The organism is Pseudomonas sp. FW300-N1A1, from assembly GCF_058789115.1.
Map to the genome: position 1 here is coordinate 1 of NZ_JBYTBK010000006.1, position 113,978 is coordinate 113,978.

Sequence of the window (113,978 nt, forward strand, 5' to 3'; positions counted from 1 at the left end):
TCTCCCACGGTCTGTACTGGCTAGAGTCAGATGCTGGCTTTTAGTCCCACCACCCCTACAAGTCTAAACATACAAGCTGGCTTGCCAGTGAACGGAGGGCGGCCGTTACGCCGACGTCGCGGGCATACCCGCTCCCACAAAGTCCGCATGAGCAGTAAAACCGCTTAATCAAGCGTGAACGCTGTCCCTGTGGCGAGCGAGCTTGCTCGCTCGCCACAGGAGTTGCGTTCGGCGCTCCTTCGTGTGGCGAGAACCGGCCATGTGATCAAGGCAGTTTGCGGGCTGCGCGCGTTACAACCACCCCGAGCGCTTGAAGCTGGCCCATAACCCGACACAGCCGACGGTGATGAACGCCAGCACCCCGAAGTAGCCGTAGTGCAGTTTCAGCTCCGGCATGTTCTCGAAGTTCATCCCATAGATCCCGGCCACTGCGGTCGGGAATGCGAGGATCGCGGCCCAGGCGGCGAACTTGCGTTGCACCACGCTTTGTCGCGCGGCCTCCAGCAGCACACCGATTTCGATGGTCTGGCTGGCGATGTCGCGCAGGGTGGTGAGGTCTTCCATCTGCCGTGTGACGTGGATCTGCACATCACGAAAGTACGGCCGCATGTTCTTGTCGATGAACGGGAAACTCAGCTTCTGCAGTTCTTCGCTGATCTCCACCATCGGAGCCGCGTAACGACGCAAGCGCAACACATCGCGGCGCAGGCCATGCAGGTTCAGGATGTCGACTTCGCTCATGGCGCTGCACAGTACATTGCGCTCCAGGTCGTCGATCTCGCCGTGAATCGCTTCGCCCACGGGCTGGTAGTTCTCGATCACAAAGTCGAGCAGGGCATAGAGCACGAAATCCTCGCCGTGCTCCAGCAGCAACGGGCGCGCCTCGCAGCGCTGGCGCACGTGGGCGTAGGAGGCCGACTGACCATTGCGGCAGGTAATGATGTAGCCCTTGCCGGCAAAAATGTGGGTCTCGATAAACTCCAGCTTGCCGTTCTCGCGCACCGGTGAGTAGGTGACGATGAACAGTGCATCGCCGAAGGTTTCCAGCTTCGGTCGGCTGTGTTTTTCCAGGGCGTCCTCAATGGCCAGTTCATGCAGGTTGAACTGGCGCTGCAGGTTGGCCAGCTCCTGGGCGTTCGGCTCTTCGAGGCCGATCCAGACAAAGTGGCCAGGTTTGGCGGCCCAGGCGGCGCCTTCATCGAGGGTGATATTGGTGACTCTCTTACCGGCGCTGTAGACCGCAGCCGCAACGACTCTACCCATGGTTCCGTTTCACTTCTTCTTGAGCAATGGCAGTGACAAGCAGATGCAGCTTAGCTTGCCCTGAAGCTTGAGAGTCAGTGAAATCGAAGAGGTTCCTGGGTTGTTGCAGGTGTGTGCCTGCTCAGGCGGCTTGCAGTTGCCGGTCCAGCGAGTCGATGCACTCGCGCATTTGCTCGCGGCACTGGTCCATCAACGCGGGCATGTCGTCGAGCGTCAGCCCGGCCGTGGGAATCGGCGGCAGCGAACGGATCAGGATCCGGCCACTGTTCCAGCGATCCAGGCGCATGTGGTTGATGTAGTTGCTGACGCACACCTGCACGATGGGGACGCCGGCCGCGATGGCCATCTGGAATGCGCCTTTCTTGAACGGCAGCAGTTCCTTGCCCAGGTTGCGCGTGCCTTCCGGGAACACCCAGATCGAGGTGTCCTTGTGTTGCAAGGTGTCGGTGGTGGTGAGCATCGCCTTGCGCGCCTTGTGGGCGTTGCCACGGTCGATCAGCACGTTGCCGGCCAGCCAGAACAGTTGCCCGAACAGGGGCACCCATTTAAGGCTCTTCTTACCGATGCACACGGTGCGGTGCGGTACGACGTTGCCCAGCACGAACAGATCGTAGTTGGACTGGTGGTTGGCGATCACCACGCAGCTTTGCTTCTTGTGGGTCAGCGATTCGACGTCGGTCTTGACCCGCAGACGCAGGATGCACATGGCAGGCCAGGCGTAGAGGCGGGCGCACAGGCGGCTGTTGTCCGGATTGAACGGTCGGCACAGGCCCAGGATCACACCCAGCCCACCGGCGATCATAAAATGCAGGCCCATCAACAACATACGAATCAGATACAGCATCTACAGGCCCACCGGAGCAAAAGGTGGCGCAGTGTACGGATGTGCACTGTTTTCGGCAATTGCCGCTCTATAAGTCGGAGATAGGCGATGTTTAAGCGCATGTTTCCGACATCTGTTATCAGAGGCGGGCTAGAGCGCTTGCCGGCTTTCGTGCCTCTTGAGCAAGAAAAAGCCCGACGCGACGGTCGGGCTTTTCAGCATTGCACCTTCAGCACTTAGCCCAGGTGTTGCTGATCCTGGATGATGGCGCTGTCCAGTGCCTCGAGCAGGGCCTTGCGCACTTTGAGCTTGGTGTTCTTGTGGGCGGTCATATTGATCTTCTTCAACTGACGCGCGGCAGCCAGCGCGGCGCCTTGCAGTTCTTCGGCGGCGACCACCTTGTCGAGGAAACCGGCATCCACCGCGCCTTGCGGATCGAACATCTCGCCGTTGATCACCGAACGGTGGAACGCCGACTTGCGCAGGCGGTCACGGGCCAGCTCGATACCGGCGTGGTGCATGGTCATGCCGATCTGTACTTCGTTCAGGCCAATGCTGAACGGGCCGTCGACACCAATACGGTAGTCGGCCGACAGCAGAATGAACGCACCCTTGGCCACCGCATGCCCAGGGCACGCGACGATGACCGGGAAGGGGTGGGACAGCAGGCGACGGGCCAGGGTGGAGCCGGCGGTCACCAGGTTCACCGCGTCCTTGGGACCGGCTGTCATCACCTTCAAGTCATAACCGCCCGACAGAATGCCCGGCTGACCGGTGATGATCACCACTGCGCGATCCGTCACCGCCTGGTCCAGTGCAGCATTAAAAGCGGCAATCACGTCCGGCGAGATGGCATTGACCTTGCCATTGCTCAAGGTCAGGGTCGCGATACCGTCTTCGAGGTGGTACGAAATCAACTCACTCATGACGCTATTCCTTGTATTGAAGTGGGGCAGACGTTACCCATGGCCGCAGGCCAGGTAAAGCGCCGTGACTGACCGGCCAGTCAGCCAATCCGCCCCCCGCCCAGCATCGCGGGCCACGCCCACCTCGCGTTGCCTTCTATATAGAAGCATTCCCCTGGCCGAAGAATGGCAGCTTTGCCATACCCGCCAACCCGCCCGAATCCACAAATCGCTTAACCGCATGAAAATTCTGAAAAAAATGTTTGCCATCGGAAAAGCTTTCGACTACATTAGCGCGCCTCGACAGACAGAACTTGTTTGAAGAGATACGGTGAAGTGTCCGAGTGGCTTAAGGAGCACGCCTGGAAAGTGTGTATACAGGAAACTGTATCGAGAGTTCGAATCTCTCCTTCACCGCCAAATTCGACATACATAAAACCCCTGGTTTCGAGAGAAGCCAGGGGTTTTGTGGTTTCTGGTGTCTGAAGAAAGACTGTTTGGGAGCGATATGGGGACGCGTTTGCCAAGCGCACCTCAAAAAACAAAGACGGGTTGTCAGCCTGAAACTAGAGTGCCATGTGGTTTGGTTTCCACTCCCGATGATTACTAAGAATTGGAGGAGAGATCGGGTCGTTGTGGCGCTAGTTATTCATGGCGCAGTATCCCTCTTATTTCTTTCGATAGTAGGGAAAAGTCAAACTTTGTATTTTCTGAACGTGCATTTTGCAAAAAAGCTTGCTTGTCACTCGCTGCGCGGTACTGAGTCAGGAAGTCATGGGATTGAGGTCCATTGTTGAGTAACTCGCGTATTGAAGGATCAAGCGCTAGATTTTCTATCTTTATAATTTGATTTGGCTTGACCTGTCGAGCAGAAAGCTCTGCGAGTTTCGGAGCGGATTTCCCTGAAACGCCGAGTGTTTTCTGGACAAGACTGTCCAGCGCTTTGGTATCAGCAGCCAGTTTTTTCATTGCGGTGTGCGCGCGTAAAGCACTCCTGGCCATTTTTATGGACGCGTATCCAGCTGCGAATCCGGCTGCTGCTACAGCTGGGGCGGCAGCAGATCCCACATAAGCCGCAGCTGTGAGTCCAGCAGCTGCCCCCGCCCCACCCAGTGTAGCTCCCAATCGGCTGCCTCCACGCGTGTACATATGCATCAACATGGCAGTTGTGCCGGTGAGTCCTGTCACTATGCTGCCGAAAGCGGTGACGAGTATGAAGTGTCCCGTTGGATCACTCCGATTCACCGGATCCCCCGCACAATACGCATACGGATTAATCCCCCCTTCCCTAAACGGACTCCAGCTATCCGGGCTGTTAAAGCGCATCAACACAGGGTTGAACGCCCGATAGCCATTGCCCAGTAAGTAATATCCGGTCACTGGATCTATCCGCTCTCCATTGAACCCGAGCAAGTTGAGCAGGCTGTTCTCTGGGGCGCCATGGCCGTAAGGTGTGTAATTGAAGGGGTGACGCGACGCGTCGAGTGCGTTCAACACCGAGCGCTGTTGATCGGTGGCGAGCAAGGTGGTGTCGACGTTGTTCGCTTTGCGCAGTTGTAGCGCCAGCAGTTGATCTTCGTGTTGGATGATCGAGTGCTGCACGGTACTTTGAACTTCAGTGGTGAGCCGAGCTTTCAAATAAAAGCGATGGGTGCTCATTTGTGCGGATGGTGTGCACGTGATCAGGCGATCCAGCTGATCGTAGTGGTAGCGACAGAGCAGTGTTTGGCGACTCGTTTGCATGCTCGGAACTCACTGAAGAACTTTTCAATTCAGAAGAAGAGTGTGGTGCAAGCGGTCGAGGTTGCCTACTAGCAGAACTACTAGGCACATTGTTCGACACTCGATCTGCGTCAAACACCAGGTCATACAACAGGCCATTACAGGTGAATGCCATCGGTTACGAAAAACCCCTGGCGTGCTCGGCGCACGCCAAGGGTTTTGTTTTTTTCGGTGGAGGGCGAGCCGGGCTCGTTACGCTCTATCGATTGAATCGCTCGACCAGGGAATACTGGGTGGACGCCGTCTGGGTCAGTTCCTTGCTCAGGTCCGCGGAGTGGCGGGCCTGTTCCGAGGTTTGGTCGGCCAGGTGGGCGATGGTGGTGATGTTGCGGCTGATTTCCTCGGCGACGGCGGTCTGCTCTTCGGTGGCGGCGGCGATCTGGGTGGTCATGTCGGTGATGTTGGCCACCGCCTCGCTGATGCCCACCAGGGCCTTGTCGGCCTCAAGCACCCAGGCCACGCCTTCCTCGGCCTGGCGGTGGCCGCTTTCCATGGTCTGTACGGCGTTGTGGGATGAGGTCTGGAGTTTGCTGATCAGGTCATGGATCTGGGTCGTGGATTGGGAGGTGCGCTGCGCCAGCTGGCGAACCTCGTCGGCCACCACCGCGAAGCCCCGGCCCATGTCGCCGGCGCGTGCAGCTTCAATGGCGGCATTGAGGGCCAGCAGGTTGGTCTGATCGGCGATGCCTTTGATGACGTCGACGACGGTGCCGATTTCATTGCTGTCCCTGGCCAGTTGCGCGACGGTTTGCCCAGTCTCCCCGACGACGGTGGAAAGGCGCTCGATGGCCGCGCGGGTGTCCCGGGCCACGTCGCGTCCGCGTGCGGTCAGCAGGTTGGCTTCCTGGGTGGCGTCCGCTGTGCGCTGGACATGGCTGGCGACTTCCTGGGTGGTCGCGGCCATCTGGTTGACGGCGGCGGACACTTGCTCGGTTTCGACGCGTTGGCGATCAAGGCCTCTTGAGCTGTCGGCGGCCAGTACGTCGGATTGTCCGGCCAGCCCGCTCAGTTGCTCGGCGGTGTCCTGCAGGCGCGTGAGGCATGTTTTCAGGCGCGCTGCCTGGCTGACGAAGGCGGCTTCCAGGCGCCCCTGGGGTCCGCGTTCATCACTGTACATCTGCGCGATCAGTGCGTCGGAGGTGGAAGGCTCGGCCATTTGCAGCAGGCGCAGGGTGCCTTGTTTCTGCCAGCGTGAGGTGAGCAAGCCGAGCGGCACGGCGACGCCGGCGGCCACGGCAATCGCCACGGGCGCGCTGAGGAACAATCCGCTCACGGTTCCCGCCAGCCCCATGGCCAGGTACGGCAGGCAGTCCAGCAGGACCGGTTGCCAGGTGTCTTGGCGGGGGATGGCCGGTTTGCCCTGGGTGATGCGTTTATAGAGGGATTCGGCCCGGCGGATCTGATCGGCTGTGGGCTTGACCCTGACCGATTCAAAGCCCACCACCCGGCTGCCTTCGAATATTGGCGTGACGTAAGCGTTGACCCAGTAGTGATCGCCGTTTCGGGAGCGGTTCTTGACGATCCCCATCCACGGACGCCCTTGCTTGAGTGCGCCCCACATATGGGCGAATACGGCCGGGGGCACGTCGGGGTGGCGGACGATGTTTTGGGGCGCGCCAATCAGATCGGCTCTGTCAAAACCACTGATTTCGACGAAGGCGTCATTACAGTAGGTAATGACACCGCGGGCGTCGGTCGTGGAGATGAGCTTCTGTTGCGGGGCCAGCGCAATTTCGCGTTGGGTGACGGGCTGGTTGTTTCTCATTCCTGATGCTCCCTGTGTCCGGTCAGAGGACATCGGCAGACATCGGGAAAATATGAGCGAATGTTTCTAAAACTCATTAAATAACAATGAGTTGTATTTACTTTTGTCCGTGGATTGGATCCTGGCAGGTAGATTCACCATGTCATTGAATGACATGGGTAACGGTTTCGGAAGGGGGCGGCGCTCTATCCGCTAGTATCCGCCACCTCCACCGCCACTGGAGGGCTCCCGTGCTTTTTTCTGTGCATGACTCCATTCGGCGCAGGTCATGAATCCCGTGTGGTCGACCTTGCCGTAACTGTCAAAACTGACGCTGTAGGTGTGTTTGTGTTCCGCCTGGGTCAGCAGGTAGTCAAAGCAACTGCCAGGCTCGACGGTGCGTTCGCTGATGGACAGGGGCTTGCCGCCGATCTGCTGGACCTGATCCTTGCTCATGCCGTTTTCGACGTTGGCGAACAGTGGTTGGTCCCGATAGATTTCAGCGTAGGAGGTGCATCCCGCCACTGTCGAAAATCCGACGAGCAGTGCGAGTAGGGGTATGTTCATGGCCGGGCTCCCGGAGTGAGTGCCGCGAAGAGACACCTGGGTGCATCAGTTCAAGTAAAGTCGAGTTCGGCGGGGTTCGCCAAATCGTCTCGGGGCTCCGAGGGGCGGGAAGGGCAGGCAACAAAAAGCCCGCGCAATGGCGGGCTGTCTGTTTGGGGGGCTGGTTCCATCAGCGGGGCAGAGTGTGCTCCGTGGACCCTGCTCAAGCAACGGTCAGGCGACGAAATGCCAAGGTAGACGGCAAGGTCGATGAGTGGCGCCCGGGCGGTATTCACCCACGCGTGGCGGGTACGGCCTCAAGCGTTCGCAGGGGCTGGATGTCTGACCGATGTGAAGCTACATTTCTCCTTTTGACGACAAGGAATCATCATGCGGATATGGGCAGTGGCGCTTGCAGGCGCGGTGTTGGCCGGATGTTCATTGCCGGCGTCCCTGGTGCCGGGCGAGCCCAATGTCAGCAAGGTGTCGGCCAAGCCTCCCAAGGAATACGCCGCTTGTGTGCTGCCGCTCTGGCAGCGGGAGATTCCGAAGACCACCCAGGTCTCGATCTCCAACGGATTCAGGATCAACGCCCCCAGTATCATCACCGCCGATGAAATCCTGGACATCGTCAAGTACAAGGACGGTAGCCGGGTATCGCTCTATCAAGGGCCGCCATGGGCCAAGACCGATGCGCTGCGAAAGGCGGTGCGCGACTGCCTGTAGCTCGCAGGCCTTGCCCGGCGGCAAGGTGAAGGACGTTTGCTGCCGGTCAAGGGTTCTCTTGCGTTTCACAGACGAAGTAATTGCTCTTACGGTTCTTGGCGGTGAGGTCTTTTGTCAGCTTTTTGGCTGCCGCGACACACTGAGCATAGCCATCGGGCTGGGCCCAATGCTCAAGGGGGATCACCTGGCAATCTGTGCGCGATGCGTCCGTGCACAGGTACAGCAGTAAAAACACCGTCATACAGACCCCTGCACGCTCGATATCGCAATCGGTGGCGCAATTCGTGCCTCAAGTCTCCAGTATGTACGTCTCCATGACTTCGGCCAGTTCGCGGCCGATTTCCAGCCCATCAAGGACAGTTCATGATTATCACCACGACCCACTCCATCGACGGCCGGCAGATTGCGGCGTACCTGGACATCGTCAGCGCGGAGTCCGTGCAGGGCATCAACGTCGTACGGGATATATTCGCCGGGATGCGCGACTTTTTCGGTGGACGTTCGCAGACGCTGGAACGCGCGTTGAAGGATGCGCGAGCCCAGGCAACGGAAGAGCTCAAGGAGCGCGCGCGGAGCGTGCAGGCCGATGCCGTGGTCGGGGTGCACTACGAGATCAGCATTCCTTCCGGCAAAGGCAGTATGTTGATGGTCTTTGTGACGGGGACGGCGGTCAGGCTCAAGTAGACGGGTTGACCGTTCGTCGGGTGTTAAGGTTTTGAAACAAGAGTCCATTAATGACCGGCTAGTCTCAGTCTTCTTGAAGGTCGGTGCTTTCTAGGCAATCAGTTGCTTGCCGGTATTGACCTGTCTGGAGGAGCAGGGAAATGAGCGATCCTTACATCGAAGATGATGGCGCGGAGTATCCGGTCAATAATTGCGTGCGCTGCGGGCAGACGGATTACGTTTCGAGTTTTGCTGGAATACCGGCCGAACCGGGCAATGCGCGCCTGTCGACAGTGACCAGGGCCACGGCAAAGCCGTTTATGCCCAAGGTGGCGGCCCCTGTGCGCAAGCCAGTCGCTAAAGTGTAGGTAGACCCAGCCAAAGAGCGGTTTTCTGTGGGTGGAGGTCGTTACGTCAAGCGTTGTCACACTTTGTGTCAGGTTTGTCGGACGAGGTTTTTTTTCACGTTTCTTTCACAAGCGCATCCGTAGGCTCAGGTCATCCGTTAAAAGCAATCTTCTCAGCCCGTTCCCCAGCGGGCTTTTTTTTGCCTGCGATAAAACTCTTGGCGTAAATGCTGTCAAACTTGGGCGCTCAGGAAGGAGGGCCGGGTTCCGGAGTGAACAACCCTCTTTCCAGGCATCCCGTTTTTTACTGTTCAGTACACTGTTTGAGGTTTATGTCATGCGTTTAACTCTGCCTGCTCTGGTTATGGGGCTTTTGGTCGCTCAAGGTGCAATGGCCAGTGACGGCACCGCAGCACTGGGTGGCGGTCTTGGCGGCGCGCTGGGTAACGCAGTGGGTCACAAACTGGGCGGTAGCACTGGCGCGGCGATCGGCGCCGGTGTTGCGGGCGCGGCCGGTGGTGCTGCTGGCGCAAGCAAAGGCAGCCGTACCGAAGCCGCCATTGGCGGTGGTCTTGGTGCTGCCGGTGGTTCGGTGATCGGCAACAAGCTGGGCGGCAAGTCCGGCTCCACCATCGGTGCAGGCATCGGCGGTGCGGCGGGTAGCGCAGTGGGTAGCAAAATGGCCAAGTAAGGATCACTGATCCTGGCGGCTCGATGTACGAAAACCCGGCGAATGCCGGGTTTTTTTATGACGTCCTACAAGGCATCCCGCACGCCATGGCAGTGATTACCGCTCGTGACTTGCTGGACCACGATCTGAAGGGCGGGGGCGGTAAACAGTTGCTGGATGTAAATCAGGCTCGCTATGCTGCTGAACCCTTTAATCGATGGTGACAGGGGTGATCATGACCATGGCCGTACCTGAGCCGTTCCCGGAATGTTGTGTTGATAACGGATCAGATGCGATGAATGCACCGCTGGATGTGGGCCCGATCAAGGCCGTGATATTCGATATGGATGGTCTGTTGCTCGACACCGAGGGCATTTACACCGAGGTCACGCAGATCATTGCGCAACGCTACGGCCGCACGTTCGACTGGAGCATCAAGCAAAACATCATCGGCCGTGGTGCGGCGGACCTGGCGCGCTATGTGGTGCAGGCGCTGGAGTTGCCGATCAGCGCCGAAGAGTTTCTGGTGATCCGCGAGCCCTTGATGCGCGAGCGGTTTCCACGTGCGCCAGCGATGCCGGGGGCGCGGGAGTTGGTGGAGCACCTGAAGGCCAACAACATTCCAATCGCCGTGGGTACCAGTTCTTCGAGCCAGTCCTTCGCGCAGAAAACCACGCAGCACCGTGACTGGTTTGCACTGTTCGACACCATCGTGACCGCTGATGATCCCGAGGTGGGCGCGGCCAAGCCGGCGCCGGATATTTTCCTGACGGCAGCCCGACGCCTGGGTGTGGCGCCTGAAGACTGCCTGGTCTTCGAGGACTCACCCTTTGGTGTCACGGCGGCGAAAGCCGCAGGTATGACGGCGGTTGCGGTACCGGACGCGGCCATGGCGGACGAAAAATACGCCCATGCCGATCGCATCCTGCGTTCGTTGAAGGCCTTTGAGCCGCAGGCTTATGGCCTGCCGGTGCTTGAGCCGGTGTGACGGGTAAAGCCTCGACAGCAAAACGCCGGGTGACCTGATGGAGGTGACCCGGCGTTTTGCTTTAGGGGGAGGGGCCGTGGGTCAGGCGCCAAAGCCACCGTCGATGGTCAGGCTGGCACCGGTGATGTATCCGGCTTCGGGGCCAACGAGATAAGCGACAAAACTGGCGATCTCGGCGGCGGTGCCGTAGCGCCCGACGGCCATCAGCGGGATCAGGCTGTCGGCGAATTCGCCATGGGCCGGGTTCATGTCGGTGTCGACCGGGCCGGGCTGCACATTGTTGATGGTGATCCCCCGTGGGCCCAGGTCGCGGGACAGGCCTTTGGTCAGGCCGACCAGTGCGGCTTTGCTCATGGCGTACGGGCCGCCACCGGCGAAGGGCATGCGGTCGGCGTTGGTGCTGCCGATGTTAATGATGCGACCCCCTTCGGTCATGTGCCTGGCGGCTTCCTGGGTGGCGATGAACACGCTGCGCACGTTGATGGCCAGGGTCTGGTCGAAGTCTTCGAGCTTGAACTCATGCAGTGGGGCAATCGCCAGCACACCGGCGTTATTGACCAGGATGTCCAGTCGCCCGAAGGTTTCGGCCGTGGTGTTGACGGCATGGCGGATGGCGTCGGCATCGGCGCTGTCCGCCTTGATGGCCAGTGCTTTGCCGCCGCTGGCGGTGATGCTGTCCTGCAGCTCTTGGGCCTTGGCGCTGGAGCTGACGTAGGTGAAGGCGACGGCGGCGCCTTCAGCGGCCAGGCGCCTGACGATGGCGGCACCGATGCCACGAGAGCCGCCCTGGATCAGAGCAACTTTACCGCTGAGGTGTTGAGTGGTCATGTCGATCTCCAATGTCCCGGGGCGAGTTGCCTCGGTTGATGGCGCCCAGTATCGAGGGTCGATTACCTGCTGTGTAGGCGGTAATTGCGATAGTCTGTGTAAACCAAAAGTTTATAATGGTGGCCATGGAAACCTTTAGCAGCATTGAATGCTTCGTGCGCAGCGCCGAGGTCGGCAGCTTTGCCGAAGCCGCGCGGCGCTTGAGCCTGACCCCGGCGGCAGTCGGTAAAAGTGTCGCCAAGCTGGAAGCGTGCCTGGGCGTCCGGCTGTTTCAGCGCAGCACCCGCAGCCTGACATTGACGGAGGCCGGTCAGTTGTTTCTTGGTGAGGTCAGCGCCAGTCTGCAGACGATCCAGAATGCGGTGGCCAATCTGGCCAGTGCCGAAGGGCAGCCGGTCGGGACCCTCAAAGTCAGCATGGGCACCGTCTTCGGGCGCCTGTACATCGTGCCGTTGCTGGGTGAGTTCTTGCGGCGTTTCCCGGCGATCAACCCGGATTGGCATTTCGATAATCGCCAGGTCGATTTGATCGGACAAGGGTTCGACGCCGCGATAGGCGGTGGCTTTGAGCTGCCCCAAGGGGTGGTGGCGCGCAAGCTGACCCCGGCCCATCGCGTGCTGGTGGCTTCCAGGGAGTACCTGGCGCGCCATCCCGAGGTGACCGAGCCGGACGATCTCAAGCACTACGACGGCATCCTGATTCGCTCGCCGCAAACCGGTCGCGTGCGCTCCTGGCAACTGACCCGTCAAGGCCAGCAGCACAGCCCGCTGGTGCTCAAGGCGCGGATGACCATGAGTGACTCGGAAGCGGCCTGCGCCACGGCGACCCAGGGCCTGGGTATCGCCCTGGTGAGCATGCCGTTCGCGGTGGGGTATCTGGAGGCGGGGACCTTGCAGCGGGTGTTGCCGGAGTGGTATGTCGATGACGGCAACATCTCGATCTATTACGCCGAACACAAGCTACTGCCGGGCAAGACCCGGGTGTTTGTGGATTTCATCATCGAGCAATTTGCCGGGCAGCAACTGGCGCAGCGCTTCAGTGCGGTGTGAGTCGGGCTCGAAATCGAGGTGAGGCGTTCGCGAGCAGGCTCATACCCCCAGGGGGCGAGCCTGCTTCTGCAGGAGGAAAGGGGGCGTCAGGCCTAATGCCAGTCAGTTAAGCCGCAGGACCGGTGGGAGCGGGCTTGCCCGCGAAGAGCGATAACGCGTAATGCCTGGAAAACCGCGGTGTTTTCTTCGCGGGCAAGCCCGCTCCCACAGGATCTCCGTCGCTCGAGTTACTTAACTGACTGGCATTAGGCGTCAGGCTTTCTTGATGATGTTGCCGACGTGCAGGCCGCACTCTTTTTGGGTGGCTTCTTCCCACCACCAGCGCCCTTCGCGTTCGTGCTGGTTGGGCAGCACTGGACGGGTGCAGGGCTCGCAGCCAATGCTGATGAAGCCGCGCTCATGCAGGCTGTTGTACGGCAGTTCCAGCATGCGGATGTAACCCCAGACTTCTTCGCTGGTCATTTGCGCCAGCGGGTTGAACTTGTACAGGGTGCGTTCCGGTGTCGAGAACGCGCTGTCGATTTCCAGCACCGCGACCTGGCTGCGGGTGCCCGGGCTCTGGTCGCGACGCTGGCCCGTGGCCCAGGCGCGAACGGTGGACAGCTTGCGGCGCAGCGGTTCGATCTTGCGGATGCCGCAGCATTCGCTGTGACCGTCCTTGTAGAAACTGAACAGGCCTTTTTCCTTGACGAAAGGTTCCAGCCTGGAGTGGTCCGGCGAAACCAGTTCGATCTGGATGTTGTAGTGCTCGCGCACCTGGTCGATGAAGCGATAGGTTTCCGGGTGCAGGCGCCCGGTGTCGAGGCTGAAGACCTTGACGTTCTTGTTGAGCTTCCAGGCCATGTCCACCAGCACCACGTCTTCGGCGCCGCTGAAGGAAATCCACAGGTCGTCCCCGAACTCGGCAAAGGCCAGTTTGAGAATGTCCTGGGGCGATCGGGTGGCATAGGTCGCGGCGAGTTCAGCGACGTCGAACGATGGGCTCATCAAGGCGGTTTCCTACAGGTCGGTGGCGCTAAGCGCTCTCTATAATGGCGATGTTAGCAAAAACCCGGGTCAACGGGGGCGCTCGTCTGCGTTGCGCCCGTCGGTTCGACTCGCTAGAGTTCGGCAGTCCTTTTGCTCGCTCAACTCAATAATCAGTACAAATGGGAGTGTGTTGTGGAAATTGCCTGTCTCGACCTGGAAGGTGTGTTGGTCCCGGAAATCTGGATCGCGTTTGCCGACAAAACCGGGATTGAATCCCTCAGGGCAACCACCCGGGATATTCCCGATTACGATGTCCTGATGAAGCAGCGGCTGCGCATTCTCGACGAGCATGGCCTGAAGCTGTCCGACATCCAGGAAGTGATCGGCACCCTCAAGCCGCTGGATGGCGCCATCGAGTTCGTCAACTGGCTGCGTGAGCGCTTCCAGGTGGTGATTCTGTCCGACACCTTCTACGAGTTTTCCCAACCGCTGATGCGCCAGCTGGGTTTCCCGACCTTGTTGTGCCACCGCCTGGTGACCGATGAGACCGGTCGAGTGACCGGTTACCAACTGCGCCAGAAAGACCCCAAGCGCCAGTCGGTGTTGGCATTCAAGAGCCTTTACTACCGGGTGATCGCGGCCGGCGACTCGTACAACGACACGACCATGCTAGGTGAAGCGGATGCCGGCATCCTGTTCCATGCCCCCGACAACGTGATTCGCGAATTCCCGCAGTTCCCGGCGGTGCACAGCTTTGCCGAGCTCAAGCAGGAGTTTCTCAAGGCGTCGAACCGTGAACTGAGCCTGTAAGTGAACATTGTGGCGAGGGAGCTTGCTCCCGTCGGCCGATTCGCGCTCGGGCGCAGCAGTCGTAAACCGGTACACGCGTGCTATCTGAAGATTCATGGTGTCAGGTTTTGGGGGCGCTCCGCATCCTAGCGGGAGCAAGCTCCCTCGCCACAACAGCCCTGCATCAGAGGCTTTGCAAGGTATCGAGCAACACCTTCACCTTGGTGATGGATTCCTGATATTCGGCCTGCCAGTCCGAGTCGGCGACGATACCGCCTCCGCCCCAGCAGCACACCTGGCCGTCCTTGACCAACAGGCTGCGGATGGCGATCGAGCTGTCCATTTCCCCGCGAACGTCCAGATACAGCAACGAGCCGCAGTACAGGCCGCGACGGGTCGGCTCCAGTTCGTCGATGATCTGCATGGCGCGGATTTTCGGTGCGCCGGTGATCGAGCCGCCGGGAAAGCTGCCGGCGATCAGGTCCAGGGCGTCTTTGCGCTCGGCCAGTTCGCCGGTGACGCTGCTTACCAGATGATGGACATTGGGGTAGCTTTCCAGGCTGAACAGTTCCGGGACGCGCACCGAGCCGATGCGGCAGGTACGACCGAGGTCGTTGCGCAGCAGGTCGACAATCATCAGGTTTTCCGCGCGATCCTTGGGGCTGGCCAGCAGTTCGGCGGCGTTGGCCGCGTCTTGTGCGGCGTCCTGCCCGCGTGGGCGGGTGCCTTTGATGGGGCGGGTTTCCACATGGCCGGCGCTGACTTTGACGAAACGCTCGGGCGACAGGCTCAGCACGGCTCCGCCGTCGGGCAGGCTTTGAAAGCCTGAGAAGGGCGTCGGGCAGGCTGCCCGCAGGGCGCAATATGCCGCCCAGGCATCGCCTTGGCAGGGCGCGCGGAAACGTTGGGCAAAGTTGACCTGGTAGCAGTCACCGGCCTGGATGTAGTGCTGGATGCGCTCGAACGCTTGCCGATAGTCGTCGGCGCTCAGGTCGGGCTGCATGGCACCGTCCAGGCTGAACGCTGCGTCGGTCGCTTCAGGGTTCTGGCTGAACAGCTCGATCAGGCGCTGGCGCTCGATTTCGCTCAGGTTGGGATGAAACACCAGTTGGCTGGTGCCGTGCAGGTGGTCGCTGATCAGGGCCCAGTCATACAGGCCGAAGCGTGCATCGGGTAACTGAAGGTCATCCAGGGCGCGGGAGGGCAGGGCTTCCAGGTGACGACCGAAGTCGTAACTCAGGTAGCCGATCAGTCCGCCGGCAAATGGCAATTCAAAAGGCGCAGGCACGCTGGCTTCACCCAGTCGGGTCAGGGTGTCGCGCAGGCGTTGCAGGAACGCACTGCCGCTTTCGTCCGGTGCCACTGCCAACGTCGCCAGTGGCCAGGCACTGAGCAGGTCATAGCGGCCGCGCTCGGCACTTGGCCGGCCGCTGTCGAGCAGCACACTGCCCGGGGCATGGCGGATTGCCGCGAAATACCGGGCGGGGTTGGCGTGATAGGGCAGCGGGTATACGGAGCAGGTCGACATGGGCGGGGTAGATCAGCCATTGAGGCGGGGTGGCGATTGTAGACCTCTGTAGGAAATGCCTCTAGAGGGGGATGTCGGGAAGAGACACATGATAGGCGTCTGAGGGGCTCCTGTGGCGAGGGGGCAAGCCCCCTCATCACAAGGCGTCAGCCCTCGACCGACGGAATATGCCCGAACATCTCCTGGACAAAGCGCACGCGCTCCTCCACGGTTTCGCTGATGCCCTTGGCCTTGAGTTCTTCCAGGCGTGCTTCGACCGCATGGGTGCGCAGTGTCAGCCCGCAGTCGTTGGCAATCTGAATGTTCAGCCCCGGTCGCGCGTTGAGCTCGAGAATCAGCGGGCCTTTCTCCTGGTCCAGCACCATGTCGACACCGATGTAGCCCAGGCCGCACAGTTCATGGCAGCCGGCGGCCAGCTTCATGAAACCGTCCCAGTAGGGCAGTTGCACGCCGTCGACCGCGTTGGTGGTGTCCGGGTGCTTGGTGATGATGTTGTTCAGCCAGGTGCCGCGCAACGTCAGGCCGGTGGCCAGGTCGACACCGACGCCGATGGCGCCCTGGTGCAGGTTGGCCTTGCCGCCGGACTGGCGAGTCGGCAAGCGCAGCATGGCCATGACCGGGTAGCCCATCAGCACGATGATGCGAATGTCCGGCACGCCTTCATAGCTGATGCTTTTGAAGATCTGGTCGGGAATCACCCGGTACTCGATCAGTGCGCGGTCGCGGTGACCGCCCAGGGAGTACAGCCCGGTCAGGATGCTGGAAATCTGATGCTCGATTTCCTCATGGCTGATGATCTTCCCCGACACGGTGCGATAGCGCCCCTCGAAGCGATCGGCGATCACCAGGATGCCGTCACCGCCGGCACCTTGTGCCGGCTTGATTACGAAATCGCTGCGCTCGCCGATGATCTCGTCGAGCTTTTCGATTTCCTTCTCGGTGGAGATCACGCCGTACAGTTCGGGCACGTGGATGCCGGCCTGGATCGCCCGTTCCTTGGTGATGATCTTGTCATCGACGATCGGGTACAGGCTGCGCTTGTTGTACTTGAGCACGTAGTCGGCGTTACGCCGGTTGATGCCCATGATGCCCCGCGCTTCCAGGGCCTTCCAGGTCTTCCAGAAACCGAACATTACGAATCAGCCTTGAGGAAGGCTTTGAAGCGCACGAGCTCGGTCAGGCGATAGCCGCGATAACGACCCATGGCCAGCATGAAGCCCACCAGGATCAGCAGGATCGCCGGGAACGTGAACACGAAGTACACCAGTTCCGGTACGCTCATGATCAGGTGCGCCAGGGAGGCGGCGAACAGGGTGCCGATCGCGACTTTCATGGCATGGCCACCGCCGCGCTCTTCCCAGGTGATCGACAGGCGTTCGATGGTCATGGTCAGGATCACCATCGGGAACAAGGCCACCGACAACCCGCGCTCCAGGCCCAGCTTGTGGCTGAACAGGCTGATGGCCGCAATCAGCACCACCACGAAGGTCAGCACCACCGACAAGCGCGGTAGCATCTGCAGCTTCAGGTGTTCAAGGTAGGAGCGCAGTGACAGGCCAAGGGCGGTGATCACCGTGAACAGCACGATGCCGAAGCCCAGCTGGGTTTCGCGGAAGGCCAGGGCAATCAGCACCGGGGTAAAGGTGCCGAGGGTCTGCAGGCCGATCAGGTTGCGCAGCACCAGGATCACCAGCACGCCGATCGGGATCATCACCATGATCATGAAGGTCTGCTGGGTTTCCAGGGGTAGGCCGTACAGCGAGTATTCGAGGAAGTTGGCGTCGGTGTTTTCGTCGGTCAGCTTGGCCAGGCGAATGGCGTTCATTTCGCTGTTGTTCAGGCTGAAGGTGACGGTGGCTTTCTTGCCGCCATCGACGGTGATCAGGTTGTCATCGCCGGTCCACCACAGCAGGCGGTCGGTCGGCAGGCCCTGTTCGCCGGTTTCCGGGTTGAAGTACAGCCAGTCGGTGCCGTTGAAGCTGCGCAGCCACAGCTCCGGTGTTTGCGGCTGGTCGGCCACCAGGCGAATGGTGTGGACCTTTTCCACCGGGACGTGGGCGATGGACAGCAGCAGCTCGACGATCTTCGCCTTGTGCGCCGCTGACGGGTCGCCGGCCCAGAGCATCTTGGCGTTGTCGTCGTTGCTGTTGTTGACCCGCTTGATCGCTTCGCTGATGAAGGTCTCGACGTCGGCCGAGTGCTGGCGAATCGGCGCGAGCAGGGCTTCGGCGGCGACTTTTTCAGGACCTTCGATGGCGATGCTGTCGCGGAAGGTCGGGCCTTTGATCTTGGGCTTTTCAGCGGTGTAGCGCTTGGTCAGCACCAGCCGGTAATAAAGGGTCTGGTTGCCCTTGGCGCGGCGAGCCGACCAGGTGACCTTGCGGTTGCCGTCGACACGGTTGACCGCCACGCCGTAGTTGTTGGAGATGAAGCTTTCATTGAGGCTGACGTAGTCGCGGCTCAGGGGCGGCACGAACATCTGGATCTTGACCGGGTCCTTGGCGCTGGCGACGAACTCGACCTTGGCGTCGATGTTCCACAGGTCGTCGGTGGCGTCTTCGGTCACCGGGATGCCCAGCACGAAAATCTGATAGGCCGTAACTGAAATGCCCAGCACCACCAGGATGGCGATCAGCATTTTCAGATGAAGGGTAAGAGCGCGCATGGGTATTACTCTGCGGTGTGAGCGGCGGTGGCGCAGGCGGGTTTGCCAGCAGCGTATTTAAGGCTAGGGTCGACCAGTGCATCAAAGCGTTTCAGAGCTTCGGAGCCGATCAAGAGCGGGTATTGGAATGCACTTCGGTCGGTCAAGTTCACTTCTATGCTGCGCAAAGCCGATCCCATGCAGATATCCAGCTCGATCACCGGGCGCGCCGTGTACTTTTTTCCCTCTTCGGGATCGTAGTCGCCAGCGCGGCGCTTGATCTTGCTGACCCGTGCCAGCGGGCGTTCGATCGGGTGCGAGTGGGCGGCGTCGATGGCCAGGTAGAAGCGTACCCAGGACTCGCCGTTGCGTTTGAAGCGCTTGATGTCACGGGCGCTGAGGGAGGCGGTCTTGGCCCCGGTGTCGAGTTTGGCCGCGACTTCCAGGTCGATGCCTGATAGCTGCGCGTACTCGTTCAGGCCGTACACAGTCTTTTCTCCGGCGTGGCCGAGGCCCGGCAGGCAGAACAGACAGATCAAAATAGGGAGGTGCTTGAGTCTCATCTGGCGCGTTGCTGTCCATTCTTCAGTTCAAGGTGACTGGCATTACTGCGCAAGCGCCCTCGGGTGTCTGTCATAAGAAGATGACAGGCAAATGCGGGCGGCATTCTAGCACGGTGTTTTTCTGGTGCCAGCGCCGGGGACGTCCTTTACTTTAGTTTTACCAACGGCTTTTATTAGACGATTGTCGACAATCCCAATAATTACTTTGACTGGTGATGGGATATTGGTTAGTTTTTGTCGCACTGACTTGCAAGGTGTCGACAATATGCTGGATCAACTCGATCCCCCGGTGATTGCCCCGGACGATTCGGAAACCCTTTCCGAGAACGTCTTCCGGCGTATCCAGGCGGCCATTGTCAAAGGCGAGATCGCCCCGGGCAGCAAAATCTCCGAGCCTGAGCTGGCGCGTACCTATGGCATCAGCCGCGGGCCGCTACGTGAGGCGATCCACCGCCTGGAAGGCCAGCGCTTGCTGGTTCGCGTCCCCCATGTCGGCGCCAGGGTGGTATCGCTGAGCCACGCCGAGCTTCTGGAACTCTACGAAATCCGCGAATCCCTCGAAGGCATGGCCTGTCGCCTGGCGGCCGAGCGCATGAGCCGCGAAGAAATCGACGAGCTGCGCCAGGTGCTGGAAACCCACGAGCGCGACGCCGCGTTCCAGGCAGGCGTCGGCTACTACCAGCAGGAAGGCGATTTCGACTTCCACTATCGAATCATTCAGGGCAGTGGCAACCGCACGTTGACGCAGATGCTGTGCGGCGAGCTGTATCAACTGGTGCGCATGTACCGCATCCAGTTTTCCGCCACCCCCAATCGGCCGCGCCAGGCGTTTGCCGAGCACCACCGGATTCTCGATGCCATCGCCGACCGTGACGGCGAACTGGCCGAGTTGTTGATGCGTCGACACATCGGCGCTTCAAAACGCAACATCGCCCGTCACTATCAGGACGGCGCCCATCAGACAGTCACTCCACGAGGTGAGTCATGAGTTCCAACAAGAGCACACCAGGCCAGCGTTTCCGTGATGCGGTTGCCAGCGAGCAACCGTTGCAAGTGGTCGGCGCGATCAACGCCAACCACGCGCTGCTGGCCAAGCGCGCCGGTTTCAAGGCCATTTACCTGTCCGGTGGCGGCGTCGCTGCCGGTTCCCTCGGTGTACCGGACCTGGGCATTACCGGCCTGGATGACGTACTGACCGACGTGCGCCGTATCACCGACGTCTGCGACTTGCCGCTGCTGGTCGACGTGGACACCGGTTTCGGTTCCTCGGCCTTCAACGTGGCACGTACCGTGAAGTCGATGATCAAGTTCGGCGCCGCGGCAATTCACATCGAGGACCAGGTCGGCGCCAAGCGCTGCGGTCACCGCCCGAACAAGGAAATCGTGACCCAGCAGGAAATGGTCGACCGCATCAAGGCCGCTGTCGACGCGCGTACCGATGACAGCTTCGTGATCATGGCCCGTACCGACGCCCTGGCGGTGGAAGGCCTGGAGTCGGCGCTGGACCGCGCCGCCGCGTGCATCGAAGCCGGTGCCGACATGGTGTTCCCGGAAGCGATCACCGAGCTTGAGATGTACAAGCTGTTCGCCAGCCGCGTGAAAGCGCCGATCCTGGCCAACATCACCGAATTCGGTGCCACGCCGCTGTACACCACCGAGCAGCTCAAGGCCGCCGACGTGTCCCTGGTGCTGTACCCGCTGTCGGCTTTCCGCGCCATGAACAAGGCCGCGGAAAACGTCTACACCGCGATCCGCCGCGACGGTACGCAACAGAATGTCATCGACACCATGCAGACGCGCATGGAGCTTTACGATCGCATCGACTACCACACCTTCGAGCAGAAGCTCGATGCGTTGTTTGCCCAGAAGAAGAGCTGAATCAAGCCCTGTAGGAGTGTGCTCGCTCGCGATGGACGTCAACGATAACGCGGGGCCCCTGATACACCGAGGTGTGCCGTCCACCATCGCGAGCAAGCTCGCTCCTACAGGGTCGGGTAATCCCGACCAATGTATTTGCCGATTCCCTAACAAATTCAAGATTGGAGAGAGCAATGGCCGAAGCAAAAGTATTGAGTGGCGCCGGGCTGCGTGGCCAGGTTGCCGGGCAAACCGCCTTGTCCACCGTGGGCCAGGAAGGTGCAGGCCTGACCTATCGTGGCTATGACGTGCGCGAACTGGCGGCTGAGGCACGCTTTGAAGAAGTGGCCTACCTGCTGCTGTACGGCGATCTGCCGACTGAAGCCCAACTGGCGGCCTACGTCAGCAAGCTGAGCAAGCTGCGCGACCTGCCGCAAGCGCTGAAAGAAGTGCTCGAGCGGATTCCGGCCGACGCCCACCCGATGGACGTGATGCGTACCGGTTGCTCGTTCCTGGGTAACCTGGAACCCGAGCACAGCTTCAGCGAACAACACGACAAGACCGACCGCCTGCTGGCGGCGTTCCCGGCGATCATGTGCTACTGGTATCGCTTCAGCCACGACGGCAAGCGCATCAACTGCGTGACCGACGAAGCGTCCATCGGCGGCCATTTCCTGCACTTGCTGCATGACAAGAAGCCGAGCGAGTTGCACGTCAAGGTGATGAACGTGTCGCTGATCCTCTACGCGGAGCACGAGTTCAACGCGTCGACCTTCACGGCTCGCGTCTGCGCCTCGACCCTGTCCGACCTGTTCTCCTGCATCACCGCGGCCATCGGTTCGCTGCGCGGCCCGCTGCACGGCGGTGCCAACGAGGCAGCGATGGAAATGATCGAGCGTTTCTCGTCGCCAGAGGACGCCATCAAGGGCACCCTCGGCATGCTGGAGCGCAAGGACAAGATCATGGGCTTCGGTCACGCGATCTACAAAGACAACGACCCGCGCAATGAAGTGATCAAGGGCTGGTCGAAAAAGCTGGCCGACGAAGTGGGCGACACGGTGTTGTTCCCGGTCTCCGAAGCCATCGACAAGACCATGTGGGAGCAAAAGAAGTTGTTCCCGAACGCCGACTTCTACCATGCCTCGGCGTACCACTTCATGGGCATCCCGACCAAGTTGTTCACGCCGATCTTCGTCTGCTCGCGCCTGACCGGCTGGGCGGCGCATGTGTTCGAACAGCGTGCCAACAACCGCATTATCCGTCCGAGCGCCGAGTACACCGGCGTTGAACAGCGCAAGTTCGTGCCAATCGAACAACGCTGAATGGTGAGGGCCAAGCACTGATATTGAAGTTCACCGAAACCCTGTGGGAGCGGGCTTGCCCGCGAAGACGGGCTGACATTCAAGATGAATGTCGACTGATACACCGCATTCGCGAGCAAGCCCGCTCCCACATATGACCGAGAACACTTCAAGTCTGGCGCCAGGCCCCACCCTTTGAAACTACCGTGACCCGAGTCCTGACCGATGAACACAGAATTCCGTAAAACGCTGCCTGGCAGCCACCTGGATTACTACGATGTCCGCGCGGCGGTCGAGGCTATCCAGCCCGGCGCCTACGACACCCTGCCGTACACCTCCCGCGTGCTGGCGGAAAACCTGGTCCGCCGTTGCGACCCGGCCACGCTCACCGACTCCCTGAAGCAATTCATCGAGCGCAAGCGCGACCTCGACTTCCCGTGGTTCCCGGCCCGCGTGGTGTGCCACGACATTCTCGGCCAGACCGCACTGGTGGACCTTGCCGGCCTGCGCGATGCCATTGCCCTGCAAGGCGGCGATCCGGCCCAGGTGAACCCTGTGGTGCCGACCCAGTTGATCGTCGACCACTCCCTGGCCGTCGAGCGTGGTGGCTTCGATCCGGAGGCGTTCGAGAAGAACCGCGCCATCGAAGACCGTCGCAACGAAGACCGTTTCCACTTCATCAACTGGACCAAGAAGGCGTTCAAGAACGTCGACGTGATCCCGCCGGGCAACGGCATCATGCACCAGATCAACCTGGAGAAAATGTCTCCGGTGATCCAGGTGCGCGATGGCGTGGCATTCCCCGACACCTGCGTCGGCACCGACAGCCACACCCCGCACGTCGATGCCCTGGGTGTGATCGCCATCGGTGTCGGTGGCCTGGAAGCCGAGAGCGTGATGCTCGGCCGCGCATCGTGGATGCGCTTGCCGGAAAGCGTCGGTGTCGAACTGACCGGTAAGCTGCAACCGGGCATCACCGCCACCGACATGGTGCTGGCGCTGACCGAGTTCCTGCGCAAGCAAAAAGTAGTGGGTGCGTGGCTGGAATTCTTCGGCGAAGGCGCGTCAAAGCTGACCCTCGGCGACCGCGCGACCATTTCCAACATGGCCCCGGAATACGGCGCTACGGCGGCGATGTTCTACATCGACCAGCAGACCATCGACTACCTGAAACTCACCGGCCGTGAAGACGAGCAGGTGCAGTTGGTGGAAAACTACGCCAAGCAGACCGGTCTGTGGGCTGACAGCTTGAAAGGCGCGCAATACGAGCGCGGCCTGACCTTCGACCTGTCCTCGGTGGTGCGCAACATGGCCGGCCCGAGCAACCCGCACGCTCGCCTGGCGACCTCGGATCTCGCCGCCAAAGGTATCGCCGGACATTGGGATGACGTGCCTGGCCAGATGCCGGACGGCGCGGTGATCATTGCCGCCATCACCAGCTGCACCAACACCAGCAACCCGCGCAACGTGATCGCCGCAGGCCTCTTGGCGCGTAACGCCAACAAGCTCGGTCTGACCCGCAAGCCATGGGTCAAGTCGTCCCTGGCGCCGGGTTCGAAAACCGTGGCGCTGTACCTTGATGAGGCTGGTTTGACCAATGAGCTGGAGCAGCTCGGTTTCGGCGTCGTGGCCTTCGCCTGCACCACCTGCAACGGCATGTCCGGCGCACTGGACCCGGTGATCCAGCAGGAAATCATCGACCGCGACCTGTACGCCACGGCCGTGTTGTCCGGCAACCGTAACTTCGACGGCCGGATTCACCCGTACGCCAAGCAAGCGTTCCTTGCTTCGCCGCCACTGGTGGTCGCCTACGCCATCGCCGGCACCATCCGTTTCGACATCGAAAAAGACGTGTTGGGCGTGGTTGATGGCAAGGAAATCCGCCTGAAAGACATCTGGCCGAGCGACGAAGAAATCGACGCAGTGGTGAAAGCTTCGGTCAAGCCGGAGCAGTTCCGCCAGGTGTATATCCCGATGTTCGCCATCCACGAAGACACCGGCCCGAAAGTCGCGCCGCTGTACGACTGGCGCGAAATGAGCACCTACATCCGTCGTCCGCCGTACTGGGAAGGCGCGCTGGCCGGGGCACGTCCGCTCAAGGGCATGCGCCCTCTGGCAGTACTGCCGGACAACATCACCACCGATCACTTGTCGCCTTCCAACGCCATCATGCTCGACAGCGCCGCCGGCGAGTACCTGGCGAAAATGGGCCTGCCGGAAGAGGACTTCAACTCCTACGCCACCCACCGTGGTGACCACCTGACCGCGCAGCGCGCGACTTTCGCCAACCCGAAACTGTTCAACGAAATGGTTCAGGAAAACGGCAAGGTCAAGCAGGGTTCGCTGGCCCGTGTCGAGCCGGAAGGCCAGGTCATGCGCATGTGGGAAGCGATCGAGACCTACATGGATCGCAAGCAGCCGCTGATCATCATCGCTGGTGCCGACTATGGCCAGGGTTCGTCCCGTGACTGGGCGGCCAAGGGTGTGCGCCTGGCGGGTGTCGAAGCGATCGCCGCCGAAGGTTTCGAACGTATCCACCGCACCAACCTGGTGGGCATGGGGGTGTTGCCGCTGGAGTTCAAACCGGGCACCGACCGCAAGACCCTGGGCATCGACGGCACTGAAACCTACGACGTCATCGGCGAGCGCACGCCGCGCGCCACCCTGACGCTGGTCATCACTCGCAAGAATGGTGAGCAGGTCCAGGTACCGGTGACCTGCCGTCTCGACACCGCTGAAGAAGTCTCGATCTACGAAGCAGGCGGCGTGTTGCAGCGCTTCGCGCAGGACTTCCTCGAATCGGCTGTTGCCGTCTAACGCGACCTGCCGGGACAGGGCGCCGACGCCCTGTCCCGGCACACAAGGAATACTATGGCTCACGTACCTCAGATCAAGATTCCCGCGACCTACATGCGTGGCGGTACCAGTAAAGGCGTGTTCTTCAGCCTGCAGGATTTACCTGAAGTGGCGCAGGTGCCGGGCGCGTCCCGCGATGCCTTGCTGCTGCGCGTGATTGGCAGCCCCGACCCTTACGAAAAACAGATCGACGGCATGGGCGCGGCGACCTCGAGCACCAGCAAGACGGTGATCGTGTCCAAGAGCCTCAAGGCCGATCACGACGTCGACTACCTGTTTGGCCAGGTGTCCATCGACAAGCCTTTTGTCGACTGGAGCGGCAACTGCGGCAACCTCTCGGCGGCCGTCGGTTCATTCGCCATCAGCAGCGGCCTGGTCGATGCCGGTCGCGTGCCGGACAACGGCGTGGCCGTGGTGCGAATCTGGCAGGCCAACATTGGCAAGACCATCATCGCCCATGTACCCGTCACCGACGGTGCGGTGCAGGAAACCGGTGATTTCGAGCTCGATGGCGTGACCTTTCCCGCCGCTGAAGTGCAGTTGGAGTTCATCAGTCCGGCGGCCGAGGAAGAGGGCGCGGGCGGCTCGATGTTCCCGACCGGCAACCTGGTGGATGACCTGGAAGTGCCTGGCGTTGGTACCTTCAAGGCCACCATGATCAATGCCGGTATCCCGACCATCTTCGTCAATGCGCAGGATATCGGTTACACCGGCGCCGAGTTGCAGGGCGACATCAACAGCGACCCGAAAGCGCTGGCCATGTTCGAAACCATTCGTGCCTACGGCGCATTGCGCATGGGCCTGATCTCGAACCTGGACGAAGCGGCCAAGCGTCAACACACCCCCAAGGTGGCGTTCGTTGCGCCGGCTGCCGGCTACGTTTCTTCCAGTGGCAAGGCGGTCGCGGCACAGGACATCGACCTGTTGGTGCGTGCGCTGTCCATGGGCAAGTTGCACCACGCGATGATGGGCACCGCAGCCGTGGCCATTGGTACCGCCGCAGCCATCAACGGCACGCTGGTGAACCTGGCGGCCGGTGGCGTTGATCGCAGTGCCGTGCGTTTCGGGCACCCGTCGGGCACCTTGCGCGTCGGCGCCGAAGCCCGTCAGGTTGGCGGCGAATGGACCGTGACCAAGGCCATCATGAGCCGCAGCGCGCGGGTGTTGATGGAAGGGTTTGTACGGGTGCCGGGCGACTCGTTCTAACGCGGTTGCCTGGATGAATGAAATACCGTGGCGAGGGAGCTTGCTCCCGCTCGACTGCAAAGCAGTCGTAAAGCGATAAGTCTGGCGTATCTGACACCATGAAATTGCGGATTTCGGGGCGCTTTGCGCCCCAACGGGAGCAAGCTCCCTCGCCACGGGAAATGTGTTCGCCACAATAATGATTATCTGTCTGTGCTAGCCCTGAATCGAGGTCCGACCTAACCCCATTTACGAACCACTTACCGAGTGAATCGAACATGAGCGCCAACGTTGACCTGAACAACCGCCCTGACTACGACAAGGTCCTGCAGGACATTGCCGACTACGTACTGAGCTTCAAGATCGAGTCCCAAGAGGCTTTGGATACGGCTCGCAATTGTCTGATGGATACCTTGGGCTGCGGCCTGTTGGCCCTGCGCTTTCCCGAATGCACCAAACACCTGGGCCCTGTCGTCGAAGGCACCGTCGTGCCCTGTGGCGCGCGTGTTCCCGGTACGAGTTACCGCCTGGATCCGGTCAAGGCCGCCTGGGACATCGGCTGCATCGTGCGCTGGCTCGACTACAACGACACCTGGCTGGCGGCGGAGTGGGGCCATCCCTCGGACAATCTGGGGGCGATTCTGGCGATCAGCGATCACCTGTCGCAAAAACGCGTCGCCAATGGCGAGGCGCCGTTGACCATGCGGGCGGTGCTGGACGCAATGATCATGGCCCATGAGATTCAAGGCGTGATTGCACTGGAGAACTCCTTCAATCGGGTCGGCCTCGATCATGTGCTGCTGGTCAAAGTCGCGTCTACCGCCGTGGCGGCCAAACTCATGGGTGCCAACCGCGAGCAACTGTTGTCAGCGTTGTCCCACGCCTTTGTCGATGGCCAGGCGTTGCGCACTTACCGTCATGCGCCGAATGCCGGCTCGCGCAAATCCTGGGCGGCGGGCGATGCCTCCAGTCGTGGCGTGCGCCTGGCGGACATCGCACTGCGCGGCGAAATGGGCATCCCGGGTGTGCTGAGCGCGCCGCAGTGGGGTTTCTACGATGTGCTGTTCAGCCACACCAACAAGGACCTGGCGCTCAAGTCCGAAGACAAGCGGGCTTTCAGTTTCTCGCAGCCTTACGGCACCTACGTCATGGAAAACGTGCTGTTCAAGATCAGTTTTCCGGCCGAATTCCACGCGCAAACTGCCTGCGAGGCCGCGGTGACGTTGCATCCGCAGGTGCGCAATCGCCTGCATGAAATCGACAAGATCGTCATCACCACTCACGAGTCGGCGATCCGCATCATTTCCAAGGTTGGCCCGCTGGCCAATGCCGCCGACCGTGACCACTGCATCCAGTACATGACCGCCGTCCCTCTGGCCTTCGGCAATCTGGTGGCGGAGCAGTACGAAGACACCTTTCACGCAGCGCACCCGATCATCGATGTGTTGCGCGAGAAGATGGAGATTATCGAAGAACCGCGTTACACCCGCGAGTACCTGGAGGCCGACAAGCGTTCCATCGCCAATGCACTACAGGTGTTCTTCAAGGACGGTTCAAGCACGGAGCAGGTGGTGGTCGAGTACCCGATCGGACATCGCCGCCGTCGTGCCGAGGGCATTCCGCTGCTGGAAGACAAATTCAAGGCCAACCTGGCCACCCGGTTCACCGCCCAGCGTTCGGCGCTGATCCTTGCCCTGTGCAAGGATCAGGCTGTACTCGAAGCGACACCGGTCAACCGTTTCATGGACTTGTTCGTGATCTGACCGGGGCGTCAAGGAGCGGGGGGAGCAAATACATACCCCGTGGCGAGCGAGCTTGCTCGCGCTGGGCTGCGCAGCAACTCCAGAATGGTTCGCCGAGTGTGATCTGAAAGGCTGTGATCGTTTTGTGGAGGGGGCGCTTCACGCCCCAGCGCGAGCAAGCTCCCTCGCCACGGTGGCAGCGTTCACCCTTGATTGACGGCGTGCACGGATTTGCAGGCCAGGAGGGTGCATAGGGGGTTGCGCAACTATTTGAAACGCCGCTCCACGCCTCTTTCCACCAGGATCTTCGCGGAAATTTCTTCCACGGAGAAATGGGTGGAGTTGATGTGCGGGATGTTCTCGCGGCGGAACAGGTTTTCCACCTCGCGCACCTCGAACTCGCACTGGGCGTAGCTCGAATAGCGGCTGTTGGGCTTGCGCTCGTTGCGGATCGCGGTGAGGCGGTCCGGGTCGATGGTCAGGCCGAACAGCTTGTGCTGGTGGGCGCGCAGGGCATTGGGCAGTTGCAGGCGCTCCATGTCGTCTTCGGTCAGCGGGTAGTTGGCTGCGCGGATCCCGAATTGCATGGCCATGTACAGGCAGGTGGGGGTTTTGCCGCAACGCGACACGCCCACCAGGATCAGGTCGGCCTTGTCGTAGTAGTGGGTACGGGCGCCGTCGTCGTTGTCCAGGGCGAAGTTCACCGCCTCGATACGCTCCATGTAATTGGAGTTGTGGCCAATGGAATGGGACTTGCCGACCGAGTACGAGGAGTGCTCGCTCAATTCCTGCTCCAGCGGGGCGAGGAAGGTCGAAAAAATGTCAATCATGAAACCATTGGAGGTGGCGAGAATCTCACGTATGTCCTGATTGACGATTGTGTCGAAGATGATCGGGCGAAAGCCGTCCTTTTCGGCGGCTGCGTTGATTTGTTGTACCATGGCCCGCGCTTTGTCGGCGTTGTCGATGTACGGACGAATGACTTTGCTGAAGGTTATGTTTTCGAACTGCGCCAACAGGCTTTGACCCAGAGTTTCGGACGTAATACCCGTGCCATCGGAGATAAAGAAAGCAGATCGTTTCATTTGCGCCTTGGGCCTTAAGCTGGTGACGATTCTTGGATATGATAGGCGCGATTTGTCGGCCTGGATTGGCTGGCATTCTCACTTATTTTCCAGGTCCAGGCCATATTGCTGGCAAATGCTCATGAAGAGCGGCCAGTGCCCTGAGCTTTTCCAACACAGTTAGTGGAGAGATCACCTTGGTAGAGTACGTAGTTTCCCTCGATAAGCTCGGCGTCCATGATGTGGAGCATGTGGGGGGCAAGAACGCATCCCTGGGCGAGATGATCAGTAACCTTGCAGGTGCCGGTGTATCGGTCCCGGGTGGCTTCGCCACGACAGCTCAGGCTTATCGTGATTTTCTCGAATTAAGTGGTTTGAACGACCAGATCCACGCCGCGCTCGATGCGCTGGACGTCGATGACGTCAACGCCCTGGCCAAGACCGGCGCGCAAATCCGTCAGTGGATCATGGACGCCGAGTTCCCGGAGCGTCTCAACGCCGAGATCCGCACCGCGTTCGCCAGCCTGTCGGCCGGTAACCCGGACATGGCGGTTGCCGTGCGTTCTTCGGCCACCGCCGAAGACTTGCCGGACGCGTCCTTCGCCGGTCAGCAGGAAACCTTCCTGAACATCCGCGGTGTCGAGAACGTCATCCGCGCCGCCAAGGAAGTGTTCGCCTCCTTGTTCAACGACCGCGCCATTTCCTACCGCGTGCACCAGGGCTTCGACCACAAGCTGGTGGCCTTGTCTGCCGGTGTGCAGCGCATGGTGCGCTCGGAAACCGGCACTGCCGGCGTGATGTTCACCCTCGACACCGAGTCGGGCTTCCGCGACGTGGTGTTCATCACCGGCGCCTACGGCCTGGGTGAAACCGTCGTACAAGGCGCGGTGAACCCGGACGAATTCTACGTTCACAAGCACACGCTGGCAGCCGGTCGCCCGGCCATTTTGCGCCGCAATCTGGGCAGCAAAGCCATCAAGATGATTTACGGCGAAGTGGCCACGGCCGGCAAGTCGGTCAAGACCATCGACGTCGACAAGGCCGATCGTGCACGTTTCTGCCTGAGCGACGCCGAAGTCAGCGAACTGGCCAAGCAGGCGATGATCATCGAGCAGCACTACAAGTGCCCGATGGACATCGAGTGGGCCAAGGACGGTGACGACGGCAAGCTGTACATCGTTCAGGCTCGCCCTGAAACCGTGAAGAGCCGCACCCAGGCCAACGTCATGGAACGTTACCTGTTGAAGGAAACCGGCACCGTGCTGGTGGAAGGCCGCGCTATCGGCCAGCGCATCGGTGCCGGCAAGGTCCGCATCATCAAGGACGTTTCCGAGATGGACAAAGTCCAGCCGGGCGACGTGCTGGTGTCCGACATGACCGACCCGGACTGGGAGCCGGTGATGAAGCGTGCCAGCGCCATCGTGACCAACCGCGGTGGCCGTACCTGCCACGCGGCGATCATTGCCCGTGAATTGGGTATTCCGGCCGTGGTCGGTTGCGGTAACGCCACCCAGCTGTTGAAAGACGGCCAGGGCGTGACCGTTTCCTGCGCCGAAGGCGACACCGGTTTCATCTTCGAAGGCGAACTGGGCTTCGATGTGAAGAAAAACTCCGTCGACGCCATGCCGGACCTGCCGTTCAAGATCATGATGAACGTCGGCAACCCGGATCGCGCATTCGACTTCGCGCAGCTGCCGAACGCCGGTGTGGGCCTGGCCCGCCTGGAGTTCATCATCAACCGCATGATCGGCGTGCACCCCAAGGCGTTGCTGAACTACGACGGCCTGCCGTCGGAGATCAAGGACAGCGTCGACAAGCGCATCGCCGGCTACGACGATCCAGTCGGTTTCTACGTCGAGAAGCTGGTCGAGGGCATCAGCACCCTGGCCGCTGCGTTCTGGCCGAAGAAGGTCATCGTGCGTCTGTCGGACTTCAAGTCCAACGAATACGCCAACCTGATCGGCGGCAAGCTGTACGAGCCGGAAGAAGAGAACCCGATGCTGGGCTTCCGTGGCGCTTCGCGTTACATCAGCGAATCGTTCCGCGACTGCTTCGAACTCGAATGCCGTGCCCTCAAGCGTGTGCGCAACGAGATGGGCCTGACCAACGTCGAAATCATGGTGCCGTTCGTGCGGACCCTGGGCGAGGCTAGCCAGGTGGTTGACCTGCTGGCAGAGAACGGCCTGGCACGCGGCGACAACGGTCTGCGCGTCATCATGATGTGCGAACTGCCGTCCAACGCGATCCTGGCTGAAGAGTTCCTCGAGTTCTTCGACGGTTTCTCCATTGGTTCCAACGACCTGACCCAGCTGACCCTGGGCCTGGACCGTGACTCCGGCATCATCGCGCACCTGTTCGACGAGCGTAATCCTGCGGTCAAGAAGCTGTTGGCCAATGCGATTGCCGCCTGTAACAAAGCCGGCAAATACATCGGTATTTGTGGTCAGGGTCCTTCCGATCACCCTGACCTGGCCAAGTGGCTGATGGAGCAGGGCATCGAAAGCGTTTCGTTGAACCCCGATTCCGTTCTGGAAACCTGGTTCTTCCTGGCCGAAGGCCAGGCAGCGGTCTGATACGCGAATGAAGCCTCGACCCGCTACGGTGGGTCGAGGCTTTAAGATTCAAGCAGGGCGGGCTCCAGTGGATGCCGCCCTTTTTTGTGCAAGAACATTATGCAAAGCAGCAGCAACCTGTTTCCTGTCGCCTTGATCAGCGCCGAGCGTCGCGGCGATCTGAGCGAGGACGTCTATCGCCTGAAACCGGGCAACAGCCCGGACGGCACCGTTGAGCTGGCCGTTACCCGCTTGGGCATGGCCGATGAACCCGCCGTGCGCGGTGTTCCGGTCATCTTGCTGCACGGCAGCTTTTCCAACCGGCGTTTCTGGTTTTCACCCAAGGGCCTTGGGTTGGGCGCCTATCTGGCGCGCGCCGGTTTTGATGTGTGGATCCCGGAAATGCGTGGCCACGGCTTGTCGCAGCGCAATCAGCAGTACCGCAAGAACCGGGTGGCCGACTATGCCCGTTACGACCTGCCGGCGATTGCCGCGTTCGTCCGTGAGCAGAGCGGGCAGGTGCCGCACTGGATCGGCCATTCGCTGGGGGGCATCACGCTGGCAGCCGCCTTGGGCGGTCAGTACCTGGGCGAGCCTGCGGTTGCCTCCGCGGCCTTTTTCGGTACCCAGGTCAGCCGTACCTACTGGCCGTTGAAAATACCGCCGGTGGAGTGGAGTGGGCGCTTCATTCTCAAGCGTTTCGCCCAACTGTCGGGTGCTCGTCTCAAGCGTGGGCCGGAGGACGAGCCGATTGGCCTGGCCCTGGAGGGCATGCGTTGGTACGGCCTGTTCGGGCGCTTTGGTGACGCCGATAAAGACTGGTGGGCAGGGTTGTCCGAGGTTCAGGTGCCGGTGCTGGCCGTCAGTGCCAGCAGCGATCATCAGGATCCGGACTGGGCCTGTCGCAAGTTGTTCGAACAGATGGGCTCGCCGCACAAGCAGTTCATCTGCCTGGGGCGTGAGCAGGGCTTTTCGGACAATTTCGGGCATGTCGAGATGCTGGTCAGCAAGGCTGCGCAGGCCGAGGTCTGGCCGCTGGTACGGCGCTGGCTGACGGATCAGCAGGCGCCCCTGCTGGCACAAGGACCCGATCTGGCCGCAGCGATCTGAAGCAGATGCTCTAACAAGGGCGTTTCGTTCTTATTCGCGAACGGCTAAGATATGACGAATTGAGCTGTTCTGGTCACAAACGGTTGCTGAGCCACGCTTATGTTCGTACCACTTGAGCGTCTGATCAATCTCAATGAGGGGTATCGGCGCACATTTCAGGTCGATGGGCGTAGCCTGCTGTTGCTGGTAGTGGATAATCAGCCATTGTTGCTGGTGGACAGCTGCCCGCACAAAGGCGCGCCATTGAACACCGCAACGCTGGCGGGCAATGTCTTGCGCTGTCAGCGGCATGGTATCGAGTTTCAGTTGCCCGATGGATTGCCCCTGCAGGCCTCATGCCCCGGCTTGAGCATGCTGAAGGTGGCGTACGAGGGGGATCGTATTGGCATCGATGTATAAACATCCTGTGCCGATGCTCGTTTCAAGTACGGTAACCTTGGGGTTTTCGACAGCCCACAATCGTGTTCTTTCTCTTGCAGGAGTTTCTCGATGGACCATTACCTCACTCCCGACCTGTGCGATGCCTACCCGGAACTGGTGCAGGTGCTGGAGCCGATGTTCAGCAATTTTGGCGGCCGTGATTCCTTCGGCGGTGAAATCGTTACCATCAAATGCTTCGAGGACAACTCGCTGGTCAAGGAGCAGGTCGAGCTCGACGGCAAGGGCAAGGTGCTGGTAGTCGATGGCGGTGGTTCGCTGCGTCGTGCGCTGATGGGCGACATGCTGGCCGAGAAAGCGGCGAAGAACGGTTGGGAAGGGCTGGTGATCTACGGCTGCATTCGTGACGTCGACGTCATTGCGCAAACCGATCTGGGCGTGCAGGCGCTGGCCAGCCACCCGATGAAGACTGACAGGCGCGGCGTTGGCGACCTCAACGTGGCGGTCACGTTCGCCGGGGTGACCTTCCACCCCGGGCACTATGTTTATGCGGACAACAATGGCGTGATCATCTCGCCAAGTCCGTTGAAAATGCCAGAATAAGCGCCAAGGCAAACACCAGGGGTGAGGATGTTCGAGGAAGACAACGCGCAATGGGGGCTGGTGCATGCCCTTGTACTCGATGGAAAAGGCGGTGCGCGTTCGATTGCCCGGACTGAACTGGATGGCCTGCAACTGCAATCCCATGAAAGCCTTTGGCTGCACTGGGATCGCAGTCACCCGCAAACCCGCACCTGGTTGCGTCAAACCAGCGGCCTGAGCGAGTTCAGTTGCGACTTGCTGCTCGAGGAAAACACCCGGCCGCGCCTGCTGGCGCTGCCGGACTCGGAGCTGTTGCTGTTCTTGCGCGGGGTCAACCTCAACCCCGGAGCCGTGCCGGAAGACATGGTCTCGGTACGGATTTTTGCCTCTGCCCAGCGGGTCATCTCCCTGCGTTTACGTCCCCTGCGAGCCACCGAGGAGTTGCTGGCACGGCTGGAGGAGGGCAAGGGGCCGAAGACCGCTTCCGAACTGATCCTCTATCTGGCCCAGTACCTCACCAACAAGGTGCAGGATCTGGTGGGCGATCTCTCGGAAGTCGTCGATGCCGAAGAAGAAAAACTGGATGCCGACGAACGGTATGCTCCCGAGCATGACTCGATCTTGCAGATCCGTCGGCGAGCGGCTGGGTTGAAGCGATTCCTGGCGCCCCAGCGGGATATTTTCGGCCAGCTGACGCGGATCAAACTGCCGTGGTTCGTCGAGGACGACGGCGATTACTGGAACGAATTGAACAACAGCCTGACGCGCTACCTCGAGGAGCTGGAATTGACCCGCGAGCGCGTGGGCCTGGTGCTGGAGGCCGAAGACCGGCGTCTGAGCATCAAGATGAGCCGCACGATGTACCGCTTCGGCATCATCACCGGAATCTTTTTGCCGATGAGTTTTCTGACGGGGTTGCTGGGCATCAACGTCGGGGGTATTCCCTTCGCCGAAAGCGCCTATGGCTTTCTGATTGCCTGCCTGACCATGGTGTTGGTGGCGCTGGGTCAATGGTGGCTGTATCGACGTTTGCGCTGGGTGTGAAGGAAGTTCATGTGACCCGAACAATCCCGACCGCGTCTTTCACAGATATCACGAGAGGTGCGTATGCACGATCCGTTTGAACAGTCTTTGCGTGACATGCTCAATGCATCACCGTCCACTCGCGACGATGACGCATGCCTTGGCCGTGTACTGAAAACCGCCAACCGCCAGGTCGGTGCCGGTGATCTGTTCAGTTTGCTGGGCCGCTGGCTGCCGGCGCTGATGATCGCCCTGAATAACGGATCGGCCCATGTCTCGCCGGTTTCCCGTCGTAAACCTACCGTTCGCACTGCTGATAAGGCTGATTGAATATGGAACTTGATCTCTGGACTCAGAGCCTCGTCACGGCAATGACCGCGTTGTGGACCAAGGTAGCGAACTTCATTCCGAACCTGTTTGGCGCACTGGTCGTGCTGCTGCTGGGGTTTGTCGTGGCCAAGCTGCTCGACACCCTGCTCTCGAAATTGCTCGCGAAACTGGGCTTGGATCGCCTGATGGGCGGTACCGGTTTGACCAAGCTGTTGTCCCGCGCAGGGCTTCAGGTACCGATCTCGACCCTGATCGGCAAGATCGTCTATTGGTTCGTTTTACTTATTTTTCTGGTTTCTGCAGCAGAATCCCTTGGCTTGGAGAGAGTTTCGGCTACGCTCGATATGCTGGCGCTTTATTTACCGAAAGTGTTCGGTGCCGCGCTGGTGTTGCTGGTAGGTGTATTGCTGGCGCAACTGGCCAACGGGCTGGTGCGCGGCGCCGCTGAAGGAGTGGGTCTGGATTATGCGTCGGGTCTGGGGCGGATCGCCCAGGGCCTGGTAATCATCATCAGTATTTCGGTTGCGATCAGCCAGTTGGAGGTCAAAACCGACCTGCTGAACCACGTGATTGTGATCGTTTTGATAACCGTTGGTCTGGCTGTTGCCTTGGCCATGGGATTGGGAAGCCGGGAAATTGCCGGTCAGATTCTTGCGGGAATCTATGTGCGTGAGTTGTATCAGGTTGGGCAACAAGTGCGTGTTGGAGAGGTCGAAGGCCAGATCGAAGAGATCGGCACGGTTAAAACTACATTGCTGACCGACGAGGGTGAGCTAGTCTCTCTCTCCAATCGGATTCTCCTGGAGCAGCATGTTAGTAGCCGCTAACCCGGCAAACCCTGCTAATGTATCCCGCCGCAAAATGCCCGAGACCTTGGGCAGCGGTGGACATTGACCTGACTGTCGGCCCGACTTGTTTTGAATAAAGCCCAAACGCTATCCACGCGCTACGACCCCCGCGAGCTCTCTGATGAGGAGTTGGTCGCGCGCTCGCACACCGAGCTGTTTCACGTAACGCGCGCCTACGAAGAGCTGATGCGCCGTTACCAGAGAACATTATTTAACGTCTGTGCGCGGTATCTTGGGAACGATCGCGATGCAGATGATGTCTGTCAGGAGGTGATGCTCAAGGTGCTGTATGGTTTGAAGAACTTCGAGGGCAAATCGAAGTTCAAGACATGGCTATATAGCATCACGTACAACGAGTGCATCACACAGTATCGGAAGGAACGGCGAAAGCGTCGCTTGATGGATGCTTTGAGTCTGGACCCCCTCGAGGAAGCGTCGGAAGAAAAGGCGCCGAAACCTGAGGAAAAGGGTGGACTTGATCGCTGGCTGGTGTATGTAAATCCGATCGACCGGGAAATTCTGGTGCTACGATTTGTCGCAGAGCTGGAGTTTCAGGAGATCGCAGATATCATGCACATGGGTTTGAGCGCGACGAAAATGCGGTACAAGCGTGCTCTTGATAAATTGCGTGAGAAATTTGCAGGCATTGCCGAAACATAGGTTCGGCGCAAATATCTCTTACGTGTAGGCAAGTTCTGATAGACTTGTCGCCGAGTTGTCCCCCGGTTTGCGGGACTGCTTTACAATCACCAGATGGGGATTTAACGGATGAAACTGAAAAACACCTTGGGCTTGGCCATTGGTACTCTTATTGCCGCTACTTCTTTCGGCGTTCTGGCACAAGGCCAAGGCGCAGTTGAAGGCGAGCTGTTCTACAAGAAGCAGTACAACGATAGCGTCAAGAACATCGAAGACGGCTACAACCCAGGCGCTCGCATTGGTTACTTCCTGACCGACGATGTGTCGATCGATCTGAACTACGATCAAACTCACCACACCCGCTCGAACGGCGATACTGGCAACCAGAAGATCAAAGGTGACACCGGTTCCCTGCTGGGTACCTACCACTTCGGTCAGGCTGGCGTTGATTCGCTGCGTCCATACGTTTCCGGCGGTTTCGGCCACCAGAGCCGTACCAGCGTAAAAGCTGACGGCCACAGCGGTCGCGATCAGTCGACCCTGGCTATCGTTGGTACCGGTGTTAAGTACTACTTCACCGACAACCTGTTCGCTCGTGCCGGCGTTGAAGCTGACTACGCAATGGACAACGGCAAGTGGGACTACTCCGCCCTGGTTGGTCTGGGTGTGAACTTCGGCGGCAACGCTGGCGCCGCTCCAGTCGTAGCTCCAGTTGTAGCTCCAGAACCAGAGCCAGAAGCTCCGGTTGCTGAAACCGTACGTGTTGAGCTGGACGTCAAGTTCGACTTCGACAAAGCTACCGTTAAACCAGGCAGCCTGACCGACGTCGCCAACCTGGCTGACTTCATGAAGCAGTACCCACAGACCACCACCGTGGTTGAAGGTCACACTGACTCCGTAGGTCCAGACGCTTACAACCAGAAGCTGTCCCAGCGTCGTGCTGACGCTGTCAAGCAAGTTCTGGTTCAAGACGGCGTTGAAGCTAGCCGTGTTAGCTCCGTTGGTTACGGCGAGTCCCGCCCAGTTGCTGACAACGGCACTGCAGAAGGCCGCGCTGTTAACCGTCGTGTAGAAGCACAGGTTGAAGCTCAAGCTAAGTAATTAGCTTCGCAGCCTCGAAAAGCCCGGCTTAGGCCGGGCTTTTCTTTGCCTGCGATTTGCTGAATGTCGATGATTACCGCACTGCGCTCGACGGCCAGCCTGTAGGCAGCTCGCGTTCAAGCGCTGCGCATGCTGCCACTGCGCCGATGACCAGGATAGCCGGGCTTTTCAGTTGGAAGCTGTAGGCGTCTTCCTGCATTTGCGTGAGATTGCTACGGCACTCTCGCTGGTGTGGCAGTGAAGCGTTTTCAATCATCGCCACCGGGGTGTCCGCACTCATGCCGCCTGCCAGCAATTGCTCGCGAATGTCGCCGAGCTTTGCCACGCCCATATAGATCACCAGCGTTGTGCCGCCCTGGGCCAGCGCACGCCAGTTGAGCTCACTGTCGTCCTGTGTATGGGCCGTCACCAGCGTGACCCCGCGTGCGACTCCTCGCAGTGTCAGCGAAATATCGCATTGCGTGGCGCCGGCCAGGCCCGCCGTAATGCCGTTGACCAGTTCCACGTCCACCTCGCGCTCGCGCAGCCACTGGGCTTCCTCACCGCCGCGACCGAAAATGCAGGGATCACCACCCTTCAGGCGCACCACGCATTGGCCTTGTCGGGCGTAGCGCAGCATCAGGCGATGAATGAATGCCTGCGGGGTAGAGCGGCAGCCGCCGCGCTTGCCGACGGCAATGATTCGCGCCTTGGGGCAGTGCACCAGTACCGCTTCGTTGACCAGGTCATCGATCAGTACCACATCGGCTTCGCTCAGTGCCCGAACGGCTTTGAGGGTCAGCAATTCAGGATCGCCGGGACCGGCGCCTACCAACCAGACTTTTGCGTTCATGTTCTGCTCCTCACGAGGTGACTGCGACGGGCTGCACAGTGGCCGCCAACAGACGCTTGATTTCCGGGACGCACGAGCCGCATTGCGTGCCGCAACCCAGTTGTTGTTTCAGGCCCTGGAGATCCAGGCCGCGACGAATGCCGGCGCACACGGCGCCCTGACTGACGTTTTTGCAGTTGCACAGGGTTTTTTGCGTGCTCGATCCTGCGTCCGCGACGCCGGGTGGGGCGCTTAGCGGTGCCAGCAGCCAGCGCCGCAGGTGTTCGTCGATACGCCCCTCCAGCCAGAGGTTGTGCAGCCAATGCCGGGCCAGGGTTTCTCCTGCCAGGCGGATGGCGGTAATACGGCCTTGTTCGATGCGCACCCGTTTGCCAATGGCGCGGCTGGGGTCGTCATACATCAGGACCGGGCCGTTGATCAGGCCCAGCCGTTGATCGATCTTGTCCAGCCATTGCGGATCCGGTGCCTGGGCATGGGCGACACGTATCAGCAGCGCTGGGCGCTCACGTCCGGTGAGGCTAAGGCTAACGTAGGCAAAATCCTCACAGAGCGGCCGCAGGTCCTCGAAATGCTGTTGAACATCACCCTCAACCAGTGCGAACAGGCTCCATGGCAAGTGCGCAGGTTCGATACGCACGCCGCTGTGCTTGAGTTCGGGTTGCTTGGAGAGCGGGTCGAATGCCGGTTGCGTGAGGCTGTTGACGCCGCCCTTGAGAAAGCGGTCGCCCCAATGCATCGGTAAAAAGGCCTGGCCCGGGCGCACGCTGTCATCGCTGACGACCGATACGATCACACTGCCACGACGGCTCTTGAGGGTGACCAGATCGCCGCTGTCGAGCCGATGCCGGCGCAGTTCATCGGGATGCAGGCTCAACAGGGCTTCATTGACATGGCCGAACAGTTGCGCCGCCGTGCCGGTGCGGCTCATGCCATGCCATTGGTCGCGCAGGCGCCCGGTGATCAGGGTCAGCGGAAAACCTGTATCGCGTTGTTCTTTGGCTGCCTGGTAAGGCTCGGCGACAAACTGCGCGCGACGGTTTTGGGTGGGGAACAGCCCATCGACGTAAAGCCTCGGTGTGCCGCGTGATGCTCCCTCCGGGAAGGGCCACTGCTGCGGGCCAAGGGTGTCGAGCAGGGCGTGACTGATCCCGGACAGGTCCAGGTCCCGCCCGCGGGTCAGTTGCTTGAACTCGTCAAACACCTGTTCAGGACGTTCGAAGGCGAACAGAGGGGGTTGCCCCGGGCGCAGGTGCTTCTCCAGGCGTTGTGCGAAGTCCACCGTGATTGCCCAGTCCGGACGCGCTTCACCGGGTGCGGCGATGGCACGACGAACGTGGGAGATGCGGCGTTCCGAGTTGGTCACCGTGCCTTCCTTCTCGCCCCAGCTGGCGGCCGGCAGCAGCAGGTCGGCAAAGGCGGCGGTTTCGGTGGTGCGAAAGGCTTCTTGCAGGACCACGAACGGACAAGCCTGGAGGGCTGCGCGCACGCTGTTCTGGTCTGGCAGTGACTGCGCGGGGTTGGTGCAGGCGATCCACAACGCCTTGATGGTGCCGTTCCTGACTTGCTCGAACAGCTCGATGGCGGTCAGGCCAGTGGCCTCTGGCAGTTTGTCCACACCCCAGTACGCCGCGACCTCGGCGCGATGCTCGGCGTTGGCCGCCTCGCGATGACCCGGCAACAGGTTGGCCAGGCTCCCGGTTTCGCGTCCGCCCATGGCATTTGGTTGACCAGTGAGGGAGAAGGGGCCGGCACCTGGCCGGCCTATTTGTCCGGTGGCCAGGTGCAGGTTGATCAGCGCGCTGTTTTTCGCACTGCCGGCGGTGGATTGATTCAAGCCCATGCACCACAGCGACAGGAAAGCGGACGAGGTACCGACCCACTCGGCACACAGCCGCAACTGTTCCATGCTGATGCCGCACAGTTGCGCGACCATGGCCGGGCTGTAGTCGTGCACCAGCTTTTTCAGTTCGGTCAGGCCGTCGGTGTGTGCCCTGATGAAGGCAGGGTCGATGCGGCCTTCCCACAGCAGTAGATGCAAAATCCCATGGAACAGCGCGACATCGCTGCCAGGCAGAATCGCCAGGTGCAGGTCGGCCAGATCGCAGGTGTCCGTGCGCCTAGGGTCGATGACGATGACTTTCATTCCGGGGCGACGGGCTTTGGCTTCTTCCAGGCGGCGAAACAGCACGGGGTGGGCGTAGGCCATGTTGCTGCCGACGATCATCACGCAATCGCTCAGCTCAAGGTCTTCGTAGCTGCACGGCGGGGCATCGGCCCCCAGGCTGCGCTTGTAGCCGACCACGGCCGAGGACATGCACAGCCGGGAGTTGCTGTCGATATTGTTGGTGCCCACCAGTGCCCGGGCCAGCTTGTTGAAGACGTAGTAGTCTTCGGTCAGTAATTGTCCCGAGATATAGAACGCGACACTGTCCGGGCCATGTTCGGCAATGGTGCTGGCAAACACGTTGGCGGCGTGGTCGAGGGCGGTGTCCCAATCGGTTCGACCGCGCGCCAGGCCTTTGCCCAGCCGCAGCTGCGGGTACAGCGCGCGGGCAGCGAGGTCGCCGGTCAGGTGCAGCGTCGAGCCCTTGCTGCACAGCTTGCCAAAGTTGGCCGGGTGCGTCGGGTCGCCGCTGACACCGAGGATCTGCTCGCCGTCATGTTCGATCAATACGCCGCAGCCTACGCCGCAGTAACAACAGGTCGAGGCAGTCGTTTGGCGGTTCATCAGCAGGCTTCCTGCAAGGCCGGCATGGCCTGTTCGTTCTCCACCCGGGGCGCGGGGGCCACTTGTGGTGCCAGGGCCTCGCCGAACATCAAGTGATCACGGATGTCGGCAATGGTCCGGTTTTCACGAATCTGGCGCATGTACCAGCCACTGTCGGCGGTGTCGCCATACAGGCAGGCGCCTACCAGAACGTCATTCTTGATCACCAGCTTTTTGTAGATCCCGCCGATGGGGTCGGACAGGGTGATGGTCTCGGTGCCTTCCGCGCCCATGAAATCGCCGGCAGAGAACAGGTCGATGCCGGTGACTTTCAGCTTGGTGGATGTCACCGATCCGCGATAGCGGGCAAAGCCCAGTTGTGCGAGGTGGTTGGCGCAGACCTTGGCCTGTTCGAACAGTGGCGCCACCAGGCCATAGGCAATGCCGCGATGGCTGGCGCACTCGCCAATGGCATAGATACGTGGGTCGTAGGTTTGCAGGGTGTCGTTGACCAGGATCCCGCGGTTGCACGCAATGCCGGCTGTTTCGGCCAGTTCGGTATTGGGGCGGATGCCGGCGGCCATCACCACCAGGTCCGCCGGGATGCGGTCGCCGTTCTTGAACTGGACTGAACCGACCCGGCCATTGCCTGCGTCGTGCAGGGCCTGGGTCTGTTCGCCCAGGCGAAAATTCAAGCCCCGGGCTTGCAGCGCGGATTGCAGTAACTGACCGCTGGTTTTGTCCAGTTGCCGCTCCAGCAACCACTCGCCAATATGCACCACGGTCACATGCATGCCGCGCAGCATCAGGCCGTTGGCCGCTTCAAGGCCCAGCAAGCCGCCGCCGATGACCACCGCGTGTGTGTGGGTTCTGGCGGTGTCGATCATGGCCTGGGTGTCGGCGATGTCGCGATAGCTGATCACGCCCTGCAAGCGGTTGCCCGGAATCGGCAGGATGAATGGCGCGGAGCCGGTGGCGATCAGCAAGCGATCGTATTCGGCTTCGCTGCCGTCTTCGGCGATGACTCGCCGATTGATCCGGTCGATCTCCACCACTTTACGGTTGAGCAGTAGCTTGATGTGGTTGTCCTGGTACCAGCTCAGGTCGTTGAGCACGATCTCGTCGAAGGTCTGCTCGCCGGCCAGCACCGGCGACAGCAGGATGCGGTTGTAGTTGGTATGGGGCTCGGCACCGAAGACCGTGATGTCATACAGTTCGGTGCTCAATTTGAGCAGCTCTTCCAGTGTGCGAACCCCGGCCATACCATTGCCGATCATCACCAGTTTGAGTTTTTTCATCAGCTTCTCCGCAAGCTCAGGCCTGTGTCATCGGGCCGATGGGGCTGGCTCGGTTTATTGGGCGCAAACAAAAAAAGGCGTCCCGCTAGTGATCTAGCGAGGACGCCTTTGTCCTGGTCCCGTTCTCTCGGGGGAGCGCGGCCTTCGTCGTTGAAGGCCGGGCTTTATGTAGGGTGACAATGCTAATGCAGTGGTTGTGCCAAGTTATCCTGCGGCGCGGGTTTGTTGGGGTGGCGGAGGGGAATCGGGTCTTCGCTGGCGGTTTTACGCACCGATTGGAGGCGCGATGCCCGGTCGTGGAGCGGTCCAGGCCACGATGACGAAGGCGTCGGCCATAAAGCGTGGGGGTCTGCTCAGGGGGTGCGCAACCATGAAAACAGCAACACCACATTGATCATCAGCAGTGCCAGGGCCAGCGTGCGCCACACTTTCACCGGTTCGCGCTCGAGCAATGGCCTTGGTCGCACACTCAGGCTGCGCCGCTCTCCTTGCTCCAGTACCAGGAGCCATTGCTCCGCTGTTTCATAGCGTTGAGCCGGGTCGGCGCACAGGGCGCATTCCAGGCTTTGTCCCAGCCAGTCCGGCCAGTCCGGCCGATAACGGCTGGCGCTGACGGGCAGGCCGAAGCGTGGGCGCTGGAAGGCTTCAATCTCGCCGTAGGGGTAGTGCCCGGTAGCCAGGTAATACAGGGTGACGCCGACGGCATACAGGTCCTGTTGCGGTGTCGGGGCCTGGCCATTGAACGCTTCGGGCGCAATGTAGCTGGGCGTCCCGGGCAGCGCGTGAGCCTGGTCTTCGGACAGGCCGGGGCAGTAGGCGAGACCGAAATCCAGCAGGCGCAATTCGCCGTCGTCCCCCAGCAGCAGGTTCTCCGGTTTGATATCGCGGTGCAGGATCTGTCGCCGGTGCAGCAGTCCCACCGCCCGTAGTAGCCGTTCGGCCAGTGCTTGCCATTGGGCCAGGGGCAGGGGGCCAGTTTGCAGGAACAGTCCAGCCAGGGTCACGCCCGGGTATTCGCGCATCACGTAATACAGGTGCTGGCGTTGAGTCGCCGGGTGTATTTCAGGGAAGCTGCGCCCGGCCACGCGCTTGAGAAACCACTCTTCGGACAGCAATGCCTGGGCCGCCGCGGTGTCGTTGTTCGATGAGGCGGCCAGGGTCTTGAGCAGCCAGGGCTGTTGCTGCCCGTCGCGGACGCGATAGATCAGCGATTGCTGGCTGTGGCCCAGCAGCTTCTCGATGTGCCAGCCCTCGAAGGAGTGGCCGGCCTTGAGCGATGGTGGCAAGGGCCATTGTTGCAACTGGATCAGCGCGTCGCCGATGCTGCTCTCGCCGAGGGCGTCGATCCGCACCAGCAGCGCGCTGGCATTGTCCTGGCTGCCTGCCAGGTGAGCAGCGTTGACCAGGGTGTGTGCTGCACGGTCGAGGTCGGGTTGGTCGCGCAGGATGGCCGCGATGGCCGTGTCGCCCAATGTCGCCCAGACCCCATCGCTCAGCAGCACGAAAGACTCACCGACACGCAACTCACCATCGAGGAAATCCAGCACCAGGTGTTGATCCAGTCCCAGTGCGCGCTTGAGCACATGCTGCATGCCCGGCTGCTCCCAGACGTGGTCCTCACTGATGCGTTGCAACTGATCGGCGTGCCAGCGGTAGACCCGGCAATCGCCGACATGGGCCAGGGTGAAGCGCCTTCCCCGCAGCACCAGCGCGCTGACGGTGGTCAGCAACGGCAGGCCGCCACCGTTGGCCTGCAACCAGCGATTTTGCGCAAGCAACAGACGGTCCAGCGCCTGTGCCACGCCCCAGGTCTGCGGCGTGGCGTAGTAGTCCAGGGCCAGGGCCTGCAAGGTGGTCCGGGCCGCGAGCCCGCCGTCGGCACATTGGCTGACACCGTCGGCGATGGCGAACAGGCAGCCCTTGCTGGCCGCCAGTTCAGCCGTTGGTGTAACCAGGCGCAGAGCGTCCTGGTTTTCCGCTCGAGGGCCAATGGCGCTGGCCTCGGCGAAGCTCAGTTGCAGGCTCATCGAAGGTCAGACCCGTGCCGCGGTCATGGCCGCCGAGCCCCAGGTGGTTCTCCAGCGGCGCTTGACCCCGTGCAGACCAAACCAGGCCAGGACACCCAGGCTGGCGAACAACCACAAGGCCAACTGATAGCTGCCCGTGCTCTGCTTGATAGCCCCCATGCCGGCCGCCAGGGCGAAGCCGCCGATGCCGCCCGCCATGCCGATCAGGCCGGTCATCACGCCGATCTCGCGCCGAAAGCGCTGCGGTACCAACTGGAACACCGCGCCATTGCCCGCGCCGAGGCCGAGCATGGTGCACACGAACAGCGCCAGTGCCGCGTAGGAGCTGGGCAGGTTGAAACCGACGGCTGCGATGCACACGGCGGCGACGGTGTACATCACCAGCAAGGTGCGGATGCCGCCAAAACGGTCCGCCAGGGCACCACCCAGGGGCCGCATCAAGCTGCCGCCGAATACGCACGCGGCGGTGTAGTAACCGGCGGTGACCGGGTTCAGGCCGTACTGGTCGTTGAAGTAACCGGGCAGGGCGCTGGCCAGGCCGATGAATCCGCCAAAGGTCACGCAGTAGAAGAACATGAACCACCAGCTGTCACGATCCGCGAGGGCCTTGAAGTAGTCGCTCATGGATTTGGCCTTGGGCCGCTCAGGTGCGTTTTTTGCCAGCCAGGCGAACACGATCAGGGTCAGGATCAGCGGGATCAAGGCGAAGCCGAACACGTTGCTCCAGCCAAACGCGGCCGCCAGGACCGGCGCGATCAGGGCGGCGAGCACGGTGCCCGAGTTGCCCGCACCGGCGATGCCCATGGCCTTGCCCTGGTGTTGTGGCGGATACCATTGCGAGGCCAGGGGCAGGGCGACGGCGAACGAAGCACCGGCCATGCCCAGGAACACGCCCAGCAACAAGGCTTGCTCGTAGGTGTGGATCCCCAGTTTCCAGGCGCCGAACAGGGCGCAGATGACAATCACCTGGCCAATCAGGCCGGCGGTTTTTGGTGACAGGCGATCGGCGAGCAAGCCCATGGCGAAGCGCAGGAAGGCGCCGGCCAGAATCGGCGTGGCCACCATCAGCCCGCGCTGTTGCGTGGTCAATTGCAGGTCGGCGGCGATTTGCACCGCCAGCGGGCCGAGCAGGTACCAGACCATGAAGCTCAGGTCAAAATACAGAAAGGCTGAGAACAGTGTCGGGGTATGGCCGGATTTCCAGAAGCTTGTGTTCATCGCGCACCTCAGCGGTTAAGAGTCTCGTAGCAAGTCGTGAGCTTTGCGGTGGGGCGCCGTGACGGCCGTACCACCGACCCCGGGCTGTGGGGCCAAAACGAAAAAACGCCGCTACCCGATTCGCCAGAGGCAAACGAGGTGAGCGACGTCTTTGTCGTGGGTGGGGCAACCGCCGTTGGTTACCTGTACCGATTACTTAGCGAGATCTGTGCCAACAGTCTGCTTTTGTGGCGAGGGAGCTTGCTCCCGCTGGGACGCGGAGCGTCCCAAAATTGCCTGCCACCATGTTTTATCTGACGGTTCACGACTGCTACGCAGCCGAGCGGGAGCAAGCTCCCTCGCCACAATGATCGGTTACCCCAGCAACTCGTTCATGGCAATGATCTGTTCCGCCACCTGGATCAGCTTTTGCTGGCGGCTCATGGCTTGGCGGCGCATTAGGGTGTAGGCCTGCTCTTCGTTGCACGCTTTCATTTTCATCAGCATGCCCTTGGCCAGCTCGATGCGCTTGCGCTCGGCCAGTTGCTGGTCCCGGGCGTGGAGTTGGGCGCGCAGGGCCTGGTCGCTTTCAAAGCGTGCCATGGCCACATCCAGGATCGGTTGCAGGCGTGCGGCATGAATGCCTTCGACAATGTAGGCACTGACGCCGGACTTGATGGCCTGGCGCATCACGCCCGGGTCGTGTTCGTCGGTGAACATCACAATCGGCCTTGGCTGGTCACGGCTGACCAGCACCACTTGCTCCAGCACATCGCGGCTGGGTGACTCGGTATCGATCAGGATCACGTCCGGGCGCACCGTTTCGACGCGCGCGGGCAGGTCGATGGTCAGGCCGGATTCGTCGATCACCTCGAATCCGGCTTCGGTCAGTGCGGTCTTGAGACGACCGACTTTTTTCGCGGTGTCGTTGATCAGCAGGATGCGTAACATGGTCGTGGCCTCCTGTCAGCGGCGGGCGAGCAGGGTGGGGGTGTCGGTCATGGCGTGCAGCGCGAAGCTGCGGGCATAGGTCGCGGGGTCCGAACCGTCCCAGACTTTGCCATCGATCAACTGGCTGCTGCGCATTGCCTGGCCCTCGGTACGGATTCCCAAGGCGCTGGCCGCGTCCCGGTACAGCGCCAGTTGCTGGACCTGACGGGCGACCGCCAGATAGTCCGGGTCTTCACGCAACAAGCCCCAGCGCCGAAATTGGGTCATGAACCACATGCCGTCGCTCAGGTACGGCACATTGACCTCGCCATTGCCATGAAAACGCAGCGCGTGAGGGTCCTGCCAGCGATTGCCAAGGCCGTCGGCATAGTCGCCCAGCAAGCGCGGCTCGATGCAGTCCAGCGGCATATCCAGGTAGTCGGGGGCGCTCAACAGTTGCGCGGTGCTGCGGCGATTTTCCGTGCTTTGCTCGATGAAACGGCTGGCCTCCAGGATCGCCATCACCAGCGCCCGGGCTGTGTTGGGATATTGCTCGACGAAGGCGCGGGTGCAGGCGAGGACTTTCTCCGGGTGATCGGGCCACAGGGCCTGGCTGGTTGCCAGGGTGAAGCCCAGGTTCTGCTTCACGGCGGCGGCGCTCCAGGGTTCGCCCACGCAAAAGCCGTCGATGCGACCGGCCTGCAGGTGCACGATCATTTGTGGCGGCGGTACCACGACGCTGTCGACATCGTGCAGCGGATGGATGCCCTGGCTGGCCAGCCAGTAATACAGCCACATGGCGTGGGTGCCGGTGGGAAAGGTCTGGGCGAAGGTCAGTTTTGGGCGACTTTGGTGCACGTGGCGATCCAGCGCCTCAGGACTGCTCACGCCTAGCCGGTGCAGGCCGTGGGAGAGGTTGATGCTCTGGCCGTTCTGGTTCAGGCCCATGAGCACCGCCATGTCGGTGGCCGCTACGCCCCCGATGCCCAGATGCACGGCATACACCAGCCCGTACAGGCTGTGGGCGGCATCCAGCTCGCCACTGACCAGTTTGTCCCGCAGGCTGGCCCAGGACGTTTGGCGCTTGAGGTTCAGGGTCAGGCCGTAGGGCTGGGCGAAGCCCTGGGTGGCGGCGACCACCACCGAGGCGCAGTCGCTCAGGGCCATGAAACCCAGGTTGATCGAGGTTTTTTCCGGGGCATCGCTGCCATTGACCCAGGCCAGCGGGCCGGCTGATGGTTCATTCATCGAGTGTGCACCTTCCAAAAAAACGTCGTCCCGGGCCCTTGCCAGAGCAAGGCCGGGGGACGACGCCATTGTCCTTTCCATCAGCAACGCGGGACTCATCCCGTCGTTGGCATGAGTGCTGATGCCAATCCCGGTGCAAGGCATATGCCATTGACGCCTGATTTCGTCGTGCGCCTCGCTTGCAACCCCGATGCCCGGCTATAATCGCCGCCTCATTTCGCCGCCAATCGAGTCAAGTCCGCCCATGTATACCCTGGCCCGCCAACTGCTGTTCAAACTCTCCCCGGAAACCTCCCACGATCTGTCCCTGGACCTGATCGGCGCGGGCGGGCGTCTGGGCCTGAACGGCTTGCTGTGCAAGGCACCGGCGCACGTGCCGGTGAATGTCATGGGCCTGGACTTTCCGAACCCGGTAGGGCTGGCGGCCGGCCTGGACAAGAATGGCGCGGCCATCGACGGCTTTGCCCAGCTGGGTTTTGGCTTCGTGGAAATCGGCACCATTACCCCGCGTCCGCAGCCGGGCAACCCCAAGCCGCGCATTTTTCGCTTGCCGCAGGCCGAGGCGATCATCAACCGCATGGGCTTCAACAACCTGGGCGTCGATCACCTGTTGGCGCGCGTTGCCGCCGCCAAGTACAAAGGCGTGCTGGGGATCAACATCGGCAAGAACTTTGACACCCCGGTCGAGCGTGCCGTCGACGACTACCTGATCTGCCTGGACAAGGTCTACGCCCATGCCAGCTACGTGACGGTCAACGTCAGCTCGCCCAACACCCCGGGCCTGCGCAGCCTGCAATTTGGCGATTCGCTCAAGCAGTTGCTCGAAGCCTTGCGCCAGCGCCAGGAAGACCTCGCCCAATTGCACGGCAAGCGCGTACCGCTGGCGATCAAGATCGCACCGGACATGACCGACGAAGAAACCGTTGAAGTGGCGCGGGCCCTGATCGAAACCGGCATGGACGCGGTGATCGCGACCAACACCACCCTGAGTCGTGTCGGTGTCGAAGGCATGGAGTTCGGTGACGAGGCGGGCGGTTTGTCCGGCGCCCCGGTACGCGACAAGAGCACGCACACGGTCAAGGTGCTGGCGGCTGAGCTGGCCGGACGCCTGCCGATCATCGCCGTGGGCGGGATCACCGAAGGCAAGCATGCGGCTGAGAAGATCGCCGCAGGTGCCAGCCTGGTGCAGCTCTACTCCGGGTTCATCTACAAAGGCCCGGCGCTGATTCGTGAATCGGTGGATGCGATCGCGGCAATGCGTTAACCCAAAACCCGAGGGAAAGGATCATGTGTGGCGAGGGAGCTTGCTCCCGCTGGGGCGCGAAGCGGCCCTGAAACCAGCGAACGAGGTGCTTCAGGAGTCATGCGGCGTCTGAACAGGGGCCGCTCCGCTGCCCAGCGGGAGCAAGCTCCCTCGCCACAAACGCAGGTTTACAGTAGATTTTGAGTGGACTGCAGGCATAAAAAAGGGCTCCTCGAGGGAGCCCCTGGGCCGAAGCCCGCCGTCCGGAGAGGACGTGCGTGGTTAAGTCGTTACCTGATCAAGTTGTCGTGTCGGAATGTGTGCCCTGTTTAGCCGACGGCGTGAAGTTCGTTGAGTCTATGGATTCCCGCAGTGCCGGTCATACCGTCCCAGTTGTCGCCGCGTCCTTCTCGCCAGCCGTTAATCCAGGCTTGGCGTACCGACGGTAGAGTAAATGGGCAAAGCTCACGGGATTTGCCACCAACGCCATATTGATATCCGCGCAAAAATGCTCTTTCCAACGGATCACGCTTAAGTCTTCTCATAGGGTGTTTCCCTCACTTGTTGACTGTATTTGTCGCGTCGACCTCTATCGAGGTCAGGCAGGAAAACTCCTGCCGTTGGGGGCTCGCTGCCGGCGTCGCGAGCCAAGGTGTTGACGTCGTTGCGGCGTCAACCTGAGTTGAGTTCTAACCAATGAGTCACATCGAGGGAATGATCGTTTTGTCATAAGAACGTAACGATAAAGATGCTAAGGCCATAAGTAACACGACGTGATTTGTGTCGTATTTGGCCAAAGCCCCCTGCGATCAGCCTCTCACTGGATGATGAGGTTAATGCTTTAGAAAAAATGTCCACCCGTTGTACTCGGGTACTATTCGACGAAGGGTCGAGTTATGACATTTTGTTGCATCGAATTTTTTATCTGCCCGGGCATCTAAGCTCATTCCAGTCCATCGACTGGTTGAGCGGCCAGGGTGGGACGGCACACCTTCGTGCCACGCGAGCGCTCTTTTAGAAAAGCGCTTGATTGAAAACCGAGCGGTCAATGCGTTGCCCGTTCACTTATTGCCAAAGGCCCTGGAACCCCCATGTCGGATCGTTACGAACTCTTCCTCACTTGCCCTAAAGGCCTCGAAGGCCTGCTTATCGAGGAAGCCGTCGGGCTTGGCCTTGAGGAAGCGCGCGAGCACACCTCGGCCGTGCGTGGCATGGCCACCATGGAAACTGCCTATCGTCTGTGCCTGTGGTCGCGCCTGGCGAACCGGGTCCTGATTGTCCTCAAGCGTTTCGCGATGAAGGACGCCGAAGACCTGTATCACGGCGTGCTGGATGTCGAGTGGCAGGACCATATGCTGCCTGACGGCACCCTGGCGGTGGAGTTCAGCGGTCACGGTTCGGGCATCGACAACACCCACTTCGGTGCGTTGAAGGTCAAGGACGCCATCGTCGACAAGCTGCGCACCCCGTCGGGCGAGCGCCCGTCCATCGACAAGCTCAACCCGGACCTGCGCATTCACCTGCGCCTGGACCGTGGCGAAGCGATCCTGTCCCTGGACCTGTCCGGTCACAGCCTGCACCAGCGCGGCTACCGCCTGCAGCAAGGTGCTGCGCCGCTGAAGGAAAACCTCGCGGCGGCGATCCTGATCCGTTCCGGCTGGCCACGCATTGCCGCTCAAGGCGGCGCACTGGCTGACCCGATGTGCGGCGTCGGGACCTTCCTGGTCGAAGCGGCGATGATCGCCGCCGATATGGCGCCGAACCTGCGCCGTGAGCAGTGGGGTTTCACCGCCTGGCTGGGTCACGTGCCGGCATTGTGGAAAAAGCTCCACGAAGAAGCCTCAGAGCGCGCCGCTGCCGGCCTGGCCAAACCACCGCTGTGGATTCGCGGGTACGAAGCCGACCCACGACTGATTCAACCGGGTCGTAACAACGTCGAACGCGCCGGCCTGAGCGAGTGGATCAAGATTTACCAGGGCGAAGTCGCGACGTTCGAGCCGCGCCCGGACCAGAACCAGAAAGGCCTGGTGATCTGCAACCCTCCATACGGCGAGCGCCTGGGCGACGAGGCGAGTTTGCTCTATCTCTACCAGAACCTTGGCGAGCGCCTGCGTCAGGCCTGCCTGAACTGGGAAGCGGCCGTGTTCACCGGCGCGCCGGACCTGGGCAAGCGCATGGGCATCCGCAGCCACAAGCAGTATTCGTTCTGGAACGGCGCGCTGCCGTGCAAGCTGCTGCTGATCAAAGTCCTGCCGGACCAGTTCGTCACAGGCGAGCGCCGTACACCGGAACAGCGCCAGGCCGAGCGTGAGCAAGCGGTCTACGATCAGTTGCCGGTCGAGCCGCAAGAGCGTCAGTACAACAAGAACGGCAACCCGATCAAACCTGCGCCGGCACCGGCACCCGTGGTTGAGCAGGCGCGCCTGAGCGAAGGCGGGCAGATGTTTGCCAACCGCCTGCAGAAGAACCTCAAGGCCATGGGCAAGTGGGTCAAGCGCGAAGGCATCGATTGCTACCGCGTCTACGATGCCGACATGCCTGAGTACTCGATGGCCATCGACCTGTATCACGACTGGGTCCACGTCCAGGAGTACGCGGCGCCGAAATCCATCGACCCGGAAAAAGCCTCGGTGCGCATGTTCGATGCCCTGGCGGCCATTCCGCAGGCCTTGAACGTCGACAAGAGCCGCGTCGTGGTCAAGCGCCGCGAGCGTCAGAGCGGCACCCGCCAGTACGAGCGTCAAAGTGCTCAGGGCAAGTTCGTCGAAGTCAACGAAGGCGGCGTCAAGTTGCTGGTCAACCTGACCGACTACCTCGACACCGGCCTGTTCCTGGACCACCGCCCAATGCGCATGCGGATCCAGAAAGAGGCGGCCGGCAAGCGCTTCCTCAATCTGTTCTGCTACACCGCCACCGCCAGTGTGCATGCGGCCAAGGGCGGCGCACGCAGCACCACCAGCGTCGACTTGTCGAAAACCTACCTGGACTGGGCGCGTCGCAACCTGTCGCTCAATGGTTTCTCGGACAAGAACCGCCTGGAGCAGGGTGATGTCATGGCCTGGCTGGAAGCCAACCGGGACGAGTTCGAGATGATCTTCATCGATCCGCCGACCTTCTCCAACTCCAAGCGCATGGAAGGCATCTTCGACGTCCAGCGTGACCACGTGCAGCTGCTGGACCTGGCCATGGCGCGCCTGGCGCCGGGCGGCGTGTTGTACTTCTCCAACAACTTCCGCAAGTTCCAGCTCGAAGAGAACCTCGTGGCGCGCTATGCCGTCGAGGAAATCACCGCGCAAACCATCGACCCGGACTTTGCCCGTAACGGCAAGATCCACCGTGCCTGGAAAATCATGGCGCGCTAAGGGGTGTCGGCCCCATGGAGCCTCGATGTTTCGAGGCTCTGGGGGCTGGATTTCCTGGCTAACCACATGGCAAATAGCTGTAACGTCTGCAAAGCCAGGGTGACGCCGACGCGCGCTGGCGTTCAGGGTTTTTGCTTATGTCGCTGTACACCGCACGCCCAAAAATCCTGGGCTTGATCAGTGAAAACGTTTCGGCCTGGCTCGTGGCACTGCTGGTGCTGCTGGCCGGACGACACTGACTGCGCACCACCAGCAGGTGGCGCAGCGTTTTCAATCCGTTCCTCGTCGAAACAGCTCAGCCATTGGCGCGAAGAGTATCGCGTGCTGTTGGCGGTCGAGTTGTGGCACAGCCTGCGTCATCTGCCGATCGATGGATTGGGCACGGTGACGGCCAGTTTCGGCATCGCCAGCTGGCGCCACGGCGAAGGGGCGGACGCCTTGTTGTTGCGCGCCGACTCGGGGGTGTATGCCGCCAAGGAGGCGGGACGGGATCGGGTCGAGGCAGAGTTGGTGTAGCACGCCGCTGTGGCCAGGGAACAAAGGTCCCTGGCAACGTGGGTGCGCAGACTGCCGGTAAGGCTTACAGCACCGAAGCGGTCGCCGCCAGTTTCGGCTGGCGGTACAGGTCCAGCAGCACTTGATCGAGTACCGACGAGGCGCCAAACGGTGCCTTGTCGTTGAGGATCGCCACCACGGCCCAGGTGTTGCCGTTGTTGTCGCGGCTGAAGCCGGCAATGGCGCGAACGGTGTTCAGGGTGCCGGTCTTGACGTGGGCCTCACCGCGCATGGCGGTGGTCTTGAGGCGCTTGCGCATGGTGCCGTCCATGCCGGAAATCGGCATCGAGCTGACGAACTCGGCCGAGTACGGGCTTCTCCAGGCGGCCTGCAGCATGCTTGCCATCTCCCGGGCACTCACCCGTTCCGCGCGCGACAGGCCCGAACCGTTCTCCATCACCAGGTGCGAGGCGGTAATGCCCTTTTTCGCCAGCCACTGGCGCACGACGCGCTGGGCGGCCCTGGCGTCGTCGCCATCGGCGTCGGTACGGTATTTCGCACCCAGGCTCAGGAACAACTGCTGGGCCATGGTGTTGTTACTGTATTTGTTGATGTCGCGGATGATTTCCGCCAGGTCCGGCGAGAAGGCCCGGGCCAGGACCTTGGCGTCTTTTGGTACCGAAGCCAGGCGATCCTTGCCCTGGATGCTGCCGCCCAGTTCCTGCCAGATCGCCCGTACGGCACCGGCGGTGTAGGTGGCATGGTCGAGCAGCGAGAGGTAGGTCTGCGAGCTGCAGCCCTCGCCGAGCTGGCCGGCCACGGTCACGGCCACGCTGCCGTCGGCCTGGGGCACCGGGTTGTAGCGCACACCACCGGTGCATTGCTTGGAGTTGACGGCCTTGACCTGGTTATCGATGCGCACGGTGGCGATCGGCGGTTCAACCGACACCAGCACCCGGCCCGAGTCATTGCGGGCCACGAAGCGCAGGGCCTTGAGGTTGACCAGCAGGGCGTCCGGCTTGACCAGGAACGGCTTGTTATCGTCATTGCCGTCGTCATTGAATTGCGGCAATTGCGGCTGGATGAAGAAGCTGCGGTCCAGCACCAGATCGCCCGTGACTTGCTGCACGCCATTGGCCCGCAGGTCGCGCATCAGCAGCCAGAGCTTTTCCATGTTCAGCTTCGGATCGCCGCCACCCTTGAGGTACAGGTTGCCATGCAGGATCCCGCCGCTCAGGGTGCCGTCGGTGTAGAACTCGGTTTTCCACTGGTGGTTCGGGCCGAGCATCTCCAGGGCGGCATAGGTGGTGACCAGCTTCATGGTCGAGGCCGGGTTCACCGACACGTCGGCGTTGAAGACCGTGGGAGTGCCTGGGCCGTTGAGCGGAATCATCACCAGGGACAGGGCGCTGTCCGGCAGCTTGCTGGCTTTGAGCGCCTTTTGCACATTGGGCGTCAGCGCGGTGTTGACCGGCGCGGCAGAAACAGGGAGGGCCAGCGGCACAAGCAGGCTGGCAAGAAGCAATGGACGCAAAGAGTTGATCATCTGAAATAAAACCCTACAGCCGAGGGGAAAAAAATGAGGGCATGAAGATAAATTCCCTCAATGGTCACGAAAGTGTCGGCATTATGCCCAAGGTATAGCGCCTTGTGCCGTACAGGATGTGCCTAATGCGCGTTTTTTTTACCGACGGTAGAGGCCGGCTTCCAGAGAGTCGGGCATTGCGCGGCTTAAAATGCTAAAGTGCCGCCCGTTATTACTTAAGAGGATTGTTCCAATGGCGACTAACCGTTCCCAGCGTCTGCGCAAAAAACTGTGCGTCGATGAATTTCAAGAGCTGGGTTTCGAGCTGAACCTGGATTTCAAAGAAGATTTGGCTGATGAAGCCATTGACGCTTTCCTCGACGCGTTCCTGAAAGAAGCCATGGAAGCCAACGGTCTGGGTTATGTGGGCGGCGACGACTTCGGTCTGGTTTGCCTGCAGAAGCGCGGCTCCGTCAGCGCAGAACAGCGTGCTGCCGTTGAAGCCTGGCTCAAGGGCCGTACCGAGCTGACCAGCGCTGAAGTCAGCCCGTTGCTGGACGTTTGGTACCCGGAAAAGCCAATCAATCCGGTAGCCTGATGTTCAAAAAAACGGCGACCCTGAGGTCGCCGTTTTTTTATGTCTCATGCTTTGCGCCAATTCAGAATCATCAGCGTCACCAGCCCCGCCACAATCCCCCAGAACGCCGAGCCGATGGAAAACAGGGTCATCCCCGACGCCGTGACCATGAAGGTGATCAGCGCCGCTTCGCGCTCCTTCACTTCGCTCATGGCAATGCTCAGGCCATTGATGATCGAGCCAAACAGCGCCAGGGCGGCAATCGACAGCACCAGCTCCTTGGGCAGGGCGGCGAACAGGGCCGCCAGCGTCGCGCCGAACACGCCGGCAATGCCGTAGAAAATCCCGCACCAGACCGCCGCGGTGTAGCGCTTGTCGCGATCCTCATGGGCATGGGGGCCGGTGCAGATGGCCGCGCTGATGGCCGCCAGGTTGATCCCGTGGGAGCCGAACGGTGCCAGCAGCAACGAGGCGATGCCGGTGGTGGTGATCAGTGGCGACGCCGCAACCGTGTAGCCGTCGGCGCGCAGCACTGCGATGCCGGGCATGTTCTGTGAGGTCATGGCCACCACGAACAGGGGGATGCCGATGCTGATGGTGGCGGCGAGCGAGAAGTGTGGCGTGGTCCAGACCGGCGTTGCCACTTCCAGGTGAAAGCCGCTGAAGTCCAGCAGCCCCATGAAACCGGACAAGGCAGTGCCGATCAGCAGCGCGGCAAGCACGGCATAACGCGGGGACAGGCGCTTGACCACCAGGTAGGTGATAAACATCCCCAGCACCAGGCCGGTGCGATGCTGGGCGGCGACGAAGATTTCGCTGCCGATCTTGAACAGGATCCCGGCCAGCAAGGCGGCGGCCAGGGAGCCGGGGATCCGTTTCACCAGCCGTTCGAAGCTACCGGTCATGCCGCAGATCGTCACCAGGATGGCGCAGGTGATGTAGGCGCCAATCGCCTCACCGTAGCTGACCCCCGCCAGGCTGGTGATCAACAACGCCGCGCCGGGGGTCGACCAGGCAATGGTGATGGGGGTGCGATAGCGCAGCGACAGGCCAATCGAGCACACGGCCATGCCAATCGAAAGCGCCCAGATCCACGAAGAAATCTGCCCGCTGCTCAGGCCGGCGGCTTGCCCGGCTTGAAACATCAGCACCAGGGAGCTGGTGTAGCCGGTCATCATGGCGATGAACCCGGCGACGATCGCTGAGGGCGAGGTATCGGCCAGCGGGCGAAGTTGCGTGTGCGTGGCGTCGTTCATGACGGTGGTGTTCCTTGTATCCGCGGAAGCAGGCAGGCTGTTTTGTGGGTTCAAGCCTAAACTCAAACCTGATGGATCGTTGCAATACAGCCGGGGGCGTAAACGGCCATACAGTGTGTTGCCACCTCCAGTTGTGTACAATATGCACAGTTTTTTACGCGATACTTGTCAGCGACCCACTGTGCCGTATTACAGTCACGGTCTATTCGCCGCCGTTCTCCCGATTCGAGTGCCCATGAACGAACAGTTGCAGCCCCTCAAGAAACAACCGCGAGCAGGCAAAGCCGGCCGCAGCGGTACCCAGGACGATATCGTCTATGCGCATATCTTCGAGGCCATCCTCGAACAGCGCCTGGCGCCCGGTACAAAATTGAGCGAAGAGGCGCTGGGAGAGATTTTCGGGGTCAGCCGCACCATCATTCGCCGCGCGTTGTCGCGCCTGGCCCACGAAGGCGTGGTACTGCTGCGTCCGAACCGTGGCGCCGTGGTTGCCAGCCCGAGCGTCGAGGAGGCCCGCCAGGTATTCATGGCGCGGCGCCTGGTGGAGCGGGCGATCACCGAGCTTGCGGTCGAGCACGCGACCGCCGAGCAGATTGCCGAGTTGCGGCAGATGGTCAACGACGAGCGCGACAGTTTCTCCCGTGGCGACCGTGGCGCCGGCATCCGTCTTTCGGGCGAGTTCCACCTCAAGCTCGCGGAAGCGGCGAAGAACGCCCCGCTGATCAGCTTCCAGCGCAGCCTGGTGTCGCAGACGTCGCTGATCATCGCCCAGTACGAAAGCGGTAACCGCTCACACTGCTCCTACGACGAGCACACCCAGTTGATCGATGCCATCGAGGCCCGTGATGCGACGTTGGCGGTGAACCTGATGATGCACCACATGGATCACATCGACAGCAAACTCAACCTCGACGAAGAAAGCGCCTCGGATGATTTGCACGCGGTGTTCTCGCATTTGCTGCAGACCAAGAAGCCGGGGCGCTCCATCGCGAAACTCTGAGCCACCGCGGTGCGTCCCTTGCGGGCACACATCCCCTGTGGCGAGCTTGCTCGCGCTGGGCTGCGCAGCAGCCCCAAGACCGATCACCGGGTTTTATCTGAAGCCTGCAATCATCATGTTGGGGGCGCTTCGCACCCCAGCGCGAGCAAGCTCGCTCGCCACGGAGACAACAAAAATCCCCCGGAGCCTCACGGCCATGGGGGATTTTTTTATGCCCGGAATACCTTAGCGCTGATGCACCAGGTTGCCCGCCGCATAGGTCTGCAGCACCGTGCGGTCATCCCCCAGGGTCATCAGGACAAACAGGGTTTCGGCGATGGTGTTGGCCTGTTTCAGGCGGTAGCTGAGCAGTGGCGTGGCGTTGTAGTCCAGGACCAGGAAGTCGGCGTCGGTGCCCGGTTGCAGGGTGCCGATGCGGTCCTCCAGGCGCAGCGCTCGCGCACCGCCAAGGGTGGCCAGGTACAGCGACTTGAACGGGCTCAGGCGTGCGCCTTGCAGTTGCATGACTTTGTAGGCTTCGTTGAGGGTGTGCAGCAGCGAGAAGCTGGTGCCGGCGCCCACGTCCGTGCCCAGGCCGACGTTCAGGTTGTGCTTCTCGGCCATCGGCAAGTTGAACAGGCCGCTGCCCAGGAAGAAGTTCGAGGTCGGGCAGAAGGCGATGGCCGAGCCGGTCTCGGCCAGGCGCGCGCATTCGTCGTCACACAGGTGCACGCCGTGGGCGAACACCGAGCGCTCGCCCAGCAGCTTGTAGTGGTCGTAGACGTCCAGGTAGCCCTTGCGCTCCGGGAACAGCTCTTTGACCCATTGGATTTCCTGCAGGTTTTCGCTGATGTGGGTCTGCATGTACAGGTCAGGGTATTCGCCGAGCAACTGGCCGGCGAGGGTCAGTTGTTCCGGGGTGCTGGTCGGGGCAAAGCGCGGGGTGACCGCGTAGTGCAGGCGACCCTTGCCGTGCCAGCGCTCGATCAGCGCCTTGCTGTCGACGTAGCTGGATTCGGCGGTGTCGGTCAGGTAGTCCGGTGCGTTGCGGTCCATCATCACCTTGCCGGCGATCATCCGCAGGTCAAGCTTGCGGGCGACTTCGAAGAACGAGTCCACCGACTGCGGGTGCACGCTGCCGAACACCAGGGCGGTGGTGGTGCCGTTGCGCAGCAGTTCCTTGATGAAGATATCGGCGACTTCTTCGGCGTGGGCCTTGTCGGCGAACTGGCTTTCACACGGGAAGGTGTAGGTGTTGAGCCAGTCCAGCAGTTGTTCGCCGTAGGCACCGACCATGCCGGTTTGCGGCAGGTGGATATGGGTGTCGATGAAGCCCGGGGTGATCAGCGCATCCTGATAGTGGGTGATCTCGATGTCGGCGGGCAGGCTGGCAAGCAGTTCGGTGGCGTGGCCGATGGCACTGATCTGGCCGTTTTCGGTCACCAGCAAACCATCTTCGAAGTACTCGTAGGAGGCTTCGATGCCCACCACGGCGGGGTCGGCGATGCTGTGCAGGATGGCGGCGCGGTAGGCTTTGCAAGTCGAAGGCATGGGAATTCTCAGTTCGTGGCTTATCAGTTCGACGCGTGGCTGCGGCGTGAAGCGGGAAGCAGTTTGGCAATAGGTTCGGCGCGGGCAGTGTGCTGGCCGAAATTCGCGTTATAGGTGGCGATGATTTCCCCTGCGATGGAGATGGCGATTTCCACAGGCAATTTGCCTTTGACTTCGCCGATGCCCATCGGGCAACGCATGCGTTGCAGCACGCTGTTGTCGACACCGCGCTCGCGCAGGCGGTGTTCGAACTTGACCCGCTTGGTCTTCGAGCCGATCAGGCCGAAGTAGGCGAAGTCGTTGCGCTTGAGAATCGCGGCGGTGAGCTCCAGGTCGAGCTGGTGATTGTGGGTCATGACGATGCAGTAGCTGCCGACGGGCAGGTCGTCGACTTCGTCCACCGGTTCTTCGCTGACGATTTTACGCACGCCATGGGGGATCTGCTCGGGGAACTCGGTTTCGCGCGAGTCGATCCAGCGTACGCGGCAGGGCAGGCTGGCCAGCAAGGGCACCAGCGCCCGACCGACGTGGCCGGCACCGAACACGGCAATCTGCGCCTGCACCTGACCCATGGGTTCGAACAGCAGCACGGTCACGCCGCCGCAGCACTGGCCGAGGCTGGCGCCGAGCGTGAAGCGCTCCAGGTGGGTGTCCTGCTTGCCGCTGGCCAGCATCTCCCGGGCGATGTGCATCGCCTTGTATTCCAGATGCCCGCCACCGATGGTGTCATAGGACTGCGTGGCGCTGATGACCATCTTCGAGCCGGCATTGCGCGGCGTCGAGCCGAGCTCTTCGATGATGGTCACCAGCACGCAGGGTTCACCCTGGGCTTGCAGGTCGGCGAGGGCGTCGATCCAGTTGTACATGTTCACCTCGACATCTGTGTGTCTGTTAGTCCGCTATCGCGAGCAAGCTCGCTCCCACATTGGATTTGTACAGATCCATCAGTCAGCACATGACCCTGTGGGAGCGGGCTTGCCCGCGAAGGGCGCGACGCGGTCTTAAAGCGGAGCCAACTCAGGCTCAGTCTCGACTGGCTTCACCGCCGTCAACTGGCGCATCTGCTCACAACCCCACAACACCCGCTCCGGCGTCGCCGGCGCGTCGATTTTCGGTTGATGGCGGTAGTCGCCCAGGCTGGCCACGGCGTCCTTGATCGCACACCAGGCGGCGATGCCGAGCATGAACGGCGGCTCGCCCACGGCCTTGGAGTGGAACACTGTGTCTTCCGGGTTCTTGCGGTTCTCCACCAGCTTGACCCGCAGGTCCAGCGGCATGTCGGCCACCGCCGGGATCTTGTAGCTGGCCGGGCCATTGGTCATCAGTTTGCCCTTGGCGTTCCACACCAGCTCTTCCATGGTCAGCCAGCCCATGCCCTGGATATAGCCGCCTTCGACCTGGCCAATGTCGATGGCCGGGTTCAGCGAGGCGCCGACGTCGTGGAGGATGTCGGTGCGCAGCATCTTGTACTCGCCGGTCAGGGTGTCGACGATCACCTCGGCACAGGCCGCACCAAAGGCAAAGTAGTAGAACGGACGACCACGGGCCTGGCTGCGGTCGTAGTAGATTTTCGGGGTCTTGTAGAACCCGGTGCTGGACAGCGACACCTGGGCAAAGTACGCCTGCTGGATCAGGGCCTCGAAGGTCAGGATCTGGTCGCGAATGCGCACATGGCCGTTGTGGAACTCCACGTCTGCTTCGCTGACCCCGAACTTGCGCGCGGCAAACTCCACCAGGCGCTGCTTGATGATCTCGGCGGCGTTTTGCGCGGCCTTACCGTTGAGGTCGGCCCCACTGGACGCGGCCGTCGGCGAGGTGTTCGGCACTTTGTCGGTGTTGGTGGCCGTGATCTGCACCCGGTCCATTTCCACCTGGAACACTTCGGCCACCACCTGGGCGACCTTGGTGTTCAGGCCCTGGCCCATTTCCGTGCCGCCGTGATTGAGGTGGATACTGCCGTCGGTATAGACATGCACCAGGGCGCCGGCCTGGTTGAGGAAGCTGGCGGTGAAGGAAATCCCGAACTTCACCGGGGTCAGCGCCAGGCCTTTTTTCAGGATCGGGCTATTGGCGTTGTAGCGCCGGATCGCTTCGCGGCGTTCGGCGTACTGGCTGCTTTCTTCCAGCTCGGCGGTCATTTCCTCGAGCATGTTGTGCTCGACGGTCTGGTAGTAGTGGGTGACGTTGCGCTCGGTCTTGCCGTAGTAATTGACCTTGCGCACGGCCAGCGGGTCGAGGCCCAGATGGCGGGCGATGGCGTCCATCACTTCTTCGATGGCGACCATGCCTTGCGGGCCACCAAAACCACGGTAGGCGGTGTTCGAGGCGGTGTTGGTCTTGCAGCGGTGACCGTTGATGGTCGCGTCGCCCAGATAGTACGAGTTGTCCGAGTGGAACATGGCCCGGTCAACGATGGATGCCGACAGGTCCGGCGAGCAGCCGCAGTTGCCTGCCAGGTCCAGGGCAATGCCGTGCAGGCGGCCGGTGCTGTCGAAGCCGACGTCGTACTCGACATAGAACGGGTGGCGCTTGCCGGTCATCAGCATGTCTTCGACCCGGGGCAGACGCATCTTGGTCGGCTGTCCGGTCAGGTGCGCGATCACCGCGCACAGGCAGGCCGGGCTGGCGGCCTGGGTTTCCTTGCCGCCGAAACCGCCGCCCATGCGGCGCATGTCGACGACGATCTTGTTCATCGACACGTCCAGCACTTCGGCGACCAGTTTCTGCACTTCGGTGGGGTTCTGGGTCGAGCAGTAGACAATCATCCCGCCGTCTTCCGTCGGCATCACGGAAGAAATCTGGGTCTCCAGGTAGAAGTGTTCCTGGCCGCCAATGTGCAGCGTGCCCTGGATACGGTGTTCGGCGGTTGCCAGTGCATTGGCCGAATCGCCGCGCTGGTGGGTGTGGCTGTCGAGGACGAAGTGGCGTTTGCGCAGGGCGTCGACCACGTCGAGCACCGGCTCCAGGTCTTCATATTCGATGACCGCCGCCATGGCGGCCTGGCGCGCGGTTTCCAGGTCCTTCGCGGCGACGGCGAGCACCGGTTGGCCGACGAACTGCACGTCATCGATGGCCAGCAGCGGGTCGCCCGGCAGCAGTGGGCCGATGTCTTTCAGGCCCGGTATGTCTTTGTGGGTAATGGCGATGCGCACGCCTTCGAAGGCGTAGCAGGGCTGGGTGTCGATGCTGATGATTTTCGCGTGGGCACGGTCCGACAGTCGCGCGTAAACGTGCAACTGATTCGGGAACTCCAGTCGGTCATCAATGTACTGCGCTTCACCGGACACGTGTTTGGCGGCGCTGTCGTGCTTGACGCTGCGACCGACGCCGGTGGTCAGGTCCCTGGCAAACAGCTCGGCCAGTTCGGCTTGGGTCTTTTCAACGTTGTGATGGTTAGACATAAGCGGTCACCCGAGTCTCGATGTACGGTGTTTGCAGTTCGATGAAGTATTTGCGCAGCAGGTTCTGTGCACTGAGCAGGCGGTATTCCTTGCTCGCACGGAAGTCCGACAGCGGGGTGAAATCTTCGGCGAGGGCAGCGCAGGCGCTTTCGACGGTGGCCTTGTTCCAAGTCGCGCCCAGCAGTACGGCTTCACAGTGCTTTGCCCGTTTCGGGGTCGCGGCCATGCCGCCGAAGGCGACGCGGGCGTCAGCAATCACGCCGTTTTCAATGCGCAGGTTGAACGCTGCACAGACGGCGGAGATGTCATCGTCCAGGCGCTTGGATACCTTGTAGGCGCGGAACAGTTGCTCGGCGCTGGCACGGGGCACGATGATCTTTTCGATGAACTCGCTTTCCTGGCGCGCAGTCACCCGGTAGTCGATGAAATAGTCTTCCAGGGCCAGGGTGCGGCGGGTGTTGCCTTTGCACAGCACGATCTGCGCACCCAGCGCGATCAGCAGCGGTGGCGAGTCGCCGATGGGCGAGGCGTTGCCGATGTTGCCGCCCAGGGTGCCCTGGTTGCGGATCTGCAGGGAGGCAAAGCGTTGCAGCAGTTCACCGAAGTCCGGGTACTCGGCGTTCAGTGCGTCGTAGCAATCGGAGAGGGCGGTGGCGGCACCGATTTCCAGGTGGTCGTCAAAGCGTTCGATGCGCTTCATTTCGGCGACGTTGCCGACGTAGATCATCACCGGCAGCGTGCGGTGGAACTGGGTCACTTCCAGTGCCAGGTCGGTGCCGCCCGCCAGCAGGCGCGCTTGCGGATAGGCGTCGTAGAGATCGGCCAGGTCGGCCACGGTCAGCGGCACCAGGCAGCGTTTGTCGCCACTGTTGAGTTCACCTGTATCGCTGGGGGCGATGGCCTTCAGGCGAGCAATGGTCTCGGCTTCGCGGGCATCGAACTGGTCAGGCTGCTTGCCACAGCAACTTTGCTCGGCGGCTTGCAGGATCGGCCGGTAGCCGGTGCAGCGGCACAGGTTGCCGGCGAGGGCTTCGTGGGCCTTGTGGGCGTCGGGTTGCTCGCTGTTTTTCTGCAGGGCGAACAGCGACATGACAAAGCCCGGCGTGCAGAAGCCGCACTGGGAGCCGTGGCATTCGACCATCGCCTGCTGCACGCTGTGCAGTTGGCCCTGGTGCTTGAGGTCTTCGACGCTGATCAGTTGTTTGCCGTGCAGGGACGACACAAAGGTCAGGCACGAGTTGAGGCTGCGATAGCGAATATGCTCGCGGCCGGTGTCATCGGTGTGCAATTCACCGACCACCACCGTACACGCGCCACAGTCGCCACTGGCGCAACCTTCTTTGGTACCGGGCTTGCCCAAGTGGTCGCGCAGATAGTTCAGCACGGTCAGGTTCGGGTCCAGGGCGTGCTCGCTACGGAGTTCCTGGTTTAATAAAAACTGGATCACGGAAGGCCTCGCAGACTCATTATTGTTGTTAATCGACGTGACCTGAATTTAGCAGGTCTGACTTTTCGGTCAATGATTTTCTGACTTCAAGGTCAGGAAATTGAGGTTTGCCGATCAACAGCCGTTTCTTTCATTATTGACCCTCTCGGGATACCGCGCTTTTTGCTTGAATCGTGCCAATTTCCCCGGGTCAGGCCCTGCGCCATCCCCTATCAAGTGCGCTACACTGCGCCGCTTGTGCAGATTGAAGATTTTCAAGGAAAACCATGACGTTCAAGGCGCCGGACAGCCTCGCCGAGCAAATCGCTCACCACCTCGCCGAACGCATCATTCGCGGCGAAATGAAGCCGGGGGAGCGCATCCAGGAACAGAAGGTCACGCTGGCGCTGAATGTCAGCCGCGGTTCGGTCCGTGAAGCCTTGCTGATCCTGGAGCGCCGCCACCTGATCGCGATTCTTCCGCGACGCGGCGCCCATGTCACCGAGCTCACCGCGCACAAGGTGCAGAGCCTGTGCACGCTGATGAGCGAGCTGTACATCCTGCTGGGCAACGCGGTGGCCAACGGCTGGCAAGTCCAGGCCGACATGCTGCCGTTCGTGCAGATCCAGCAGCGGCTCAACGCCAGCTTTGAGCGTCAGGACATCCGCACCTTTGTCGATGACAGCTTCAATGTGATGCGCGCGGCGTACCCGTTCGCCAACAACCCGTACCTGCAGGAAACCGTCGAGAACCTGCAACCGGCCATGAGCCGCGCCTACTTTCTTGCCCTGGAACAGCGCAAGGCCGAGATGAGTGAGTTCCTCGAGCTGTTCGAGCGCTTGCTGGCGGCCGTGCTGGCCCGTGACCTGCCGCAGATTCGCATCGTGCTCTCGGCCTATGCCCAGCGCAGTTGCGACCTGGTGCTGTCTGCCTTGCCGGTTGCCTGAACGTGCGGCTCAAGTGCATCAAACTGGCGGGGTTCAAATCCTTCGTCGACCCGACCACGGTCAACTTCCCCAGTAACATGGCGGCGGTGGTCGGGCCCAATGGTTGCGGCAAGTCGAACATCATCGACGCCGTACGCTGGGTGATGGGCGAGAGCTCGGCCAAGAACTTGCGCGGCGAGTCGATGACCGACGTCATCTTCAACGGCTCCACCAGCCGCAAGCCGGTGAGCCAGGCGAGTATCGAACTGGTGTTCGACAACTCCGACGGCACGCTGGTCGGCGAGTACGCGGCCTACGCGGAAATTTCCATTCGCCGCAAAGTCACCCGCGACAGCCAGAACACCTATTTCCTCAACGGCACCAAGTGCCGTCGCCGGGACATTACCGATATCTTCCTGGGTACTGGCCTTGGGCCGCGTAGCTACTCGATCATCGAGCAGGGGATGATCTCCAAGCTGATCGAGGCCAAGCCCGAAGACCTGCGCAACTTCATCGAGGAAGCGGCGGGGATCTCCAAGTACAAGGAGCGTCGGCGCGAGACTGAAAACCGCATCCGCCGCACCCATGAAAACCTGGCGCGCCTGACTGACTTGCGCGAAGAGCTGGAGCGTCAGCTCGAGCGGCTGCACCGTCAGGCCCAGGCGGCCGAGAAGTATCAGCAATACAAGGCCGAGGAGCGTCAGCTCAAGGCCCAGCTGTCGGCCTTGCGCTGGCAGGCATTGAATGAACAGGTCGGCCAGCGCGAGGCGATCATTGGCAACCAGGAAATCAGTTTCGAAGCCCTGGTCGCCGAACAGCGCAATGCCGACGCCAGCATCGAACGCTTGCGCGACGGTCATCACGAGCTCTCCGAGCGCTTCAACCTGGTGCAGGGGCGCTTCTATTCGGTCGGTGGCGACATTGCCCGGGTCGAGCAGAGCATCCAGCACGGCCAGCAGCGTTTGCGCCAGTTGCAGGACGACCTCAAGGAGGCCGAGCGCTCGCGCCAGGAAACCGAATCGCACCTGGGGCACGACCGGACGTTGCTCGCGACCCTGGGCGAAGAGCTGGACATGCTCACTCCCGAGCAGGAAATCACCAGTGCGGCTGCCGAAGAAGCCGCGGCCGCCCTGGAAGAATCCGAAACCACCATGCACGGCTGGCAGGAGCAGTGGGACAGTTTCAACCTGCGCTCGGCCGAGCCGCGGCGACAGGCCGAAGTCCAGCAGTCGCGCATCCAGCAGCTGGAAACCAGCATGGAGCGCCTGGCCGATCGTCAACGGCGCCTGGTCGAAGAGCGTGATCTGCTGTCGGCGGATCCTGAAGATGCGGCGATGCTCGAACTCAGCGAGCAGCTCGCCGCCAGCGAAGCGACCCTCGAAGACCTGCAGGCCAGTGAAGAAGCGCAAGTCGAGCGGCTTGAACAGTTGCGCCAGGAGCTGCAACAGGCCCTGTACAACCAGCAGCAGGCCCAGGGTGACTTGCAGCGCCTCAACGGCCGGCTGGCTTCGCTAGAGGCCTTGCAGCAGGCGGCGCTGGATCCGGGCACCGGTACGGCCCAGTGGTTGCGCGAACAGCAACTGGCCGAGCGCCCGCGCCTGGCCGAAGGCTTGAAGGTTGACGCCGGTTGGGAGCTGGCGGTGGAAACCGTGCTCGGTGCCGACCTGCAAGCGGTGTTGGTGGATGATTTTGCCGGGTTCGACCTGTCCGGGTTCGCCCAGGGTGACCTGCGCTTGCTCAGCCCGGCCGCCGACGGTGTGCGCATCCCCGGCAGCCTGCTGGACAAGGTCGAGGCACAGATCGATCTGTCGCCCTGGCTGGGCCAGGTCAAGCCGGTGGACAGCCTTGAACAGGCCTTGGCGCTGCGTTCGCGGTTGGCAACGGGTGAAAGCCTGATCAGTCGCGATGGTTATTGGGTGGGCCGGCACTTTCTGCGAGTGCGTCGCGCCAGCGAGGCCGAGAGCGGCCTGTTGGCCCGCGGTCAGGAAATCCAGCGCCTTGGCCTTGAGCGCGAAGAGCGTGAAGCGACGGTCGACACCCTGGAAAGCACCTTGCAAAACCTGCGTGCCCAGCAACGCCAGCAAGAAAACGGTCGCGAACACCTGCGTCGTTTGCTGCAGGACGAAGCCCGCCAGCAAGGCGAACTCAAGGCGCAGTTGTCGGCCGGCAGAGCCAAGGCCGAACAGCTGACGTTGCGTCGCACCCGTCTCGATGAAGAGTTGGGGGAGCTGGCTGAACAGCGCGCGCTGGAGCACGAGCAGGTGGGCGAGTCGCGCCTGCAGTTACAGGACGCCCTCGACAGCATGGCTCTGGACACCGAGCAGCGTGAATTGCTCCTGGCCCAGCGCGACAGCCTGCGCGAGCGCCTGGACCGGGTGCGCCAGGAAGCCCGCCAGCACAAGGACCATGCCCATCAGTTGGCGGTGCGCCTGGGGTCGCTCAAGGCGCAGCACGACTCGACCCGTCAGGCGTTGGAGCGGCTGGAGTTGCAGTCCGAGCGCCTGACGGAAAAGCGCGAACAGTTGAGCCTCAACCTGGAGGAGGGCGAGGCGCCGCTGGAAGAGTTGCGGCTCAAGCTTGAAGAGTTGCTGGACAAGCGCATGAGCGTCGACGATGAATTGAGAACGGCGCAAGTCGCACTGGAAGATGCCGACCGCGAATTGCGTGACGCCGAGAAGCGCCGCAACCAGGCCGAGCAGCAAGCGCAATTGATCCGTGGCCAGCTCGAGCATCAGCGCATGGAATGGCAAGCCCTGACCGTGCGCCGCAAAACCTTGCAGGATCAATTGCTCGAAGATGGCTACGACTTGCATGGCGTACTCGCCACCCTGGTGGCTGAGGCCAGTGAACAAGCCGCCGAAGCCGAACTTGAAAGCATTGCCGCGCGAATCCAGCGGCTCGGCGCGATCAACCTCGCGGCCATTGACGAGTACCAGCAGCAATCGGAGCGCAAGCGCTACCTGGATGCCCAGGACGCCGACCTGGTGGAGGCGCTCGACACCCTGGAAAACGTCATTCGCAAGATCGACAAGGAAACCCGCAACCGCTTCAAGGATACCTTTGATCAGATCAATGGCGGTTTACAGGCGCTTTTTCCAAAAGTTTTCGGTGGCGGCAGCGCTTATTTGGAACTGACGGGCGAAGATCTACTCGATACAGGGGTAACGATCATGGCGCGTCCGCCCGGGAAGAAGAACAGCACCATCCATTTGTTGTCTGGCGGCGAGAAAGCGCTGACGGCATTGGCCCTGGTATTTGCCATCTTCAAACTCAATCCGGCACCGTTCTGCATGCTCGATGAGGTTGACGCCCCGCTGGATGACGCTAACGTTGGACGCTACGCAAGGCTGGTCAAAGAGATGTCGCAAACCGTGCAGTTCATCTATATCACCCACAACAAGATTGCCATGGAAATGGCGGATCAATTGATGGGGGTCACGATGCACGAGCCCGGTTGTTCACGTCTGGTGGCCGTTGATGTTGAGGAGGCGATGGCGATGGTGGACGCTTGAGTCATGGTGTGCGGGCGGTATGTTTGTGGAAAACAAGGGGTTTTTCCCCGATGGATTGCTGGCCAATCGACATATTCGCTGAAGCCATTGTGACAGACGGTGTAAAGTTACCTTTGGTCGTGCTAGTTTAATGTCAATTTTTCGTGTACGTGGGCAAAACGCCTGTCAGAACATAGAGTTGGCGCCACGTTTTAAAGCGGTTTGCGAGTTGTAAACCCCTTATTTTTCAGCATTTTTTATAGAGGCACGGGATTACATGGAAATCGGTCTGCGCGAGTGGCTGATCGTCATCGGCATCATTGTCATTGCCGGTATTCTTTTTGATGGCTGGCGGCGCATGCGCGGCGGCAAGGGCAAACTCAAGTTTCGCCTGGACCGCAGCCTGTCCAGTCTGCCGGACGAGGACAGCGGTGCCGAACTGCTGGGCCCGCCGCGCGTACTGGACAACCATAAAGAGCCGCAACTGGACGAGCACGACCTGCCGTCGGTGAGCATGCCTGCCCGTGAACCGCGCGAGTCGGGTTCCAAGCGTGGCAAGCGTAACCACAGCGAGCCGAGCCAGGGTGACTTGAACCTCAACCTGGACCTGGACGGCGGCCCGAGCTTCAGCAGCCGTGATGATGACTTCCCGGCTGACACCAAGGCGTCGAGCGCCGCGGCCGACAAGGACACGCAACAGGCCGAAGAAGTGCTGGTCATCAGCGTGATCTGCCGTGATACCGGTGGCTTCAAGGGCCCGGCCCTGCTGCAGAACATTCTGGAAAGCGGCCTGCGTTTCGGCGAGATGGACATCTTCCACCGCCACGAAAGCATGGCGGGTAATGGCGAGGTGCTGTTCTCCATGGCCAACGCGGTCAAGCCAGGTGTTTTCGACTTGGACGACATCGACCACTTCAGTACCCCGGCCGTGAGTTTCTTCCTCGGCTTGCCGGGTCCGCGTCACCCGAAGCAGGCTTTCGACGTGATGGTGGCTGCCGCTCGCAAGTTGTCCCAAGAGCTCAATGGCGAGCTCAAGGACGATCAGCGCAGCGTGCTGACCGCGCAGACCATCGAGCACTACCGTCAACGTATCGTTGAGTTCGAGCGCCGCGCCCTGACCCAGAAGCGCTGATATCTAATTGCAAGCTCTCCTGAGGGCTTGTTGTGGCGAGGGAGCTTGCTCCCGCTCGGCGGCGAAGCCGTCGTGAAACCAGCGAATACTGCGTATCTGGCGAAACAGGGTTGCCGGAACGAAGGGGCTGCTGCGCAGCCCAGCGGGAGCAAGCTCCCTCGCCACAGAGTCCGCGTCCTTACGCTATCGTATTTTAAAAATTGAGCAGCCTCGGCTGCTCTTTTGCTTTATGAGAGAACACCCATGAACGCCGCCGAAAACCGCATCCTAGAGCTGCGCGCTGAGCTGGATCAGCACAACTACCGTTACCACGTGCTGGATCAGCCGAGCATTCCGGACGCCGAGTACGACCGGTTGTTCCACGAACTCAAGGCGCTGGAAGCGGCCCATCCCGAGCTGGTCACCCGTGATTCGCCCACTCAGCGGGTCGGTAGTGCTGCGTTGTCGGCCTTTACCCAGGTGCGTCATGAAGTGCCGATGCTCAGCCTGGGCAACGCCTTCGAAGAAACCGACATGCGCGAGTTCGACCGCCGGGTGAGCGAAGGCCTGGACCTGCCGGCCGGTGATTTGTTTGGCGGCGGTGTCGAGGTTGAATACAGCTGCGAACCCAAGCTCGATGGCCTGGCGGTCAGCCTGTTGTACCAGGATGGCGAGCTGGTGCGCGGCGCCACGCGCGGTGACGGCACCACGGGCGAAGACATCAGCGTCAACGTGCGCACGGTGCGCAATATCCCGCTCAAGCTGCAGGGCAGTGGTTGGCCGTCGACCCTGGAGGTGCGTGGCGAGGTCTATATGTCCAAGGCCGGTTTCGAGCGCCTCAACGCGACGCAACTGGAAGCCGGTGGCAAGACCTTCGCCAACCCGCGTAACGCCGCGGCGGGGAGCCTGCGCCAGCTGGATTCGAAGATCACCGCCAGTCGCCCTCTGGAGTTCTGCTGCTATGGCATTGGCCAGGTATCGGCAGACATTGCCGAGACGCACATCGGTCTCTTGCAGCAGCTCAAGCAGTGGGGCATGCCGGTCAGTCGCGAGCTGAAGCTGGCCAAGGGTATCGGCGAGTGCCTCGACTACTACCGCGACATTGGTGAGCGCCGCAACGCCTTGCCTTATGAAATCGATGGCGTGGTGTTCAAGGTCAACAGCATTGCCTCGCAGCGCGAGTTGGGCTTCCGTGCGCGGGAGCCGCGCTGGGCGATTGCCCACAAGTTCCCGGCCATGGAGGAGCTCACCGAGTTGCTCGATGTGGAGTTCCAGGTTGGTCGTACCGGCGCCGTTACTCCGGTTGCGCGCTTGAAACCGGTGAAGGTAGCGGGCGTGACCGTGTCCAATGCGACCTTGCACAACATGGATGAAGTGGCACGCCTGGGGTTGATGATCGGCGACACGGTGATCATTCGCCGTGCCGGTGACGTGATTCCGCAAGTGGTGCAGGTGGTCACCGAGCGTCGCCCGGACGATGCCCGCCCGGTGCAGATTCCCGAGAACTGCCCGGTGTGCGGCTCCCATGTCGAGCGCACGCAACTGGTCAAGCGCAGCAAGGGGCGTGAGACCACCAGCGAAGGCGCGGTGTATCGCTGTGTCGGGCGACTGGCCTGTGGTGCGCAACTCAAGCAGGCGATCATCCATTTTGTGTCGCGCCGCGCCATGGATATCGAAGGGCTGGGGGAGAAAAGCGTCGAGCAGTTGGTGGATGAAGGCCTGGTCGGCTCGCCAGCGGACCTCTATGCATTGATGTTCGAGCAGATCGTCGACCTCGAAGGGTTCGCCGAGCTGTCGAGCAACAACCTGCTGGGTGCCATCGCCGACAGCAAGAAACCCGGGCTGGCGCGTTTCATCTATGCCCTGGGGATTCCCGACGTCGGCGAAGAGACGGCCAAGGTGCTGGCACGCTCCCTGGGGTCGCTGGTGCGCGTTCAGCAAGCGTTGCCGGAAGTCTTGACCTACTTGCCGGACGTCGGCCTGGAGGTCGCTTACGAGATCCACAGCTTCTTTACCGATGGGCACAACCAGCGGGTGATCGAAGCGTTGCTGGGCCACGGCCTGGACATTCAGGACCAGGGTGAGCTAGGTGCCGAGTTCGCCGCCAGCACCACCTTGGGCGGGATGATCGACAAGCTGCACATTCCCTCGGTCGGCCCGGGCGGGGCGCAGAAGCTGGCGGACAAGTTCGGTTCGTTGCAGGCGATCATCGCCGCCGACTGGCTGGACATGCGCCAGGCGCTGCCGGAGAAGCAGGCCAACGCAGTGCGCGAGTTCTTCGCCGTCGAGAAAAATCGCCAGCTGGCGTTGAGTGCCGAACAGCAGTTGCATGATTTTGGCATGCACTGGCACAGCGAGAAGAAAGTCGTCGAAGGCTTGCCGCTGGCGGGGCAGACCTGGGTGCTGACCGGCAGCCTGGAACTGATGAGTCGCGACATCGCCAAGGACAAGCTCGAAAGCCTCGGCGCCAAGGTGGCGGGCTCGGTGTCGGCCAAGACCTATTGTGTCGTGGCGGGGCCGGGCGCCGGCTCGAAGCTGGTCAAGGCCAATGAGTTGGGGTTGAAGGTGCTGGACGAAGAAGCCTTCGTGGCGTTCTTGAGCGGTCACGGTATCACGGTCTGATTCCCGGACCTGTGACGAGGGCGTTTGCTGGCGCCGGAGCGCGAAGCGGTCGCCGCGATCCCGGCGACCGCTGTGCAGGCGAACGGCAGCCAGACTGATTATTCTCCTGTGCGGCGCGGGAATAATCAGCAGCGGCACGTCATTCACCTGGTGGTCCGGCAAGCGGGCGGCGGGGCATTGGCGCAATAAAACCGGGATTAACGCAGGTCCTTGACGGGCCTCGTATTTTTAATCCGAAACCAACGGTTGTAACTTCGTCTCAGATAGGTACAATGGCGCGGCTCGCCGACTGGCGAGCGTCGTTATGGTGACCCCATCGGTCCCCCCGCAACGATCAGCCGTGAACCCGGTCAGGCCTGGAAGGGAGCAGCCGCAGCGGTGACATTGTGTGCCGGGGTGTGGCTGGTGGGGTCGCCACCTTAACGCTAGCTCGTTCTTCAGAAGCGGGCTGAACCTCGAAAAAATCCTCAAAATAGAACGCCATCGCAACTGACCCAAACGGGCCTGCGCGAAAGTCTGCTCGTTGCAAACGTCTCCTTTGTCAGTCTCCCTGCCGATTGCCCTCTGAACGCTCCTCGGTTCAAGGTGTCGTCTGCTGCTGCCAATGCGTTCGCGTTGTTCCCTCCGGTTGGAAAACAGCACCCATCGACAGGCATCTGATTGATCTCTTTGCGCCTGTGCGCTGGGTGTGCGTATCGGCGTTCTGCCAGTCGCGCACCCAGGTGTTCGACGAGGATGACTCACCGAGGCTGCCAATTCCGGGTCATGGTTTTTCAGATGCGCTGGTTTCCAGGCGTAATCAAACAAAACAGGCGGGGCAACGATCAGTCGTTACTCCGCCTGTTTCTGTTTCTGGCTCTAAGGCTTGGACAAGGCTTGATCTACCGCTGCGATCAGCTTTCCCAGATCCTTTTGGGGGGCTTTGTGTATGACACCGAAGAGATAGGCGCGCTGCTCTTCTTCGTCGCCCAGGTCGGCGAAGAACGCCTTGGGCTTCACGCCCAGTACGTCGGCAAAGCTGAACAGGGCTTCGACGCTGGGGGCGTAGGTGCCGGTTTCGAAGCGGCTGATGGTTTTGGGGTCAAAACCGGTTTTTTCGCCAAGTTCAGCCTGAGTAAGCCCGGCTACCTTGCGGTAGCGTTTGATGGCTGGACCCAAACTTGAAATGTGCATCGCTCGATTCCCATTTAGAATCAAGAACTTAACGACAGTTTTTTGCATTGAACAACTGCATGATTCATCACCTTGCTTTTAAAAACGTGATGTATTTCGTAGAATTGGCGTTTGGCTCGCTTATTGGCTGGCCTGGTGTCAGGCGTCCGGGTGATGCGAAACGGCCATCATTGCGTCAGCCCTGAACCTGTCTGGAGGGCGTGTCGATGACACCCGGGGCCGTCGAACCTTGCCAGAACCGGACGCTCGTCTGAGTGTCGCGAGGTCTTCAAGACTAGTCGATCTTTATATGTCCCGGGGCCATCACCTGCTGTTCATGGAGTTTTAAAGTGCATCTGAATTTGCTGGTCCGCACGCTTGCAAGGACGTTACTCCCGCCGCTTCAAAGGCTGCACGATCCCCGGCAGCGCACCTCCTTCTCCTTCATCTCTGCCGGGCATTGCGCACTGGTCGAGCGGTGCAGCCGCTAGATGGGGCACGCTCATGGATGAGAAATACCGCAGGGCAGTGGATGCTGCCGCCATATTTTCCGAGACCGACCTGAATGGGCGGATCATTCACGTCAATGACCGGTTCTGCGCGATATCGGGCTATAGCCGTGAAGAGTTGCTGGGCGCCGATCATCGCCTGCTGAACTCGGGGCTGCACCCTGGCGATTTCTTCGCGACCATGTGGCGCACCATCGCCCTGGGCAAGGTCTGGAAGGGTGAAATCTGCAACCGGGCCAAGGACGGGAGCCTGTACTGGGTCGACAGCACCATGGTACCGGTGCTGGATGAAGTGACCGGCCGGGTGATGCGCTATGTGTCCATTCGCTTCGATGTCAGTGAAAAGCGCCAGTTGCTGCACTCCCTGGAGTGGCGGGTGGGACATGATGTGCTGACCGGCTTGCCCAATCGGGCGTTTCTCTTTGATTTGCTCGACCAGGCCCTGACGTTCTCTCGTGCGGAGGACGTCCCGCTGGCGGTCTGCATGCTCGATCTCGATGGCTTCAAGGCCGTCAACGACGGCTATGGTCACGCGTGTGGCGACTTGTTGCTGGTGGAGGTGGCCAAGCGCCTGCGCGAGATTGTTCGGGGCGAGGATGTGGTCGCACGGCTGGCCGGGGACGAGTTCGTGCTGATCTTGCGCTATGTGAGCGACGTGTCGGAGTTGCGTGCGGCCCTGAACCGGGTGCTGGGAGTGATCTCGGCGCCGTATTCGATCCTGGGCAAGGAGTTGCATGTGTACGCCAGTGTCGGCGTCACGCTGTTCCCGGTGGACAACGAAGACGCAGAGACCTTGCTGCGCCATGCCGACCAGGCCATGTACGTGGCCAAGCAAAGCGGGCGCAATCGGTTTCACTTGTTTGATGTGGTGCATGACCGCGAGGTCAAGGCGACCTACCAGACCGTGGCGCGGGTTCGACAGGCCTTGCTCAATCATGAATTGCGCCTGCATTTCCAGCCCAGGGTCAATATGCGCAGCGGCACGGTGGTGGGTTTTGAGGCGTTGCTGCGCTGGGAGCACCCGGAGAGGGGAGTGGTGCCGCCCAGGGAGTTTTTGCCGTGGGTGGAGGAGACGGACCTGATCGTCGACATCGGCGAGTGGGTCATGGAGCAGGTGCTGGTGCAGTTATCCCAGTGGCAGCGGCTCGGGTTGCAGTGGCCGGTCAGCATCAATATCGCTGCACGACACTTTCAGCGTGCCGACTTTTTCGAGCGGCTCAAGGGCGTGCTCCAGCGTCACGCCAGCGTTTCCCCGCGGCTGCTCGATCTTGAGATTGTCGAGTCGGTGGCGATCGAAAACATCCAGCATGTCAGCACCTGCCTGCGCGCCTGCCAGGCGCTGGGCGTGAGGTTCTCGCTGGGGGATTTTGGCACCGGTCACTCATCGCTCAGTTACCTCAAGCGCCTGCACACCCAGACCATCAAGATCGACAAGTCGTTTGTGCGCGACATCCTGCATGATCGTGACGACCTGGCGTTGACCACAGCCGTGATCGGCCTGGCCCGGGCCTTTGGGCGAGAGGTGGTCGCCGAAGGCCTGCACAGTGTGGAGCACGGCCAGTTGTTGCTGCGCCTGGGATGTGAGGTGGCGCAGGGGTATTTCATTGCCCGGCCGATGCCGGCCAGCGAGGTCCCGGGCTGGGTTGCAGGGTTCGCCGCTCCGATCCAGTGGCAGGCGCTGGACCAGGTGGTCTGAGGTTCATGGCGCAGGGGTGCCCGGGAGTGGTTCGCGGGTGCCGGTGTAGAGTTGGATGATGTCGTCGATTTCCCCGGACATTTTCATTTTGAGCAAGGTGCCTAGAATTCGTTGTACCGGCACTTTCGGGTCATTGCGCACGTAGCAGCCGACATTCAACTCCTGCAGCACCGTGACGGCGTGCAATTGCTGGTCGGGCATCAGCCGTTGATTGAACCAGTCCAGGGTCCATTGATTGCTCACGGCATACTGATAGCGTCCGGCCTGCAGCTTGTGCAGGACCTGGTCCTGGTTGCGCGCATCGTCGCGTTGCAGTTGCCCGCTGTCGAACAGTGGCTGCAAGGTCGGGTAGTAGTACCCGAGTACGGTGCCGATGGGCTGCGCGGTAAGGCGCGCCGGAACTACTGGGGCGGGAGTGCCTGGCCGGGCGATCAACAGGTCGCGCTGGAGCCACAACGGGACACTCCAGATGTAGTTTCCGGACTGGTTGGGCAGCCAGGCCTGCGCCGCATAACAGCGGACATCGATTTCCCCGTGTTCCATGCTGCTGTGCACGCGTGCGCGGGCCAGCACCTTGAACTCGGCCGGCACGCCGACCTGGGTGGCCAGGCTGAGCATCACGTCGTACAAAATGCCCTGGATGGGGCGGCCGCGCTCGATCTGCGCCATGGGCATGGCCCAGCTGTCGGTGATCGCGAAGCGTATTGGTGCGGGCGCGGCAATAGCGCTGGCGCTGATAAACAGCAAAGCCCCCAAGGCTGAACGCATAAATTCTCCAGCAGAATGCCGCCAGACACCGATTAAAGCATCCCCAAAGACCAGCTTAGACAGATTAGCCGAGCACACCGGATGCAATTTTGCCCTTGCTCCGCTAGCATTAGCCGCTTCAGCTTCCTTCGTTGCGACGGTTTTCGATGAGTTATCAGGTTCTTGCACGTAAATGGCGTCCGCGCTCGTTCCGCGAAATGGTCGGCCAGACCCATGTGCTCAAGGCTCTGATCAATGCCTTGGACAGCCAGCGGCTGCACCACGCCTACCTGTTTACCGGCACCCGCGGTGTGGGCAAGACCACCATTGCGCGGATCATAGCCAAATGCCTGAACTGTGAAACAGGTATCACTTCGACGCCGTGCGGCACGTGTTCGGTATGTCGTGAAATCGACGAGGGGCGCTTTGTCGACCTGATCGAGATCGACGCCGCGAGCCGGACCAAGGTCGAAGACACCCGCGAGTTGCTCGACAACGTCCAGTACGCGCCGAGCCGTGGACGTTTCAAGGTCTACCTGATCGACGAAGTGCACATGCTCTCCAGCCATTCCTTCAATGCGCTGTTGAAAACCCTCGAAGAGCCGCCACCCTACGTCAAGTTCATCCTGGCGACCACCGACCCGCAGAAACTTCCAGCAACGATTCTTTCCCGGTGCCTGCAGTTCTCACTGAAGAACATGACGCCGGAGCGCGTGGTCGAGCATTTGAGCCACGTGCTGGGTGTCGAGAATGTGCCGTTCGAAGACGATGCACTCTGGTTACTGGGGCGTGCCGCCGACGGTTCGATGCGTGACGCCATGAGCCTGACCGACCAGGCCATTGCCTTCGGTGAAGGCAAGGTCATGGCGGCTGACGTGCGGGCGATGCTGGGCACCCTGGATCATGGGCAGGTCTATGACGTCCTGCATTCGCTGATCGAGGGCGACGCCAAGGCGTTGCTCGAAGCGGTACGCCATCTGGCCGAGCAGGGCCCGGACTGGAATGGCGTGCTGTCGGAAATCCTCAACGTGCTGCACCGGGTGGCAATTGCCCAGGCCCTGCCTGAGGGCGTCGACAATGGTCATGGCGATCGTGACCGGGTGTTGGCGCTGGCCCAGGCCTTGCCGGCCGAAGACGTACAGTTTTATTACCAGATGGGCCTGATCGGTCGCCGCGACTTGCCGCTGGCGCCGGACCCGCGTGGTGGTTTCGAGATGGTCCTGCTGCGAATGCTTGCCTTCCGGCCGGCAGACACCGCGGATGCACCGAGGCAACCGCTAAAGCCAGTGGGGATCAGCCAGGCCACAGTTGATTCCGCGAACTCGGTGGCTGGCGCGCAGCGTGTTGCGCCGGTAGTGGCGGCTGCTCCGGTCGTTGAGGCTGCAGTGCGGCCTGTTGCCGAGCCGGTGACGCCTGCACCTACGCCGGTTGCGCCCCAGGTGGTGCCTGCGCCGGTGGTTGAGGCCGTGGCAGCACCCGCGGCCATTGCCGAGGCGGTGGTCGACCTGCCGTGGAACGACCCGGTAGAACCGGCTGTCGTGCAGCAGCCGGCTGCCGAGCCCGTGCTGGAAACGATCGCCGAACAGCCTGACCTGACGCCGATGCCAGCGCCGGTTCCAGACAGCGTCGTGCCGGATGCGCCGGCGTGGGCTGCCGAGTCGATTCCCGAGCCGAGCGTGGCGCAGGTCGATGCCGCCACACCGGGCATGGATCTGGACGACGAGCCGCCGCTGGATGAGGACTATATCGAGCCGGACCAGGACTCGGCCTACAGTTATCTGGATGAACTGGCCAGTGAGCATGCCGCAGAACCGGCACCGGAGCCTGAGCCGGAACCCGCCGCGATGCCGGCCACCGGTCTGGCGCTGCAATGGCTGGAGCTGTTCCCGAAGCTGCCGATTTCCGGCATGACCGGCAGTATCGCCGCCAACTGCACGCTGATTGCCGTTGATGGCGATCACTGGCTGATGCACCTGGACCCGGCCCACAGTGCGCTGTTCAACGCCACCCAGCAACGGCGACTCAACGATGCGCTGAACCAGTATCACCAGCGTACCCTGACGGTGAGCATCGAACTGATCAAACCCGAGCAGGAAACCCCGGCCCAGGCCGCCTCGCGTCGACGTGCCGATCGCCAGCGCGAGGCGGAGGATTCGATTCACGGCGATCCGTTCATCCAGCAAATGATGCAACAGTTCGGCGCGGTGATCCGTAACGATACTATTGAACCTGTCGAGGCCCTGGCCAGCCAGGGCTAATAACTGAAGGCGTCCGGCCCGCTTGGCCGGGCGCTGTTTTGATCCAAGTACTTTTGAGGTGATTCCCATGATGAAAGGTGGCATGGCCGGCCTGATGAAGCAGGCGCAGCAGATGCAGGAAAAAATGGCCAAGATGCAGGAAGAGCTGGCCAACGCCGAAGTCACCGGTAAAGCCGGTGGCGATATGGTCACCGTGGTGATGACCGGTCGTCATGACGTCAAGCGCGTGACCATCGATCCAAGCCTGGTGGAAGGCCTGAGCGAAGACGACAAGGAGATGCTCGAAGCCGTGTTCGCCGCCGCCGTCAACGACGCGGTGCGCAAGATCGAAGCCAACAGCCAGGACAAGATGTCCGGCATGACCGCCGGCATGCAATTGCCACCGGGCATGAAACTGCCGTTCTGATTCGCCAAGGCGCTTCGGATGGGCTACAAGAAATGCCAGGCATCGCGCCTGGCATTTTTGTTTTTGCGGCACACCAATCGTCTTACTCTCTGCGTGGGGGCGCCGCAACGGACGCTTCGCGTCTACAGAGGCATCGGCCCGGAGAAACATCGAACGCCAGCCCCTGGCCACGGTCTGCTCTCTATACCACCAAACTCATCGTCAAGGAGATGCTCACATGCCACACGCATTGACCCTCAACCAACGTATCGTCCTGGTGTCGCGGCCCACGGGGGCGCCGGTGCCGGAGAACTTTCGCCTGGAGCGGGTAGAGCTCCCGGAGCTGAGCGAAGGTCAGGTGCTGCTCAAGACCCTCTACCTGTCGCTCGATCCCTACATGCGCGGACGCATGAGCGATGCACCGTCCTATGCAGCGCCCGTGGCGCTCGGCGATGTGATGACCGGTGGTGCCGTCAGCCGGGTCGAGCGTTCGCTGAACCCGAAATTCCAGGAGGGCGACCTGGTGGTGGGCACCACGGGCTGGCAGAGCCATAGCATCAGTGATGGCCGGGCGCTGGTCCCCGTGCCGTCGGGCTGGCCAAGTCCTTCCCTGGCACTCGGTGTACTCGGCATGCCGGGGATGACCGCCTACATGGGCCTGATGGACATCGGCCAGCCCAAGGCCGGCGAGACTCTGGTGGTTGCGGCAGCGTCCGGTGCCGTGGGTTCGGTGGTGGGGCAGGTGGCTAAAATCAAGGGCCTGAAGGTCGTGGGGGTTGCAGGGGGGGCCGACAAGTGCCGTTACGTGGTCAGGGAGCTGGGCTTCGATGCCTGCATTGATCACCGCAGCCCGACCTTTGCCGATGAGTTGGCGCAGGCCTGCGGCGACGGCATCGATGTGTATTTCGAAAACGTCGGTGGCAAGGTGTTCGACGCGGTCTTGCCGCTGCTCAATCCCAAGGCGCGGATCCCGGTGTGCGGCCTGATTGCGCAGTACAATGCCCAGGAACTGCCACCCGGCCCGGATCGCTTGCCGCTGCTGCAACGCCTGCTGCTGACCAAGCGTGTACGGATGCAGGGCTTTATCGTCTTTGACGACTACGGTGATCGGCAATCGGAATTCATCAAGGCGATGGCGCCCTGGGTGCGTGAAGGCAAGGTGAAGTTCCGCGAGGATGTCGTCCTCGGCCTGGAGCAGGCGCCTGAGGCATTTATCGGGCTGCTGGAGGGGCGTAACTTCGGCAAGCTGGTGGTGCGGGTCGCTGAAGACTGACGCCTGTATGAGCATTTGACGCTGGCCAGAGGCGCGGGTATAAACCGCGTCTCGTTGATTTGTCGGACCTTTCTACCATGAGCTTCAGCCCTTTGATTCGCCAACTGATCGACGCCCTGCGTACTTTGCCCGGTGTCGGTCAGAAAACCGCCCAGCGCATGGCGTTGCAACTGCTCGAGCGTGACCGTAGCGGTGGTTCGCGGCTGGCATTGGCGTTGAGCCAGGCGATGGAAGGGGTCGGTCATTGCCGGCTGTGCCGCACGCTGACCGAAGACGACTTGTGCCCGCAATGCTCGGACACTCGGCGTGACGACACATTGTTGTGTGTGGTTGAAGGGCCGATGGATGTCTATGCCGTGGAGCAGACCGGTTTTCGCGGTCGTTACTTCGTGCTCAAGGGCCATTTGTCGCCCCTTGACGGTCTGGGCCCCGAAGCCATCGGTATCCCGCAGCTGCTGGCGCGGATCGAAGAGGCGGGCACCTTCACTGAAGTCATCCTCGCCACCAACCCGACCGTGGAAGGCGAAGCCACCGCGCACTACATCGCCCAGTTGCTCAGCAACAAGGGCCTGATCGCCTCGCGCATTGCCCACGGCGTGCCACTGGGTGGCGAACTGGAGCTGGTAGACGGCGGTACCCTGGCTCATTCCTTTGCGGGGCGTAAGCCGATCGCTCTGTAGCGTCCGGCTTGACGTTGCCGGCCTCTCGCTTCGGCTGATTCGCTGAAGACGCTTGAAAACCAAGCAAGCGCTCGGTTAACTTCGCTGAACCTTCAGTGGAGTTCGCCGATGCCTGCCTTCCAGGAATACTTCGACCCAAGCCATGAATTGGTCCGTGACAGCGTGCGACGCTTCGTCGAGCGCGAGATTCTTCCGGACATTGATCAGTGGGAGGAGGCCGAGGGCTTTCCTCGTGAGCTCTACCTCAAGGCCGGCGCGGCGGGCATTCTGGGCATCGGTTACCCCGAGGCGCTGGGTGGCAGCCACGAAGGCGACCTGTTTGCCAAGATCGCTGCCAGCGAAGCGTTGATGCGCTGCGGTTCCGGGGGGCTGGTGGCGGGGCTCGGCTCGCTGGACATCGGCCTGCCGCCGATCGTCAAGTGGGCCAGGCCCGAGGTGCGCGACCGGGTGGTGCCGCACGTCCTGAGTGGCGAGAAAATCAGCGCCCTGGCGGTCACCGAGCCCGGTGGCGGCTCGGATGTCGCCAACCTGCAGACCCGTGCCGTGCGTGACGGTGATCATTACCGGGTCAATGGCAGTAAAACCTTTATCACCAGCGGTGTGCGTGCGGATTTTTATACCGTTGCGGTGCGCACCGGTGAGCCGGGGTTTTCCGGCATCAGCCTGCTATTGATCGAGAAGGGCACGCCGGGATTCACCGTCGGTCGCCAGTTGAAGAAAATGGGCTGGTGGGCGTCGGACACGGCGGAGTTGTTTTTCGACGACTGCAAGGTGCCGGTGGGTAACCTGATCGGTGCCGAGAACATGGGCTTTGCCTGCATCATGGGCAACTTTCAAAGCGAGCGCCTGGCCCTGGCGCTGATGGCCAACATGACCGCGCAGCTGGCACTGGAAGAGAGCCTGAAGTGGGCGCGGCAGCGCGAAGCGTTCGGCAAGCCGATCGGCAAGTTCCAGGTGCTCAAGCATCGTCTGGCGGAAATGGCCACGGCGCTGGAGGTGTCCCGGGAGTTCACCTATCGCCAGGCCGCGAAAATGGCGGCGGGCAAGAGTGTGATCAAGGAAATATCCATGGCCAAGAACCTCGCCACCGACACCGCCGACCGTATCACCTACGACGCGGTGCAGATCCTCGGTGGGCAGGGTTACATGCGCGACAGCCTGGTGGAACGGCTGTACCGCGACAACCGGATCCTCTCCATTGGCGGTGGCACCCGGGAAGTGATGAACGAAATCATCAGCAAGCAGATGGGGCTGTAGATTGCGGTATGGCGGCTGACGTGCCCGCTCCCACTGGGGATTGTCGCGAGACACAAATCTTGTGTGCGAAACAGCTCCCTGTAGGAGCGTGCGTGCTCGCGATGGTCGCCAACGATAACGCGTGCTGCCTGACACCCCGCGTCGCGCTCACGGTCATCGCGAGCAAGCTCGCTCCTACATGGGCGCCGCCTGCATTGCCCTGTAGGAGCGAGCGTCGGGCGGTGTTCCGCTTGCCCGCGAAGGCGTCAGTGCAAGCGCTTACTTTTCGGACAGCGCAAACTGCGTCAGGCAGAACGTCGGGATACCCATGTCTTCCAGGCGCTGGGAACCACCCAGTTCCGGCAGGTCGATAATGGCCGCGGCCTCGAAGATGCTCGCGCCCATGCGTCGCACCAGATTGGCGGCGGCGATCAGGGTCCCGCCGGTGGCGATCAGGTCGTCGAACATCAGCACCGAGTCCCCTTCACAGAGGCTGTCGGCGTGGACTTCGAGGAAGGCTTCGCCGTACTCGGTCTGATAACCCTCGGCCAATACGTCGGCCGGCAGTTTGCCTTGCTTGCGAAACAGGACAAGTGGCTTGTTCAGTTGGTAGGCGAGCACCGAGCCGATCAGGAAGCCGCGGGCATCCATGGCGCCGATGTGGGTGAAGTCGGCCTCGACATAGCGGTGCGCAAAGCAGTCCATCACCAGGCGCAGGGCCTTGGGCGACTGGAACAGCGGAGTGATGTCGCGGAAGATTACGCCCGGCTTCGGGAAGTCAATCACGGGGCGGATCAGGGATTTGATGTCGAAGGAGTCGATGACCATCGTCGGGATGTCCTGGCAGGCTACAAACGCGACAGTATAACCGTGGCTGAGCGGGGTCGCTCAGCCACCTGCGTATCGTCAGCCTTCGACTGAGCCGCCGGCCAGTGCGCACAGCTGGATCGGGTCGAGGATGTGCACTTCCTTGCCTTCGGCGGCGAGCAACTGGTTTTGCTGGAAGCGGGTGAACACCCGGGACACGGTTTCCACCGCCAGGCCCAGGTAGTTGCCGATTTCGTTGCGCGACATGCTCAGGCGGAACTGGTTGGCCGAGAACCCGCGAGCGCGGAAGCGTGCCGACAGGTTGACCAGGAAGGTGGCAATGCGCTCGTCGGCGGTTTTCTTCGACAGCAACAGCATCATTTGCTGGTCGTCGCGGATTTCACGGCTCATCACCCGCATCAATTGACGGCGCAATTGCGGCAGTTGCAGGGCCAGTTCATCCAGGCGTTCGAAGGGGATTTCGCAGACCGAGGTGGTTTCCAGTGCCTGGGCGGACACCGGATGACTCTCGGTGTCCATGCCGGACAAGCCGACCAGTTCACTCGGCAGGTGGAAGCCGGTGATCTGTTCTTCGCCGCTGTCGCTCAGGCTGAAGGTTTTCAAGGCGCCGGAGCGTACTGCAAAGACGGAATCGAAAACGTCGCCCTGGCGGAACAGGAATTCGCCTTTTTTCAGTGGGCGGCCACGTTTGACGATGTCGTCCAGCGCATCCATGTCTTCCAGATTCAGAGAAAGTGGCAGGCAAAGTGGTGCCAGGCTGCAATCCTTGCAATGAGCCTGGTTATGAGCGCGCAGTTTAACTGGCTCGGACATTTCTTAGATCCTTGTGGGAAAACACACATAAGGCGTAAGGGTAACCCACGCAAGGACCTTGAAGCCAGTCTGCGGCAACATGGCGCAACCTCGTGGGTGCGCCCAGTGCTTTAAATAACCCGAGAGAAGCGTTGGCGGTTCTGCTGCTCCAGATAGGCATCGAATACCATGCACACTGAACGCACCAGCAGTCGCCCGGCGGGCAGGACCAGGATTTTTTCACGGTCGAGCTCGATCAGGCCATCCTCGGCCATGGCCTGCAACTGTGGCCAGAGCTGTGCGAAGTAGCCGCGAAAATCGATGTTGAAGTCCTGTTCGATGGTGGCGAAGTCCAGGCGGAAATTGCAGATCAGTTGCTGGATCACCGCCCGGCGCACTCGGTCGTCCTGATTGCACAGCAGGCCACGGCTGGTGCCGAGTTGGGAGTTGGCCAGGGCGTTCTGATACTCGTTCAGGTCGCTGCTGTTCTGGCAGTACAGGTCGCCGATCTGGCTGATGGCCGACACGCCGAGGCCGATCAGGTCGCAATGGCCGTGGGTGGTGTAGCCCTGGAAATTGCGTTGTAGGGTCGATTCTTCCTGCGCGATGGCCAGTTCATCGTCCGGCAGGGCGAAATGGTCCATGCCGATGTAGCGATAACCGGCGGCGGTCAGTTGCTCGATGGTGCGCTCAAGCATTTTCAGCTTTTCGGCGGGCGCCGGCAGGTCGTCGCTGTTGATTCGCCGCTGCGGCATGAAGCGCTCGGGCAGGTGGGCGTAGTTGAACACCGAAAGGCGGTCGGGCTGCAGGCTGATGACTTCCTCGACGGTGCGGGCAAAGTTGTCGGCGGTTTGCTTGGGCAGGCCGTAGATCAGGTCGATGTTGATCGAGCGGAACTGCAAGGTGCGCGCGGCATCGATCACCGCTCGGGTTTCCTCCAGGCTTTGCAGGCGATTGACCGCCCGTTGTACCTCCGGGTCGAGATCCTGCAGGCCGATACTGACGCGATTGAAGCCCAGTTCGCGCAGCAGGCCCATGGTCGACCAGTCCGCCTCCCGAGGATCGATTTCGATGCCGTAGTCGCCCGAATCGTCATCCAGCAGGTTGAAGTGCTTGCGCAGTTGCGCCATCAGCTGGCGCAGTTCGTCATGGCTGAGAAAGGTCGGGGTGCCGCCACCGAAGTGCAGTTGTTCGACTTTCTGGTTCGGGTCCAGGTGGCAGGCGACCAGCTGGATTTCCTGTTCCAGGCGTTGCAGGTAGGGCTGGGCGCGGCCGCGGTCCTTGGTGATGACTTTGTTGCAGGCGCAGTAGTAGCAGATGTTCGCGCAAAACGGCACGTGCACATACAGCGAGAGCGGGCGCCGGGCCTTGCGGCTGTCGCGCAGGGCGTGGAGCAGGTCGAATGTGCCGACCTGGCTGCTGAATTGCACCGCGGTCGGGTACGAGGTGTAGCGTGGTCCCGCCAGGTCGTAACGGCGGATCAGGTCTGTGTCCCAACGAATGGCGTCGAGCATGCGGGCGTTCCCCCGGATAGGCTGGCAGTGTCGGCGAGTCTAGGGGGTTGCCACGATGGGAATCTTGATTTGTATCAAGAGTGTACGGGTGTGCACCGCCGAGCCGGAGTAAATGCCGTGCAGGCGGTTACACGGTGGAGCTCCAGCCTTCGATTGCGGCTGTCCTAGTGCCCCATGAGCCAATGCTGATGGGGCCCGGGCAGGGTCCAGATACCGAACAGGATCACCAGCAGGCCACCGGTCATGCGTACGCTGCGTTGGCGTAACAACGCCGTGACGCGCTCGGCGGCGAGCCCCGTGGCCAACAACACCGGCCAGGTGCCGAGGCCAAAGGCGAGCATCAGCAGCGCACTGTCGATGGCATCGCCCTGGCTGGCGGCCCACAACAGGGTGCTGTAGACCAGGCCACAGGGTAGCCAGCCCCACAGTGCGCCCAGCAGCAAGGCGCGCGGTACGCTCGATACCGGCAGCAGGCGGTTGGCAACGGGCTGGATATGGCGCCACAGGCCACGGCCCAGGCTTTCGATGCGGGTCAGGCCGCTCCACCAGCCCGCCAGGTACAAGCCCATGGCGATCAGGAGCAAACCGGCAAGCACACGCATGAACATCGCCGCCGGACTGTTGGCCAGGGCCCAGCCGGCGAGGCCGATCAGCAGGCCGGCGGTGGCGTAGCTGAGGATTCTGCCCAGGTTGTACGCCAGTAGCAGGCGAAAGCGTCGGCTGCGTTGTTCCTTGGGGATCGCCAGGGTCAGCGCGCCCATCAGGCCGCCACACATGCCCAGGCAGTGGCCGCCTCCGAGCAAGCCGAGGATCAGCGCCGAGACCAGGAGAGGCGCCAGTTCAAGCATGGGGTGGCGTCTTGTCGGCCGGCTTGGCCGGGTCCATCGGTTTACCGTCGGCTTCGTTGATCGCAGCCTTGTGGTTCGGGTCCTGGTCGTCGAACAGGATGCTGTGGGCCGGCCCGTCGAGGTCATCGTACTGGCCGCTGTCGACGGCCCAGAAGAAGATGTAAATGGCGATGGCGACGATCAGCAGCGCCGCTGGGATCATCACGTAGAGAGCTGGCATCTTTACTCCATGCCCGCGCGGCTCAGGCCGGCAGCGGGCGGGTTTCTGGCGTGGTGCCGGTGCCCGGAACACTCGACATGCGAGTCAGGCGCAAGGCATTGAGCACCACGGTCAACGAACTGATGGACATGCCGACGGCGGCCCACACCGGAGTGATCCAGCCGAGGGCGGCAAACGGCAACATGAGGCCATTGTACAGCGCAGCCCACAGCAGGTTCTCGATGATTACCCGGCGGGTGCGGCGGGCCAGGCTGAAGGCTTGCACCAGGGCATCCAGGCGGTTGGACAACAGCACGGCGTCGGCGCTGGTTTTCGCAAGGTCAGTGGCCGAGCCCATGGCCACGCTGATGTCGGCCGCGGCCAGTACCGGCACATCGTTGACGCCGTCGCCGAGCATCAACACTTTGCGGCCTTCCTGGTGCAGTTGCTTGAGCACCTGCAGCTTGTCGTCCGGACGCAATCCGCCACGGGCTTCGTCGATACCCAGCTCTGCCGCAACGCTGGCCACCATCGGCGAACTGTCGCCCGACAGCAGCAGGGTACGCCAGCCGCGTGCCTGACAGGCGGCGAGCAGGGCCGGTGCGTCGCTGCGCAGGCGGTCATCAAGGACCAGCCAGGCCAGTGCGCCATTGCTGTCGCCCAGCAGCAGCCATTGACCGGCTTCGTCGGGCATCGGAGGGACGGCGCAACCGCTGAGTTCGCAGACGAATCCCGGCTGGCCGATGCGCAGGCGCTGTGAGCCGACCAGGCCTTCAAGGCCCAGGCCAGGGGTACTCAGCACTTCTTCAGCCGCCACGGGGGCTCGACCAAAGGCCCTGGCAATCGGGTGTTCCGAGCGATTTTCCAGGGCGGCGGCAAGCGCCAGGCACTGGTTGCTGTCGAGGGCCGCCAGTGGGCGGATCGAGCGCAACGCCAGCCGTCCTTCGGTGAGGGTGCCGGTCTTGTCGAAAATTACCGTGTCGATCTGGTTCAGGCCTTCCAGCACATGACCTCGGGTCAGGAGCAGGCCGAGTTTATGCAGGGTGCCGGTGGCGGCGGTGAGGGCGGTGGGAGTGGCCAGCGACAAGGCGCAAGGGCAGGTCGCGACCAGCATGGCCAGCACGATCCAGAACGCACGGGACGGATCCAGTTCCCACCAGACCAGGCCGATGACCGCAGCGGCCACGAGCGACAGTAGCAGGAACCATTGCGCCGCGCGGTCGGCGATTTGTGCCAGGCGCGGCTTCTCGGCCTGGGCGCGGTCCAGCAGGCGGACGATGGCTGACAGGCGTGTGTCCTGACCCAGTGCCAGCACTTCGACGGTCAGCGCGCCCTCGACGTTCAGGGTGCCGGCGGTGACGGCGTCGCCAGCGGTGCGCGGTTGTGGCAGGTATTCGCCCGTCAGCAGCGACTCATCGATACTTGACTGGCCATCGAGGATCTTGCCGTCGGCCGGCAGGATGGCGCCGGGATGGACCAGCACCTGGTCACCCAAGCGCAACTCGCTGAGCAGAATGCGCTCGCTCTGGCCGTCCGGGCTTAAACGCAGGCATGACGCCGGCAGCAGGTTGACCAGTTGGGCGGTGGCGGCAGCCGTGCGTTCGCGGGCACGGCGCTCCAGATAGCGGCCGGCCAGCAGGAACAGGGCGAACATGCCGACCGCGTCGAAATACAGCTCGCCGGTGCCGGTGATCGAGGTCCAGATGCCGGCCAGATAGGCGCCACCGATCGCCAGCGAGACCGACACATCCATGGTCAGGTGGCGGGTGCGCAGGTCGCGCATTGCCCCTTTGAAGAAAGGCGCGCAGCTGTAGAACACGATCGGGGTGGTCAGGAACAGCGCGACCCAGCGCAGGATCGCATGCAGCTCGGGGCTGAGGTCGATGTTGAACTCCGGCCAGGTGGCCATGGTTGCCATCATCGCCTGGAACCACAGCAAGCCCGCCACGCCCAATTGGCGCAAGGCCAGGCGGTTTTCGCTGGCCAGTTGTTCACTGGCGCGGTCCGCTTGGTAGGGGTGAGCGGCATAGCCGATGTGGCGCAGCTCGCCGAGCAGCTGGCTCAACGGCAGCTGGCTGTCGGCCCAGCGTACGTGCAGGCGATGGTTGGACAGGTTCAGGCGCGCCTCCGCCACGGCGGGCAGGTTGCGCAGGTGTTTCTCGATCAGCCAGCCACAGGCGGCGCAGCTGATGCCTTCCATCAATAGCGTGGTTTCGGCCAGATCGCCTTCGTGGCGTACAAAGGGCTGTTGCACGTCGGCGCGGTCATACAGCGCCAGTTCGTCCACCAGTTGCACCGGCAAGGCGTCGGGGTTGGCCGAGGCCTCGCTGCGGTGGCTGTAATAGTGTTCCAGGCCACCGGCGACAATCGCTTCGGCCACCGCCTGGCAGCCCGGGCAGCAGAGCTCGCGAGTCTCGCCGAGGATGACGGCGGTGAACCGGCTGCCGGGTGGGACGGGCAGGGCGCAGTGGTAGCAGGGAGTTGGGGTGGTCATGTGTGTTGTCATGAGAGCTACTGTGGCGAGGGAGCTTGCTCCCGCTCGGCTGCGAAGCAGTCGCAATGCTGCGAACTCGCTGTACCTGAAAGAACCGGTTTGCAGGTTTCAGGGGCGCTTCGCGCTGGAGCGCCAGCCCGGCCCAGCGGGAGCAAGCTCCCTCGCCACATCTGATTGCATTTGCAGGCTGTTACTGCTTCAGGTCTTCGGCGCCTTGCAGCGGTTCGTCGCCCAGCAGCAGGTCTTTGTCGTGGCTGACCTGTTCTTCTTCGAACATGCGCCAGATGTGGTCGTCCTGGGTGCCCAGCAGCTCGACGAAGCGGCGACCTTCAATCTTGTCGTTCACCTGGCCGATGTAGCGGCCTTGTTCGGTTTCACTGCGGGTCAGGATGATCTTGCGGTCTTTCTCTGGCTGGGTGGGCGAGATCAGGTTCAGTTCCAGGGTCTTTGGCTGGCTGTTGCCGGTCAGGTGCAGGTCGACTTCACCGGTCACGCCGTCCAGGTGCATGCTGGCGCGCAGCAGCAGGGTCTGGGCCAGCAGCTCACGGTCCAGCGAACGGTTGATGCCCTTGCCGGCTTCGTAGTAGTTGTCGTTGACCAGGTTGTCCGGGTTGTTCACCGCGATGGTCACCATCGACAGGGTCAGCGTTACCGAACAGGCCAGGATAGCGATGATGATCCATGGCCAGAGGTGCTTGTACCAAGGGCTGGTGGCAGTTGCTGCGGGCATGATGACTTCTCTCAACGAATTTGTGGGCCGATGAATCGGCTCTTGGCTTCAACGTGGACGCTGTTGTCATCGGCATCCTTGAGGATGAATTTCACCTCGTTGGTGCTCGACGGCAGTTGGTCCGGTGCGCTCGACAACTCGACCGGCATGCTGAAAATTTCACCCGCGGCTACCTTGATCTCACGCTTGCCTTGCAGCTTGAGGTCGGGCAGGCCGGCGGCGTCCAGCACGTAGGTATGGTCGTGCTGGTCCTTGTTCATGATCTTGAGGCTGTAGACGTTCTCGATCCGGCCTTCGGCGTTTTCGCGGTACAGCACGCGGTCCTTGCTGACGTCGAAACCCACCAGCGAGCGCATGAAGAACGCGGTGATCAGCAGGCTGATCATGGCCAGCAACACCAGGGCGTAACCGATTAGGCGCGGACGCAGTTTATGGGTTTTTTGCCCGGACAGGTTGTGCTCGGTGGTGTAGCTGATCAGGCCGCGAGGGTACTCCATCTTGTCCATGATGCTGTCGCAGGCGTCGATGCAGGCCGCGCAGCCGATGCATTCGATCTGCAGGCCGTCACGGATGTCGATGCCGGTCGGGCAGACCTGGACGCACATGGTGCAATCGATGCAGTCGCCCAGCCCCTGGGCCTTGTAGTCAGCGCCTTTCTTGCGCGGACCGCGGCTTTCCCCGCGGCGCGGGTCATAGGAGACGATCAGGGTGTCCTTGTCGAACATCACGCTCTGGAAGCGCGCATAGGGGCACATGTAGATGCACACTTGCTCGCGCAGCCAGCCGGCGTTGCCATAGGTGGCGAGGGTGAAGAAACCCACCCAGAAGTAGGACCAGCCATCGGCTTGCCCGGTGAAGAACTCGATCACCAGTTCACGAATCGGCGAGAAGTAACCGACAAAGGTCATGCCGGTGACGAAGCCAATCAGCAGCCACATCGTGTGCTTGCTGAATTTGCGCAGGAATTTGTTGGCGCTCATCGGCGCCTTGTCGAGCTTGATGCGTTGGTTGCGGTCGCCTTCGGTGACCTTCTCGCACCACATGAAAATCCAGGTCCAGACGCTCTGCGGGCAGGTATAGCCGCACCAGACGCGCCCGGCGTACACGGTAATGAAGAACAGGCCAAAGGCGGAGATGATCAGCAGGCCCGACAGCAGGATGAAGTCCTGTGGCCAGAAGGTGGCGCCGAAGATGAAGAACTTGCGCTCCGGCAGGTTCCACCAGACAGCCTGATGGCCGCCCCAGTTGAGCCAGACCGTACCGAAATACAGCAGAAACAACCCGGCACCGCCCATCATCCGCAGGTTACGGAACAGGCCGGTGAAGGCGCGGGTGTAGATTTTCTCTCTGGAGGCGTAAAGGTCGACGCTGTTGTTCGCGTTCTTGGTGGGCGGGGTGACGTCGTGTACCGGAATCTGGTTGCTCATCATTGCATCCCACGGCAGTGGAAAAATGCCTCGGTCAGTACGTGCCGACCGCGGTCAAAAAGGGCTGTAACAGTGGCGCAATGATACGCCTGTCGCTCTAGGTCAAGGGTGCGACCTTTGGTCGCGTTGGGGAAAAAACCTGGATGGTGTAGCAAATGTAACAAATCGTGATGCAGGTCAATTGACTATAGCCGATTCCCCTTTTTTCTTGGCTGCCTGCACATGATCTGGTTCGGGGAGGGGTGTGCAGCGGGTTGGCGCGGCACACCGGTTACCTGTGTAGTTCACTCCGATGATGCGCTGGCGTCAAGGAAGGTTGCCGCCTCCGAGAGAATCCAACCCACCGGTACCGCGTTTTTTATCAGCGGCGCTTTCGATGTCCGCGAACCGTGCCCGGCGCTTTTGGGCATGGGTTTTGTTAGTCGCTTCCGTTGGTGCAACAGGTTCACAAGTGACGGGTTGTTCGGTGTTGTTGGGTTGGTTGTCCGTAGTGTGTTTTTTGCTCATGTCATAACTTCCTTGTTTGTTGGGTCACTGTTTTGTCAGCTTTGATCGTGGTGGCTGGAATATTACTACTTGGCCGTTGATCAAGCTGAGTGAGAAGTTATCAGTTGGCGCAAGCCTGATCTATTGCCTGTTGATTTCAAGGCGTGAAATTTGTAGTGCATGATGTTTGTAAAAACGCTCCCCGGCATATGATAGGTGCTTCTGGCCCGCAGCAGCCTTGGGGCGTGCTCGCCGATGGCAATAGTGTGGATGCCGTTAATAATTAATGGAGTTATTGTCTTTAGCCAGAGCGGTGAAAGTTTTTATATTGATTTGGTGTTCGAGGGTGAATGAGGGAGGCGTGATGTGCGGTCCGGGTAATACTGTCGCTTGAAACAGCCGTTAACCAGGCCGATGAAGTTGTCCGCGTATTCAACTAACCGGGAAATGCAAACGGCCCCGCCAGTTCTCACTGGCGGGGCCGTTTTTTACTGCTTCAAGCGTTTGCCTTACTCGGCGTCCGCTGCCTTCTCACCGTGAGACAGGCTGTAGACGTAAGCGGCCAGCAGGTGAACCTTGTCGTTACCCTGCATTTGCTCTTGCGCAGGCATCTGGCCCTGACGGCCGTAACGGATGGTCTGCTGCAGTTGAGCGAAGCTCGAACCGTAGATGAACGCTGCCGGGTGGGTCAGGTTAGGTGCGCCCATTGCCGGGGTACCTTTGCCTTCCGGACCGTGGCAGACCGCGCAGTTGGTGGCGAACAGCTTCTGGCCGGCAGCCGGGTCGGCTTTCGCGCCTTCTGGCAGTTTGCGGCCATCGAGGTTGGTCAGGACAAATGCAGCCACGTCGCTGACGCCTTGTTCGCCGATCACGTCGGCCCAGGCCGGCATTACCGCGTGACGACCGGCCATGATGGTGGCCTTGATGTCTTGCGGTGCGCCGCCCCAGCGCCAGTCGGCGTCGGTCAGGTTAGGGAAGCCATAAGCGCCCTTGGCGTCGGAGCCGTGGCAAACCGAGCAGTTGGAGGCGAACAGGCGGCCACCCATCTTCAGGGCTTGCGGGTCCTTGGCGACTTCTTCAATCGGCATGGCGGCGAATTTGGCGAAGATCGGACCGAACTTGGCGTCCGACTTGGCCATTTCCTTTTCCCACTCGTGAACACCGGTCCAGCCAGACTGGCCGTTGGCGAACGGGGTCTGCTTCTCGTTGTCGAGGTAGGTGTAGCCCGGCAACAGGCCTTTCCAGTTACCCAGGCCCGGGTACAGCACCAGGTAGCCGAGGGCGAAGACGATGGTGCCGACGAACAGCATGAACCACCATTTCGGCAGCGGGTTGTCGTACTCCTCGATCCCGTCGAAGGAGTGGCCAACCTTCTCATCTGTCTGTTCGCTGCGCTGGCCCTTGCGGGTCGACAGCAACAGCCAGGTCAGGGCGAAGATGGTACCCAGACTGAGGACTGTGACGTACAGACTCCAGAACGTAGTCATTCTTTGTTACTCCTAGAAGCTTGCTCGACGTGCTTGATGGCTTCGGGATCATCCGCGAAAGGCAGCAAGGTCGCGTCTTCAAACTCGGACTTGCGCTTGGGGCTGAACACCCACAAGGCCAGACCGATAAAGGCAACCATCACGACAACGGTGCCCAGGCCACGAATCATCCCGATATCCATCTAAATCACCGTTTGCTTTTGATGATGGTGCCCAGGCCCTGCAGATAGGCCACCAGCGCGTCCATTTCGGTTTTGCCCTTCACTGCGTCTTTTGCACCGGCGATGTCTTCGTCGGTGTAAGGGACGCCGAGCGTGCGCAAGACTTCCATTTTCTTCGCGGTGTCTTTGCCGTCGAGCTTGTTTTCCACGAGGAACGGGTAACCCGGCATTTTCGACTCAGGTACAACGTTGCGCGGGTTGTACAAGTGCGCACGCTGCCAGTCATCGGAGTAACGACCGCCTACGCGGGCCAGGTCCGGACCGGTACGCTTGGAACCCCACAGGAACGGGTGGTCCCAAACGCTTTCACCGGCTACCGAGTAGTGGCCGTAACGTTCGGTTTCAGCGCGGAACGGACGGATCATCTGCGAGTGGCAGCCGACACAACCGTTGGCGATATAGATGTCACGGCCTTCCAGTTCAAGGGCGGTACGAGGCTTCATGCCCTCGACCGGCTTGTTGGTGACGTCCTGGAAAAACAGCGGAACGATCTGGGTCAGGCCGCCAATGCTGACGGCGATGACCATGAAGAAGGCCAGCAGGCCAATATTCTTCTCGACTGCTTCATGCTTCATCAGTGAGCTCCAACTACGGCAATCTTGGCGGCGGCTTCGGCTTCAGCCGGGTTCGAGGCACGTACGGTACGGAATACGTTGTAGGCCATGAACAGCATGCCGGTGGCGAAGAACGCACCGCCGAGGGCGCGAACGATGAAGCCAGGGTGGCTGGCTTGCAGCGCCTCAACGAACGAGTAGGTCAGGGTGCCGTCGTCGTTGATTGCACGCCACATCAGGCCCTGGGTGATGCCGTTGACCCACATCGAGGCGATGTAGAGCACGGTACCGATGGTCGCGAGCCAGAAGTGGGTGTTGATCAGGCCAGTGCTGTGCATCTGCTGGCGACCGAACAGTTTCGGGATCATGTGGTAGATCGCGCCGATCGAGATCATCGCTACCCAGCCCAAGGCGCCGGCGTGTACGTGGCCGATGGTCCAGTCAGTGTAGTGAGACAGCGAGTTGACGGTCTTGATGGCCATCATCGGGCCTTCGAACGTCGACATGCCGTAGAACGCCAGGGATACGACCAGGAAACGCAGGATCGGGTCGGTGCGCAGCTTATGCCAGGCGCCCGACAGGGTCATCATGCCGTTGATCATGCCGCCCCAGCTCGGTGCCAGCAGGATGATCGACATCGCCATGCCCAGGGACTGAGCCCAGTCCGGCAGTGCGGTGTAGTGCAGGTGGTGAGGACCGGCCCAGATGTACAGGGTGATCAGTGCCCAGAAGTGCACGATCGACAGGCGATACGAGTAGATCGGACGCTCGGCCTGTTTAGGCACGAAGTAGTACATCATCCCCAGGAAGCCGGTGGTCAGGAAGAAACCTACCGCGTTGTGGCCGTACCACCACTGGATCATGGCATCGGTCGCACCGGCGTAGGCCGAGTAGGACTTGAAGAAACTGACCGGCAGGGAGGCGTGGTTGACGATGTGCAGCATCGCCGTCACGACGATGAAGGCACCGTAGAACCAGTTGCCCACATAAATGTGCTTGGTCTTGCGCTTGACGATGGTGCCGAAGAACACCAGACCGTAGGTGACCCAGACGATAGCCAGCAGGATAGCCAGGGGCCATTCCAGTTCCGCGTATTCCTTGGTGGTGGTGTAACCCAGCGGCAAGGTAACGATCGCACCGACGATCACCGCTTGCCAACCCCAGAAGGTGAAGGCCGCAAGGCTGTCGGAAATCAGTCGCGTTTGGCAGGTTCGCTGCACGACATAATAAGAAGTGGCAAACAATGCACATCCACCGAAGGCGAAAATCACCAGGTTGGTGTGCAGTGGGCGCAGGCGTCCAAAGCTCGTCCACGGCAGGTCGAAGTTCAACTCCGGCCAGACCAGTTGCGAGGCGATGAAGACACCGAGCCCCATGCCAAGGATCCCCCAGACCACCGTCATGATGGCGAACTGGCGGACTACCTTATAGTTATAAGCAGTCGGACTGATTGCTGTGCTCATTCTAAGGTTCCACGGTTTGGGTGTTTTATTAGGGATAAAAATCGGCCGCAAGTATGGAGAAAGCGGGGGGTCATTGCAACGCGCCATGACCTGGGTCAATGCTTTCAAATGCTGATTCTGCGGCCTTTCCATGCGCCGCGTAGGGACAAAATTGCCCAAGAGCAAAATGTCTCGGCGGACGAAAGAGGCGAGGGGGTCGGGTCAGTTGTAACTGGGCGTGTTCAAACGAGGCGCGCAGGTGACAGACGGCAACTTGCGCGACAGCCGGTATCTACCAGCCTTTGCGGCCTGTCATCGAACAGATTCGTCGAACGCATCCGGTACGGTTGACCTGTGACCGGCTGTTGCCAGTCCGCTTCGGAGCTAGCTTAGACGTGAATCCACCGAACGGAAAGGCGGACCTTCGAGGGGTGCGACAATGGGTCGCAAAGGGGCAGGGAACTGCCGCATCCGAGCGATGCGGCAGTGGAGCGGTCAAGATTTATTCGCTTTTGCCTTCAGCTTGCAGCGGTTGCGCATTCGCACCGTGAGACAGGCTGTACACATAAGCGGCCAGCAGTTGCACCTTGTCGTTGCCCAGCAGTTCGTTCTGCGCCGGCATGTGCCCCTGGCGACCATGGCGAATGGTCTGTTGCAGCTGGGCCAGGCTGGTGCCGTAGATGAACGCCGCCGGTTGCGTCAGGTTGGGCGCGCCCATCATTTCCATGCCTTGGCCTTTTGCCCCGTGACACGCTACGCAAGTGGTGCTGAACGCTTGCTGTCCGGCGACAAGGTCGGCGCCGCTGTCTGCCGGCAGCGGCAGGCCGGCCAGTTCGTGACGAACATAAGCCGCGACGTTTTTCACCCCGGCATCGCCCAGCACATCACCCCAGGCTGGCATCGCTGCCATCCGGCCACCCATGATGGTGGTCTTGATGGCTTCGGCACTGCCGCCCCAGCGCCAGGCGCTGTCGGCCAGGTTAGGGAAGCCGAACGCACCCTTGGCATCCGAGCCGTGGCACACCGAGCAGTTGGAGGCGAACAGGCGACCGCCCATTTTCAGTGCTTGCGGGTCTTTTGCCACTTCTTCCACGGGCATGGCTGCAAACTTGGCGAAGATCGGCCCGAACTTCGCGTCGGCCTTGGCCATTTCCTTTTCCCACTCGTGGGCGCCCGTCCAGCCGTTCTCGTAACCGGGCAGAATGCCTTTCCAGTTGCCCAGGCCCGGATAGAGGATCAAGTAGCCGACGGCAAACACCAGGGTGCCGGCGAACAACAGGAACCACCATTGTGGCAATGGATTGTCGTATTCCTCGATGCCGTCGAAGGCATGGCCCATGGTCTGGTCGACACTGCCCTTGGTTTCGCCCTTGCGGGTGCCGATCAATAGCCAGGTCAGGCCGATCAGGCTGCCGATGGTCAGTACGCAGATCCACGTACTCCAGAAGGTCGTCATGGCCGAATGCTCCTTGTTGCAGGCTCTTGAGAGTGAGCGTCATCTGGTTGAATCAGCGGCTCGTCGGCGAACGGCAGCAGCCGTGCCTGGGCGAACTCCGGATTGCGTTTGCTGTTGAACACCCACAGCGACAGGCCGATGAAGGCGATCATCACCACCAGCGTACCCAGGCCGCGGATCATTCCTGTATCGAGTTCAAAACCCATGGCTCACCTCTTGCTCTTGATCGCAGTGCCCAGCACTTGCAGGTAGGAGACCAGTGCGTCCATCTCGGTCTTGCCCTTGAGGGTCGCGACTGAGCCTGCGATGTCTTCGTCGGTGTACGGAACGCCAAGGGTGCGCATGACCTTGATCTTGGTTTCGGTGTTGCTGCTGTCCACCGGCTGGGTGACCAGCCACGGGTAGGCGGGCATCTTCGATTCCGGTACCACGTTGCGCGGGTTGTACAGGTGCGCGCGGTGCCAGTCATCGGAGTAGCGGCCGCCGACACGGGCCAGATCCGGACCGGTGCGCTTGGAACCCCACAGGAACGGGTGATCCCAAACGCTTTCACCGGCCACCGAGTAGTGGCCGTAGCGCTCGGTCTCGGCGCGGAACGGGCGGACCATCTGCGAGTGGCACTGTACGCAACCCTCGCGGATGTAGATGTCACGGCCTTCCAGCTGCAGAGCGGTATAGGGCTTCATGCCGGCGACCGGTTTGTTGGTGACGTCCTGGAAGAACAGCGGGACGATCTGGGTCAGACCGCCGATGCTCACCGCAAACACCATCAGCAGCAGGAGCAGGCCGACGTTTTTCTCAATCGTTTCGTGTTTCATGGCGGACTCCTCAGGCCATCTGCGCTGCGGCGGCGATTTCGGCTGGTTGTGCCTCACGCACGGTGCGCCAGGTGTTGTAGGCCATCAGGAACATGCCGCTCAGGAAGATAGCGCCACCCACCAACCGAACGATGAAGCCAGGGTGGCTGGCCACCAGGGTTTCGACGAAGGAGTAGGTCAGGGTGCCGTCTTCGTTGATCGCGCGCCACATCAGGCCCTGGGCAATGCCGTTGACCCACATCGACGCGATGTAGAGCACGGTGCCGATGGTGGCGAGCCAGAAGTGCGCGTTGATCAGGCCTATGCTGTGCATCTGCTGGCGGCCGAAGATTTTCGGGATCATGTGGTACAGCGCGCCGATGGAAATCATCGCTACCCAGCCCAGGGCGCCGGCGTGTACGTGGCCGATGGTCCAGTCGGTGTAGTGGGAGAGGGCGTTGACGGTCTTGATGGCCATCATCGGGCCTTCGAAGGTCGACATGCCGTAGAACGCCAGGGACACCACCAAAAAGCGCAGGATCGGGTCGCTGCGCAGCTTATGCCAGGCACCCGACAGGGTCATCATGCCGTTGATCATGCCGCCCCAGCTCGGTGCCAGCAGAATCAGCGACATCACCATGCCCAGGGACTGGGCCCAGTCCGGCAGTGCGGTGTAGTGCAGGTGGTGAGGACCGGCCCAGATGTACAGGGTGATCAGTGCCCAGAAGTGCACGATCGACAGGCGATAGGAGTACACCGGGCGCTCGGCCTGTTTCGGCACGAAGTAGTACATCATCCCCAGAAAGCCTGCGGTCAGGAAGAAACCGACCGCGTTGTGGCCGTACCACCACTGCACCATCGCATCGGTTGCACCGGCGTAGGCGGAGTAGGACTTGGTCAGGCTCACCGGCAGTTCGGCGTTGTTGACGATGTGCAGGATGGCGACGGTGATGATGAAGGCACCGAAGAACCAGTTACCGACGTAGATGTGCTTGGTCTTGCGCTTCATCAGCGTGCCGAAGAACACGATGGCGTAGGCAACCCAGACAATGGTGATCAGGATATCGATCGGCCATTCCAGCTCGGCGTACTCCTTGGAGCTGGTGTAACCCAGCGGCAGGGTGATGGCCGCCAGCACGATCACCAATTGCCAGCCCCAGAAGGTGAACGCAGCGATTTTCGGCGCGAACAGCTGGGTCTGGCAGGTGCGTTGCACGGAATAGAACGAGGCGGCAAACAGGGCGCAGCCGCCAAAGGCGAAGATCACCGCGTTGGTGTGCAGCGGGCGCAAGCGACCGAAGCTGGTCCACGGTAAATCGAAGTTCAGTTCGGGCCAGACCAATTGAGCTGCGAGAAAAACCCCGAGCCCCATGCCGACGATGCCCCACACCACCGTCATAATGGCGAATTGGCGGACCACCTTGTAGTTATAGGCGGTACTTAAAGAAGTGTTCATGGTTCCCCATCCACGGTTCAGCCGAAGTGAAGCGTCCGCGCAAGGCGATGACGCTCCCTTCGCCTGGAGTTATAGGCAGATTAAAAGCGAGGCAAGCATGGACAAAGAGCACGGGGCCAGTATTGACGGGGATCAATGGGCGCAGTGTGTACGCGAGCAGGGATGGCTGTGGAATCGCGCCAGCGAGCCGCTGTCGGACGCGGCGCCGACCCTGATCCTGGCCCATGGCGCGGGCGCACCGATGGACAGCGATTTCATGAGTGACATCGCTGCACGCCTTGCCGCCCGTGGCATCAACGTGCTGCGCTTCGAGTTCCCGTACATGGCCCAGCGACGTATCGACGGCGGCAAGCGCCCACCCAACCCTGCGCCGAAACTGCTGGAGTGTTGGCGCGAGGTGTATCTCGTGGTGCGACGCCATGTCACTGGGCGTCTGGCGATCGGTGGCAAGTCCATGGGCGGGCGGATGGCCAGTCTACTGGCCGATGAATTGGGCGCGGACGGGCTGGTGTGCCTGGGCTATCCGTTTTATGCGGTGGGCAAGCCGGAGAAACCCCGGGTGGAGCATCTGGCCGGACTCAAGACCCCGACCTTGATTGTGCAGGGTGAGAGGGATGCATTGGGCAACTGCCAGGCGGTGGAGGGCTACACACTGTCGCCGAACATCGAACTGATGTGGCTGGTGGCAGGGGATCATGACTTGAAGCCGTTGAAGGCTTCCGGGTTTAGCCATGAGCAGCATCTGGAAGCGGCGGCTGCGAAGGTCGCAGGCTTTTTACAGGGCTTGTGATGGTCGTTTCCACGCTCTGCGTGGGGACGCCGCCAAGGACGACGCAGAGCGTGGGAACGAAGGAGGGTGACAGGCCTAGCGGTTAAACCGCTGCACCAACGAATACTGGGTATTGGCTGTCCGGGTCAGCTCTTCACTCAACAGCGCCGAGTTCTGTGCCTGTTCCGAGGTGTGGTCGGCCAGTTGGGAAATGTTGCTGATGTTGCGGCTGATCTCTTCGGCGACCGCGCTCTGCTCTTCGGTCGCGGCGGCGATCTGGGTGGTCATGTCGGTGATGTTGGCCACCGCTTCACTGATGCCGACCAGCGCCTGGTCTGCTTCCAGGACCCGTGCCACACCTTCTTCAGCCTGACGGTGCCCGGCTTCCATGGTCTGTACCGCGGTGCTGGCGGTTTGCTGGAGCTTGGCGATCAGGCTGTGGATCTGCCCGGTCGATTCAGCGGTGCGTTGTGCCAGCTGTCGAACTTCGTCGGCCACTACCGCAAAGCCACGTCCCATCTCGCCGGCGCGAGCCGCTTCGATGGCGGCGTTCAAGGCCAGCAGGTTGGTCTGGTCGGCAATGCCTTTGATCACATCGACCACGCCACCGATTTCGTCGCTGTCCTTGGCCAGTTGGGTGACGGTGAGGCCGGTCTCTCCCACCACCGCCGACAGGCGCTGGATGGCGTCGCGGGTTTCGCCGGCGATGTCGCGGCCGCGCCCTGTCAGGCGATTGGCTTCCTGGGTGGCGTCAGCCGTGCGCTGCACGTGGCTGGCAACTTCCTGGGTAGTGGCGGCCATCTGGTTGACGGCGGTGGCCACTTGCTCGGTTTCGACGCGCTGGCGCTCCAGGCCGCTGGAACTGTTGTGTGCCAGGGTATCGGATTGGCGCGCCTGGTCGGTCAGGTGCTCGGCGGTGTCCTGCAGACGGGTCAGGCAGGTCCTGAGGCGAGCTTCCTGGCTGAGGATCGACATCTCAAGGCGCGCCTGGGCACCGCGACTGTCGGTGTACATCTGCGCGATCAGCGGATCGGAGGTGGTCTGTTCGGCCAGGCGCAGCAGGCGCTTGATGCCGCGTTGTTGCCAGCCCAGCCCCAGCAGGCCCAGTGGCACGCAAAGGCCGGCGGCCAGGGCAAAGCCCCATTGCGAGTTCAGCGTGGCGCCGATCATGAAGCTCAACTGGCTGACCAGAATGAACGGCAGCCAGTCCTGCAACACCGGCAACCATGTGTCGCGTTTAGGGATAGCTGACTTGCCCTGGTTGATGCGTTGATAGAGCGCTTCGGCGCGGCGGATCTGTTCGGCGGTGGGCTTGACCCGCACCGACTCGTAACCGACCACCTGATTGCCGTCGAACACCGGTGTGACATAGGCGTTCACCCAGTAGTGGTCACCGGTCTTGCAGCGATTCTTGACAATGCCCATCCATGGCAAGCCTTGTTTCAGTGTGCCCCACATGTGCGCGAACACCGCTGCCGGAACGTCGGGGTGACGGACCAGGTTGTGCGGTGCACGGATCAGCTCCTCACGAGAAAACCCGCTGATCTCGACGAAGGCGTCGTTGCAGTAGGTGATCACGCCCTTGGCATCGGTTGTGGAAATCAACCGTTGCTGAGCCGGGAAGGTCCGTTCGCGTTGTGTAATGGGCTGGTTATTACGCATGGCTTTTTCAATCCGCAAGGCTTTGACAGGGTGTCGGCATGGCGGGCGAATTATTGAAAATTTTTTTCAATTGTTGGCACTGCGTCGCAAAACGACCGATGCGTCAGCGGGCGAGCATCGGGTAGCTGAACAAACCGAAATGCAGCAGGTTCAGGCCAAAGTGCGTGGCGATCGCGGCAGCCAGCCCGCCGAAGCGATAGGCCAGGCCATAACCGATGCCGGCCAGGCCTGCGAGCAGTACCCACTGCCAGCCCGCGCCCAGGTGCGCCAGGCCGAACAACAACGAGGCGAGTAGCAACGCCAGGAGCTCGCCATAAGGCAGGTGCTTGAAGTGCCGGCTCAGGCCGCCTTGAATGTAACCACGAAACAGGGCTTCCTCGACCAGGGTCACCAGCAACAGATTGTTGAGCACCCACAGCCAGGCCTGATCCGGCCATTTCGGTGCCCAGTTGATCATACCCAGCAACAGCGCACCGCCAAGACCCAGCGTTGCGCTCAGGATCAATGCCGCGGCTGTGGCACGAATGGCCTGGGGCAGCGAGCGCCGGCCGATGATCCACGGGCAGACCAGCAACAGCCAGAAGCCGATCAGTGGTTTGTCCAGGTTCAGGTACAGGACGAAGGTGGTGGCGTCGTCGGTGAAACGCTGCGGGTCGATCCCGCGGCCATTGTAGAAACCGGGCAGCCAGTGCAGCGCCAGTGCCAGGCTCATCACGATGAACAAGGCGTGGCCCAGGTAGCGACCGATGAGCACCTGTCGCTGATGTACGGCATAACCGGCGAACAGCAACAGGCTGAAGGAGATGACCGCCAACCCGCCGAGTCGACCATAGGCCAGCGCCATGCCGTAACCCATGGAGAGGAGTGCCAGGTACGTCCATGGCAAGGCAAGCATGTGCAGTCCTTACGCGCCCACGGGGCGGGGGTGTTTGCGGGGACGCAATTATAAACAGCGGACCTGCAAAGACGCCGCCCTGAGGCGCAATGCTGTTCAGTTAACGATAGGGTTGCTCAATACATCTCCCGTGGCGAGCGAGCTTGCTCGCGCTGGGCTGCGCAGCAGCCCCAAAAACTATCGCCGAGTTCGTTCAGAAAGACCGCAGTCACTTTGTTGGGGGCGCTTCACGCCCCAGCGCGAGCAAGCTCGCTCGCCACGGGTCTCTCGCTCGCTTCAAGCGTTTCTTAACTGAACAGCATTACGCCCTGAGGCGGTGTCTTTACTGGAGAAATGTTACGAGGCAATCAATTGCCGCAGCACGTAGTGCAGAATCCCTCCCGCCTTGAAGTACTCCACTTCGTTGAGCGTGTCGATCCGGCACAGCACTTCGATTTTTTCGCTGCTGCCGTCCTCACGGGTGATCACCAAGGGCAGGTTCATTCGTGGCGTGAGCTCGACCTGGCTCAGGCCCTCAATGCTGAATGTCTCGTTGCCGGTGAGGTTGAGGCTCTTGCGGTTCTGATCGAGCTTGAACTGCAGCGGCAGGACGCCCATGCCCACCAGGTTGGAGCGGTGGATCCGCTCAAAGCTTTCGGCGATGACTGCCTTGACCCCCAGAAGGTTGGTGCCCTTGGCGGCCCAGTCGCGGCTGGAGCCGGTGCCGTATTCCTGGCCTGCGATCACCACCAGCGGGGTGCCCTCGGCTTGATAGCGCATGGCGGCATCGTAGATGGTCAGTTTCTCGCCGCTGGGCATGTGCAAGGTGTTGCCGCCTTCTTCGCCGCCAAGCATTTCGTTGCGGATCCGGATATTGGCGAAGGTGCCGCGCATCATCACCTCATGGTTGCCGCGCCGTGAGCCATAGGAGTTGAAGTCTCGCGGCTCCACGCCTTGTTCGCGCAGGTAGTGGCCGGCCGGGCTGTCGACCTTGATGTTGCCGGCAGGGGAGATGTGGTCGGTGGTTACCGAGTCGCCGAGCAGGGCCAGGATCCGGGCGTCGCGGATGTCCTCGATCACCGGCGGGGGGCCGGCGATGTCGTCGAAGAACGGCGGGTGCTGGATGTAGGTCGAGTCCTTCTGCCAGACATACGTGGCGGCCTGCGGAACCTGGATGGCTTGCCACTGTGCGTCGCCGGCAAACACTTCGGCGTACTCCTTGTGGAACATGGCGGTGTTGACCTGATTCACCGCGTCGGCAATCTCCTGGGTGCTGGGCCAGATATCCCGCAGGTACACCGGGTTGCCGTCCTTGTCGTTGCCCAGGGACTCGCTGCTGATATCGATGCGCACGGTGCCGGCCAGTGCATAGGCCACCACCAGGGGCGGGGAGGCCAGCCAGTTGGTTTTCACCAGCGGATGCACCCGGCCTTCGAAGTTGCGGTTGCCGGACAGGACCGAGGCCACGGTGAGGTCAGAGCTCTGGATGGCTTTTTCAATCGGTTCGGGCAACGGTCCGGAGTTGCCGATGCAGGTGGTGCAGCCATAGCCGACCAGGGCAAAACCCAGTTGGTCGAGGTACTGGGTCAGGCCGGCAGCCTTGTAATAGTCGGTAACCACCTTGGAACCTGGGGCCAGCGAGCTCTTGACCCAGGGTTTGCGCTTGAGGCCTTTTTCCACGGCTTTTTTCGCCACCAACCCTGCCGCCATCATCACGCTCGGGTTGGAGGTGTTGGTGCAGGAAGTGATGGCGGCGATGACCACGGCGCCGTTTTTCAAGCGGTGGGTGTAGCCCTCAAAATGGTAATCGGCTTCACCGATCAGGTCGGCATTGCCCACGGCAACGCCACCGCCGCCTTCGCTTTCCAGGCGAGATTCTTCCTTGCTGGTGGGTTTGATCTGCAGCCCCAGGAAGTCATTGAACGCCTGCTCGACATTCGGCAGCGACACCCGGTCCTGTGGGCGTTTCGGCCCCGCCAGGCTGGCTTCGACGCTGCCCATGTCCAGCGCCAGGCTGTCGCTGAACACCGGTTCCTTGCCCGGCAGGCGCCACAGGCCCTGGGCCTTGCAGTAGGCCTCCACCAGCTTGACCACCGCCGTGGGACGGCCGGACAGGCGCAGGTAGTCCAGCGTCACCTCATCCACCGGGAAGAACCCGCAGGTGGCGCCGTACTCCGGGGCCATGTTGGCGATGGTCGCGCGGTCGGCCAGCGGCAGATCGGCAAGGCCGTCACCATAGAACTCGACGAACTTGCCCACCACGCCTTTCTTGCGCAGCATCTGGGTAACGGTCAGCACCAGGTCGGTGGCGGTGATGCCTTCCTTGAGCTTGCCGGTGAGCTTGAAGCCGATCACTTCCGGGATCAGCATCGACACGGGCTGGCCGAGCATCGCCGCCTCTGCCTCGATACCGCCCACGCCCCAGCCGAGTACGCCGAGGCCGTTGATCATGGTGGTGTGGGAGTCGGTGCCCACCAGGGTATCCGGGAAGGCATAAGTGCGGCCGTCTTCGTCCTTGGTCCACACCGTGCGCCCCAGGTACTCCAGGTTCACCTGGTGACAGATTCCGGTGCCGGGGGGGACCACGCTGAAGTTGTCGAAGGCACTTTGCCCCCAGCGCAGGAAGGCATACCGCTCGCCGTTGCGCTGCATCTCGATGTCGACGTTCTGTTCAAAGGCGTGGCTACTGGCGAACTTGTCGACCATCACCGAGTGGTCGATCACCAGGTCAACCGGCGACAGTGGATTGATCCGCTGCGGGTCGCCACCAGCCTTGGCCATGGCGGCGCGCATGGCGGCCAGGTCGACCACGGCCGGGACGCCGGTGAAGTCCTGCATCAGGACCCGTGCGGGGCGGTACTGGATTTCCCGGTCGCTGCGGCGTTCCTTGAGCCAGGCGGCGATGGCCCTGAGGTCGGCGCCGGTGACGGTCTTGTCATCTTCCCAGCGCAACAGGTTTTCCAGCAGGACTTTGAGCGACATCGGTAGTTTGTCGAGATTGCCCAGGCTCCTGGCGGCGTGCGGCAGGCTGAAATAGTGGTAGGTCTTGTCGTCTATTTCCAGTGTCTCAAGGGTTTTCAGGCTATCGAGGGACGGCATTGAAATGACTCCTTTGGGTCCGCACGGCTACGGACTGACGGAACGGACAGAGCTTTAAACCTAGCCCTGTTTCAAGTAGCTGGCTAATAACCGGACTCTATGGGCAGGTCCAGCGTTGCGAAGTCAGCTATCATGCGCCGGTTTTCGTGACAGGCTTTGCTACAGGGCAAGTTTGCGCGCATTTGCCCAGGAGATTTAATGAACATCCTCTTTATGCATTGCCGGCCAGGCTTCGAAGGTGAAGTCTGCTCCGAGATAGCCGAGCACGCCGCGCGCTTGAACGTGGCCGGTTATGCCAAGGCCAAGACCGGTGCTGCGTGCGCCGAGTTTGTCTGCACGGAAGAAGACGGCGCCGAACGCTTGATGCGCGGCCAGCGTTTCGCGCAGTTGATCTTCCCGCGACAATGGGCCCGCGGGATGTTTATCGACTTGCCGGAAACCGACCGCATCAGCGTGATCCTGGCGCACATGGCGGATTTCCCGGTGTGCGGCAGCCTGTGGCTGGAAATGGTCGACACCAACGACGGCAAAGAACTGTCGAATTTCTGCAAAAAGTTCGAAGTCCATCTGCGCAAGGCGCTGATGGCTGCCGGCAAGCTGGTGGAAGATGCCCACAAGCCGCGTCTGTTGCTGACCTTCAAAAGCGGCCGTGAAGTGTTCATGGGTCTGGCCGAGTCCAACAACTCGGCCATGTGGCCGATGGGCATTCCGCGCTTGAAGTTCCCCCGTGAAGCGCCAAGCCGCTCCACCTTGAAGCTGGAAGAGGCCTGGCACCACTTTATCCCACGTGATCAGTGGGACGAGCGCCTGCACAGTGACATGACGGGTGTCGATCTGGGTGCCGCCCCTGGTGGCTGGACCTGGCAACTGGTCAACCGCGGCATGCTGGTGACCGCCATCGACAACGGTCCGATGGCCGAAAGCCTGATGGACACCGGGCTGGTGCAGCACTTGATGGCCGACGGCTTCACCTTCAAGCCCAAACAGCCGGTGGACTGGATGGTCTGCGACATCGTCGAGAAGCCGGCGCGTAACGCGGCGATGCTGGAAGAGTGGATCGGTGAAGGACATTGCCGCGAAGCAGTGGTCAACCTCAAGCTGCCGATGAAACAGCGCTATGCCGAAGTGAAGCGCTTGCTCGAGCGTATCGAGGAAGGTTTCAAGGCCCGTGGCATCAAGGTCGATATCGGCTGCAAGCAGCTGTACCACGACCGTGAAGAAGTGACCTGTCATTTGCGTCGGCATGATGTGAGCAAGCCGAAGAGACGCTGATTTTCGCGGACCAGGCTTTTGTGGCGAGGGAGCTTGCTCCCGCTGGGCTGCAAAGCAGCCCTGAAATCAACGACCCCGTATCATCAGGCGCACGGTACGAACAGGTTTTGCGGCGGCGTTGCCCCGAGCGCGGACCGGCCGAGCGGGAGCAAGCTCCCTCGCCACAGGTACAGTTTGCATGCGCTGTTAACGCATCCGGTTTTGCGCGACAATGCCGGCCAGTTTCAGGAGTTAACCATGAGTGAAATGATCAATGCGCCGGTAGACGGCACCCTCGACGCCACTGGCCTCAATTGCCCGGAACCGGTGATGATGCTGCACCAGCACATCCGCGACCTGGTGCCTGGCGGCCTGCTCAAGGTGATTGCCACTGATCCGTCGACCCGTCGCGACATTCCCAAGTTTTGCGTGTTTCTCGACCATGAGCTGGTCGGGCAGCATGAAGACGCCGGGACCTTTCTGTACTGGATCCGCAAGAAGTCCAATTAACGGACCCAAAAAGAAGGCCTGCGTTTGCAGGCCTTCTTTTTTTCGATCATTAATTCGCCCGTTGACTGATGCGTATCCGCTTGCGTGAACTGCGCGCCAGGCGGATCGACAGCATCAGCGCCGCGCAACTCAAGCCGGCAATCAACCCCTCCCACAACCCGCTCGGGCCGCTGGCCGGGCCGAACCAGTCGGTCAGCCCCAGTACGTAGCCCACCGGCAAACCAATGCCCCAGTAGGCAAATAGCGTCAGGATCATGGTCACCCGGGTGTCCTGGTAGCCGCGCAAGGCACCCGCGCAGATCACCTGGATCGCATCGGAGAACTGGTACAGCGCGGCATACACGATCAGCATCGAGGCGATCTGGATCACCGCCTTGTCGGGGGTGTAGATCGAGGCGATAGGCTCGCGCAGCAGCAGGATCAGACTCGCCGAGAACGCCGCGAACACCAGTGCCGCGCCCAGCCCGACCTTGGCCGCGAAGCGCGCCTGATACGGGTCGCCGGCCCCCAGCGCCTGGCCCACTCGCACGGTGACCGCCATGCCCAGTGAATAAGGAATCATGAACAGCAACGAACTGATGTTCAGGGCAATCTGGTGCCCGGCCACCACGGTCGAGCCGAGGCTGCCGATCAGCAGGGCAATGACCGCGAAGATGCTGGACTCGGCGAAGACGGCGATACCAATCGGCAAGCCGATGCTGACCAGGCGCTTGATCACGGCCCACTGCGGGCGATCAAAGCGCACCAGCACGCGGGTACGGGCATAGAAGGGCGCCCAGCGGGTCCATCCGGCCATGCTCAGGGCCATGAACCACATGACGATGCCGCTGGCCCAGCCACAGCCGACGCCACCCAGGGCAGGCAGGCCGAAATGGCCATAGATCAGCGCATAGTTCAGCGGGATGTTGAGCAACAGGCCGCACAGGCCAATGACCATGCTTGGGCGGGTGCGGCCCATGCCATCGCTGTAGCAGCGCAGTACGTAATAGAAGGCAATGCCCGGCAAGCCGAAGGCGATACCGTGCAGGTAGCCCATGCTCGGTTCGATCAACTGTGGGTCGACTTTCATCCAGTGCAGGATCGGCTCTGCGCTGAGCAGCAGGCCGCTGCCCATCAGTCCGACACAGAGTGCCAGCCACAAAGCCTGGCGTGCCAGCGGACCGATCTCATCGTACTGCCCTGCGCCAAAGCGTTGGGCGATCTTGGGTGTGGTCGCCAGCAGAACGCCGGACATCAACAGGTAAATCGGGATCCAGATCGAATTGCCCAGGGCCACCGCAGCCAGGTCCCGTGGGCTGACCCTGCCGGCCATCACCGCATCGACGAAACCCATGGCCGTGGTAGCCAGCTGCGCGATGATGATCGGCACGGCCAGGCCAAGCAGCCCTTTGAGCTCCAGGCGAACCCGGGCCGGACGGGGGAGGGAAGTAGCGGCGAGGCTGTCAGTCACAGAATTCACAGGCGAAGCGTCCAGAAGGTGTTGATGCGCAAGGCGACGCATTCTACGCGTTTGACGCAACGGTCAGGAAAACTCCCGTGTTAGGGATTTGTAAACCCCGACTGACGGGAGCTGCGCTACACTGCCGATCCGCCAAAGGAGCCTGCCATGCTGATTGTTGCCGACGAAAATATCCCGCTGCTCGATGCCTTTTTTCAAGGGTTCGGTGAAATCCGCCGTGTGCCGGGACGCTCCATCGACCGTGCCACGGTCGAGCAGGCCGATGTGCTGCTGGTGCGCTCGGTGACCAACGTCAGTCGCGCGTTGCTCGAAGACAGCAAGGTACGGTTTGTCGGCACCTGCACCATCGGCACGGATCACCTGGATCTGGATTATTTCCAGCAGGCCGGCATCACCTGGTCCAGTGCGCCGGGTTGCAATGCGCGAGGGGTGGTCGATTACGTGCTCGGCAGTCTGCTGACCCTGGCCGAGATCGAAGGCGTGACGTTGACCGAGCGCACCTATGGCGTGGTCGGGGCCGGTGAGGTGGGCGGGCGACTGGTCAAGGTGCTCAAGGGGCTGGGCTGGAACGTGCTGGTCTGCGATCCGCCGCGCCAGGCCGTCGAAGGCGGCGATTACGTCAGCCTGGAACAGATCGTTGCACAGTGTGACGTCATCAGCTTGCACACCCCGCTGACCAGGAATACCGAGCAGCCAACCTGGCATCTGTTCGATGAACAACGTTTGCGGCAGCTCAAGCCAGGCGCCTGGCTGATCAACGCCAGCCGTGGCCCGGTGGTGGACAACAACGCGTTGCGCGAAGTCTTGCTGGAGCGCGAGGACCTGCAAGCGGTGCTGGATGTGTGGGAGGGCGAGCCGAGTGTGGATATTGCCCTGGCGGAACTGTGCGTGATCGCCACCCCGCATATCGCCGGCTACAGCCTGGATGGCAAGCAGCGCGGGACCGCGCAGATCTACCAGGCGCTTTGCCAGTTCCTTGGCCAGCCCGCGACGGTTTCCCTGGATGATCTGCTGCCGGCGCCGTGGCTGGCACAGGTCGGCCTGAACGCCAGCAGTGACCCGGCCTGGGCCCTGGCGATGCTGTGCCGCGGGGTGTACGACCCGCGCCGTGACGATGCAGACTTCCGTCGCAGCCTGGTCGTCAGCGGTGCCGAACAACGCATGGCATTCGACCTGTTACGCAAGCACTACCCGGAGCGACGCGAGATTGACGGGCTGAAGGTGCGGATTGAGGGCGATTCGCCAGCGTTACGGCAGATCGTGACGGCGCTGGGCGCGCAAGCAGTCTGAGTCATTCGCGTCCATAAAAAACCCGGCCTATAGGGGCCGGGTCGGAAGACGTAAGGCTATGTATCAATCTTGCTTGGCAGGCTTGACTAATCGCTGTTCCAGTTCGCGGCAAGCGCTCTGGATCATGGCTTCAGTGATCGGTACTTCGCGGCCCTGAGCATCAATAATCGAGCACCCCAGAGACTGGTCTGGCTGCGTGCGGATCACTTGAATCTTGTCATCGCTGCTGTGTTGCAAGGACATGGCCTGTCTCCTCATCAGGTTGTGCGCATAGTATAGATCCGCCAAATGACCACGCTGTGACAGCTCCCCACAGGCGATGAGGCGGTCTATTCAGTCCATCAGAAATAACCTCTGACTGCCAGCCGGACTTTAGACCAATAACAACTAGGCTCTAGTGTCAGCGGTCATATTCAAACCGACTCATTGTGATTTACATCAGTTCAAACGGATTGACCGGTGTAGGCTCACCCTGTTGCTCCTTACCGTTGGCCTTTTTCGGATGATCCTGATGCTGTCTGCCCGTCACCGCCGCGCCATTCGTCTTTCCGTGCGGTTTATCGCGCCCTATCGTTGGCAGGCGTTGGGCGCCTTGCTGGCGCTGGTCGTCACGGCGGGCCTTACCCTGTCCATGGGGCAGGGGATTCGCCTGCTGGTGGATCAGGGCTTCATGACCCGCTCGCCACACCTGCTCAACCAGAGTATCGGCCTGTTCCTGATGCTGGTGGTGGGGCTGGCGATTGGCACTTTTACCCGGTTTTACCTGGTGTCATGGATCGGCGAGCGCTGCGTGGCCGATATCCGTCGGCGGGTGTTCAACCACTTGATCTACCTGCACCCAGGGTTCTACGAAAACAACCGCAGTTCCGAGATCCAGTCGCGCCTGACGGCCGACACCACGCTGTTGCAAACAGTGATCGGCTCCTCGCTGTCACTGTTCCTGCGCAATGGCTTGATGGTGATCGGCGGCATTGTGCTGCTGTTCATCACCAACCCCAAGCTCACCAGTATTGTGGTGGTCGCCTTGCCCCTGGTGCTGGCGCCGATCCTGATTTTCGGGCGGCGAGTGCGCAGCCTGTCGCGCCAGAGCCAGGACCGCATCGCCGATGTCGGCAGTTATGTCTCGGAAACCCTGGGCCAGATCAAGACCGTGCAGGCCTATAACCATCAGGGGCAGGACGAGCAGCGCTTCGCGGTGACCGTGGAGCAGGCCTTCGATACGGCACGCAAGCGTATCCTGCAGCGCGCCTGGCTGATCACCCTGGTGATCGTCCTGGTGCTGGGGGCGGTCGGGGTGATGCTCTGGGTCGGTGGCATGGACGTGATCGCCGGGCGCATCTCCACCGGCGAACTGGCGGCGTTTGTGTTCTACAGCCTGATCGTCGGCGGCGCCTTTGGCACCTTGAGCGAAGTGATTGGTGAATTGCAGCGGGCAGCCGGGGCGGCGGAGCGGATTGCCGAGTTGCTGCGCGCGGAAAACATCATCCAGCCGCCCGTGACTGGCCGGGTGACATTGCCGGATCGGGTGCGCGGTGAGCTGCAACTTGAAGACCTGCGCTTTTGCTACCCGTCACGCCCTGGAAGCTATGCAATCGACGGCTTGAGCCTGGCGATCAAGGCGGGTGAAACCCTGGCGCTGGTCGGCCCTTCGGGTGCGGGCAAGTCGACGGTGTATGACTTGCTGCTGCGTTTCTACGACCCGGCGCAGGGGCGCATTCTGCTGGATGGCGTGCCGCTGACCCGGCTCGATCCTCTGGATGTGCGTCGTTGTTTTGCCTTGGTGTCACAGGCCCCGGCGCTTTTTTTCGGCAGCATCGAAGAGAACATCCGCTACGGTAAACCTTCGGCGACGCTGGAGCAGGTCCAGGAGGCGGCGAAGATTGCCTATGCCCACGACTTCATCGAGCAGATGCCCAACGGTTACCAGACCCATCTGGGCGATGGCGGGCTGGGCCTCTCCGGCGGTCAGCGCCAGCGCCTGGCCATCGCTCGGGCGCTGCTGGTGGATGCGCCGATCCTGTTGCTCGACGAAGCCACCAGCGCCCTCGACGCGCAGAGTGAACACCTGATCCAGCAAGCACTGCCCAGCCTGATGAAAAACCGCACCACCCTGGTCATCGCCCACCGCCTGGCCACGGTGAAGAATGCCGACCGGATTGCGGTGATGGATCAAGGCCGGCTGGTGGCGGTGGGGACGCATCAGGAGCTGGTTGCCAGTAACGCGTTGTATGCACGCTTGGCTGCGTTGCAGTTCAGCAATGAGCATGAGGTGGGGTAAATGAACGCTGCTGAATGCTCTCGGGTTCGGGCATTATGTCGATCTGAAGGAAGTACCCGGATCAGGAAATGAGCAGCTACCAACCACCGTTAACCCTGAACACTAGAATTCTGGCGTTGATCGCTGAGATCAGCGAGCAGATCGGTCAGCTTTCGGCTGTGGACGAAGGTCGGCAGACACCTCAGCTGCGTCGCGGTAACCGAATTCGCACGATTCAAGCGTCGTTGGCAATCGAGAACAATACCCTCAGCGTTGAGCAAGTGACAGCCGTGTTGGCCGGGCAGCGAGTGCTGGGCTTGCCCAGAGAAATTCAGGAAGTACGCAACGCCTTTACGGCCTACGAGTCCATGCCGGGCTGGCGGTCGAACAGTCGCGTCGATTTGCTTCGGGCTCACGAGTTATTGATGCACGGTTTGATCGACGACTGCGGTCGGTTTCGTCGCGACGGAGTGGGTATTTACCGTGGCGAGCAACTGGTTCACATGGCGCCACCACCGAGCCGTGTGGCAAGCCTGATGGATGACTTGCTGGCATGGCTGGGTACCTCCGATTGGCATCCGTTGATCCTTAGCTGCGTGTTTCACTACGAGTTCGAGTTCATCCATCCCTTCGCTGACGGTAATGGGCGCATGGGGCGGCTCTGGCAAACCTTGATTCTCAGTCAATGGCGGCCCGTGTTGGCCTATCTGCCGGTCGAAGCCGTCATTCGAGAGCAACAGGACGCTTACTATGGGGCCTTGTCTGCCGCCGATCGGATGGCCGAATCGACACCCTTTGTCGAGTTCATGTTGCAGGCGTTGAGTCAGGCCCTCGCTGAGGCCGCCTGTGGCGAGCCAGTAACCGACCAAGTAACCGACCAAGTAACCGACCAAGTAGCGAGGTTGCTCGAGGTGATCCAGGGCGCGAGTTCGCTCAAGGTCAGTGAGCTGATGGCGGAGGTCGGATTGGCACACAAGGCGACCTTCCGGGCTAACTATCTCAAGCCCGCATTAACGGCAGGCTTAATAGAAATGACCAATCCAGATTCACCCAACAGTCCTGCTCAGCGGTACCGTCTGACCGAACTTGGCAAGCGGCTTTTGGCACGATCTGCCTCGGTTTAGCAGATCTGGTAATCGACAACGGTTCAAGGCATCAACAAAAAAGCTCGCATCATTCGATGCGAGCTTTTTTTCAAGCGAGATCAAAGGGTTATCTGAACTCGCTGCGAACCTTTGTTAGCTCTTGCAGATCCAGCATCATTGATCGTCAAAATACCGCTCATGCCAATCCACCAGCGGTTGCGGTGAATTGAGCTTCTGGCCGTAGATCACCGAGTACGACAACACGTTCTGCACGTACTGGCGGGTTTCGTCGAACGGGATGCTCTCCACCCAGACGTCGAAGCTCAGGTGGTCGGCACCGCGCAGCCATTGGCGGACTCGGCCGGGGCCGGCGTTGTAGGCCGCGGAGGCGAGTACTCTGTTGCCATTGAACTGGCTGTGCACCTGGCTCAGGTAAGCGGCGCCGAGCTGGATGTTTTTCTCCGGGTTCAGTACTTGCTGTGGCGAGGCCAGCGGAATGCTGAACTTGCGTGCGGTTTCCTTGGCGGTGGCGGGCATCAACTGCATCAGGCCGCTGGCGCCGACACTGGAGCGGGCATCCTCCATGAAGGCGCTTTCCTGGCGGGTAATGGCGAACACCCAGCTCGAATGCAGGCCGCGAACCTTGGCCTCCCTGACTAGAGTGCCGCGGTAGGCCATCGGGAAGCGGATGTCCAGGTCGTCCCAGTACTGCGCCTGACTGATGGTGCGAATAGCCGGGAAGTACCACTTCAGGTCGTAGGCCAGCTTGGCCTGGGCAACCATTTCGTCACGGTTGAAGCGGCGACTGACGTGGTACCACTCGCGGCGACCGTCGACGATCTGCCCGCGGGCATGGAACTCCAGTGCGCGGCGAATGCCCGGTGTATTGCGCACCTTGTTGATCAGTGCCTGGCTCATCACCAGCGGCTTGTGGTTCAGGGAGTACGGTGATTGCGAGCGATCGGCCGCCAGGAAGCCGTAGAAGTCCCGCTCGCGGGCGAGGTTGCGGTACAGGGTCTGTGCTTCCGGGTTCTTTGGCTGGGCCAGTTCCAGGCTGCGGGCCTGCCAGTAGCGCCAGCGGTTGGTGGTGGCCAGGTCCTGCGGCAAGCGGCGGGTCAACTGATAGGCGTCCTCCCAGCGGGCCAGGCGCAGCAACAGGCGCAGGCGCCATTCGGAGACAGTGTTGTCACGCAGTTCCGGGTCGTACTTGGTCATGACGTCAAGGGCGCGGCTGTCGAAGCGACGTGCCAGGGTCAGGCCGATTTCCCGGGCAATGGCGACTTTTTCATCGCGGGAAAAATGCATGCGGCTGGCGTAATCGTCGAGCAGCGCCATGGCCCGCTCCGGATCCTGGCGTGCCAGGCGACGCAAGCCAAGGCTGACCACATCGCCCATGGCTTCATCGGCGGGAGTAAAGCGCGACGGCTGGTTGAGCAGTTCCGGCTTTTGCGCCACG

General features: G+C 61.3%; 95 protein-coding genes, 1 tRNA gene, 1 other RNA gene and 3 pseudogenes (1 of these 100 running past the window's edge). 46 read left to right on the plus strand and 54 right to left on the minus strand.

What is annotated here, in order from left to right:
- Positions 1-291 precede the first annotated feature (291 nt).
- From AC3WQN_RS06675 to AC3WQN_RS06685, 3 genes are all read right to left on the minus strand, one after another.
- Positions 292-1,263: a magnesium and cobalt transport protein CorA gene (locus tag AC3WQN_RS06675; RefSeq protein WP_095082590.1), complete on the minus strand. Its 972-nt coding sequence runs from the start codon at positions 1,261-1,263 to the stop codon at positions 292-294.
- Between the two features lie 121 nt (positions 1,264-1,384).
- A complete protein-coding gene (locus AC3WQN_RS06680; protein WP_095143038.1) occupies positions 1,385-2,107 on the minus strand; it encodes a lysophospholipid acyltransferase family protein in 723 nt (240 codons plus the stop codon).
- 215 nt (positions 2,108-2,322) lie between these two features.
- Positions 2,323-3,012, minus strand: a complete 690-nt coding sequence (locus AC3WQN_RS06685) for a crotonase/enoyl-CoA hydratase family protein (RefSeq protein WP_103399890.1) — start codon at positions 3,010-3,012, stop codon at positions 2,323-2,325.
- A 309-nt stretch (positions 3,013-3,321) separates the two neighbouring features.
- On the opposite strand from AC3WQN_RS06685, the gene AC3WQN_RS06690 reads away from it, so the two are divergent.
- A tRNA-Ser gene (locus AC3WQN_RS06690) sits at positions 3,322-3,411 on the plus strand.
- Between the two features lie 225 nt (positions 3,412-3,636).
- Here the strand turns inward: AC3WQN_RS06690 and AC3WQN_RS06695 are convergent.
- From AC3WQN_RS06695 to osmE, 4 genes and pseudogenes are all read right to left on the minus strand, one after another.
- On the minus strand, positions 3,637-4,734 hold the full coding sequence (locus AC3WQN_RS06695) for an RHS repeat-associated core domain-containing protein (protein WP_103399891.1): 1,098 nt from the start codon (positions 4,732-4,734) through the stop codon (positions 3,637-3,639).
- Positions 4,735-4,972: 238 nt separating this feature from the next.
- The gene (locus tag AC3WQN_RS06700) at positions 4,973-6,064 is read right to left on the minus strand and encodes a methyl-accepting chemotaxis protein (protein ID WP_492589491.1); all 1,092 of its coding nucleotides are present in this window, start codon (positions 6,062-6,064) and stop codon (positions 4,973-4,975) included.
- Positions 6,065-6,265: 201 nt separating this feature from the next.
- Positions 6,266-6,571, minus strand: a pseudogene (locus AC3WQN_RS06705) (PAS domain-containing protein); the annotation flags it as partial.
- Positions 6,572-6,730: 159 nt separating this feature from the next.
- A complete protein-coding gene (osmE, locus tag AC3WQN_RS06710; protein ID WP_103399893.1) occupies positions 6,731-7,084 on the minus strand; it encodes an osmotically-inducible lipoprotein OsmE in 354 nt (117 codons plus the stop codon).
- 369 nt (positions 7,085-7,453) lie between these two features.
- On the opposite strand from osmE, the gene AC3WQN_RS06715 reads away from it, so the two are divergent.
- On the plus strand, positions 7,454-7,789 hold the full coding sequence (locus tag AC3WQN_RS06715; protein ID WP_095143049.1) for a hypothetical protein: 336 nt from the start codon (positions 7,454-7,456) through the stop codon (positions 7,787-7,789).
- A 46-nt stretch (positions 7,790-7,835) separates the two neighbouring features.
- Here the strand turns inward: AC3WQN_RS06715 and AC3WQN_RS06720 are convergent, their stop codons facing one another.
- Positions 7,836-8,030 carry a hypothetical protein gene (locus AC3WQN_RS06720; protein ID WP_095143050.1) on the minus strand — a complete coding sequence of 65 codons (195 nt, stop codon included), beginning with the start codon at positions 8,028-8,030 and terminating at the stop codon, positions 7,836-7,838.
- A gap of 122 nt (positions 8,031-8,152) precedes the next feature.
- Between AC3WQN_RS06720 and AC3WQN_RS06725 the strand changes: the two genes are divergently transcribed.
- From AC3WQN_RS06725 to AC3WQN_RS06745, 5 genes are all read left to right on the plus strand, one after another.
- Positions 8,153-8,473, plus strand: coding sequence for a YbjQ family protein (locus AC3WQN_RS06725; RefSeq protein WP_103399894.1), 321 nt, complete (start codon positions 8,153-8,155; stop codon positions 8,471-8,473).
- 140 nt (positions 8,474-8,613) lie between these two features.
- Positions 8,614-8,820 carry a hypothetical protein gene (locus AC3WQN_RS06730; RefSeq protein ID WP_103399895.1) on the plus strand — a complete coding sequence of 69 codons (207 nt, stop codon included), beginning with the start codon at positions 8,614-8,616 and terminating at the stop codon, positions 8,818-8,820.
- A 316-nt stretch (positions 8,821-9,136) separates the two neighbouring features.
- Entirely contained in the window at positions 9,137-9,490 is a 354-nt protein-coding gene (locus AC3WQN_RS06735) for a glycine zipper 2TM domain-containing protein (protein ID WP_103399896.1), read from the plus strand.
- Between the two features lie 23 nt (positions 9,491-9,513).
- Positions 9,514-9,693 (plus strand): hypothetical protein, encoded by a 180-nt coding sequence (locus AC3WQN_RS06740; protein WP_095148054.1) that lies wholly within the window; start codon positions 9,514-9,516, stop codon positions 9,691-9,693.
- Positions 9,694-9,764: 71 nt separating this feature from the next.
- Positions 9,765-10,457 carry an HAD-IA family hydrolase gene (locus AC3WQN_RS06745; RefSeq protein WP_103399897.1) on the plus strand — a complete coding sequence of 231 codons (693 nt, stop codon included), beginning with the start codon at positions 9,765-9,767 and terminating at the stop codon, positions 10,455-10,457.
- Between the two features lie 81 nt (positions 10,458-10,538).
- Here the strand turns inward: AC3WQN_RS06745 and AC3WQN_RS06750 are convergent, their stop codons facing one another.
- Positions 10,539-11,285 carry a 3-oxoacyl-ACP reductase family protein gene (locus AC3WQN_RS06750; protein ID WP_103399898.1) on the minus strand — a complete coding sequence of 249 codons (747 nt, stop codon included), beginning with the start codon at positions 11,283-11,285 and terminating at the stop codon, positions 10,539-10,541.
- A 125-nt stretch (positions 11,286-11,410) separates the two neighbouring features.
- Between AC3WQN_RS06750 and AC3WQN_RS06755 the strand changes: the two genes are divergently transcribed.
- Positions 11,411-12,334, plus strand: coding sequence for a LysR family transcriptional regulator (locus tag AC3WQN_RS06755; RefSeq protein ID WP_103399945.1), 924 nt, complete (start codon positions 11,411-11,413; stop codon positions 12,332-12,334).
- 252 nt (positions 12,335-12,586) lie between these two features.
- Here AC3WQN_RS06755 and AC3WQN_RS06760 read toward each other — a convergent pair whose 3' ends face one another.
- Entirely contained in the window at positions 12,587-13,321 is a 735-nt protein-coding gene (locus AC3WQN_RS06760) for a phosphoadenylyl-sulfate reductase (RefSeq protein WP_103399899.1), read from the minus strand.
- 174 nt (positions 13,322-13,495) lie between these two features.
- Here AC3WQN_RS06760 and thrH point away from each other — a divergent pair, with 174 nt between their 5' ends.
- Positions 13,496-14,113 carry a bifunctional phosphoserine phosphatase/homoserine phosphotransferase ThrH gene (thrH, locus tag AC3WQN_RS06765; RefSeq protein ID WP_103399900.1) on the plus strand — a complete coding sequence of 206 codons (618 nt, stop codon included), beginning with the start codon at positions 13,496-13,498 and terminating at the stop codon, positions 14,111-14,113.
- A gap of 163 nt (positions 14,114-14,276) precedes the next feature.
- On the opposite strand, the gene pabB is transcribed toward thrH, so the two are convergent.
- The 4 genes from pabB to rloA all read right to left on the minus strand — a co-directional run bounded on the left by pabB (position 14,277) and on the right by rloA (position 18,827).
- The gene (pabB, locus tag AC3WQN_RS06770) at positions 14,277-15,620 is read right to left on the minus strand and encodes an aminodeoxychorismate synthase component I (RefSeq protein WP_103399901.1); all 1,344 of its coding nucleotides are present in this window, start codon (positions 15,618-15,620) and stop codon (positions 14,277-14,279) included.
- Positions 15,621-15,766: 146 nt separating this feature from the next.
- Positions 15,767-16,753 carry an alpha-L-glutamate ligase-like protein gene (locus tag AC3WQN_RS06775; RefSeq protein ID WP_103399902.1) on the minus strand — a complete coding sequence of 329 codons (987 nt, stop codon included), beginning with the start codon at positions 16,751-16,753 and terminating at the stop codon, positions 15,767-15,769.
- Positions 16,753-18,285 (minus strand): osmotic stress tolerance membrane protein RloB, encoded by a 1,533-nt coding sequence (rloB, locus tag AC3WQN_RS06780; RefSeq protein WP_095143061.1) that lies wholly within the window; start codon positions 18,283-18,285, stop codon positions 16,753-16,755. Before rloB ends, AC3WQN_RS06775 begins: the two co-directional genes overlap by 1 nt.
- A 5-nt stretch (positions 18,286-18,290) precedes the next feature.
- Positions 18,291-18,827, minus strand: coding sequence for a retropepsin-like aspartic peptidase RloA (gene rloA / locus AC3WQN_RS06785; RefSeq protein WP_103399903.1), 537 nt, complete (start codon positions 18,825-18,827; stop codon positions 18,291-18,293).
- Between the two features lie 268 nt (positions 18,828-19,095).
- On the opposite strand from rloA, the gene AC3WQN_RS06790 reads away from it, so the two are divergent.
- The 6 genes from AC3WQN_RS06790 to prpD all read left to right on the plus strand — a co-directional run bounded on the left by AC3WQN_RS06790 (position 19,096) and on the right by prpD (position 27,789).
- A complete protein-coding gene (locus tag AC3WQN_RS06790; protein WP_172736608.1) occupies positions 19,096-19,815 on the plus strand; it encodes a GntR family transcriptional regulator in 720 nt (239 codons plus the stop codon).
- A complete protein-coding gene (gene prpB / locus AC3WQN_RS06795; protein ID WP_103399904.1) occupies positions 19,812-20,705 on the plus strand; it encodes a methylisocitrate lyase in 894 nt (297 codons plus the stop codon). Before AC3WQN_RS06790 ends, prpB begins: the two co-directional genes overlap by 4 nt.
- A gap of 173 nt (positions 20,706-20,878) precedes the next feature.
- Entirely contained in the window at positions 20,879-22,006 is a 1,128-nt protein-coding gene (gene prpC / locus AC3WQN_RS06800) for a bifunctional 2-methylcitrate synthase/citrate synthase (protein ID WP_103399906.1), read from the plus strand.
- 204 nt (positions 22,007-22,210) lie between these two features.
- A complete protein-coding gene (gene acnD / locus AC3WQN_RS06805) occupies positions 22,211-24,802 on the plus strand; it encodes a Fe/S-dependent 2-methylisocitrate dehydratase AcnD (protein ID WP_103399907.1) in 2,592 nt (863 codons plus the stop codon).
- Positions 24,803-24,856: 54 nt separating this feature from the next.
- Positions 24,857-26,047 (plus strand): 2-methylaconitate cis-trans isomerase PrpF, encoded by a 1,191-nt coding sequence (gene prpF / locus AC3WQN_RS06810; RefSeq protein ID WP_103399908.1) that lies wholly within the window; start codon positions 24,857-24,859, stop codon positions 26,045-26,047.
- Between the two features lie 257 nt (positions 26,048-26,304).
- The gene (gene prpD, locus AC3WQN_RS06815) at positions 26,305-27,789 is read left to right on the plus strand and encodes a 2-methylcitrate dehydratase (protein WP_103399909.1); all 1,485 of its coding nucleotides are present in this window, start codon (positions 26,305-26,307) and stop codon (positions 27,787-27,789) included.
- Positions 27,790-28,034: 245 nt separating this feature from the next.
- On the opposite strand, the gene ppsR is transcribed toward prpD, so the two are convergent.
- Complete coding sequence (gene ppsR, locus AC3WQN_RS06820; protein ID WP_095143067.1) at positions 28,035-28,853, minus strand: posphoenolpyruvate synthetase regulatory kinase/phosphorylase PpsR; 819 nt, start codon at positions 28,851-28,853, stop codon at positions 28,035-28,037.
- A 176-nt stretch (positions 28,854-29,029) separates the two neighbouring features.
- On the opposite strand from ppsR, the gene ppsA reads away from it, so the two are divergent.
- The 9 genes from ppsA (at position 29,030) to AC3WQN_RS06865 (ending at position 37,395) form a co-directional block, all read left to right on the plus strand.
- A complete protein-coding gene (gene ppsA / locus AC3WQN_RS06825; protein ID WP_103399910.1) occupies positions 29,030-31,405 on the plus strand; it encodes a phosphoenolpyruvate synthase in 2,376 nt (791 codons plus the stop codon).
- 99 nt (positions 31,406-31,504) lie between these two features.
- On the plus strand, positions 31,505-32,494 hold the full coding sequence (locus AC3WQN_RS06830; protein ID WP_103399911.1) for an alpha/beta fold hydrolase: 990 nt from the start codon (positions 31,505-31,507) through the stop codon (positions 32,492-32,494).
- Positions 32,495-32,593: 99 nt separating this feature from the next.
- Positions 32,594-32,893: a Rieske (2Fe-2S) protein gene (locus AC3WQN_RS06835; protein ID WP_103399912.1), complete on the plus strand. Its 300-nt coding sequence runs from the start codon at positions 32,594-32,596 to the stop codon at positions 32,891-32,893.
- A gap of 90 nt (positions 32,894-32,983) precedes the next feature.
- Entirely contained in the window at positions 32,984-33,475 is a 492-nt protein-coding gene (gene rraA / locus AC3WQN_RS06840; RefSeq protein WP_103399913.1) for a ribonuclease E activity regulator RraA, read from the plus strand.
- Between the two features lie 27 nt (positions 33,476-33,502).
- On the plus strand, positions 33,503-34,498 hold the full coding sequence (locus tag AC3WQN_RS06845) for a zinc transporter ZntB (protein WP_103399914.1): 996 nt from the start codon (positions 33,503-33,505) through the stop codon (positions 34,496-34,498).
- Positions 34,499-34,561: 63 nt separating this feature from the next.
- Positions 34,562-34,807, plus strand: coding sequence for a CrfX protein (locus AC3WQN_RS06850; RefSeq protein ID WP_103399915.1), 246 nt, complete (start codon positions 34,562-34,564; stop codon positions 34,805-34,807).
- Between the two features lie 2 nt (positions 34,808-34,809).
- Entirely contained in the window at positions 34,810-35,634 is an 825-nt protein-coding gene (locus AC3WQN_RS06855; protein WP_008048604.1) for a mechanosensitive ion channel family protein, read from the plus strand.
- A 90-nt stretch (positions 35,635-35,724) separates the two neighbouring features.
- Entirely contained in the window at positions 35,725-36,315 is a 591-nt protein-coding gene (gene sigX / locus AC3WQN_RS06860) for an RNA polymerase sigma factor SigX (RefSeq protein WP_011333251.1), read from the plus strand.
- Between the two features lie 108 nt (positions 36,316-36,423).
- The gene (locus AC3WQN_RS06865) at positions 36,424-37,395 is read left to right on the plus strand and encodes an OmpA family protein (RefSeq protein WP_095143073.1); all 972 of its coding nucleotides are present in this window, start codon (positions 36,424-36,426) and stop codon (positions 37,393-37,395) included.
- Between the two features lie 73 nt (positions 37,396-37,468).
- On the opposite strand, the gene cobA is transcribed toward AC3WQN_RS06865, so the two are convergent.
- The 7 genes and pseudogenes from cobA to AC3WQN_RS06900 form a co-directional block, all read right to left on the minus strand.
- Positions 37,469-38,227, minus strand: a complete 759-nt coding sequence (cobA, locus tag AC3WQN_RS06870; RefSeq protein WP_103399916.1) for a uroporphyrinogen-III C-methyltransferase — start codon at positions 38,225-38,227, stop codon at positions 37,469-37,471.
- Between the two features lie 10 nt (positions 38,228-38,237).
- A complete protein-coding gene (locus AC3WQN_RS06875; protein WP_103399917.1) occupies positions 38,238-40,955 on the minus strand; it encodes a nitrate reductase in 2,718 nt (905 codons plus the stop codon).
- 73 nt (positions 40,956-41,028) lie between these two features.
- Positions 41,029-42,232: pseudogene (locus AC3WQN_RS06880) on the minus strand (NAD(P)/FAD-dependent oxidoreductase); the annotation flags it as partial.
- A gap of 353 nt (positions 42,233-42,585) precedes the next feature.
- A complete protein-coding gene (locus AC3WQN_RS06885; protein WP_103399918.1) occupies positions 42,586-44,259 on the minus strand; it encodes a bifunctional protein-serine/threonine kinase/phosphatase in 1,674 nt (557 codons plus the stop codon).
- A gap of 6 nt (positions 44,260-44,265) precedes the next feature.
- Positions 44,266-45,477, minus strand: coding sequence for a nitrate/nitrite transporter (locus AC3WQN_RS06890; RefSeq protein WP_095143077.1), 1,212 nt, complete (start codon positions 45,475-45,477; stop codon positions 44,266-44,268).
- 354 nt (positions 45,478-45,831) lie between these two features.
- Positions 45,832-46,407 carry an ANTAR domain-containing response regulator gene (locus tag AC3WQN_RS06895; protein WP_103399920.1) on the minus strand — a complete coding sequence of 192 codons (576 nt, stop codon included), beginning with the start codon at positions 46,405-46,407 and terminating at the stop codon, positions 45,832-45,834.
- Between the two features lie 15 nt (positions 46,408-46,422).
- Positions 46,423-47,634 (minus strand): CmpA/NrtA family ABC transporter substrate-binding protein, encoded by a 1,212-nt coding sequence (locus tag AC3WQN_RS06900; protein ID WP_103399921.1) that lies wholly within the window; start codon positions 47,632-47,634, stop codon positions 46,423-46,425.
- A gap of 244 nt (positions 47,635-47,878) precedes the next feature.
- On the opposite strand from AC3WQN_RS06900, the gene AC3WQN_RS06905 reads away from it, so the two are divergent.
- Positions 47,879-48,898: a quinone-dependent dihydroorotate dehydrogenase gene (locus tag AC3WQN_RS06905; protein ID WP_103399922.1), complete on the plus strand. Its 1,020-nt coding sequence runs from the start codon at positions 47,879-47,881 to the stop codon at positions 48,896-48,898.
- Between the two features lie 308 nt (positions 48,899-49,206).
- Here the strand turns inward: AC3WQN_RS06905 and rmf are convergent, their stop codons facing one another.
- Positions 49,207-49,422, minus strand: coding sequence for a ribosome modulation factor (gene rmf / locus AC3WQN_RS06910; protein WP_003223300.1), 216 nt, complete (start codon positions 49,420-49,422; stop codon positions 49,207-49,209).
- A gap of 546 nt (positions 49,423-49,968) precedes the next feature.
- Here rmf and rlmKL point away from each other — a divergent pair.
- Together rlmKL and AC3WQN_RS06920 are read left to right on the plus strand one after the other, a co-directional pair.
- Positions 49,969-52,239, plus strand: coding sequence for a bifunctional 23S rRNA (guanine(2069)-N(7))-methyltransferase RlmK/23S rRNA (guanine(2445)-N(2))-methyltransferase RlmL (rlmKL, locus tag AC3WQN_RS06915; protein ID WP_103399923.1), 2,271 nt, complete (start codon positions 49,969-49,971; stop codon positions 52,237-52,239).
- Between the two features lie 324 nt (positions 52,240-52,563).
- Positions 52,564-52,755: pseudogene (locus AC3WQN_RS06920) on the plus strand (diguanylate cyclase domain-containing protein); the annotation flags it as partial.
- A 64-nt stretch (positions 52,756-52,819) separates the two neighbouring features.
- Here AC3WQN_RS06920 and dacB read toward each other — a convergent pair.
- Complete coding sequence (dacB, locus tag AC3WQN_RS06925) at positions 52,820-54,280, minus strand: D-alanyl-D-alanine carboxypeptidase/D-alanyl-D-alanine endopeptidase (protein WP_103399924.1); 1,461 nt, start codon at positions 54,278-54,280, stop codon at positions 52,820-52,822.
- Between the two features lie 232 nt (positions 54,281-54,512).
- Between dacB and AC3WQN_RS06930 the strand changes: the two genes are divergently transcribed.
- Entirely contained in the window at positions 54,513-54,857 is a 345-nt protein-coding gene (locus AC3WQN_RS06930) for a YggL family protein (protein WP_095143084.1), read from the plus strand.
- A gap of 44 nt (positions 54,858-54,901) precedes the next feature.
- Here the strand turns inward: AC3WQN_RS06930 and AC3WQN_RS06935 are convergent, their stop codons facing one another.
- Positions 54,902-56,092 (minus strand): benzoate/H(+) symporter BenE family transporter, encoded by a 1,191-nt coding sequence (locus tag AC3WQN_RS06935; RefSeq protein ID WP_103399925.1) that lies wholly within the window; start codon positions 56,090-56,092, stop codon positions 54,902-54,904.
- A gap of 235 nt (positions 56,093-56,327) precedes the next feature.
- Here AC3WQN_RS06935 and AC3WQN_RS06940 point away from each other — a divergent pair, with 235 nt between their 5' ends.
- The gene (locus AC3WQN_RS06940) at positions 56,328-57,092 is read left to right on the plus strand and encodes a GntR family transcriptional regulator (RefSeq protein ID WP_103399926.1); all 765 of its coding nucleotides are present in this window, start codon (positions 56,328-56,330) and stop codon (positions 57,090-57,092) included.
- A gap of 225 nt (positions 57,093-57,317) precedes the next feature.
- Here AC3WQN_RS06940 and guaD read toward each other — a convergent pair whose 3' ends face one another.
- From guaD to xdhA, 4 genes are all read right to left on the minus strand, one after another.
- On the minus strand, positions 57,318-58,622 hold the full coding sequence (guaD, locus tag AC3WQN_RS06945) for a guanine deaminase (RefSeq protein WP_103399927.1): 1,305 nt from the start codon (positions 58,620-58,622) through the stop codon (positions 57,318-57,320).
- A gap of 23 nt (positions 58,623-58,645) precedes the next feature.
- Positions 58,646-59,488 carry a xanthine dehydrogenase accessory protein XdhC gene (gene xdhC, locus AC3WQN_RS06950; RefSeq protein ID WP_103399928.1) on the minus strand — a complete coding sequence of 281 codons (843 nt, stop codon included), beginning with the start codon at positions 59,486-59,488 and terminating at the stop codon, positions 58,646-58,648.
- 135 nt (positions 59,489-59,623) lie between these two features.
- Positions 59,624-62,023: a xanthine dehydrogenase molybdopterin binding subunit gene (gene xdhB, locus AC3WQN_RS06955; protein WP_103399929.1), complete on the minus strand. Its 2,400-nt coding sequence runs from the start codon at positions 62,021-62,023 to the stop codon at positions 59,624-59,626.
- A complete protein-coding gene (gene xdhA, locus AC3WQN_RS06960) occupies positions 62,016-63,470 on the minus strand; it encodes a xanthine dehydrogenase small subunit (protein WP_103399930.1) in 1,455 nt (484 codons plus the stop codon). Before xdhA ends, xdhB begins: the two co-directional genes overlap by 8 nt.
- Positions 63,471-63,736: 266 nt before the next feature.
- Here xdhA and AC3WQN_RS06965 point away from each other — a divergent pair, with 266 nt between their 5' ends.
- The 5 genes from AC3WQN_RS06965 (at position 63,737) to ffs (ending at position 72,010) form a co-directional block, all read left to right on the plus strand.
- The gene (locus AC3WQN_RS06965; protein WP_095082707.1) at positions 63,737-64,396 is read left to right on the plus strand and encodes a GntR family transcriptional regulator; all 660 of its coding nucleotides are present in this window, start codon (positions 63,737-63,739) and stop codon (positions 64,394-64,396) included.
- A gap of 2 nt (positions 64,397-64,398) precedes the next feature.
- Positions 64,399-67,887 (plus strand): chromosome segregation protein SMC, encoded by a 3,489-nt coding sequence (smc, locus tag AC3WQN_RS06970; protein WP_103399931.1) that lies wholly within the window; start codon positions 64,399-64,401, stop codon positions 67,885-67,887.
- A 256-nt stretch (positions 67,888-68,143) separates the two neighbouring features.
- Complete coding sequence (gene zipA / locus AC3WQN_RS06975; RefSeq protein ID WP_103399932.1) at positions 68,144-68,998, plus strand: cell division protein ZipA; 855 nt, start codon at positions 68,144-68,146, stop codon at positions 68,996-68,998.
- Positions 68,999-69,241: 243 nt separating this feature from the next.
- Positions 69,242-71,599, plus strand: a complete 2,358-nt coding sequence (gene ligA, locus AC3WQN_RS06980) for an NAD-dependent DNA ligase LigA (protein ID WP_103399934.1) — start codon at positions 69,242-69,244, stop codon at positions 71,597-71,599.
- 314 nt (positions 71,600-71,913) lie between these two features.
- An RNA gene (ffs, locus tag AC3WQN_RS06985) (signal recognition particle sRNA small type) lies at positions 71,914-72,010 on the plus strand.
- A gap of 447 nt (positions 72,011-72,457) precedes the next feature.
- On the opposite strand, the gene AC3WQN_RS06990 is transcribed toward ffs, so the two are convergent.
- Entirely contained in the window at positions 72,458-72,772 is a 315-nt protein-coding gene (locus AC3WQN_RS06990) for a helix-turn-helix domain-containing protein (RefSeq protein WP_103399935.1), read from the minus strand.
- 483 nt (positions 72,773-73,255) lie between these two features.
- Here AC3WQN_RS06990 and AC3WQN_RS06995 point away from each other — a divergent pair, with 483 nt between their 5' ends.
- Positions 73,256-74,956, plus strand: coding sequence for a putative bifunctional diguanylate cyclase/phosphodiesterase (locus AC3WQN_RS06995; RefSeq protein ID WP_103399936.1), 1,701 nt, complete (start codon positions 73,256-73,258; stop codon positions 74,954-74,956).
- Between the two features lie 3 nt (positions 74,957-74,959).
- On the opposite strand, the gene AC3WQN_RS07000 is transcribed toward AC3WQN_RS06995, so the two are convergent.
- Positions 74,960-75,724, minus strand: a complete 765-nt coding sequence (locus tag AC3WQN_RS07000; protein WP_103399937.1) for a substrate-binding periplasmic protein — start codon at positions 75,722-75,724, stop codon at positions 74,960-74,962.
- 146 nt (positions 75,725-75,870) lie between these two features.
- Here AC3WQN_RS07000 and dnaX point away from each other — a divergent pair, with 146 nt between their 5' ends.
- The 5 genes from dnaX to AC3WQN_RS07025 all read left to right on the plus strand — a co-directional run bounded on the left by dnaX (position 75,871) and on the right by AC3WQN_RS07025 (position 81,556).
- Positions 75,871-77,961, plus strand: coding sequence for a DNA polymerase III subunit gamma/tau (gene dnaX, locus AC3WQN_RS07005; protein ID WP_103399938.1), 2,091 nt, complete (start codon positions 75,871-75,873; stop codon positions 77,959-77,961).
- 67 nt (positions 77,962-78,028) lie between these two features.
- Positions 78,029-78,367 (plus strand): YbaB/EbfC family nucleoid-associated protein, encoded by a 339-nt coding sequence (locus AC3WQN_RS07010; RefSeq protein ID WP_008028561.1) that lies wholly within the window; start codon positions 78,029-78,031, stop codon positions 78,365-78,367.
- 217 nt (positions 78,368-78,584) lie between these two features.
- Entirely contained in the window at positions 78,585-79,619 is a 1,035-nt protein-coding gene (gene curA / locus AC3WQN_RS07015; RefSeq protein WP_103399939.1) for an NADPH-dependent curcumin/dihydrocurcumin reductase, read from the plus strand.
- Positions 79,620-79,696: 77 nt separating this feature from the next.
- Positions 79,697-80,299 carry a recombination mediator RecR gene (recR, locus tag AC3WQN_RS07020; RefSeq protein ID WP_095143097.1) on the plus strand — a complete coding sequence of 201 codons (603 nt, stop codon included), beginning with the start codon at positions 79,697-79,699 and terminating at the stop codon, positions 80,297-80,299.
- 108 nt (positions 80,300-80,407) lie between these two features.
- On the plus strand, positions 80,408-81,556 hold the full coding sequence (locus tag AC3WQN_RS07025; protein ID WP_103399940.1) for an acyl-CoA dehydrogenase family protein: 1,149 nt from the start codon (positions 80,408-80,410) through the stop codon (positions 81,554-81,556).
- A 258-nt stretch (positions 81,557-81,814) separates the two neighbouring features.
- Here the strand turns inward: AC3WQN_RS07025 and AC3WQN_RS07030 are convergent, their stop codons facing one another.
- The 17 genes from AC3WQN_RS07030 to ccoN (AC3WQN_RS07110) form a co-directional block, all read right to left on the minus strand.
- Complete coding sequence (locus AC3WQN_RS07030) at positions 81,815-82,363, minus strand: adenine phosphoribosyltransferase (RefSeq protein WP_095082226.1); 549 nt, start codon at positions 82,361-82,363, stop codon at positions 81,815-81,817.
- Positions 82,364-82,441: 78 nt separating this feature from the next.
- On the minus strand, positions 82,442-83,176 hold the full coding sequence (fnr, locus tag AC3WQN_RS07035; RefSeq protein ID WP_103399941.1) for a fumarate/nitrate reduction transcriptional regulator Fnr: 735 nt from the start codon (positions 83,174-83,176) through the stop codon (positions 82,442-82,444).
- A 110-nt stretch (positions 83,177-83,286) separates the two neighbouring features.
- Complete coding sequence (hemN, locus tag AC3WQN_RS07040; RefSeq protein WP_103399942.1) at positions 83,287-84,669, minus strand: oxygen-independent coproporphyrinogen III oxidase; 1,383 nt, start codon at positions 84,667-84,669, stop codon at positions 83,287-83,289.
- A gap of 164 nt (positions 84,670-84,833) precedes the next feature.
- A complete protein-coding gene (locus tag AC3WQN_RS07045; RefSeq protein ID WP_095143102.1) occupies positions 84,834-85,517 on the minus strand; it encodes a sulfite exporter TauE/SafE family protein in 684 nt (227 codons plus the stop codon).
- The gene (gene ccoS / locus AC3WQN_RS07050; RefSeq protein ID WP_103399943.1) at positions 85,510-85,737 is read right to left on the minus strand and encodes a cbb3-type cytochrome oxidase assembly protein CcoS; all 228 of its coding nucleotides are present in this window, start codon (positions 85,735-85,737) and stop codon (positions 85,510-85,512) included. Before ccoS ends, AC3WQN_RS07045 begins: the two co-directional genes overlap by 8 nt.
- Positions 85,738-85,759: 22 nt before the next feature.
- Positions 85,760-88,210 carry a heavy metal translocating P-type ATPase gene (locus tag AC3WQN_RS07055; RefSeq protein WP_492589182.1) on the minus strand — a complete coding sequence of 817 codons (2,451 nt, stop codon included), beginning with the start codon at positions 88,208-88,210 and terminating at the stop codon, positions 85,760-85,762.
- A 190-nt stretch (positions 88,211-88,400) separates the two neighbouring features.
- A complete protein-coding gene (locus AC3WQN_RS07060; RefSeq protein WP_103400183.1) occupies positions 88,401-88,940 on the minus strand; it encodes a FixH family protein in 540 nt (179 codons plus the stop codon).
- An 11-nt stretch (positions 88,941-88,951) separates the two neighbouring features.
- Complete coding sequence (gene ccoG, locus AC3WQN_RS07065) at positions 88,952-90,367, minus strand: cytochrome c oxidase accessory protein CcoG (protein ID WP_103400184.1); 1,416 nt, start codon at positions 90,365-90,367, stop codon at positions 88,952-88,954.
- A gap of 306 nt (positions 90,368-90,673) precedes the next feature.
- Entirely contained in the window at positions 90,674-90,874 is a 201-nt protein-coding gene (locus tag AC3WQN_RS07070) for a hypothetical protein (RefSeq protein ID WP_146038373.1), read from the minus strand.
- A 488-nt stretch (positions 90,875-91,362) separates the two neighbouring features.
- Positions 91,363-92,340, minus strand: a complete 978-nt coding sequence (gene ccoP / locus AC3WQN_RS07075; RefSeq protein WP_103400185.1) for a cytochrome-c oxidase, cbb3-type subunit III — start codon at positions 92,338-92,340, stop codon at positions 91,363-91,365.
- Entirely contained in the window at positions 92,337-92,522 is a 186-nt protein-coding gene (locus AC3WQN_RS07080; protein WP_003175465.1) for a CcoQ/FixQ family Cbb3-type cytochrome c oxidase assembly chaperone, read from the minus strand. Before AC3WQN_RS07080 ends, ccoP (AC3WQN_RS07075) begins: the two co-directional genes overlap by 4 nt.
- 5 nt (positions 92,523-92,527) lie before the next feature.
- Positions 92,528-93,136, minus strand: a complete 609-nt coding sequence (gene ccoO / locus AC3WQN_RS07085; RefSeq protein WP_095082242.1) for a cytochrome-c oxidase, cbb3-type subunit II — start codon at positions 93,134-93,136, stop codon at positions 92,528-92,530.
- Entirely contained in the window at positions 93,136-94,578 is a 1,443-nt protein-coding gene (ccoN, locus tag AC3WQN_RS07090) for a cytochrome-c oxidase, cbb3-type subunit I (protein ID WP_103400186.1), read from the minus strand. Before ccoN (AC3WQN_RS07090) ends, ccoO (AC3WQN_RS07085) begins: the two co-directional genes overlap by 1 nt.
- 481 nt (positions 94,579-95,059) lie before the next feature.
- Positions 95,060-96,013: a cytochrome-c oxidase, cbb3-type subunit III gene (ccoP, locus tag AC3WQN_RS07095; RefSeq protein ID WP_103400187.1), complete on the minus strand. Its 954-nt coding sequence runs from the start codon at positions 96,011-96,013 to the stop codon at positions 95,060-95,062.
- The gene (locus tag AC3WQN_RS07100) at positions 96,010-96,219 is read right to left on the minus strand and encodes a cbb3-type cytochrome oxidase subunit 3 (protein WP_095082245.1); all 210 of its coding nucleotides are present in this window, start codon (positions 96,217-96,219) and stop codon (positions 96,010-96,012) included. The genes ccoP (AC3WQN_RS07095) and AC3WQN_RS07100 overlap by 4 nt, the downstream gene beginning before the upstream one ends.
- Positions 96,220-96,222: 3 nt before the next feature.
- A complete protein-coding gene (gene ccoO, locus AC3WQN_RS07105) occupies positions 96,223-96,831 on the minus strand; it encodes a cytochrome-c oxidase, cbb3-type subunit II (RefSeq protein WP_095143110.1) in 609 nt (202 codons plus the stop codon).
- Between the two features lie 10 nt (positions 96,832-96,841).
- Positions 96,842-98,266 (minus strand): cytochrome-c oxidase, cbb3-type subunit I, encoded by a 1,425-nt coding sequence (gene ccoN / locus AC3WQN_RS07110; protein WP_103400188.1) that lies wholly within the window; start codon positions 98,264-98,266, stop codon positions 96,842-96,844.
- A gap of 97 nt (positions 98,267-98,363) precedes the next feature.
- On the opposite strand from ccoN (AC3WQN_RS07110), the gene AC3WQN_RS07115 reads away from it, so the two are divergent.
- Positions 98,364-99,056, plus strand: a complete 693-nt coding sequence (locus AC3WQN_RS07115) for an alpha/beta family hydrolase (protein WP_103400189.1) — start codon at positions 98,364-98,366, stop codon at positions 99,054-99,056.
- Positions 99,057-99,131: 75 nt separating this feature from the next.
- Here the strand turns inward: AC3WQN_RS07115 and AC3WQN_RS07120 are convergent, their stop codons facing one another.
- The 3 genes from AC3WQN_RS07120 to acnA form a co-directional block, all read right to left on the minus strand.
- Positions 99,132-100,697, minus strand: coding sequence for a methyl-accepting chemotaxis protein (locus AC3WQN_RS07120; RefSeq protein WP_103400190.1), 1,566 nt, complete (start codon positions 100,695-100,697; stop codon positions 99,132-99,134).
- Positions 100,698-100,800: 103 nt separating this feature from the next.
- Positions 100,801-101,592, minus strand: coding sequence for a CPBP family intramembrane glutamic endopeptidase (locus tag AC3WQN_RS07125; RefSeq protein WP_103400191.1), 792 nt, complete (start codon positions 101,590-101,592; stop codon positions 100,801-100,803).
- 336 nt (positions 101,593-101,928) lie between these two features.
- Positions 101,929-104,670 carry an aconitate hydratase AcnA gene (gene acnA, locus AC3WQN_RS07130; RefSeq protein ID WP_103400193.1) on the minus strand — a complete coding sequence of 914 codons (2,742 nt, stop codon included), beginning with the start codon at positions 104,668-104,670 and terminating at the stop codon, positions 101,929-101,931.
- A 198-nt stretch (positions 104,671-104,868) separates the two neighbouring features.
- Between acnA and rlmM the strand changes: the two genes are divergently transcribed.
- Together rlmM and tusA are read left to right on the plus strand one after the other, a co-directional pair.
- Complete coding sequence (rlmM, locus tag AC3WQN_RS07135) at positions 104,869-105,942, plus strand: 23S rRNA (cytidine(2498)-2'-O)-methyltransferase RlmM (RefSeq protein ID WP_103400194.1); 1,074 nt, start codon at positions 104,869-104,871, stop codon at positions 105,940-105,942.
- A gap of 237 nt (positions 105,943-106,179) precedes the next feature.
- Positions 106,180-106,431 carry a sulfurtransferase TusA gene (tusA, locus tag AC3WQN_RS07140; RefSeq protein ID WP_103400195.1) on the plus strand — a complete coding sequence of 84 codons (252 nt, stop codon included), beginning with the start codon at positions 106,180-106,182 and terminating at the stop codon, positions 106,429-106,431.
- Between the two features lie 49 nt (positions 106,432-106,480).
- On the opposite strand, the gene AC3WQN_RS07145 is transcribed toward tusA, so the two are convergent.
- Positions 106,481-107,890 carry an MATE family efflux transporter gene (locus tag AC3WQN_RS07145; protein ID WP_103400227.1) on the minus strand — a complete coding sequence of 470 codons (1,410 nt, stop codon included), beginning with the start codon at positions 107,888-107,890 and terminating at the stop codon, positions 106,481-106,483.
- 147 nt (positions 107,891-108,037) lie between these two features.
- On the opposite strand from AC3WQN_RS07145, the gene pdxB reads away from it, so the two are divergent.
- The gene (gene pdxB / locus AC3WQN_RS07150) at positions 108,038-109,180 is read left to right on the plus strand and encodes a 4-phosphoerythronate dehydrogenase PdxB (protein ID WP_103400196.1); all 1,143 of its coding nucleotides are present in this window, start codon (positions 108,038-108,040) and stop codon (positions 109,178-109,180) included.
- Positions 109,181-109,243: 63 nt separating this feature from the next.
- Here pdxB and AC3WQN_RS07155 read toward each other — a convergent pair whose 3' ends face one another.
- Positions 109,244-109,423 (minus strand): PA1571 family protein, encoded by a 180-nt coding sequence (locus AC3WQN_RS07155; RefSeq protein ID WP_095082259.1) that lies wholly within the window; start codon positions 109,421-109,423, stop codon positions 109,244-109,246.
- A 259-nt stretch (positions 109,424-109,682) separates the two neighbouring features.
- On the opposite strand from AC3WQN_RS07155, the gene AC3WQN_RS07160 reads away from it, so the two are divergent.
- Positions 109,683-111,458 carry an ABC transporter transmembrane domain-containing protein gene (locus tag AC3WQN_RS07160; RefSeq protein WP_178081901.1) on the plus strand — a complete coding sequence of 592 codons (1,776 nt, stop codon included), beginning with the start codon at positions 109,683-109,685 and terminating at the stop codon, positions 111,456-111,458.
- 68 nt (positions 111,459-111,526) lie between these two features.
- Positions 111,527-112,561 (plus strand): Fic family protein, encoded by a 1,035-nt coding sequence (locus AC3WQN_RS07165; RefSeq protein WP_103400197.1) that lies wholly within the window; start codon positions 111,527-111,529, stop codon positions 112,559-112,561.
- Positions 112,562-112,696: 135 nt separating this feature from the next.
- Here the strand turns inward: AC3WQN_RS07165 and AC3WQN_RS07170 are convergent, their stop codons facing one another.
- On the minus strand, positions 112,697-113,978 hold the 3' portion of the coding sequence (locus tag AC3WQN_RS07170; protein ID WP_103400198.1) for a transglycosylase SLT domain-containing protein. The gene runs 647 nt beyond the window's last position; the window shows 1,282 of its 1,929 coding nt (coding positions 648-1,929); its start codon lies off the right edge, out of view — the gene reads right to left on this strand; the stop codon is at positions 112,697-112,699.

Excerpts from the sequence above, each read along its gene's own strand:
- AC3WQN_RS06675 (WP_095082590.1), bottom strand. The coding sequence starts at position 1,263 with ATGGGTAGAGTCGTTGCGGCTGCGGTCTACAGCGCCGGTAAGAGAGTC.
- AC3WQN_RS06680 (WP_095143038.1), bottom strand. The coding sequence starts at position 2,107 with ATGCTGTATCTGATTCGTATGTTGTTGATGGGCCTGCATTTTATGATC.
- AC3WQN_RS06685 (WP_103399890.1), bottom strand. The coding sequence starts at position 3,012 with ATGAGTGAGTTGATTTCGTACCACCTCGAAGACGGTATCGCGACCCTG.
- AC3WQN_RS06695 (WP_103399891.1), bottom strand. The coding sequence starts at position 4,734 with ATGCAAACGAGTCGCCAAACACTGCTCTGTCGCTACCACTACGATCAG.
- AC3WQN_RS06700 (WP_492589491.1), bottom strand. The coding sequence starts at position 6,064 with ATGGGGCTGGCGGGAACCGTGAGCGGATTGTTCCTCAGCGCGCCCGTG.
- osmE (WP_103399893.1), bottom strand. The coding sequence starts at position 7,084 with ATGAACATACCCCTACTCGCACTGCTCGTCGGATTTTCGACAGTGGCG.
- AC3WQN_RS06715 (WP_095143049.1), top strand. The coding sequence starts at position 7,454 with ATGCGGATATGGGCAGTGGCGCTTGCAGGCGCGGTGTTGGCCGGATGT.
- AC3WQN_RS06720 (WP_095143050.1), bottom strand. The coding sequence starts at position 8,030 with ATGACGGTGTTTTTACTGCTGTACCTGTGCACGGACGCATCGCGCACA.
- AC3WQN_RS06725 (WP_103399894.1), top strand. The coding sequence starts at position 8,153 with ATGATTATCACCACGACCCACTCCATCGACGGCCGGCAGATTGCGGCG.
- AC3WQN_RS06730 (WP_103399895.1), top strand. The coding sequence starts at position 8,614 with ATGAGCGATCCTTACATCGAAGATGATGGCGCGGAGTATCCGGTCAAT.
- AC3WQN_RS06735 (WP_103399896.1), top strand. The coding sequence starts at position 9,137 with ATGCGTTTAACTCTGCCTGCTCTGGTTATGGGGCTTTTGGTCGCTCAA.
- AC3WQN_RS06740 (WP_095148054.1), top strand. The coding sequence starts at position 9,514 with ATGTACGAAAACCCGGCGAATGCCGGGTTTTTTTATGACGTCCTACAA.
- AC3WQN_RS06745 (WP_103399897.1), top strand. The coding sequence starts at position 9,765 with ATGAATGCACCGCTGGATGTGGGCCCGATCAAGGCCGTGATATTCGAT.
- AC3WQN_RS06750 (WP_103399898.1), bottom strand. The coding sequence starts at position 11,285 with ATGACCACTCAACACCTCAGCGGTAAAGTTGCTCTGATCCAGGGCGGC.
- AC3WQN_RS06755 (WP_103399945.1), top strand. The coding sequence starts at position 11,411 with ATGGAAACCTTTAGCAGCATTGAATGCTTCGTGCGCAGCGCCGAGGTC.
- AC3WQN_RS06760 (WP_103399899.1), bottom strand. The coding sequence starts at position 13,321 with ATGAGCCCATCGTTCGACGTCGCTGAACTCGCCGCGACCTATGCCACC.
- pabB (WP_103399901.1), bottom strand. The coding sequence starts at position 15,620 with ATGTCGACCTGCTCCGTATACCCGCTGCCCTATCACGCCAACCCCGCC.
- AC3WQN_RS06775 (WP_103399902.1), bottom strand. The coding sequence starts at position 16,753 with ATGTTCGGTTTCTGGAAGACCTGGAAGGCCCTGGAAGCGCGGGGCATC.
- rloB (WP_095143061.1), bottom strand. The coding sequence starts at position 18,285 with ATGCGCGCTCTTACCCTTCATCTGAAAATGCTGATCGCCATCCTGGTG.
- rloA (WP_103399903.1), bottom strand. The coding sequence starts at position 18,827 with ATGAGACTCAAGCACCTCCCTATTTTGATCTGTCTGTTCTGCCTGCCG.
- prpB (WP_103399904.1), top strand. The coding sequence starts at position 19,812 with ATGAGTTCCAACAAGAGCACACCAGGCCAGCGTTTCCGTGATGCGGTT.
- prpC (WP_103399906.1), top strand. The coding sequence starts at position 20,879 with ATGGCCGAAGCAAAAGTATTGAGTGGCGCCGGGCTGCGTGGCCAGGTT.
- acnD (WP_103399907.1), top strand. The coding sequence starts at position 22,211 with ATGAACACAGAATTCCGTAAAACGCTGCCTGGCAGCCACCTGGATTAC.
- prpF (WP_103399908.1), top strand. The coding sequence starts at position 24,857 with ATGGCTCACGTACCTCAGATCAAGATTCCCGCGACCTACATGCGTGGC.
- prpD (WP_103399909.1), top strand. The coding sequence starts at position 26,305 with ATGAGCGCCAACGTTGACCTGAACAACCGCCCTGACTACGACAAGGTC.
- ppsR (WP_095143067.1), bottom strand. The coding sequence starts at position 28,853 with ATGAAACGATCTGCTTTCTTTATCTCCGATGGCACGGGTATTACGTCC.
- AC3WQN_RS06830 (WP_103399911.1), top strand. The coding sequence starts at position 31,505 with ATGCAAAGCAGCAGCAACCTGTTTCCTGTCGCCTTGATCAGCGCCGAG.
- AC3WQN_RS06835 (WP_103399912.1), top strand. The coding sequence starts at position 32,594 with ATGTTCGTACCACTTGAGCGTCTGATCAATCTCAATGAGGGGTATCGG.
- rraA (WP_103399913.1), top strand. The coding sequence starts at position 32,984 with ATGGACCATTACCTCACTCCCGACCTGTGCGATGCCTACCCGGAACTG.
- AC3WQN_RS06845 (WP_103399914.1), top strand. The coding sequence starts at position 33,503 with ATGTTCGAGGAAGACAACGCGCAATGGGGGCTGGTGCATGCCCTTGTA.
- AC3WQN_RS06850 (WP_103399915.1), top strand. The coding sequence starts at position 34,562 with ATGCACGATCCGTTTGAACAGTCTTTGCGTGACATGCTCAATGCATCA.
- AC3WQN_RS06855 (WP_008048604.1), top strand. The coding sequence starts at position 34,810 with ATGGAACTTGATCTCTGGACTCAGAGCCTCGTCACGGCAATGACCGCG.
- AC3WQN_RS06865 (WP_095143073.1), top strand. The coding sequence starts at position 36,424 with ATGAAACTGAAAAACACCTTGGGCTTGGCCATTGGTACTCTTATTGCC.
- cobA (WP_103399916.1), bottom strand. The coding sequence starts at position 38,227 with ATGAACGCAAAAGTCTGGTTGGTAGGCGCCGGTCCCGGCGATCCTGAA.
- AC3WQN_RS06875 (WP_103399917.1), bottom strand. The coding sequence starts at position 40,955 with ATGAACCGCCAAACGACTGCCTCGACCTGTTGTTACTGCGGCGTAGGC.
- AC3WQN_RS06885 (WP_103399918.1), bottom strand. The coding sequence starts at position 44,259 with ATGAGCCTGCAACTGAGCTTCGCCGAGGCCAGCGCCATTGGCCCTCGA.
- AC3WQN_RS06890 (WP_095143077.1), bottom strand. The coding sequence starts at position 45,477 with ATGAACACAAGCTTCTGGAAATCCGGCCATACCCCGACACTGTTCTCA.
- AC3WQN_RS06895 (WP_103399920.1), bottom strand. The coding sequence starts at position 46,407 with ATGTTACGCATCCTGCTGATCAACGACACCGCGAAAAAAGTCGGTCGT.
- AC3WQN_RS06900 (WP_103399921.1), bottom strand. The coding sequence starts at position 47,634 with ATGAATGAACCATCAGCCGGCCCGCTGGCCTGGGTCAATGGCAGCGAT.
- AC3WQN_RS06905 (WP_103399922.1), top strand. The coding sequence starts at position 47,879 with ATGTATACCCTGGCCCGCCAACTGCTGTTCAAACTCTCCCCGGAAACC.
- rmf (WP_003223300.1), bottom strand. The coding sequence starts at position 49,422 with ATGAGAAGACTTAAGCGTGATCCGTTGGAAAGAGCATTTTTGCGCGGA.
- rlmKL (WP_103399923.1), top strand. The coding sequence starts at position 49,969 with ATGTCGGATCGTTACGAACTCTTCCTCACTTGCCCTAAAGGCCTCGAA.
- dacB (WP_103399924.1), bottom strand. The coding sequence starts at position 54,280 with ATGATCAACTCTTTGCGTCCATTGCTTCTTGCCAGCCTGCTTGTGCCG.
- AC3WQN_RS06930 (WP_095143084.1), top strand. The coding sequence starts at position 54,513 with ATGGCGACTAACCGTTCCCAGCGTCTGCGCAAAAAACTGTGCGTCGAT.
- AC3WQN_RS06935 (WP_103399925.1), bottom strand. The coding sequence starts at position 56,092 with ATGAACGACGCCACGCACACGCAACTTCGCCCGCTGGCCGATACCTCG.
- AC3WQN_RS06940 (WP_103399926.1), top strand. The coding sequence starts at position 56,328 with ATGAACGAACAGTTGCAGCCCCTCAAGAAACAACCGCGAGCAGGCAAA.
- guaD (WP_103399927.1), bottom strand. The coding sequence starts at position 58,622 with ATGCCTTCGACTTGCAAAGCCTACCGCGCCGCCATCCTGCACAGCATC.
- xdhC (WP_103399928.1), bottom strand. The coding sequence starts at position 59,488 with ATGTACAACTGGATCGACGCCCTCGCCGACCTGCAAGCCCAGGGTGAA.
- xdhB (WP_103399929.1), bottom strand. The coding sequence starts at position 62,023 with ATGTCTAACCATCACAACGTTGAAAAGACCCAAGCCGAACTGGCCGAG.
- AC3WQN_RS06965 (WP_095082707.1), top strand. The coding sequence starts at position 63,737 with ATGACGTTCAAGGCGCCGGACAGCCTCGCCGAGCAAATCGCTCACCAC.
- zipA (WP_103399932.1), top strand. The coding sequence starts at position 68,144 with ATGGAAATCGGTCTGCGCGAGTGGCTGATCGTCATCGGCATCATTGTC.
- ligA (WP_103399934.1), top strand. The coding sequence starts at position 69,242 with ATGAACGCCGCCGAAAACCGCATCCTAGAGCTGCGCGCTGAGCTGGAT.
- AC3WQN_RS06990 (WP_103399935.1), bottom strand. The coding sequence starts at position 72,772 with ATGCACATTTCAAGTTTGGGTCCAGCCATCAAACGCTACCGCAAGGTA.
- AC3WQN_RS06995 (WP_103399936.1), top strand. The coding sequence starts at position 73,256 with ATGGATGAGAAATACCGCAGGGCAGTGGATGCTGCCGCCATATTTTCC.
- AC3WQN_RS07000 (WP_103399937.1), bottom strand. The coding sequence starts at position 75,724 with ATGCGTTCAGCCTTGGGGGCTTTGCTGTTTATCAGCGCCAGCGCTATT.
- dnaX (WP_103399938.1), top strand. The coding sequence starts at position 75,871 with ATGAGTTATCAGGTTCTTGCACGTAAATGGCGTCCGCGCTCGTTCCGC.
- AC3WQN_RS07010 (WP_008028561.1), top strand. The coding sequence starts at position 78,029 with ATGATGAAAGGTGGCATGGCCGGCCTGATGAAGCAGGCGCAGCAGATG.
- curA (WP_103399939.1), top strand. The coding sequence starts at position 78,585 with ATGCCACACGCATTGACCCTCAACCAACGTATCGTCCTGGTGTCGCGG.
- recR (WP_095143097.1), top strand. The coding sequence starts at position 79,697 with ATGAGCTTCAGCCCTTTGATTCGCCAACTGATCGACGCCCTGCGTACT.
- AC3WQN_RS07025 (WP_103399940.1), top strand. The coding sequence starts at position 80,408 with ATGCCTGCCTTCCAGGAATACTTCGACCCAAGCCATGAATTGGTCCGT.
- AC3WQN_RS07030 (WP_095082226.1), bottom strand. The coding sequence starts at position 82,363 with ATGGTCATCGACTCCTTCGACATCAAATCCCTGATCCGCCCCGTGATT.
- fnr (WP_103399941.1), bottom strand. The coding sequence starts at position 83,176 with ATGTCCGAGCCAGTTAAACTGCGCGCTCATAACCAGGCTCATTGCAAG.
- hemN (WP_103399942.1), bottom strand. The coding sequence starts at position 84,669 with ATGCTCGACGCCATTCGTTGGGACACAGACCTGATCCGCCGTTACGAC.
- AC3WQN_RS07045 (WP_095143102.1), bottom strand. The coding sequence starts at position 85,517 with ATGCTTGAACTGGCGCCTCTCCTGGTCTCGGCGCTGATCCTCGGCTTG.
- ccoS (WP_103399943.1), bottom strand. The coding sequence starts at position 85,737 with ATGCCAGCTCTCTACGTGATGATCCCAGCGGCGCTGCTGATCGTCGCC.
- AC3WQN_RS07055 (WP_492589182.1), bottom strand. The coding sequence starts at position 88,210 with ATGACCACCCCAACTCCCTGCTACCACTGCGCCCTGCCCGTCCCACCC.
- AC3WQN_RS07060 (WP_103400183.1), bottom strand. The coding sequence starts at position 88,940 with ATGCCCGCAGCAACTGCCACCAGCCCTTGGTACAAGCACCTCTGGCCA.
- ccoG (WP_103400184.1), bottom strand. The coding sequence starts at position 90,367 with ATGAGCAACCAGATTCCGGTACACGACGTCACCCCGCCCACCAAGAAC.
- AC3WQN_RS07070 (WP_146038373.1), bottom strand. The coding sequence starts at position 90,874 with ATGAGCAAAAAACACACTACGGACAACCAACCCAACAACACCGAACAA.
- ccoP (WP_103400185.1), bottom strand. The coding sequence starts at position 92,340 with ATGACTACGTTCTGGAGTCTGTACGTCACAGTCCTCAGTCTGGGTACC.
- AC3WQN_RS07080 (WP_003175465.1), bottom strand. The coding sequence starts at position 92,522 with ATGGATATCGGGATGATTCGTGGCCTGGGCACCGTTGTCGTGATGGTT.
- ccoO (WP_095082242.1), bottom strand. The coding sequence starts at position 93,136 with ATGAAGCATGAAGCAGTCGAGAAGAATATTGGCCTGCTGGCCTTCTTC.
- ccoN (WP_103400186.1), bottom strand. The coding sequence starts at position 94,578 with ATGAGCACAGCAATCAGTCCGACTGCTTATAACTATAAGGTAGTCCGC.
- ccoP (WP_103400187.1), bottom strand. The coding sequence starts at position 96,013 with ATGACGACCTTCTGGAGTACGTGGATCTGCGTACTGACCATCGGCAGC.
- AC3WQN_RS07100 (WP_095082245.1), bottom strand. The coding sequence starts at position 96,219 with ATGGGTTTTGAACTCGATACAGGAATGATCCGCGGCCTGGGTACGCTG.
- ccoO (WP_095143110.1), bottom strand. The coding sequence starts at position 96,831 with ATGAAACACGAAACGATTGAGAAAAACGTCGGCCTGCTCCTGCTGCTG.
- ccoN (WP_103400188.1), bottom strand. The coding sequence starts at position 98,266 with ATGAACACTTCTTTAAGTACCGCCTATAACTACAAGGTGGTCCGCCAA.
- AC3WQN_RS07115 (WP_103400189.1), top strand. The coding sequence starts at position 98,364 with ATGGACAAAGAGCACGGGGCCAGTATTGACGGGGATCAATGGGCGCAG.
- AC3WQN_RS07120 (WP_103400190.1), bottom strand. The coding sequence starts at position 100,697 with ATGCGTAATAACCAGCCCATTACACAACGCGAACGGACCTTCCCGGCT.
- AC3WQN_RS07125 (WP_103400191.1), bottom strand. The coding sequence starts at position 101,592 with ATGCTTGCCTTGCCATGGACGTACCTGGCACTCCTCTCCATGGGTTAC.
- acnA (WP_103400193.1), bottom strand. The coding sequence starts at position 104,670 with ATGCCGTCCCTCGATAGCCTGAAAACCCTTGAGACACTGGAAATAGAC.
- rlmM (WP_103400194.1), top strand. The coding sequence starts at position 104,869 with ATGAACATCCTCTTTATGCATTGCCGGCCAGGCTTCGAAGGTGAAGTC.
- tusA (WP_103400195.1), top strand. The coding sequence starts at position 106,180 with ATGAGTGAAATGATCAATGCGCCGGTAGACGGCACCCTCGACGCCACT.
- pdxB (WP_103400196.1), top strand. The coding sequence starts at position 108,038 with ATGCTGATTGTTGCCGACGAAAATATCCCGCTGCTCGATGCCTTTTTT.
- AC3WQN_RS07155 (WP_095082259.1), bottom strand. The coding sequence starts at position 109,423 with ATGTCCTTGCAACACAGCAGCGATGACAAGATTCAAGTGATCCGCACG.
- AC3WQN_RS07160 (WP_178081901.1), top strand. The coding sequence starts at position 109,683 with ATGATCCTGATGCTGTCTGCCCGTCACCGCCGCGCCATTCGTCTTTCC.
- AC3WQN_RS07165 (WP_103400197.1), top strand. The coding sequence starts at position 111,527 with ATGAGCAGCTACCAACCACCGTTAACCCTGAACACTAGAATTCTGGCG.